This window comes from Oleomonas cavernae, from assembly GCF_003590945.1.
Classification (GTDB): domain Bacteria; phylum Pseudomonadota; class Alphaproteobacteria; order Zavarziniales; family Zavarziniaceae; genus Zavarzinia; species Zavarzinia cavernae.
In genome coordinates this window covers 3,965,178-4,076,490 of the sequence record NZ_QYUK01000011.1, presented here as the reverse complement: position 1 = coordinate 4,076,490, position 111,313 = coordinate 3,965,178, and the positions used below count along the sequence as shown (strand labels likewise).

Annotated in this window: 112 protein-coding genes and 3 pseudogenes (2 of these 115 only partly in view); 45 read left to right on the top strand and 70 right to left on the bottom strand. The window is 68.1% G+C overall.

What is annotated here, in order from left to right:
- From D3874_RS23545 to D3874_RS23525, 5 genes are all read right to left on the bottom strand, one after another.
- Positions 1-72, bottom strand: partial view of a DUF3501 family protein gene (locus tag D3874_RS23545; protein ID WP_119781609.1) — the start only. 522 nt of this gene lie to the left of the window's left edge; the window shows 72 of its 594 coding nt (coding positions 1-72); it begins with the start codon at positions 70-72; the stop codon falls past the left edge of the window.
- Between the two features lie 27 nt (positions 73-99).
- On the bottom strand, positions 100-1,449 hold the full coding sequence (locus D3874_RS23540; protein ID WP_119781607.1) for a heterodisulfide reductase-related iron-sulfur binding cluster: 1,350 nt from the start codon (positions 1,447-1,449) through the stop codon (positions 100-102).
- Between the two features lie 130 nt (positions 1,450-1,579).
- Positions 1,580-1,996 (bottom strand): rubrerythrin family protein, encoded by a 417-nt coding sequence (locus D3874_RS23535; protein WP_119781606.1) that lies wholly within the window; start codon positions 1,994-1,996, stop codon positions 1,580-1,582.
- Positions 1,997-2,221: 225 nt separating this feature from the next.
- Complete coding sequence (irrA, locus tag D3874_RS23530; protein WP_119781604.1) at positions 2,222-2,656, bottom strand: iron response transcriptional regulator IrrA; 435 nt, start codon at positions 2,654-2,656, stop codon at positions 2,222-2,224.
- 25 nt (positions 2,657-2,681) lie between these two features.
- Positions 2,682-4,079 (bottom strand): NAD(P)H-dependent flavin oxidoreductase, encoded by a 1,398-nt coding sequence (locus D3874_RS23525; RefSeq protein WP_119781602.1) that lies wholly within the window; start codon positions 4,077-4,079, stop codon positions 2,682-2,684.
- A gap of 255 nt (positions 4,080-4,334) precedes the next feature.
- On the opposite strand from D3874_RS23525, the gene D3874_RS23520 reads away from it, so the two are divergent.
- Complete coding sequence (locus D3874_RS23520; RefSeq protein ID WP_119781600.1) at positions 4,335-6,110, top strand: toll/interleukin-1 receptor domain-containing protein; 1,776 nt, start codon at positions 4,335-4,337, stop codon at positions 6,108-6,110.
- Here D3874_RS23520 and D3874_RS23515 read toward each other — a convergent pair.
- The 14 genes and pseudogenes from D3874_RS23515 to rimP form a co-directional block, all read right to left on the bottom strand.
- Positions 6,082-6,849 (bottom strand): hypothetical protein, encoded by a 768-nt coding sequence (locus D3874_RS23515; protein ID WP_119781598.1) that lies wholly within the window; start codon positions 6,847-6,849, stop codon positions 6,082-6,084. The two genes, D3874_RS23520 and D3874_RS23515, sit on opposite strands and share 29 nt — an antisense overlap.
- A gap of 54 nt (positions 6,850-6,903) precedes the next feature.
- On the bottom strand, positions 6,904-7,698 hold the full coding sequence (locus D3874_RS23510; protein WP_119781596.1) for a hypothetical protein: 795 nt from the start codon (positions 7,696-7,698) through the stop codon (positions 6,904-6,906).
- 56 nt (positions 7,699-7,754) lie between these two features.
- A complete protein-coding gene (locus D3874_RS23505) occupies positions 7,755-8,501 on the bottom strand; it encodes a hypothetical protein (protein ID WP_158596189.1) in 747 nt (248 codons plus the stop codon).
- Positions 8,502-8,591: 90 nt separating this feature from the next.
- The gene (locus tag D3874_RS23500; RefSeq protein ID WP_119781592.1) at positions 8,592-9,389 is read right to left on the bottom strand and encodes a hypothetical protein; all 798 of its coding nucleotides are present in this window, start codon (positions 9,387-9,389) and stop codon (positions 8,592-8,594) included.
- 150 nt (positions 9,390-9,539) lie between these two features.
- A complete protein-coding gene (gene pnp / locus D3874_RS23495) occupies positions 9,540-11,564 on the bottom strand; it encodes a polyribonucleotide nucleotidyltransferase (protein ID WP_233560297.1) in 2,025 nt (674 codons plus the stop codon).
- 371 nt (positions 11,565-11,935) lie between these two features.
- A complete protein-coding gene (gene rpsO, locus D3874_RS23490; protein WP_119781591.1) occupies positions 11,936-12,205 on the bottom strand; it encodes a 30S ribosomal protein S15 in 270 nt (89 codons plus the stop codon).
- Between the two features lie 11 nt (positions 12,206-12,216).
- On the bottom strand, positions 12,217-13,152 hold the full coding sequence (gene truB / locus D3874_RS23485) for a tRNA pseudouridine(55) synthase TruB (RefSeq protein ID WP_119781589.1): 936 nt from the start codon (positions 13,150-13,152) through the stop codon (positions 12,217-12,219).
- Positions 13,153-13,155: 3 nt separating this feature from the next.
- A complete protein-coding gene (locus D3874_RS23480) occupies positions 13,156-13,623 on the bottom strand; it encodes a YbaK/EbsC family protein (RefSeq protein WP_119781587.1) in 468 nt (155 codons plus the stop codon).
- 7 nt (positions 13,624-13,630) lie between these two features.
- Positions 13,631-14,083 carry a 30S ribosome-binding factor RbfA gene (rbfA, locus tag D3874_RS23475; RefSeq protein WP_119781585.1) on the bottom strand — a complete coding sequence of 151 codons (453 nt, stop codon included), beginning with the start codon at positions 14,081-14,083 and terminating at the stop codon, positions 13,631-13,633.
- A gap of 72 nt (positions 14,084-14,155) precedes the next feature.
- Positions 14,156-16,492 (bottom strand): annotated as a pseudogene (gene infB, locus D3874_RS23470) (translation initiation factor IF-2); the annotation flags it as partial.
- 296 nt (positions 16,493-16,788) lie between these two features.
- Entirely contained in the window at positions 16,789-17,184 is a 396-nt protein-coding gene (locus tag D3874_RS30830) for a translation initiation factor IF-2 associated domain-containing protein (RefSeq protein ID WP_233560291.1), read from the bottom strand.
- 58 nt (positions 17,185-17,242) lie between these two features.
- Complete coding sequence (locus D3874_RS23460; protein WP_158596188.1) at positions 17,243-17,968, bottom strand: RNA-binding protein; 726 nt, start codon at positions 17,966-17,968, stop codon at positions 17,243-17,245.
- Positions 17,937-19,490, bottom strand: a complete 1,554-nt coding sequence (gene nusA / locus D3874_RS23455) for a transcription termination factor NusA (RefSeq protein WP_119781577.1) — start codon at positions 19,488-19,490, stop codon at positions 17,937-17,939. The genes D3874_RS23460 and nusA overlap by 32 nt, the downstream gene beginning before the upstream one ends.
- A gap of 5 nt (positions 19,491-19,495) precedes the next feature.
- Positions 19,496-20,074, bottom strand: a complete 579-nt coding sequence (gene rimP / locus D3874_RS23450; RefSeq protein ID WP_119781575.1) for a ribosome maturation factor RimP — start codon at positions 20,072-20,074, stop codon at positions 19,496-19,498.
- Between the two features lie 211 nt (positions 20,075-20,285).
- On the opposite strand from rimP, the gene D3874_RS23445 reads away from it, so the two are divergent.
- Positions 20,286-21,173: a class I SAM-dependent methyltransferase gene (locus D3874_RS23445; protein WP_199699231.1), complete on the top strand. Its 888-nt coding sequence runs from the start codon at positions 20,286-20,288 to the stop codon at positions 21,171-21,173.
- Between the two features lie 43 nt (positions 21,174-21,216).
- Here the strand turns inward: D3874_RS23445 and trmB are convergent, their stop codons facing one another.
- The 17 genes and pseudogenes from trmB to D3874_RS23360 form a co-directional block, all read right to left on the bottom strand.
- On the bottom strand, positions 21,217-21,918 hold the full coding sequence (trmB, locus tag D3874_RS23440; RefSeq protein ID WP_119781573.1) for a tRNA (guanosine(46)-N7)-methyltransferase TrmB: 702 nt from the start codon (positions 21,916-21,918) through the stop codon (positions 21,217-21,219).
- 115 nt (positions 21,919-22,033) lie between these two features.
- Positions 22,034-23,203 carry a methionine adenosyltransferase gene (gene metK, locus D3874_RS23435; protein ID WP_456306454.1) on the bottom strand — a complete coding sequence of 390 codons (1,170 nt, stop codon included), beginning with the start codon at positions 23,201-23,203 and terminating at the stop codon, positions 22,034-22,036.
- Between the two features lie 74 nt (positions 23,204-23,277).
- Entirely contained in the window at positions 23,278-23,688 is a 411-nt protein-coding gene (locus D3874_RS23430; protein WP_119781571.1) for a helix-turn-helix domain-containing protein, read from the bottom strand.
- A gap of 61 nt (positions 23,689-23,749) precedes the next feature.
- Positions 23,750-25,297 (bottom strand): apolipoprotein N-acyltransferase, encoded by a 1,548-nt coding sequence (gene lnt, locus D3874_RS23425; protein ID WP_119781569.1) that lies wholly within the window; start codon positions 25,295-25,297, stop codon positions 23,750-23,752.
- A gap of 211 nt (positions 25,298-25,508) precedes the next feature.
- Positions 25,509-26,411 (bottom strand): hemolysin family protein, encoded by a 903-nt coding sequence (locus D3874_RS23420; protein ID WP_119781567.1) that lies wholly within the window; start codon positions 26,409-26,411, stop codon positions 25,509-25,511.
- Complete coding sequence (gene ybeY / locus D3874_RS23415) at positions 26,408-26,875, bottom strand: rRNA maturation RNase YbeY (RefSeq protein ID WP_199699230.1); 468 nt, start codon at positions 26,873-26,875, stop codon at positions 26,408-26,410. Before ybeY ends, D3874_RS23420 begins: the two co-directional genes overlap by 4 nt.
- A 10-nt stretch (positions 26,876-26,885) precedes the next feature.
- Positions 26,886-29,351, bottom strand: a complete 2,466-nt coding sequence (locus D3874_RS23410) for an HD family phosphohydrolase (RefSeq protein ID WP_119781563.1) — start codon at positions 29,349-29,351, stop codon at positions 26,886-26,888.
- Positions 29,348-30,355: a PhoH family protein gene (locus D3874_RS23405; RefSeq protein WP_119781561.1), complete on the bottom strand. Its 1,008-nt coding sequence runs from the start codon at positions 30,353-30,355 to the stop codon at positions 29,348-29,350. The genes D3874_RS23410 and D3874_RS23405 overlap by 4 nt, the downstream gene beginning before the upstream one ends.
- Positions 30,356-30,369: 14 nt before the next feature.
- A complete protein-coding gene (miaB, locus tag D3874_RS23400; RefSeq protein WP_119781559.1) occupies positions 30,370-31,713 on the bottom strand; it encodes a tRNA (N6-isopentenyl adenosine(37)-C2)-methylthiotransferase MiaB in 1,344 nt (447 codons plus the stop codon).
- A gap of 189 nt (positions 31,714-31,902) precedes the next feature.
- Entirely contained in the window at positions 31,903-32,853 is a 951-nt protein-coding gene (locus tag D3874_RS23395) for a lyso-ornithine lipid O-acyltransferase (RefSeq protein ID WP_119781557.1), read from the bottom strand.
- Positions 32,850-33,275, bottom strand: coding sequence for a Fur family transcriptional regulator (locus D3874_RS23390; protein WP_456306432.1), 426 nt, complete (start codon positions 33,273-33,275; stop codon positions 32,850-32,852). The genes D3874_RS23395 and D3874_RS23390 overlap by 4 nt, the downstream gene beginning before the upstream one ends.
- A 230-nt stretch (positions 33,276-33,505) precedes the next feature.
- The gene (locus D3874_RS23385) at positions 33,506-33,934 is read right to left on the bottom strand and encodes a MucR family transcriptional regulator (protein WP_119781553.1); all 429 of its coding nucleotides are present in this window, start codon (positions 33,932-33,934) and stop codon (positions 33,506-33,508) included.
- 197 nt (positions 33,935-34,131) lie between these two features.
- A complete protein-coding gene (locus D3874_RS23380; protein ID WP_119781551.1) occupies positions 34,132-34,599 on the bottom strand; it encodes a GNAT family N-acetyltransferase in 468 nt (155 codons plus the stop codon).
- Entirely contained in the window at positions 34,596-34,841 is a 246-nt protein-coding gene (locus D3874_RS23375; protein WP_119781549.1) for a hypothetical protein, read from the bottom strand. The genes D3874_RS23380 and D3874_RS23375 overlap by 4 nt, the downstream gene beginning before the upstream one ends.
- 29 nt (positions 34,842-34,870) lie before the next feature.
- Positions 34,871-35,254, bottom strand: a pseudogene (gene tsaB, locus D3874_RS23370) (tRNA (adenosine(37)-N6)-threonylcarbamoyltransferase complex dimerization subunit type 1 TsaB); the annotation flags it as partial.
- Positions 35,255-35,269: 15 nt separating this feature from the next.
- On the bottom strand, positions 35,270-35,860 hold the full coding sequence (locus tag D3874_RS23365) for a malonic semialdehyde reductase (protein WP_119781547.1): 591 nt from the start codon (positions 35,858-35,860) through the stop codon (positions 35,270-35,272).
- A 114-nt stretch (positions 35,861-35,974) separates the two neighbouring features.
- On the bottom strand, positions 35,975-36,520 hold the full coding sequence (locus D3874_RS23360; protein WP_119781545.1) for a NifU family protein: 546 nt from the start codon (positions 36,518-36,520) through the stop codon (positions 35,975-35,977).
- A gap of 99 nt (positions 36,521-36,619) precedes the next feature.
- Between D3874_RS23360 and D3874_RS23355 the strand changes: the two genes are divergently transcribed.
- Positions 36,620-37,921, top strand: a complete 1,302-nt coding sequence (locus tag D3874_RS23355) for an adenylate/guanylate cyclase domain-containing protein (RefSeq protein ID WP_119781543.1) — start codon at positions 36,620-36,622, stop codon at positions 37,919-37,921.
- Positions 37,922-38,075: 154 nt separating this feature from the next.
- On the opposite strand, the gene D3874_RS23350 is transcribed toward D3874_RS23355, so the two are convergent.
- Both D3874_RS23350 and D3874_RS23345 read right to left on the bottom strand, forming a co-directional pair.
- A complete protein-coding gene (locus tag D3874_RS23350; protein ID WP_119781541.1) occupies positions 38,076-38,579 on the bottom strand; it encodes a universal stress protein in 504 nt (167 codons plus the stop codon).
- Between the two features lie 49 nt (positions 38,580-38,628).
- Positions 38,629-39,606, bottom strand: a complete 978-nt coding sequence (locus D3874_RS23345) for a DUF2333 family protein (RefSeq protein WP_158596187.1) — start codon at positions 39,604-39,606, stop codon at positions 38,629-38,631.
- Between the two features lie 268 nt (positions 39,607-39,874).
- Between D3874_RS23345 and D3874_RS23340 the strand changes: the two genes are divergently transcribed.
- Complete coding sequence (locus D3874_RS23340; protein WP_119781537.1) at positions 39,875-40,384, top strand: HigA family addiction module antitoxin; 510 nt, start codon at positions 39,875-39,877, stop codon at positions 40,382-40,384.
- Positions 40,385-40,536: 152 nt separating this feature from the next.
- Here the strand turns inward: D3874_RS23340 and trpS are convergent, their stop codons facing one another.
- The 12 genes from trpS to D3874_RS23285 all read right to left on the bottom strand — a co-directional run bounded on the left by trpS (position 40,537) and on the right by D3874_RS23285 (position 53,379).
- Positions 40,537-41,535: a tryptophan--tRNA ligase gene (gene trpS, locus D3874_RS23335; RefSeq protein ID WP_119781535.1), complete on the bottom strand. Its 999-nt coding sequence runs from the start codon at positions 41,533-41,535 to the stop codon at positions 40,537-40,539.
- Between the two features lie 58 nt (positions 41,536-41,593).
- Positions 41,594-43,138, bottom strand: a complete 1,545-nt coding sequence (murJ, locus tag D3874_RS23330) for a murein biosynthesis integral membrane protein MurJ (protein WP_119781533.1) — start codon at positions 43,136-43,138, stop codon at positions 41,594-41,596.
- An 18-nt stretch (positions 43,139-43,156) separates the two neighbouring features.
- Positions 43,157-45,973: a [protein-PII] uridylyltransferase gene (locus D3874_RS23325; protein ID WP_119781532.1), complete on the bottom strand. Its 2,817-nt coding sequence runs from the start codon at positions 45,971-45,973 to the stop codon at positions 43,157-43,159.
- A gap of 111 nt (positions 45,974-46,084) precedes the next feature.
- Entirely contained in the window at positions 46,085-46,345 is a 261-nt protein-coding gene (locus tag D3874_RS23320) for a hypothetical protein (RefSeq protein WP_147385827.1), read from the bottom strand.
- A gap of 28 nt (positions 46,346-46,373) precedes the next feature.
- The gene (locus D3874_RS32210) at positions 46,374-46,829 is read right to left on the bottom strand and encodes an SDR family oxidoreductase (protein WP_408899977.1); all 456 of its coding nucleotides are present in this window, start codon (positions 46,827-46,829) and stop codon (positions 46,374-46,376) included.
- Positions 46,811-47,107 carry an SDR family oxidoreductase gene (locus tag D3874_RS32205; protein WP_408899976.1) on the bottom strand — a complete coding sequence of 99 codons (297 nt, stop codon included), beginning with the start codon at positions 47,105-47,107 and terminating at the stop codon, positions 46,811-46,813. The genes D3874_RS32210 and D3874_RS32205 overlap by 19 nt, the downstream gene beginning before the upstream one ends.
- A 138-nt stretch (positions 47,108-47,245) precedes the next feature.
- The gene (locus tag D3874_RS23310) at positions 47,246-47,929 is read right to left on the bottom strand and encodes an AraC family transcriptional regulator (protein WP_233560120.1); all 684 of its coding nucleotides are present in this window, start codon (positions 47,927-47,929) and stop codon (positions 47,246-47,248) included.
- Between the two features lie 303 nt (positions 47,930-48,232).
- A complete protein-coding gene (locus D3874_RS23305; protein ID WP_119782457.1) occupies positions 48,233-48,730 on the bottom strand; it encodes an AAA family ATPase in 498 nt (165 codons plus the stop codon).
- Between the two features lie 154 nt (positions 48,731-48,884).
- The gene (locus tag D3874_RS23300; RefSeq protein WP_147385825.1) at positions 48,885-49,544 is read right to left on the bottom strand and encodes a hypothetical protein; all 660 of its coding nucleotides are present in this window, start codon (positions 49,542-49,544) and stop codon (positions 48,885-48,887) included.
- A gap of 135 nt (positions 49,545-49,679) precedes the next feature.
- Positions 49,680-52,400, bottom strand: coding sequence for a DNA mismatch repair protein MutS (gene mutS / locus D3874_RS23295; protein ID WP_233560118.1), 2,721 nt, complete (start codon positions 52,398-52,400; stop codon positions 49,680-49,682).
- Positions 52,401-52,520: 120 nt separating this feature from the next.
- On the bottom strand, positions 52,521-52,820 hold the full coding sequence (locus tag D3874_RS23290) for a ribbon-helix-helix domain-containing protein (RefSeq protein WP_119781526.1): 300 nt from the start codon (positions 52,818-52,820) through the stop codon (positions 52,521-52,523).
- Positions 52,821-52,869: 49 nt separating this feature from the next.
- Positions 52,870-53,379, bottom strand: coding sequence for a GntR family transcriptional regulator (locus D3874_RS23285; RefSeq protein WP_233560116.1), 510 nt, complete (start codon positions 53,377-53,379; stop codon positions 52,870-52,872).
- Positions 53,380-53,628: 249 nt separating this feature from the next.
- On the opposite strand from D3874_RS23285, the gene D3874_RS23280 reads away from it, so the two are divergent.
- From D3874_RS23280 to arsB, 7 genes are all read left to right on the top strand, one after another.
- Positions 53,629-54,816: a benzoate/H(+) symporter BenE family transporter gene (locus D3874_RS23280; protein ID WP_119781524.1), complete on the top strand. Its 1,188-nt coding sequence runs from the start codon at positions 53,629-53,631 to the stop codon at positions 54,814-54,816.
- A 140-nt stretch (positions 54,817-54,956) separates the two neighbouring features.
- Entirely contained in the window at positions 54,957-57,218 is a 2,262-nt protein-coding gene (locus D3874_RS23275; RefSeq protein ID WP_119781523.1) for an NADP-dependent malic enzyme, read from the top strand.
- Positions 57,219-57,230: 12 nt separating this feature from the next.
- Positions 57,231-58,589 (top strand): ATP-binding protein, encoded by a 1,359-nt coding sequence (locus D3874_RS23270; RefSeq protein WP_119781521.1) that lies wholly within the window; start codon positions 57,231-57,233, stop codon positions 58,587-58,589.
- Positions 58,590-58,685: 96 nt separating this feature from the next.
- Entirely contained in the window at positions 58,686-59,717 is a 1,032-nt protein-coding gene (locus tag D3874_RS23265) for a PstS family phosphate ABC transporter substrate-binding protein (protein ID WP_119781519.1), read from the top strand.
- A gap of 75 nt (positions 59,718-59,792) precedes the next feature.
- Complete coding sequence (locus tag D3874_RS23260) at positions 59,793-60,164, top strand: ArsR/SmtB family transcription factor (RefSeq protein WP_233560115.1); 372 nt, start codon at positions 59,793-59,795, stop codon at positions 60,162-60,164.
- Positions 60,157-60,684 (top strand): arsenate reductase ArsC, encoded by a 528-nt coding sequence (locus D3874_RS23255; protein ID WP_119781517.1) that lies wholly within the window; start codon positions 60,157-60,159, stop codon positions 60,682-60,684. The genes D3874_RS23260 and D3874_RS23255 overlap by 8 nt, the downstream gene beginning before the upstream one ends.
- A gap of 2 nt (positions 60,685-60,686) precedes the next feature.
- Positions 60,687-61,745 (top strand): ACR3 family arsenite efflux transporter, encoded by a 1,059-nt coding sequence (gene arsB, locus D3874_RS23250; RefSeq protein ID WP_119781515.1) that lies wholly within the window; start codon positions 60,687-60,689, stop codon positions 61,743-61,745.
- A 163-nt stretch (positions 61,746-61,908) separates the two neighbouring features.
- Here arsB and cysK read toward each other — a convergent pair whose 3' ends face one another.
- The 3 genes from cysK to coaBC are packed head-to-tail and all read right to left on the bottom strand — an operon-like array spanning position 61,909 to position 64,582.
- Positions 61,909-62,868: a cysteine synthase A gene (gene cysK / locus D3874_RS23245; protein WP_119782454.1), complete on the bottom strand. Its 960-nt coding sequence runs from the start codon at positions 62,866-62,868 to the stop codon at positions 61,909-61,911.
- A 26-nt stretch (positions 62,869-62,894) separates the two neighbouring features.
- The gene (locus D3874_RS23240) at positions 62,895-63,362 is read right to left on the bottom strand and encodes an RrF2 family transcriptional regulator (RefSeq protein ID WP_119781514.1); all 468 of its coding nucleotides are present in this window, start codon (positions 63,360-63,362) and stop codon (positions 62,895-62,897) included.
- Entirely contained in the window at positions 63,362-64,582 is a 1,221-nt protein-coding gene (gene coaBC, locus D3874_RS23235) for a bifunctional phosphopantothenoylcysteine decarboxylase/phosphopantothenate--cysteine ligase CoaBC (protein ID WP_119781512.1), read from the bottom strand. The genes D3874_RS23240 and coaBC overlap by 1 nt, the downstream gene beginning before the upstream one ends.
- A 165-nt stretch (positions 64,583-64,747) precedes the next feature.
- Here coaBC and D3874_RS23230 point away from each other — a divergent pair, with 165 nt between their 5' ends.
- Positions 64,748-65,371, top strand: a complete 624-nt coding sequence (locus tag D3874_RS23230; RefSeq protein ID WP_119781510.1) for a hypothetical protein — start codon at positions 64,748-64,750, stop codon at positions 65,369-65,371.
- A 23-nt stretch (positions 65,372-65,394) separates the two neighbouring features.
- Here the strand turns inward: D3874_RS23230 and D3874_RS23225 are convergent, their stop codons facing one another.
- Entirely contained in the window at positions 65,395-67,092 is a 1,698-nt protein-coding gene (locus D3874_RS23225) for a fatty acid desaturase (protein ID WP_199699229.1), read from the bottom strand.
- Entirely contained in the window at positions 67,044-67,616 is a 573-nt protein-coding gene (locus D3874_RS23220; RefSeq protein ID WP_119781508.1) for a 2Fe-2S iron-sulfur cluster-binding protein, read from the bottom strand. The genes D3874_RS23225 and D3874_RS23220 overlap by 49 nt, the downstream gene beginning before the upstream one ends.
- 115 nt (positions 67,617-67,731) lie before the next feature.
- On the opposite strand from D3874_RS23220, the gene D3874_RS23215 reads away from it, so the two are divergent.
- Positions 67,732-68,748, top strand: coding sequence for an AraC family transcriptional regulator (locus D3874_RS23215; protein WP_119781507.1), 1,017 nt, complete (start codon positions 67,732-67,734; stop codon positions 68,746-68,748).
- A 5-nt stretch (positions 68,749-68,753) separates the two neighbouring features.
- Here D3874_RS23215 and ubiB read toward each other — a convergent pair whose 3' ends face one another.
- Together ubiB and ubiE are read right to left on the bottom strand one after the other, a co-directional pair.
- Positions 68,754-70,316 carry a 2-polyprenylphenol 6-hydroxylase gene (gene ubiB / locus D3874_RS23210; protein ID WP_119781505.1) on the bottom strand — a complete coding sequence of 521 codons (1,563 nt, stop codon included), beginning with the start codon at positions 70,314-70,316 and terminating at the stop codon, positions 68,754-68,756.
- 3 nt (positions 70,317-70,319) lie between these two features.
- Positions 70,320-71,087 (bottom strand): bifunctional demethylmenaquinone methyltransferase/2-methoxy-6-polyprenyl-1,4-benzoquinol methylase UbiE, encoded by a 768-nt coding sequence (gene ubiE / locus D3874_RS23205; protein ID WP_199699228.1) that lies wholly within the window; start codon positions 71,085-71,087, stop codon positions 70,320-70,322.
- Between the two features lie 160 nt (positions 71,088-71,247).
- Between ubiE and D3874_RS23200 the strand changes: the two genes are divergently transcribed.
- A complete protein-coding gene (locus tag D3874_RS23200; RefSeq protein WP_119781501.1) occupies positions 71,248-72,444 on the top strand; it encodes a methyl acetate hydrolase AcmB in 1,197 nt (398 codons plus the stop codon).
- Positions 72,445-72,448: 4 nt separating this feature from the next.
- On the opposite strand, the gene cynS is transcribed toward D3874_RS23200, so the two are convergent.
- Positions 72,449-72,934: a cyanase gene (cynS, locus tag D3874_RS23195; protein ID WP_119781499.1), complete on the bottom strand. Its 486-nt coding sequence runs from the start codon at positions 72,932-72,934 to the stop codon at positions 72,449-72,451.
- A gap of 162 nt (positions 72,935-73,096) precedes the next feature.
- On the opposite strand from cynS, the gene D3874_RS23190 reads away from it, so the two are divergent.
- From D3874_RS23190 to dnaA, 7 genes are all read left to right on the top strand, one after another.
- Entirely contained in the window at positions 73,097-74,983 is a 1,887-nt protein-coding gene (locus D3874_RS23190) for a sigma 54-interacting transcriptional regulator (protein WP_233560114.1), read from the top strand.
- A gap of 32 nt (positions 74,984-75,015) precedes the next feature.
- Complete coding sequence (gene mutM / locus D3874_RS23185) at positions 75,016-75,843, top strand: bifunctional DNA-formamidopyrimidine glycosylase/DNA-(apurinic or apyrimidinic site) lyase (RefSeq protein ID WP_119781496.1); 828 nt, start codon at positions 75,016-75,018, stop codon at positions 75,841-75,843.
- 16 nt (positions 75,844-75,859) lie between these two features.
- Complete coding sequence (locus tag D3874_RS23180) at positions 75,860-76,255, top strand: hypothetical protein (RefSeq protein WP_119781494.1); 396 nt, start codon at positions 75,860-75,862, stop codon at positions 76,253-76,255.
- Positions 76,256-76,301: 46 nt separating this feature from the next.
- The gene (locus D3874_RS23175; RefSeq protein ID WP_119781492.1) at positions 76,302-77,078 is read left to right on the top strand and encodes an enoyl-CoA hydratase; all 777 of its coding nucleotides are present in this window, start codon (positions 76,302-76,304) and stop codon (positions 77,076-77,078) included.
- A 402-nt stretch (positions 77,079-77,480) separates the two neighbouring features.
- Positions 77,481-77,750: a 30S ribosomal protein S20 gene (rpsT, locus tag D3874_RS23170; protein ID WP_119781490.1), complete on the top strand. Its 270-nt coding sequence runs from the start codon at positions 77,481-77,483 to the stop codon at positions 77,748-77,750.
- A 486-nt stretch (positions 77,751-78,236) separates the two neighbouring features.
- The gene (locus tag D3874_RS23165) at positions 78,237-78,668 is read left to right on the top strand and encodes a rhodanese-like domain-containing protein (protein ID WP_119782452.1); all 432 of its coding nucleotides are present in this window, start codon (positions 78,237-78,239) and stop codon (positions 78,666-78,668) included.
- A 98-nt stretch (positions 78,669-78,766) separates the two neighbouring features.
- Positions 78,767-80,287: a chromosomal replication initiator protein DnaA gene (gene dnaA, locus D3874_RS23160; protein ID WP_119781488.1), complete on the top strand. Its 1,521-nt coding sequence runs from the start codon at positions 78,767-78,769 to the stop codon at positions 80,285-80,287.
- Positions 80,288-80,331: 44 nt separating this feature from the next.
- Here the strand turns inward: dnaA and D3874_RS23155 are convergent, their stop codons facing one another.
- Complete coding sequence (locus D3874_RS23155) at positions 80,332-83,040, bottom strand: calcium-binding protein (RefSeq protein ID WP_158596186.1); 2,709 nt, start codon at positions 83,038-83,040, stop codon at positions 80,332-80,334.
- Positions 83,041-83,405: 365 nt separating this feature from the next.
- Between D3874_RS23155 and dnaN the strand changes: the two genes are divergently transcribed.
- From dnaN to D3874_RS23120, 8 genes are all read left to right on the top strand, one after another.
- Positions 83,406-84,527 (top strand): DNA polymerase III subunit beta, encoded by a 1,122-nt coding sequence (gene dnaN, locus D3874_RS23150; RefSeq protein WP_119781485.1) that lies wholly within the window; start codon positions 83,406-83,408, stop codon positions 84,525-84,527.
- A 173-nt stretch (positions 84,528-84,700) separates the two neighbouring features.
- Positions 84,701-85,180, top strand: a complete 480-nt coding sequence (locus D3874_RS30825) for an AAA family ATPase (RefSeq protein ID WP_233560112.1) — start codon at positions 84,701-84,703, stop codon at positions 85,178-85,180.
- Positions 85,180-85,767: a DNA replication/repair protein RecF gene (locus D3874_RS30820; protein WP_233560111.1), complete on the top strand. Its 588-nt coding sequence runs from the start codon at positions 85,180-85,182 to the stop codon at positions 85,765-85,767. Before D3874_RS30825 ends, D3874_RS30820 begins: the two co-directional genes overlap by 1 nt.
- A 102-nt stretch (positions 85,768-85,869) precedes the next feature.
- Positions 85,870-88,314 carry a DNA topoisomerase (ATP-hydrolyzing) subunit B gene (gene gyrB, locus D3874_RS23140; RefSeq protein ID WP_119781483.1) on the top strand — a complete coding sequence of 815 codons (2,445 nt, stop codon included), beginning with the start codon at positions 85,870-85,872 and terminating at the stop codon, positions 88,312-88,314.
- A gap of 158 nt (positions 88,315-88,472) precedes the next feature.
- A complete protein-coding gene (locus D3874_RS23135; protein WP_119781481.1) occupies positions 88,473-88,766 on the top strand; it encodes a type II toxin-antitoxin system ParD family antitoxin in 294 nt (97 codons plus the stop codon).
- Between the two features lie 2 nt (positions 88,767-88,768).
- On the top strand, positions 88,769-89,140 hold the full coding sequence (locus D3874_RS23130) for a type II toxin-antitoxin system RelE/ParE family toxin (protein WP_119781479.1): 372 nt from the start codon (positions 88,769-88,771) through the stop codon (positions 89,138-89,140).
- Positions 89,141-89,430: 290 nt separating this feature from the next.
- Entirely contained in the window at positions 89,431-89,640 is a 210-nt protein-coding gene (locus D3874_RS23125) for a ribbon-helix-helix domain-containing protein (protein WP_119782451.1), read from the top strand.
- A complete protein-coding gene (locus D3874_RS23120; RefSeq protein WP_119781478.1) occupies positions 89,637-89,903 on the top strand; it encodes a hypothetical protein in 267 nt (88 codons plus the stop codon). The genes D3874_RS23125 and D3874_RS23120 overlap by 4 nt, the downstream gene beginning before the upstream one ends.
- 14 nt (positions 89,904-89,917) lie before the next feature.
- Here D3874_RS23120 and D3874_RS23115 read toward each other — a convergent pair whose 3' ends face one another.
- Positions 89,918-90,628, bottom strand: a complete 711-nt coding sequence (locus D3874_RS23115) for a GntR family transcriptional regulator (protein WP_119781476.1) — start codon at positions 90,626-90,628, stop codon at positions 89,918-89,920.
- 240 nt (positions 90,629-90,868) lie between these two features.
- Here D3874_RS23115 and D3874_RS23110 point away from each other — a divergent pair.
- From D3874_RS23110 to D3874_RS23080, 8 genes and pseudogenes are all read left to right on the top strand, one after another.
- A pseudogene (locus D3874_RS23110) lies at positions 90,869-92,312 on the top strand (gamma-glutamyltransferase family protein).
- 106 nt (positions 92,313-92,418) lie between these two features.
- Entirely contained in the window at positions 92,419-93,246 is an 828-nt protein-coding gene (locus D3874_RS23105) for an aldo/keto reductase (RefSeq protein ID WP_119781475.1), read from the top strand.
- A 1-nt stretch (position 93,247) separates the two neighbouring features.
- Positions 93,248-94,228: an aldo/keto reductase gene (locus tag D3874_RS23100; protein WP_119781473.1), complete on the top strand. Its 981-nt coding sequence runs from the start codon at positions 93,248-93,250 to the stop codon at positions 94,226-94,228.
- Between the two features lie 131 nt (positions 94,229-94,359).
- The gene (gene htpX / locus D3874_RS23095; RefSeq protein ID WP_199699227.1) at positions 94,360-95,229 is read left to right on the top strand and encodes a zinc metalloprotease HtpX; all 870 of its coding nucleotides are present in this window, start codon (positions 94,360-94,362) and stop codon (positions 95,227-95,229) included.
- A 26-nt stretch (positions 95,230-95,255) separates the two neighbouring features.
- A complete protein-coding gene (locus tag D3874_RS23090; protein ID WP_119782450.1) occupies positions 95,256-96,563 on the top strand; it encodes an RsmB/NOP family class I SAM-dependent RNA methyltransferase in 1,308 nt (435 codons plus the stop codon).
- 120 nt (positions 96,564-96,683) lie between these two features.
- The gene (rpe, locus tag D3874_RS23085; protein ID WP_119781469.1) at positions 96,684-97,349 is read left to right on the top strand and encodes a ribulose-phosphate 3-epimerase; all 666 of its coding nucleotides are present in this window, start codon (positions 96,684-96,686) and stop codon (positions 97,347-97,349) included.
- A gap of 10 nt (positions 97,350-97,359) precedes the next feature.
- Positions 97,360-98,436 (top strand): hypothetical protein, encoded by a 1,077-nt coding sequence (locus D3874_RS28825; RefSeq protein ID WP_158596185.1) that lies wholly within the window; start codon positions 97,360-97,362, stop codon positions 98,434-98,436.
- On the top strand, positions 98,346-99,128 hold the full coding sequence (locus D3874_RS23080; protein ID WP_158596184.1) for a heparinase II/III family protein: 783 nt from the start codon (positions 98,346-98,348) through the stop codon (positions 99,126-99,128). The genes D3874_RS28825 and D3874_RS23080 overlap by 91 nt, the downstream gene beginning before the upstream one ends.
- 171 nt (positions 99,129-99,299) lie before the next feature.
- On the opposite strand, the gene D3874_RS23075 is transcribed toward D3874_RS23080, so the two are convergent.
- On the bottom strand, positions 99,300-99,542 hold the full coding sequence (locus D3874_RS23075; protein ID WP_119781465.1) for a hypothetical protein: 243 nt from the start codon (positions 99,540-99,542) through the stop codon (positions 99,300-99,302).
- Positions 99,543-99,701: 159 nt separating this feature from the next.
- On the opposite strand from D3874_RS23075, the gene D3874_RS23070 reads away from it, so the two are divergent.
- The 5 genes from D3874_RS23070 (at position 99,702) to D3874_RS23050 (ending at position 102,932) form a co-directional block, all read left to right on the top strand.
- Complete coding sequence (locus D3874_RS23070; RefSeq protein WP_147385823.1) at positions 99,702-100,532, top strand: hypothetical protein; 831 nt, start codon at positions 99,702-99,704, stop codon at positions 100,530-100,532.
- 102 nt (positions 100,533-100,634) lie between these two features.
- On the top strand, positions 100,635-101,669 hold the full coding sequence (locus D3874_RS23065; RefSeq protein ID WP_119782449.1) for an aspartate-semialdehyde dehydrogenase: 1,035 nt from the start codon (positions 100,635-100,637) through the stop codon (positions 101,667-101,669).
- Positions 101,670-101,799: 130 nt separating this feature from the next.
- Entirely contained in the window at positions 101,800-102,087 is a 288-nt protein-coding gene (locus D3874_RS23060) for a toxin-antitoxin system TumE family protein (protein WP_119781461.1), read from the top strand.
- On the top strand, positions 102,084-102,446 hold the full coding sequence (locus tag D3874_RS23055; protein ID WP_119781459.1) for an HVO_A0114 family putative DNA-binding protein: 363 nt from the start codon (positions 102,084-102,086) through the stop codon (positions 102,444-102,446). Before D3874_RS23060 ends, D3874_RS23055 begins: the two co-directional genes overlap by 4 nt.
- A 6-nt stretch (positions 102,447-102,452) precedes the next feature.
- A complete protein-coding gene (locus D3874_RS23050) occupies positions 102,453-102,932 on the top strand; it encodes a GNAT family N-acetyltransferase (RefSeq protein WP_158596183.1) in 480 nt (159 codons plus the stop codon).
- Here D3874_RS23050 and D3874_RS32560 read toward each other — a convergent pair.
- From D3874_RS32560 to D3874_RS23040, 3 genes are read right to left on the bottom strand one after another with little or no spacing between them, the layout of a single operon-like run.
- Positions 102,929-103,237, bottom strand: a complete 309-nt coding sequence (locus D3874_RS32560; protein WP_233560110.1) for a GNAT family N-acetyltransferase — start codon at positions 103,235-103,237, stop codon at positions 102,929-102,931. The genes D3874_RS23050 and D3874_RS32560 overlap by 4 nt on opposite strands.
- Complete coding sequence (locus D3874_RS32555; protein ID WP_233560108.1) at positions 103,234-103,440, bottom strand: hypothetical protein; 207 nt, start codon at positions 103,438-103,440, stop codon at positions 103,234-103,236. The genes D3874_RS32560 and D3874_RS32555 overlap by 4 nt, the downstream gene beginning before the upstream one ends.
- A 3-nt stretch (positions 103,441-103,443) precedes the next feature.
- Positions 103,444-103,740 carry a type II toxin-antitoxin system TacA family antitoxin gene (locus D3874_RS23040; RefSeq protein WP_119781455.1) on the bottom strand — a complete coding sequence of 99 codons (297 nt, stop codon included), beginning with the start codon at positions 103,738-103,740 and terminating at the stop codon, positions 103,444-103,446.
- A gap of 311 nt (positions 103,741-104,051) precedes the next feature.
- Between D3874_RS23040 and D3874_RS23035 the strand changes: the two genes are divergently transcribed.
- The 3 genes from D3874_RS23035 (at position 104,052) to D3874_RS23025 (ending at position 107,101) form a co-directional block, all read left to right on the top strand.
- Positions 104,052-105,152 (top strand): alpha/beta hydrolase, encoded by a 1,101-nt coding sequence (locus D3874_RS23035; protein ID WP_119781453.1) that lies wholly within the window; start codon positions 104,052-104,054, stop codon positions 105,150-105,152.
- 87 nt (positions 105,153-105,239) lie between these two features.
- Complete coding sequence (locus D3874_RS23030) at positions 105,240-106,487, top strand: serine/threonine-protein kinase (RefSeq protein ID WP_158596182.1); 1,248 nt, start codon at positions 105,240-105,242, stop codon at positions 106,485-106,487.
- On the top strand, positions 106,484-107,101 hold the full coding sequence (locus D3874_RS23025; RefSeq protein ID WP_119781449.1) for a pyridoxamine 5'-phosphate oxidase family protein: 618 nt from the start codon (positions 106,484-106,486) through the stop codon (positions 107,099-107,101). The genes D3874_RS23030 and D3874_RS23025 overlap by 4 nt, the downstream gene beginning before the upstream one ends.
- Positions 107,102-107,274: 173 nt before the next feature.
- On the opposite strand, the gene D3874_RS23020 is transcribed toward D3874_RS23025, so the two are convergent.
- The 6 genes from D3874_RS23020 to gap all read right to left on the bottom strand — a co-directional run.
- Positions 107,275-107,541, bottom strand: coding sequence for a hypothetical protein (locus tag D3874_RS23020; RefSeq protein ID WP_147385821.1), 267 nt, complete (start codon positions 107,539-107,541; stop codon positions 107,275-107,277).
- 62 nt (positions 107,542-107,603) lie between these two features.
- Positions 107,604-108,254 carry a thiamine phosphate synthase gene (gene thiE / locus D3874_RS23015; protein ID WP_119781446.1) on the bottom strand — a complete coding sequence of 217 codons (651 nt, stop codon included), beginning with the start codon at positions 108,252-108,254 and terminating at the stop codon, positions 107,604-107,606.
- A 6-nt stretch (positions 108,255-108,260) separates the two neighbouring features.
- Entirely contained in the window at positions 108,261-109,190 is a 930-nt protein-coding gene (locus D3874_RS23010) for a class I fructose-bisphosphate aldolase (protein WP_119781444.1), read from the bottom strand.
- Positions 109,191-109,282: 92 nt separating this feature from the next.
- Positions 109,283-109,732 (bottom strand): hypothetical protein, encoded by a 450-nt coding sequence (locus D3874_RS28175; protein WP_147385819.1) that lies wholly within the window; start codon positions 109,730-109,732, stop codon positions 109,283-109,285.
- Positions 109,729-110,967, bottom strand: a complete 1,239-nt coding sequence (locus D3874_RS23000; protein ID WP_119781440.1) for a phosphoglycerate kinase — start codon at positions 110,965-110,967, stop codon at positions 109,729-109,731. The genes D3874_RS28175 and D3874_RS23000 overlap by 4 nt, the downstream gene beginning before the upstream one ends.
- A gap of 10 nt (positions 110,968-110,977) precedes the next feature.
- A protein-coding gene (gap, locus tag D3874_RS22995; protein WP_119781438.1) for a type I glyceraldehyde-3-phosphate dehydrogenase crosses the window boundary here: on the bottom strand, positions 110,978-111,313 show its 3' portion. 672 nt of this gene lie beyond the right edge of the window; the window shows 336 of its 1,008 coding nt (coding positions 673-1,008); its start codon lies off the right edge, out of view; the stop codon is at positions 110,978-110,980.

Below are 111,313 nucleotides of genomic sequence, written 5' to 3'. Positions count from 1 at the left end.
CTTGCGCTCGGCGCCATAGGTCTCGCGCGGCAGGATGTCGTCTGCGGTGATGCGCCGGGCCGCCTTGGGCATGGGAGTGATCCTTACAATTACCTGCGTCTAGGCCTCGATGCCGTAGGCCCGGGCGAACAGTTCGATCGGGTGCGGGGCCTTGTCGGGGACCTTGGCCGTGCCGTCGCCGTTCAACTGGCGCATGCCCTCGACGATATGGGCCCCCGCCAGCGGGCATTCCGAGGCGACATGGGCCTTGCCGGCCTTGGCCGCGGTTCGCGCCACCGGCTTGCCCACCTTCAGCGCCACCTCGTGGAACTCCTTGAGCACGCCCCAGGAACCGCCGTGGCCCGAGCAGCGCTCGATCACCTGGAGGTCCTGGCCGGGGATCAGCTTCAGCATTTCGGCGGCCTTGGCGCCCATGTTCTGGGCCCGGGCATGGCAGGCGATGTGCACGGCGATGCCGCCTTCCAAGGGCGCCAGGCCCGGGGCCAGGCCTTCCTTCTTGGCGATGTCGACGACATATTCGGGAATGTCGTAGACGGCGTCGCCCAGGCGCTTGATGTCGGCGTCATCCGGCATCAGCAGGCCCCATTCGAATTTCATCATCAAGGCGCAGGACGGCACCAGGGCGACGATGTCGTAACCCTTGTCGACCCAGGGCAGCAATTCGGCCTTGATCGCCTGGGCATTGGCCACCACCCCTTCGAGATTGCCGTGTTCCAGCAGCGGCATGCCGCAGCACCTGGGGTAGACCACCTCGGTTTCGACGCCGTTCCTGGCCAGTACCGCGCGCGCGGCCATGCCGATCTCGGGCGCGTTGTAATTGGCAAAGCAGGTGGCATAGATCACCGCCTTGCGGCCATGGGCGGGCGCCGCGGCATTGACCTCGATCGGGGATTTCCTGGCCTGGCGCTTGAAGGTCGCCCGGTGGAATTTCGGCAGGGCCGCATGGGCATCGATGCCGGCGGCCTTCTCCATCAGGCCGCGGGTGAACTTGTTGTCGGCGTCGGTCGCCCAGTTGGACAGGCCCGCCATGGCGCCGGCCAGCTTGCCGTTGCGGTCAGTGCGCGCCAACTGCCGCTGCGCGAAGGGAGTCTCGCCCTTGCTATGCTCGACCGCGCGGTAGCGCAGCATCAGGTGCGGGAAATCCAGGTTGAATTCGTGCGGCGGCACATAGGGGCACTTGGTCATGAAGCACAGGTCGCACAGGGTGCAGGCATCGACGACCGCACCGAAGTCTTCCGATTTCACGCCATGCACCTCGCCTTCGCTGGTCGCATCGACCAGGTCGAACAGGCGGGGGAACGAGTCGCACAGGTTGAAGCAGCGGCGGCAGCCGTGGCAGATGTCGAAGACCCGGCGCAATTCCGCGTCGAGCTTGGCCTCGTCGTAGAAATCGGGGTCGTTCCACGCCAGCGGATGGCGCGTCGGCGCCTCGAGCGAACCTTCTCTCATGCCGGCCTCATCGGATTTCTCTGGTCAGAGACCCCCCTCCCCCGACCCCTCCGCCCTAAAGGGCAGAGGGGAGTCACTCGAGCCCTCTCCTCCTGGGAGGAGAGGGTTGGGTGAGGAGGGATGCGCGGTCTCAGGCGAGGGTGTCGAGCGCCTTCTGGAAGCGGCCGGCATGAGACTTCTCGGCCTTGGCCAGGGTCTCGAACCAGTCGGCGATCTCGTCGAAGCCTTCCTCGCGGGCGGTCTTGGCCATGCCCGGATACATGTCGGTGTATTCGTGGGTCTCGCCGGCGATGGCGGCCTTGAGGTTCAGGTCGGTGCCGCCGATCGGCTCGCCGGTCGCGGGATCGCCCACTTCCTCGAGGAATTCGAGGTGGCCGTGGGCATGGCCCGTCTCGCCCTCGGCGGTCGAGCGGAACACGGCGGCGACGTCGTTGTAACCTTCAACGTCGGCCTTCTGCGCGAAATAGAGGTAACGGCGGTTCGCCTGGCTCTCGCCGGCGAAAGCGTCCTTGAGATTGCCCCAGGTCTTGGTTCCAGCAAGCGACATGATGCCACTCCTTCCCTGCAATGGCGGGATGCCTGCCGGCAACGCGGCCGAGCGGCCGCCGCGGGGCATCCCCGGGTAACGGATGGGGCGATAACGCCTTGCGATCGCCCCCGCCGGACTCCGTTATAGGAGCCTGCGGGGAGCACCGTCAACAGTCTAGAATCGGTTGAAAGACGTTCGCAAGCTGCGGGAAAGCTTTACAGTTCTGCTGCGCTGCGGCGACTGTCAGGGGTTACCCGGACCGCGCAGGCGGATCACCACGTCGACCCGCGCCACGGTCGTGCCCGCGGGCGCCTGGGGCAGGTTGGTGATGGCGACATCCATGCCCGGAATGTCGACCAGCCGGCCCGACTCCTCGAAGAAGAAGTGATGGTGGTCGTCGGTATTGGTGTCGAAATAGGCCTTGCCGGTGTCGATCACCACCTCGCGCAGCAGGCCCACGGTGGTGAACTGGTGCAGCGTGTTGTAGATGGTGGCGAGCGAAACGTCGACACCGGCCAGGCGCGCTTCGCCGTGCAGGGTTTCGGCGGTCAGGTGGCGGTGGCCGTTCTCGAACAAGATCCGGGTCAGCGCCAGGCGCTGGCGCGTCGGCCGCAGGCCGGCCGCCTTCAGGCGCTGGAGCGCGTCGCGGAAGGGGCGTTCGGGGGATGGCCGGATCATGGCTTGGTTACCTCGGGTCGCCGTGTCAATCGCCCGTCTGGAGACGGTCGACGAGCTGCCGCACGGTCGGCACGAAACCGTTCGAATAGAACGGATCGGAAGCAAAACGATAGGCCGAGTGGCCGGCGAACAGCAGATTGTTTTCGACGTCGCCGCCATGGGCGATGTCCTGCAGGGTCTTCTGGATGCAGAAGCTGCGCGGATCGGCCTTCTTGCCGGTGGTGCCTTCCTCGCCCTGGGACCAGTTGGAGAACTTGCAGGCCGACAGGCAGCCCATGCAGTCGATCTGGTCCTTGTGGATTTCGCGCGCCTTCTCAAGGGTCACGAACACCAGGGTGTGGTCGGGGGTGCGCATGGCCTCGTTGAAGCCCTGGGCCATCCAGCCTTCCGCCCGCTCCTTGTCATGGGGCGTGACATAGACCAGCCGGCCGCGGGCGCCGATCGCCAGCGCTGCCTGGTGGTCGCCCACCGGCTCGGACGAATAGGCGATCTGGCGGTCGGTGCGGTCTTCCAGTTCCGCCAGGAACGGGTTGCGCACGGCCGAGGAATAGAAGCCCGTGGGCGAGAAGCGATGCAGGGCGACGGTGCCCTTGGCAATGCGGGTCAGGCGCTGCTTCCAGGATTCGGGGATCGGGCTTTCCTGGGTCAGCAGGGGCCTGGTGCCGAACTGGAAGATCACCGGGCCCACTTCCGGGTTGTCGATGAAATGCTGCCATTCGCGCAGGTACCAGACGCCGCCGGCCATGATCACCGGGGTGTCGTGCAGGCCGGCCTCGTTCATGTCGCGGCGCAGGGCGACGACGCGGGGATAGGGATCCTCGGGCAGCAGCGGATCTTCGGAATTGGACAGGCCGTTGTGGCCGCCGGCCAGCCAGGGATCCTCGTAGACGACGCCGCCCAGGAAGCTCGAAAACTTGTGGTAGGCGCGCTTCCACAGGGCGCGGAAGGCGCGGCCCGACGAGACGATGGGGTAATAGTTGATGCCGAAGCTGGCGGCGATCTCGGCCAGGCGGTAGGGCATGCCGGCGCCGCAGGTGACACCGTGGACCAGGCCGCGGGCGCCTTCCAGCACGCCTTTCAGCACCCGTTCGGCACCGCCCATTTCCCACAGCACGTTGATGTGCAGGCGGCCCTGGCCATTGGCCACGTCATGGGCGCGCTGGACCTGGGTGATGCCGCCGGAAATGCCGTATTTGACCAGCTCGTCGTGGCGCTCGCGCCTCGTCTTGCCCAGGTAGATCTGCGGGATGACCTTGCCGTCGGCGTCGTAGGAATCGGCATTCACCGCCGACACCGTGCCGATGCCGCCGGCCGCGGCCCACGCGCCCGAGGATTCGCCATTGGTCGCCGAGACGCCCTTGCCCCCTTCCAGGAGCGGCAACACCTCGACACCTTGAATGCGAACCGCGTTCAGCGCTTTCATCTCGTCTCGAACCTTAAAGCTGGCGCATCGTGCATCCCGTCCGGGTGACGATCTGATGACGCCCTATCCAGGCTTAGATATAGCCTATCGCCGCCATCAATAAAGAGTTGCTAAAGCCCCGAGGGGCGAGAACGGCGACGATTTTCGCGCTGCGTGCGATAAAATTCACATTTCAAGGGGTTGATCGTCACTGTGCAGCGGCAATTTGGGCGCTAAACTCCGCGCCTTGAGGGAATCGAGTGGGGCGACAAGGGCATGAGTGCGCCGATCTTCATCAGCCACGCGTCCGAGGATCGGGAGTTCGCGGAGCAGATTACCAGCTACCTCGAACAGCGGGGCATCAAGTGCTTCATCGCGCCGCGCGACATCCGTCCCGGCGCTGAATATGCCGAACAGATCATCGACGGGCTGGACGCCGCCGGCGCCATCGTCTTCCTGCTGTCGGAGAACTCGAACAAGTCGATTTTCGTGCGCAAGGAGATCGAACGCTCGGTCTCCAAGGGCAAGAACGTCTTCACGGTGCGCATCCGCGAGGTGACGCCGGCCCGCGCGCTGGAGCTTTTCGTTTCCTCGGAACAGTGGATCGACGCCTGGCGGCCGCCCATCACCCAATATCTCGATCGCCTGGCGGTCGGCATTTCGGCGACCATGAATGTGCCGCTGCAGCCGCCGCCGGAAGCCGATCGCACGGTGTTCGCGCCCCGCACGGTGGTGCCGACGAGCCAGCCGCCCGTGCCCCCACCCCCGGTGACCGCGCCCCCGGTGACGGCAGCCCCGCCGCCGCCGGTTACGGCGCCCCCGCCCCCGCCCCCGCCGGTCGTCAAGCCGGCCTCGCCCCCGCCGCCCGCGGCCGACGCCTATCGCATCGGCCCGGCCGCGGATACGCCGCTGCGCGCCGATTCGCCGCCGCCCCCGCCTGCCCGGGAAAAGCCGGCGGTCGAGAAGGCCACGCCGGTCAAGCCCGCGGCCCCAACCGATGGCGAGCGCAAGCGCGGCGGCAACGGTGTCCTGGTCGCCGGCGGCCTGGTCGGCCTGGCCGGCATCGCCGGCGCGCTGACCTATTTCGTCGTCCTGCCCATGCTGGAGGACAAGCCGGTTGTCGATACCCCGGGCACCGTCGTCGCGGCCGGCCCGGAACTGACGCCGGCCAGCCCGCCGCCACCCGCCTCGCCGCCGGCATCGCCCCCCGCGTCGCCCCCGCCGCCGCCGTCGAGCTGGACCTCGCCGCCACCGCCGCCGGCCTCGCCGCCGCCCCCGGTCTCGCCCCCGCCGCCGCCGGTTCTGCCGCCCCCGCCGCCGCTGTCGCCCAGCGCGCCGGCCCCGACGGTGCCGGCCGATGCGCGCGCCGCCTACGAGCGCTACTTCGCCCTGGCCGATGCCGGCAACGGCGCGGCGATCTATGACGAGATGCTCGATCCGGCGTTGAAGAAGACGATTTCACGCCAATCGGTGATCGATGTCTTCAATGCCCGTACCGGCCAGTTCGGCCGCGGCGGCGGCAGCCGCGTGGTCACGACCGTGGCCCATCTGTCCGAACCGCCGTTCCAGTCGGGCAAATACGGCCCCTATCTCTACATCCGGGCCGAGACGACGACCGCCCGCGGGGTCGTGGCCGACGGCATCTTCCTGCGCCAGCAGGACGATGGGCGTTACGCGCTGGCCGATGTCGAATATGCGGAAGCGGCCAGGGCCCTGACCGCGGCGGAACGCGACCAGGTCGTGGGGGTTGCCACGCGCCTGTTCCAGGGCCTGGAAAACGGCACGGTCGACAAGGGCGTGATGGCCAGCCCGGCCCCCGATACCACCGACTGGTTCGATCAGGTGCAGAGCATGCGCGGCGGCGACCTGTCGTCGCGCACCGTGGCCACGGTCTTCACCATGACCGAGGTCGACAGCACCAGGGGCGACTATGCCTATGTCCAGTTCGATGCGGTCTTCACGGATGCCCGGGTGACCGAGCAGGCCTGGCTGAAGCGCGAATCCGGCGGCGGCTGGAAGGTGATCAAGTTCTGGGCCCAGCCGGATCAATAAGGACTGGCGGGGCCTCGCCGCGCTTGGCGAAGTAGAAGACGGTCAGGCCGACCAGCATGGGCCCGGTCGACAGGGCCATGACGAACCCGGTCACCAGGGACAGCACCAGGGCCACCGGCTCGGCCGGGTCGCTGCCGCCCAAGGCGGTCACCAGTATGCCGGCGAAGAAAAACGGCAGCGTGATCACCAGCAGGAACGCGGCGACGCGCGGCCGGTCGCCCTTGATGATGGCGAAGCTGCGGGCGACCGTCGCCTCGTCCTCGTAGAACACGGCCTGGGGCGCCATAGTGAAGCCCAGGATCACATAGACCGTCACCACCACCAGGGCGAGCTGGACCAGCATGCTGAGGGCGCCCTCGCCCAGGCTCAAGGCAGCGATCAGCGACAGGGCCATGGTGGTGGAAACAGCGGCCAGAAACAGGCCGTACAGCCGGAAGGCGCGGCCGATGGCAACCGCCGGGTCGACGGCGGGGGCCCGGTCCAGCCGCCGGGCCAGCAGGTCGCCGCCCGCCCGCACGGTCGCGGGCAGGGTGGCCAGGCGCCCGACGAGGCCGCCCAGCAGGACCGTGAATATTGCCTGCTCCGGGCTCAGGCCGATGAACTGCACGCCGAAGACGCCGCCCAGGTAGCCGACCAAGTTGGGCACCAGCCCGGTGAGCAGCGCCAGGCGGATCGATTCACGCTCGCCCGTCACGCGGAAGGCAGCCTGGATCATCTGGGCGAGGGTGACGGGGGGCATGGCGGCGGGGCTTGGGTGCAAAGGGTTGGCGACCCTGCTACCCCGGATCACCCGTTAGGACAACCCTGTAGCATCCCAGGCCGGGATTGCCGCCGCGCCCGGCGAAGCGTCGCCGCGCTGTGACAGGTAGAGATGGGTGGCCAGGGCTAGGCTGCCGGCGGACCCGATCGAGAAAGCGAATGTGAGCAGCAGTGTCAAGCCAAGCGGCGGCGTCAGAAACAGCAGGATGGCGCCCTGCGGCCCGTTGGCGAAGACGGTCGCAAAGAGCGGGACAAAAAATGGCAGCATGAGCAGGAAGATGCTGGCAAACGCGCGCCAGCGGTAACCCCTCATCGCCTGGAACGCTCGGAAGGGCGAGAATCGCTCCTCGTAGACGGCCATCGGCCAGATCAGCAGCAGTCCCGGGCCGAAATAGAAACAGGCGGTGATGATCAGCAGGGAGCCTGTAATGCGGCCGACCGGCCCTAATTGTGCCAAGGCAAGAAAGACCAAGCCGACAACGATCCCGAGCAGGATGCCGGTCAAGATCAAGGCGAAGGTGCCGAGCCAGTAGCGGGCGATCACGCGCAGGGTGGTGATGGGCGAGGGCTGGCGGAAGACATGTTCGACCATGCCGATCAGGAACGGCTGCGACGTGAGCGTTGTCAGCACCGCGGTGGCGAGCTGGAGGATGATCACAGCCGGGTCGATCACGCCCAGCGCCGGCTGATGGACCAGGCCCGTACCGAAGGCGAGGGCCGGCAACAGGACCGATGTCAGCGTTATGGCCAGGGCCGCGATCAGCCCGTTCCGGCTGAAGCCGCCGCGGAAACCACTGGCCACCAGTTCAAAAATCGTCGGTTTACGCATCACCACGCCTCCGGGGGAAACGGTGAAGAAAGTGCAGCCGAAAGCTGAAGAAATGACTAAGAGACCGTTTCGACCATGCCGCCCGACACTGTCCTCTCGGCATCCTCCCTGGCCAAGCCGTTCAGGTAGAAGCCGACGAACAAGGCATCGAGCGGCCCGTAGAGCAGGACCAGGGCGCCGCCGGCCACGATAAGCGACAACGGCCCGAAGGGGCCGTAGCCGACGAAAGCGACGGCCGCGGTCCAGGCGAAACCGGCAAGCAGGACAATGACGATCATCGCCGCAAGCCGAAGGCGGCGACCCTCGAGCAGGGTCTGCGCCCGGAAGAAGGATCCGCGCCCCTCGTAGACGATCATCGGGAAGTACAAGAGCTTGGAGAGAATGAGCCACAAGCCCACCACGACGGCGCCGATCCCCAGCACGGCACCGATGGTCTCGGTCGATGGCCCTTGGGGCAGCCGGCTCATCAGCAGCATCCCGATGGCCACCGGCAACAGGATCCAGAACGCCATGACCAGCCCGAAGAGGATCTGGGCCTTCAGCGCCCGGAACGTGCCGTGTATCGGGCCGACCGGAAAGGGCCGGTCGAAAATGCGGCGGTTGAGCCGCGACAGCAGGGCGATGGTCAGCGGCGAGAACGACAGGCGCAGGCCGAATTCCAGCAGCTTTGCTTCGCCGCTTTCACGCCCGTCGAGCCAGGCATATTCCTCGCCGTGCGCAACCATGGCGGCATAGACCAGCGCCGTGCACAGCAGTTCCACCATCGCGATGGCGATGACTTCCCAGCGCAACGCCTGCCGCAACGCGAACCCGACTCCTGCCCAAAAATCTTCCGGCATGCCTGCTTCCCTCGGCCTGGGCACGAACCCTGTCCAGGCCTGTAATGCCCAGAGTTATGCCGTCACCGCTGGCCCCGGCGACTCGATCAGTCCGGATTCCGATGCCGGCGCGTTGAGCCGCTCGACGCCGGTGAAATAGAAAACGGAAACCGCCACGGTCATCGGCCCATAAGCCAGGGCGCCGACGGGCCCGGCAAAGAGCACCGCGAACTCCGGGGGCATGAAGGTGCCCGCCACCGCCAAGGTCAGCAGGTTGGCAGCGAAGGAGATCAGGCCGATTGCCAGCACGACGCCGAAGGCCCGCCCGCGCCGCCCGGCGATCAAGGCCTTTGCCCGGCCGAGCGAGACCCTGCCTTCGTAGATCACCATGATCGGCAACAGCATGTAGCGGATGAAAACCACATAGGCCAGGACGAAGCCGAACGCGGCGGGCAGGACGGCCAGCACGCCCTCGGGAACACTGTCCAGTACCAATTTCCACGCCACCACGACGATGACCCCGATCGGCACCGTGAGGGCCAGTATCAACAGCATGAGGGCGAAGATCGCCTTGAAGTAACGCCACGCGCTGCCGAGCACCCCGGCGGGAAACGGGCGACCGAAGAGGCGGCCATTGAGGCGCGAGAACAGCGCGATCATCGCCATGCCGGCGAGAAAGCTGAAGGGCAGGGAGGCCAACGTAACGTCGAGCTCCGGACGGCCGACCAGCGAGACCTGGTAGGTCAGCACGGCCCAGGCGACGCCGACCGTGACGGCACTGGTCAGCGCCTGCAACAAGGCAGCGGCGATGACCTCCACGCGCGATATCTGACGCATCGAAAACGTGAAGACGTCCGAGAAACCATCCTGCATGCCTGTCCCCTGCCCGATCCCTGATGAAAACATCTTATAAGTGTATACGTGCGTGTTCGTCTAGCGGGAAGGGTTCGCGGTGTGCGAGGCCTGCGGCACAAACAAAAAGGGCGGCCTGAGGGCCGCCCTTCGATTGTGGAGCCTGAAGAACTACGAGGCTTCCGCCTCGCCCTTCTGGGCGCTGATGTCGGCGCCGGTCTGCTGGTCGACGACCTTCATGGAGAGGCGGATCTTGCCGCGCTCGTCGATGCCCAGCACCTTCACCTTCACGGCGTCGCCCTCGTTGACCACGTCCGACACCTTGGCGACGCGCTTGGGCGCCAGTTCCGAGATGTGGACGAGGCCGTCCTTGGCACCGATGAAGTTCACGAAGGCGCCGAAGTCGACGACCTTCACGACCTTGCCGTCATAGACTTCGCCGACCTTGGCCTCGGCGACGATGCCGTTGATCCACTTGATCGCGGCTTCGATGGCCTTGGCCTCGGAGGCGGCGATCTTGATCGTGCCGTCGTCCTCGATGTTCACCTTGGCGCCGGTCTTCTCGACGATCTCGCGGATCACCTTGCCGCCGGTGCCGATCACTTCGCGGATCTTGTCCTTGGGGATCGTGATGGTCTCGATCCGCGGGGCGAACTCGTTGACCTCGGTGCGCGCACCGGTCAGCGCCTTGGCCATTTCGCCCAGGATGTGCAGACGCCCGGCCTTGGCCTGGGTGAGTGCGACCTTCATGATCTCCTCGGTGATGCCGGTGATCTTGATGTCCATCTGCAGCGAGGTGACGCCGTTTTCCGAACCCGCCACCTTGAAGTCCATGTCGCCCAGGTGATCCTCGTCACCCAGGATGTCCGACAGGACGGCAAAGCGCTCGCCTTCCTTGATCAGGCCCATGGCGATGCCGGCGACCGGGGTCGACAGCGGCACGGCCGCGTCCATCAGGGCGAGCGAGGAGCCGCAGACCGTCGCCATCGACGACGAACCGTTGGACTCGGTGATCTCCGAGACGATGCGCAGGGTGTAGGGGAAGGTGTCCTTCGGCGGCAGGACCGGGCGCACGGCGCGCCAGGCCAGCTTGCCGTGGCCGACTTCGCGGCGGCCGGTGGCGCCCATGCGGCCGACTTCGCCCACCGAGTAGGGAGGGAAGTTGTAGTGCAGCATGAAGTGTTCGTGATAGGTGCCCTCGAGGGCATCGATCATCTGCTCGTCGTCGCCGGTGCCGAGCGTCGCCACGACCAGGGCCTGGGTCTCGCCGCGGGTGAACAGGGCCGAGCCATGGGCGCGGGGCAGCACGCCCACCTCGGCCAGGATCGGGCGCACGGTCACCAGGTCGCGGCCGTCGATGCGGCTGCCGTGATCGAGGATGTTACCCCGGACGATTTCCGATTCCAGCGCCTTGAACTGTTCGGTGGCGCGGGCGGCGTCGAAGCCTGCCTCGGCCAGGGCGGCGACGGCCTTCTTCTTGGCCGCGCCCACCTGCTCGTAGCGCACCTGCTTCTCGCGCACGCCATAGGCGGCGCGCAGGTCGGCCTCGGCGATGTCCTTGAGCTTGGCGACCAGGGCCGCCTCGTCGGGCGCCTCCGGCAGGGCCCAGGGCTCCTTGGCGGCGGCTTCGGCCAGCTCGATGATCGCCTGGATCACCGGCTGCATCTCGCGGTGGCCGAACATCACGGCGCCCAGCATGATCTCTTCCGAGAGCTGCTTGGCCTCGGACTCGACCATCAGCACGGCGTCGCCCGTACCGGCGACCACCAGGTCGAGATCGGTCTTCTCGATTTCCTCGAGCGTCGGGTTGAGGACGTATTCGCCGTTGATGTAACCCACGCGGGCACCGCCGATCGGGCCCAGGAACGGCAGGCCCGAAATGGTCAGGGCGGCCGAGGCGCCGATCATGGCGACGATGTCGGGATCGTTCTCGAGGTCGTGGCACAGCACGGTGGCGACGACCTGGGTCTCGTTGCGGAAGCCCTCGACGAAGAGCGGGCGGATCGGGCGGTCGATCAGGCGGGAGACCAGGGTCTCCTTCTCGGTCGGCCGGCCTTCGCGCTTGAAGAAGCCGCCGGGATCTTGCCCGCGGCATAGGCCTTTTCCTGGTAGTTGACGGTCAGCGGGAAGAAATCGATCCCGGGCTTCTGGCTCTTGGCGCCGACAGCGGTGACCAGCACGGTGGTGTCGCCATATTGGACGAGCACGGCGCCGTCAGCCTGGCGCGCGATGCGGCCGGTCTCCAGGACCAGCTTGCGGCCACCCCAGGTCAGTTCCTTGCGGTGAATGGTGAACATTTGTCTTCCTTCCAAGGAGCCCTGCGCCCTTGCGCCGGCCCCCTTCGCGAACGGCCCTGCCGCCCGCGCCTTCATGTGGGTGGCGGCCTTGGCCGGCGCACCCGGTGAACCGCGCCCGGGCCACAAAGGCCCCGCGCGGCATGTTCCGGGCATCCCCCCGAATGAGCGAAGGGCCCGGACCGGGCCACCGCTGCTTAAAAGAGCGGTGTCCTGTCCGGGCCCCGTTTGGCCGTTGGGCGGAGCGCGTTACGCATCGTCCGCCCGAAATCGTTACTTACGCAGGCCCAGGCGACCGATCAGTGCCTCATAGCGCTTGGCGTCCTTGCGCTTGAGGTAGTCGAGCAGGCTGCGGCGCTGGGACACCATCATCAGAAGGCCACGACGCGAGTGGTTGTCCTTCTTGTGGGCCTTGAAATGTTCCGTGAGGTTGACGATGCGTTCCGTCAGGACCGCGACCTGTACTTCCGGCGAACCGGTGTCGCCCTCGTGGGTGGCGTACTCTTTGACAAGAGCGACTTTGCGCTCTGCAGCAATCGACATCGAGGATCTCCTCAATCAAGGTTGAAAACGCGCACCGGGCGAACAAGCGGGCCGTCGACCCGCCCCAACGCGATGAGGCCGCGTGGCGCCATCAGGCGAACCACGCTGTCTTCACCACGCTGATGCACGGTGCCCGGCATTCCGATCGACCGGCCCTCCTTCAGAGCTCGGGCGTCTTCGTCCGTCACGGCTAGCGCCGGGATGTCGGCCAGCGCAGTCACGACGGGCAGCAGAATGCCGTCAGGGGGCGATGTATGAAGTAAAACGCCCTCGTTTTCCACAAGATTCGTGACCCGCTCCAGGCTCACCGCCATGTCCTCGCCGAATGGCCCGACCCGGGTCCGCCGCAGCATCACCACATGGCCGACCGTGCCCAGCGCCGCCGAAATGTCGCGCGCCAGCGAGCGGACATAGGTCCCCTTGCCGCAATCGACCTCGAAGGTGGCATGGTCGGCATCGGGCCGGTCGAGCATGCGCAGGCCCAGGATTTCGACCGGGCGGGCGGCCAGTTCGACCGCCTCGCCGGCCCGGGCCAGGTCGTAGGCGCGCTCGCCATCCACCTTGATGGCCGAAAAGGCCGGCGGGACCTGCTCGATCAGGCCGTGGAAGGCCGGCAGTGCGGCCTCGATCGCCGCGGTCTCGGGCCGCTGGTCGCTGGTCCGGGTGACCGTGCCTTCGGCATCCAGCGTGGTGGTTTCCACGCCGAAGCGGACGGTGAAGCGATAGGTCTTGGTGGCGTCGACGACATAGGGCAGGGCCTTGGTCGCCTCGCCGAAGGCCAGCGGCAGAATGCCGGAGGCGAGCGGGTCGAGGGTGCCGCCATGGCCGCCCTTGGCCGCATTCAAGGCCCAGCGGACCTTGCCCAGGGCCTGGGTCGAGGTCGGCCCCAGGGGCTTGTCCAGGATGACCCAGCCGTTGACGATGCGTTTGCTGCGTTTGCCGGCCATGCCTCAGCCGATGTCCTGGCAGACATCGACCCATTTGGCCTCGACCAGGTCGGCCAGCCGGTCGGGATTGATGCGCAGGGCGCTGTTGGTCGAGCCGGCGGCGGGCACCACCTCGTCGAAGGCTTTGAGCGAGATGTCGCAATAGACCGGCAGCGGCGTGGCCAGGCCGAAGGGGCAGACGCCGCCCACCGGATGGCCGGTCAGGGCCGCCACTTCCTGGGCGTCGAGCATGCGCGGCTTGGCGCCGAAGGCAGCCTTGGATTTCTTGTTGTCCAGGCGGGCATCGCCGCGGGCGACGACCAGCACCACCTGCTCGCCCAGGCGCAGGGACAGGGTCTTGGCGATCTGGCCCGGTGCCACACCGTGGGCGGCGGCGGCCAGGGGCACGGTCGCCGAACTTTCCAGGGTTTCCAGGATCTCGATATCGGGGGCCTTGGCGGCCAGGAACGCACGGACGGACTCGATACTCATGCGCGGTTCAGTCCTCGTCATCGGCCCAGCCGGCTTCCTCCAGGTCGTGCTTGACCCGGGGGGCCGACAGCAGGGCGCGGATGCGGTCCGCCTCGTCGAAGGACTCGTCGCCGACGAAGGTCAGCTTAGGGGTGAACTTGAGCTCCGTGCCCTTGGAAATCTGCCCGCGGATGAAGCTGGCGGCGTGATTGAGGGCGCCCACCACCTGGGCCGTGTTCTTGCCCGACAGGGGCAGGGCGAACACGGTCGCGTTCTTCAGGTCGGGGCTGACCCGGACCTCGGACACGGTGATGGCGACGCCGGTCAGGTGCGGATCGTGGATCACGTCGCGGCGCAACAGCTCGACCAGGGTATGGCGCAGCAATTCGCCGACCCGCAACTGGCGCTGGCCGGCCGGCTTGCCGGCGCGATGGTCGGCAGCATTGTCGCCGCCGCGGGGAGAAGGCCGATCCCGGGACATCTCTTGTCCTTTCAGGTGAAAACGAAAACGGGCGGCAGTGGCTGCCGCCCGATGACGTGAAGGACGGTACTTTTAGAGGGTACGCGCGACTTCCTCGATTTCGAAGGCCTCGATGACGTCGCCGATCTGGATGCCTTCGTAGTTCTCGAAGGCCATGCCGCACTCGAACCCGGCCTTGACCTCTTTGACCTCGTCCTTGAAGCGGCGCAGGGTCGACAGGGTGCCCTCGTGGATCACCACGTTGTCGCGGATCAGGCGAACCTTGGCACCGCGCTTGACCAGACCCTCGGTGACCAGGCAGCCGGCCACCTTGCCGGTCTTCGTGATGTTGAAGACCTCGCGGATCTGGGCGTTGCCCAGGAAGGTTTCCTTGAGCGTCGGCGCCAGCAGGCCCGAGAGGGCGGCTTTGATGTCGTCGACCAGGTCGTAGATGATCGAGTAGTAGCGGATCTCGACGCCTTCATGGTCGGCCATGTCGCGCGCCTGCTTGTTGGCGCGGACGTTGAACGCGATGATCGGCGCGCTTGAGGCCTTGGCCAGGGTGACGTCGGACTCGGTAATGCCACCGACCGCGTCGTGCAGGATGCGGACCACCACCTCGTCGGTGCCCATCTTGGTCAACGAGCCGATGATCGCTTCCAGCGAGCCCTGGACGTCGGCCTTGATGACGACCGGCAGTTCCTTGGCCTGGCCTTCCTTGATCTTCGAGAACATCTGTTCCAGCGAAGCCCGGGCCACGGTGACGCCGCGCTGTTCCTTGGTGCGGCGCTGGCGGAAGGCCGTGACCTCGCGGGCGCGGACTTCGCTCTCGACCACCTGGAACTCGTCGCCGGCCGCCGGCGCGCCGGTCAGGCCCAGCACTTCGACCGGCTCGGACGGGCCGGCCGACGGGCGCTGCTTGCCGTGGTCGTCGATCAGGGCGCGAACCTTGCCCCACTCGCCGCCGGCCACGAAGATGTCGCCGATCTTCAGCGTGCCCTTCTGGACCAGCACGGTCGCGACCGGGCCGCGGCCACGGTCCAGCTTGGCCTCGATCACCACGCCGGCGGCGTCGCGATCGGGATTGGCGCGCAGTTCCAGGATTTCGGCCTGGAGCAGGATCGCCTCTTCGAGCTTGTCGAGGCCGACCCGGCTCTTGGCCGAAACCTCGATCGCCTGGACCTCGCCGCCCAGTTCCTCGACGATCACTTCATGCTGCAACAGGGCCTGGCGCACCTTGTTGGGGTTGGCGTCGGGCTTGTCGATCTTGTTGATGGCCACGACCATCGGCACGTTGGCCGCCCGGGCATGGCGGATCGCCTCGATCGTCTGGGGCATGATGCCGTCGTCGGCCGCAACCACCAGGACCACGATATCCGTCGCCTTGGCGCCGCGGGCGCGCATGGCGGTGAAGGCCTCGTGGCCGGGCGTGTCGAGGAAGGTGATCTTCTGGCCGGTCGACAGCTTCACCTGGTAGGCGCCGATGTGCTGGGTGATGCCACCCGCTTCGCCGGCGGCCACGTCGGTCGAGCGCAGGGCGTCGAGCAGCGAGGTCTTGCCGTGGTCGACGTGGCCCATGACGGTCACCACCGGGGCACGCGGCTCCAGGTGATCGTCGTGGTCGACTTCGCCTTCCAGGCCGATTTCGACGTCGCTATCGGACACGCGCTTGAAGCGGTGGCCGAATTCCTGAACCACCAATTCGGCGGTGTCGGCATCGATCGACTGGTTGATGGTCGCCATCACGCCCAGGCGCATCAACTGCTTGATCACGTCGGCGCCGCGCTCGGCCATGCGGTTGGCCAGTTCCTGCACCGTGATGATTTCAGGCACCACCACGTCGCGGACGATCTTGACCTTCTCCTCCATGCCGCGCATCTGGCGCTTTTCGCGCTCGATCCGGCGGCGCATGGAGGCGAGCGAGCGCTGGCGCTCGTCGCCGCCTTCCAGGGCGGCGGTCACGTTGACGCGGCCGGAACGGCGCTTGTCGTCGCCGCGGGGCGTCGGCTTGGGCGCGGCAGCCTTGGGAGCGACCTTCAGCGGGCCGCCGGTGCCGGGGCGCTTGGGCCGTGGGCGATCTTCGTCGTCGAGCACGCGCGGCAGGCTGCCGGGGCCGCGGCTGGTCGCCGGGCGGGCCGTCGTGGCGTCGTCGTCGGCGGCGGCCGGGCGGCTGGCCGCGCCGGGTTCGCTTTCCAGCCGACGGGCGGCTTCGGCCTCGGCCTTGCGACGGGCATCCTCGTCGGTCTTGCGGCGGGCCTCTTCTTCCTGCTGGCGGCGTTCCGCCGCGGCCCGTTCCTCGGCCTGGCGGGCATCGTCGATCAGGCGGCGCTTGGCGTCGATCTCGGCAAGCTGGCGGGCGCGTTCCTCGGCGACGCGGGCCCCCTCCAGGGCGCGCGAGCGGGTGGCCTTTTCCTCGTCCGTCAGGGTGCGCAGCACTACCCGGCCCTTGGTCTGGGCCTGGGCGCTGGGGCGCGGCGGGGTCGCGGGGGCAGCGGGCTGCGGCCCGCGTCCGGCCGGTGCCGGTTGGGCACCGCGAGCCGGCGATGCCGGCTGGGCGCCGCGGACCGGCGACGCCGTTTGGGTGCCGCGGGCCGGCGGGGCGCCGCGGCCGTTCTGGCCCGAGCGGACGACGGTGGCGGGGGCGCCCTGGTTGGGCGAGGGCCGGGGACCGGTCGCCTGCGGGGCCGGGGTGGCCGCGGCTTCGGGCCGGCGCACCGGGGCTTCGCCTAGGATCTTGGGACGCACCACGGGCGCGCTGGCCTCGATGATGCGGGGCAGGCCGGCCTCGGCACGGGGTGCCGGGCGGTTCGCCTCGGTCTCGGCCGCAGGGGCGGCGGCGACGGGCGACGGTGCCGCCTCGACCACAACCGGCTCGGGTGCCGGCCTGGGCGCGGGGGTGCTGAGGGCCGGGGCGCTGCTGGCGACAGGCGCGCTGGCGGCCGGGGCCACGGGGGCGACAGGGCGCGGTGCCGCCGGCGCCGCGGCAGCGGCCGGCGCGGGGGCGGGGTGCCATGGCCGGGTTCGACCATGCGCTTGCGCTTATGCTCGACGAGAACCGGCTTCGACCGGCCATGCGAGAAGCTTTGACGCACCTGTCCGGTTTCCACGGACGGCTTCTTCATTTGAAGCGTCGGGCGCGAGCCACCGAGGCTCAGCTTCTTCTCGTCGTTATCCTTGACGTCACTCATCGATCATTCCGTCTACGCCCCGACCCAGGGCATTCGCAGCGGTAAAAGCTGCATCCAATACACGAAACCCGGCGAGGCGCCGTGCCTCGCCAAGAAATTGGTCTGCCAACCGGCCGGGTTTGAAGGCAGCATGTATGACATTTTCCCGGCCCAAAGCCAAACTCAATTCGGCGCAGGTCAGGATCTCGATCCGCGGTGTGTCGCGGGCCAGTTGCTTCAGCTTTCGCTTGCCGTCCGCGGCACCGTCGCTGGCGGCCAGCAGCGCGCCAATGGGGGGCAGGCCAGGGGCCGACTTTCGTATATAGGTCTCGATCTTGTCGAAACCAGCGATGACCTCGCCGGCCCGCCGCGCCAGGCCCAGAAAATCCAGGCACCGGCGGGTCAAGAGCAGTTCAAGCCGGTCGCTCAGGCCTTCGGGCAGGGTCAGCTGGCCGTCCAGCCCGCCGCGCGCCGCCGCCTTGCGGAACAGGCCCTTCTTCAGCGCAAGATCCACCGCCGCGCGCGAGGCCTGGGTCCAGAAACCTCGGCCCGGCAGCACGGCCTTGAGGTCCGGCACCAGCTCCCCGCCCGGGCTCACGACATAGCGGATCATCGTCTCGCGCGGGAGCTTATCTCCTGTCGCGATGCAACGCCGGATCGGACCCGGCCCGTCGTCGGCTGACGCATCAGCCGACGGCGTCGGGGCGTCAGGCGATGGCGTCAGAGGAGGTCTGTTCATCGTCCTCCTCCTCATCGGCAAACCAGTGGGCGCGGGCGGCCATGACCATTTCGGTCGCGGTCGCGTCGTCGAGATCGAAGTCCTTCAGCAGCCCGTCCTTGGGGCTGGTCAGCTCGTCCGTCGCTAGATCGGCGAAGTCGTCCAGTGTCTTGACGCCGGCCTTGCCCAGCACCACCAGCATCGACGGGGTCATGTTCGGCAGCGCGGCGACGGCGTCCTCGACCCCCATCTCCTTGCGTTCCACCTCGAAGCGGGCATCGCGCTCGTCGATCTTCTCGCGGGCGCGGGCCTGCAGGGCGCCGGCGATTTCCTCGTCGAAGCCCTGGATGCCCGAAAGCTCGTCCTCGGCGACATAGGCGACTTCCTCGATCGAGGTGAAGCCTTCGGCCGCCAGCAACTGGGCGATGGTCTCCTCGACGTCGAGGTCGCGGGCGAACATCTCGGACTTGGCGCGGAACTCTTCCTGGCGCCTTGTCGACTCTTCGGCCTCGGTCAGGATGTCGATGTCCCAGCCGGTGAGCTGCGAGGCCAGGCGGACATTCTGGCCGCGGCGGCCGATGGCCAGCGAAAGCTGGTCGTCCGGCACCACCACCTCGATGCGCTTGGTGTCCTCGTCCAGCACCACCTTGGAGACTTCGGCGGGGGCCAGCGCGTTGACGATGAAGGTCGCCGGATCGGGCGACCATTCGATGATGTCGATCTTCTCGCCCTGCAATTCGCCGACCACGGCCTGGACGCGGCTGCCGCGCATGCCGACGCAGGCGCCGACCGGGTCGATCGACGAGTCGCGGCTGATCACGGCGATCTTGGCGCGGCTGGAGGGATCGCGGGCCACGGCCTTGATCTCGATCACGCCGTCATAGACTTCCGGCACTTCCTGGGCAAACAGCTTGGCCATGAACTGCGGATGGGTGCGGGAGAGGAAGATCTGCGGGCCGCGGGCCTCGCGGCGCACATCATAGACATAGGCGCGGGCGCGGTCGCCGTTGTGGAAGGTCTCGCGCGGCAGGCCTTCGTCGCGGCGCATGATCGCCTCGGCGCGGCCCAGGTCGACCACCACGTTGCCGTATTCGACGCGCTTGACGATGCCGTTGACGATCTCGCCGATGCGGTCCTTGTATTCCTCGTACTGGCGGTCGCGCTCGGCATCGCGCACCTTCTGCACGATCACCTGCTTGGCGGTCTGGGCGGCGATGCGGCCGAAATCCAGCGGCGGCAGGGCTTCCGACAGGAAGTCACCGACCTGGGCGGCCGGGTTGCGGGCCAGGGCCTCTTCCAGGGGGATCTGGGTGGCGTCGTTCTCCACCATCTCGACCACTTCGAGCAGGCGATAGAGGCGGATGTCGCCGGTCTTGGGGTCGATTTCGGCGCGGATCTCGTTCTCGCTGCCGTAGCGCGAGCGGGCCGCCTTCTGGATCGCCTCTTCCATCGCCTCGAGGACGACGAACTTGTCGATCGATTTCTCGCGGGCGACCGCGTCGGCGATCTGCAGAAGTTCCAGCCGGTTCGCGCTGACTGCCATTGTCGTCACCTTAGATCTTGGCTCGTTGCGGCCGCGTCGCCGCCGGGCGCCGCGGTATTCTCATCTTCGTCTTCGTCTTCGTCGTCGACACCCGGCGGCGGCAGCGCACCCTTGAGGCTGGCCTCGATCAGGTCGTCGGTCAGGACCAAGCGGGCCTCGCCGATCAGGGAGAAGGGCAGCCGGTAGAGCGTGCCGTCGACCTCGACCAGGATATCCTCGCCCTCGACCCCGCGAATGCGGCCACGGTAGCGCTTGCGCCCCTCGACCGGCAGGACCGTCTCGATCTTGGCCTCGTAGCCGCCGAACCGGCGATAGTCTTCGAGCTTCATCAAGGGCCGGTCGATGCCGGGCGACGACACTTCCAGGACATACTCGCTGGTGATCGGGTCTTCAACGTCCAGGATCGCCGATACCGCCCGGCTGACCTCGGCGCAATCCTCGACACTCATGGTGCCGTCGGGCCGCTCGGCCATGATCTGCAGGGTCGGGCGCCTGGCGCCGCCGAACCGGACTCGCACCAGAAGGAAGCCCATCGACAACAGCGAGGGTTCGATCAAGGCGGCAATTCGGGCGGTCAGTTCCATGCGTCAGCGATATCCTTGAGTGGCAGGGTCTTTGAAACGACGAAGCGGGCCGTGTGGCCCGCTTCCGTCTCATCCCGAGGGTCACACTCGGGCTATGTGAGCGCTGATCTACAGGGGAACGCGGCAATTTTCAAGTACCTTCCCCGGATTGCCGGTCGGTGCCGCCGCGCGGCTGTTGATTTGGCGCCCGAATGCCCCAGAATCAGGCCCCATGAACGCGCTGCCCCCCGCAAACGACCTGCCGCTGGAATTCGATGCGGCCTGCTATCGCTCGACCTATCCCGACCTGTCGGTCATGTCGGACGAGTTGCTGCTGTCCCACTACCGGCAGTGGGGCCGGGCCGAGGGGCGCCGGACCAACAGCCTGCGCTGCCGGGGGGATTTCACCGCGCTGATCCGCCCGCACCTCAGCGCGCTGGAAATCGGCCCGTTCAACGCCCCCATCCTGTCGGGGCCGCAGGTGCGCTATTTCGATGTCCTGACCAAGCCCGAGTTGGTGGCGCGGGCGGGCGAGCACGGCCTCGACCCGTCGACCATCCCCGACATTCACCATGTCTCGCCGACCGGCGATCTCGACAGCATCGGCGAGACCTTCGACGTGGTGGTCAGCAGCCACAACATCGAGCACAGCCCCGACTTCATTCATCATCTGGCCTGTGTCGAGCGGCGCCTGAAGCCGGGCGGGCGCTATTTCGTGATCGTGCCCGACAAGCGCTATTGCTTCGACTACTACATCGCCGAGAGCACCATCGCCGACGTGCTCGACGCCCATGCCTCGGCGCGGCGCGTGCACACGCTGCGGGCGGTGATCGAACATGTGGCCCTGACCACCCACAACGGCTGCGTGCGCCATTGGGCGGGCGATCACGGCCCGGCACCCGCCCTGGCGACCGAGCGCGTGGCCCATGCCCTCGAACTCTACCGGAATTCGGCCGGCCGCTATCTCGACGTCCATGCCTGGTATTTCACCCCGGCCAGCATGCGCGCGATCATGGCCATGCTGGTGGCCCTGGGCCATTGCCGCCTGCGGCCGCTGCGGCTCTACGACACCCTGCGCGACCACAACGAATTCTGGATGGTCCTGGAGAAGCCGGCCTGATCCTTAAAAGTCCTCTCCGCCGCAAGCGGCGGAGAGGGCGTTTTTAGCGCGGGCGGCGGCGGAAGCGCAGGTAGGCTGGCTTGCGGCCGGCGGCGATCGCCTTGGCCTCGTAGCGGGTGGGCGGCCAGTCGGGGGTTCGCGCGCGCCAGTCGGCCGGGCCTTGCGCCAGCCACTCGAAATCGGGGTGCTTCATGGCCACGCCCAGCGTCCACTCGATGTAACCCATGATATCGCTGGCGACGCGGAATTCGCCGCCGTCCGCCAGGGCCCGGGCCAGCAGGTCGAGGGTTTCGGTCTGCACGAAGCGACGCTTGAAGTGGCGCGACTTGGGCCAGGGATCGGGGAACAGCAGGAAGGCCTTCTCCAGGCTGCCGGGGGCAAGGCCCGCCAGCAGCAGGCGGGCATCGTCGGCCAGCACCCGGACATTGCGCAAGGACCGCTCGTCGACATGGCGCAAAAGGCTGGCCATGCCGTTGACGAAAGGTTCGGCGCCGATCAGGCCGACGTCGGGGTTGGCTTCCGCCTGGGCGGCCAGATGCTCGCCGCCGCCAAAGCCGATCTCGAACCAGACGGCGCGCACCGGTTGGGGAAACAGGCTCCTGGGGTCGATCGTCTCGCCCGGTTCCGGCAGCGGTACGGCCAAGCGCGGCAGGACACTGCCCATCAGGTCCGACTGCTTGGCCCGCAGCTTGTGGCCGGTGCGCCGGCCGTAGATCTTGCGCCGGAGCGGGGCGGTGTCCGTCATGGCTTGCAGAACCGTTGTGCGTCCTTCGACAGGCTCAGGATGAGGGGAATCTTTGTGGCAAAAAGTTTCTCCTCATGGTGAGCCTGTCGAACCATGTAATGCCGTGGTCCAGGCCTCAGCGGACCGCCGACTTGAGCGCGTCGACCAGGTCGAGCTTCTCCCACGAGAAGCCGCCGTCGGCCTCGGGCTCGCGGCCGAAGTGGCCGTAGGCCGCGGTGCGGGCATAGATCGGGCGGTTCAGCTTCAGGTGCTCGCGGATGCCTCGGGGCGACAGGTCCATGACCTCCATGATCGCCTTCTCGATGCGGGCCTCGTCCACCTCGCCGGTGCCGTGCAGGTTGACGTAGAGGGCCAGCGGCTTGGACACGCCGATGGCATAGGCGACCTGGATGGTGCAACGCTCGGACAGGCCGGCGGCGACCACGTTCTTGGCGACATAGCGGGCGGCATAGGCGGCCGAACGGTCGACCTTGGTCGGGTCCTTGCCAGAGAAGGCGCCGCCGCCGTGGGGGGCGGCACCGCCGTAGGTGTCGACGATGATCTTGCGGCCCGTCAGGCCGGCGTCGCCGTCCGGGCCGCCGATGACGAACTTGCCCGTGGGGTTCACATAGAATTCCGCCTCGGGGCACATCCAGCCGTCGGGCAGGACCTTCAGCACATGCGGGCGGACGATCTCGCGGACTTCTTCCTGGCTCAGGCCGTCGGCATGCTGGGTCGAAACCACGACCGAGGTGGCCCGCACCGGCTTGCCGTTCTCGTAGGCGAGGGTCACCTGGCTCTTGGCATCGGGGCCCAGGTTCTTGTTGCCGCCATGGCGATCGGTGGCCAGGCTTTTCAGGATCCGGTGCGAGAGAATGATCGGCGCCGGCATCAGCGCGTCGGACTCGCGGCAGGCATAGCCGAACATGATGCCCTGGTCGCCGGCGCCCTCGTCCTTGTTGCCGGCGGCATCGACGCCCTGGGCAATGTCGGCCGACTGTTCATGGACGCGGCAGATGACCTCGGCGTGTCTCCAGTGGAAACCGTCCTGCTCGTAGCCGATGTCCTTCACCGCGCTGCGCGCGGCCTCGACCATCTGCTCGTGGTGGATCGGGGTGGCGCTGCGCACTTCGCCGGCCAGGACGATCAGGTTGGTGGTGGTCAGGGTTTCGAGGGCGACGCGGGCTTGCGGGTCGGCACCCAGGAACAGATCGACGATCGAATCGGAGATACGGTCACAGACCTTGTCGGGGTGGCCTTCGGAAACGGACTCCGAGGTGAACAGGTAGTTCGAGCGCGCCACGATCATTCCCTTGTAAAAACCGGCGCCATGCTGCGCCCCAACGGTAAATTGTTTATTGGCAGGGTGCGCCTTGCCGGTCAAGCACCCGCGCTGCGGGCGGTTTCGGCCAGGGCGCGGATCAGGTCGATGACCCGGCGGCGCAATTTGGGATCCTTGATCTCATAATAGGCCTTCAGCAAGTCGATCGACTCCTTCTGGCTCAATTGCTGCTCGTGCTCGAAGGGCACCTCGGGCGGTTCCGACAGGGCGCCGCGGGCGCTCGGCGGCAGGTCGTTGTAGCCGTCGAAGAAATAGGTCAGCGGCACGTCCAGCGCGCCGGCGATCAGGCGCAGGCGCCCGGCGCCGATGCGGTTGGCGCCCCGTTCGTATTTCTGGATCTGCTGGAAGGTGATGCCCAGGGCATCACCCAGGGCCTGCTGGCTCATGCCGATCAAGGTCCGGCGCAATTTGACGCGGGTGCCGATGTAAAGGTCGACCGGATCCGGCATGTATTCTCCTCGCCGGGCGGGCCGGGCGCATAACCTTGTATGCCGAGGGGAACAGAGCGGGTCAAGCCGACCGCCGCCGCAGGGCGAGGCCAAGGCCCAGCAGGACGAGTGCCGGGAGCAGCGGCGCAAGGCTGCCGGCCCGCGAAAACAACGTGGGCGGCAAGGCCGCGGGCAGGTCGGCATCGATGATTCCGGCGACGCCCAGGCCCAGGGCTTGCTCGACCCGGCCGTAAGGGTCGATCGCCGCCGAGATGCCGGTGTTGGCCGCGCGCATCAGCGGCAGGCCCTGCTCGATCGCCCGCAGCCGCGCCGCGGCCAGGTGCTGCGGCGGGCCGCTGGAGGTGCCGAACCAGGCATCGTTGGTCACGTTGACCAGCCAGGCGGGCCGGCCCCCGCCATCGATCGCCGCCTCGGGAAAGATCGCCTCGTAGCAGATCAGGGGCAGGACGCGGGGCAGGCCCGGCAGGTCCAGGCCCTGCGGCCCCGGGCCGCTGGAGAAATCGACCGCGCCGACCGCCAGCTTGTCGAGGCCGATGGTGCCCAGGATCCCGCGCAGGGGCAGATATTCGCCGAAGGGCACCAGATGATGCTTGTCATAGGTGCCGGCGACCGTGCCGTCAGGGCGGATGGCATGGAGGCTGTTCCAGGCCCTGAAGCCCTGCGCGTCCTCTTCGATGCGGACGGCGCCGATCAGGGCGATGCCGTCCTCGCCGACGAGCGAGCCCAATATTTGGCCCAGGCCCGGGCTGGCCGCCAGGGTGTAGGGCAGGGCGGTCTCGGGCCATACCACCACGCGCGGGGGCCGGCCGTCCGCGGCGGCGCGCTGCGACAGCAGCATGTGGCGCTCGAAATGCTCGGCCCGGGCCGCGTCGGAATGTTTCAGGCGCTGGTCGATATTGCCCTGGACCAGGCGGATGCGCAGGGCGGGTTCGGCCCGCGCCGCGGCGCCGTCGGGCAGCCGCGCGCTGCCGAAGCCGACCACGGCGACGGCGACCGCGGCGGCCGCAACCGTTGCGACAGCCCGCCCCGGCGCCGGCCGCAGGAACAGGGCCGGCAGGCCGGCCACGAGGAAGGTTGCGCCGCTGAGGCCGTAGGCGCCCACGACGGCGGCCGCCTGGGCAACCGATGGCGTTTCGATCCAGATCGCCGCCAGCGGGTTCCAGGGAAAGCCGGTCAGGACGTGGCCGCGGGCGAATTCGCCCAGCACCCAGGCGCCCGCCAGGGCAAACAGCAGCCCCGCGCCGCGCCGGCCCAGGGCGTAACCCAGGGCGACCGCCGCCGCCGGAAAGACGGCGAAGACCGCCGGCAGGCCCAGGTCGGCAAAGGGCAGCAGCCAGGCGAAGCGCTCGGGATCGACCATCAGGGCGATGCCGATCCAATAGAGGCCGGCGACGAAATGGCCCAGCGACCACCACCAGCCGGCGACCGCCGCCCGCCGCCACGATCCGGCCCCGTCGACCAGCAGCACCAGCACCGGCAGGGTGACGAACAGCGCCGGCCAGACGTTGAACGGCGGCAAGGCCGGCACCGACAGGGCCCCGGCGAGCACTGCCACCAGCGCGCGTCGCCAGCCGGCCAGGCCGGCGATCGTCTCGATGAGATGGGTCATGATCGACGGTCGCTCCAAACCGACGGGACAGATCGCACTTTTCGCCAGCCACCCACCTCACCCCACCCTCTCCCCCCTGAAGGGCGGAGAGGGCTACCTGGGATCGGTCGGGTTGCGTGGTTCGACAGGCTCACCATGAGGACAATCTTATTGCCACAAAAACTTTCCTCATCCTGAGCTTGTCGAAGGACGCAGGATCGGCGGGCCTGCATCATCCCGCTTCGGCCGCCGCGGCCTCGACTTCGGGGCGGTGGATGCGCAGGCGCTTGAGCTGGCGCGGGTCGGCGTCGACCACCTCGAATTCGATGCCGCTGGGATGGCTCACCCGGTCGCCCGCCTCGGGCACCCGGCCGGCCAACGACACCACCAGCCCGCCCAGGGTGTCGATGTCCTCTTCCAGGTCTTCCAGGGCCAGGCGGGTTTCCAGGGCGGCCTCGACGTCCTCGACCGGGGTCCGCGCATCGGCATCGACGACGCCGTCCGCGCCGATGTGGAACATCGGGGCCTCGACCTCGTCGTGTTCGTCCTCGATGTCGCCGACGATTTCCTCGACCAGGTCCTCGATCGTCAGCAGGCCGTCGGTGCCGCCGTATTCGTCGATCACGATGGCCAGGTGCGAATGCTCCTCCTGGATGCGGGCCAGGACTTCGCGCAGGGACAGGGACGGGGGCACGAACAGCACCGGCTTGAGGATCGCCTGGATCTGGAACTTGTCGCGCCTGGCCCAGTAACGCAGCACGTCCTTGACATGGACCATGCCGATTACATCGTCGAGCGACTCGCTGTAGACGACCAGGCGCGAATGCTCGCATTCGACGAAGGTCGCGACCAGCTCGTCCAGCGAAATGGTGTTGGCCACGGCATAGATGTCGGCGCGGGGCACCATGATGTCGTCGACCGACATCTCGCCGAATTCCAGCAGGTTGCGGATCATCTCGCGCTCGCCCTGGTCGGGGGCGTGGGCGGCCGCTTCCTCGTGCTCGTCGATGATGTCTTCCAGGCTCTCGCGCAGGGACTGCTCGGGCTTGCCCCGGGCGATGCCTTTCAGCCAGTTGAGCCAGCCGCTCATGTTGGCGTCGCGCGGGGGCCTGCTCGAACTGCCGCTGTCGCTCATCGGACCGCCTCCGCAGGGTGGTCCGCGAGGGCGTAAGGGTCGGCGACGCCCAGGCCGGCCAGGACCTGCCGTTCCAGGCCTTCCATCTCCTGGGCTTGCCCCTCGTCCTCGTGGTCGTAACCCAGCAGGTGCAGAACCCCGTGGACGACCAGGTGCTGGGCATGGGCGGCCAGGGTCTTGCGCTGCTCGGCGGCTTCCTGCGTGCAGGTGCCCAGGGCCAGGATGACGTCGCCCAGCGGGCAGGGCGCGGCCTTGGGCAGGCGCGCCAGGCCGGCGGCGTCGATGCCGGGGAAGGACAGCACGTTGGTCGGCTTGTCCTTGCCGCGCCATTGGTGGTTCAGGCGGCGCACGACCTCGTCGCTGCTCAAGGTCAGGTCGATTTCCAGCGGGCCGGCCGCCTGGTCGAGCACCGGCAGATGCCCGCGCCCGGCGGCGAAGGCGGCTTTGGCGGCGCGGGTCAGCATGGGGCGCACCTCAGGAAGCGCGCGTGCCCAGGCCCGATCCTCGAGACGGAGACTGACCTTGGGGGGGCTGCCCTTGGGAGGATTGGCCGGGACCGATCGTCGTCGGCCCTGGGGGGCGGTTCGCGGCGGTGTCGCCCGTGGCGGCGTTGGCGTCGTCATGGCGGCGATCCGGGGTCGGCTCCTTCTTGGGGACAGGGGGCATCAGCGGCGGGTACTCGATGCGGGTGTGATAGACGCCCAGGGTCAGGACGCGCACAAAGGCGGCCTCGACCTTGGCCAAGTCCTTCATGGTCAGGGCGCAGTCGTCGAGCTGGTGGTCGGCGATCTTTTCGCTGATCACCTTGGCGACGCGCTCGCGCACGTCGGCGGGCTTGGGCTCCTTCAGGGCCCGGGTCGCCGCCTCGACCGTGTCGGCCAGCATCAGGATGCCGGATTCCCGGGTCGCGGGACGGGGCCCTGGATAGCGGAATTCCGCCTCGTTCACGGTCTCGCCCGTGGCCTGCGCCCGCTCGACCGCGCGCTGGTAGAAGACGCGCAGCAAGGTGGTGCCCTGGTGCTGGGTGATCGCGTCCAGCACCGGGCGGCCCAGGTGGTGCTTGCGGGCGATGTCGATGCCGTCCTTGATATGGGCGAAGATGATGCGGGCGGAGAGTTCCGGCGGCAGGCGGTCGTGAATGTTGCCGCCGCGCTGGTTCTCGGCGAAGTAACTGGGCCGTTCCATCTTGCCCAGGTCGTGATAGAGCGCCATCACCCGGCATTGCAGGCCGTTGCCGCCGATCGCCTCGGCCGCCGTCTCGGCCAGGTTGGCCATCATCACCGAGTGGTAATAGGTGCCGGGCGAGCGCAGCGCCAGTTGCTTGAGCAGCGGGTTGTCGGCCGAGGCGAGTTCCAGCAGCCGCATGTCGGTGGTCTCGTCGAAGATCCATTCCAGCAAGGGCAGGCCCGCGGTGGTGAAGGCCGCGGTGAGCAGGGCACCGACCACGCCGGCGACGGCGCTGGCCGCGAAATAGCTGAGCTCGGCCGGCGGCACGGTGGTGTCCAGCACCACCATGATCGGCACCAGCACGAGTTGCGCCGCCGCGACCGTCAGACCGATCTTGAGAATGTCGGAGCGGCGGCGCCCGCGCCTGGCGGTCATGCCGGCGGCCAGCACGGCGACCAGGTAATGGGCCAGCACCCAGATGTCGCCCCCGACCCGGTAGGCCATCAGCAGGGCCAGGCCGATCCCCACCAGCAGGCTGGTGCGGGTGTCGACCACCAGGGCGACCACCACGGTGGCGATGGCGACCGGTGGCAGGAAGGTCGCCGCATCGGCCGGGAACCCCAGGCCGACGGCGACGCCACGCCCGGCGTACCAGCAGGCGATGCCGATCAGGGCGGTGCCGGCCAGCACGGACAGCGTCATGTAGATCTGCTTGCGCCCCAGGTGCGAAGGGGTGCGCGAGGCGCGGAAGAAGCTGCCGCCCAGCAGCGTCAGGCCCAGGATCAGGGCGCCCACCGCCAGGGTCTCGCTCAGCGCCGAGCGCTGGGCGCCGCCCTCGTTCAGCAGGCGCAGGCGGTCCTGCGCGGTCTTGGTGACGCGGTCGCCCTCGCGGATCACGACCTCGCCCACCGCGATGCGAACCATCACCGGTTCCACGGCGACCGCGGCCTTGGCGCGCAGGGTCTGGGTCTTCTGCGGGTTCGACAGCAGATTGGGCGCAGCCAGCGCGATGGCCGTGTCGACGATGAAGCCGCGCACGCCGCGCGCGCTGCCGTAGGGCGCATCGCCCGCCCGGGCCTGGATCAGGCGGCGGATCTGGGCCACGTCCATGACCCCGGCGACCAGGGCCTTCTCCAGCCGGTCGCGCTGCAGGTCCTGGACATTGATCGGGCCTTCGGCCGGCAGGTCGCCCCGGTCGCCGGCGACCATGCGGTCGAGGCCGAGGTTCAGCAGATAGCCGATCGCCGCCGCCGCATCGGCCGGGCTGTCCAGCCGCTCCAGGGCATCGAAGGTGACCTGGGGCACCGGCCGGCCCAGTGCCTCCTGGAAGGCGGCGCGGCGCTGGGCCGGGGCCAGGGTCATTTCCCGGGCGCGGGCGGCCATCTGCTCGAAGGCCTCGGTGACGCGCTTGGCCAGGGTGAGGTAAAGCTCGGGGTCGTAGTCGAAGACGGGCAGGCTGGCCTCGGCCGCGGCGGCCCGGCGGGCATCGGTGGCGGCCTTGTCCTCGACCGAGACGGCCCGTTCGGCGCGCACGGTCTCCGAGGCGATGGTATCGAGCGGCGGGATCGGCCGGACGGATTGGCCGGCCGGCGTGAAGATCAGGGTCAGGCCGACCACCAGGAGCGCGAACACCGGCGCATCGAGCCAGGGCCGCCAGCGGGTCCAGCGGTCTTCCGCCAGGGCGCGGATCGCCGTGGCCGACAGCAGGGCCCGTGCCCGCACCAGGTCCGAAGCTTCGGCCGGGTCGGTGGGGTTGGCGGTGCCGGCGCTCATGGGCGCGGCGCCTCTTCGCGCAGGCGGTAGGCCCGGACGATCTTGGCGACCAGCGGGTGACGGACCACATCACCTTCGCCGAAGCGCACGAAGCCGATGCCGTCGACACCCTCCAGGGTTTCGACCGCTTCGGTCAGGCCGGAACGTACGCCCGGCGGCAGGTCGATCTGGCTGGGATCGCCGGTCACCGCCATGCGGCCGTTCTCGCCCAGGCGGGTCAGGAACATCTTCATCTGGCCGGCGGTGGTGTTCTGCGCCTCGTCCAGGATGACGAAGGAATTGGCGAGCGTCCGGCCGCGCATGAAGGCGAGCGGCGCCACCTCGATCTCGCCCGATTCCAGGCGCCGCGTGACCTCGCCCGGCGGCAGCATGTCGTGCAGCGCGTCGTAGAGCGGGCGCAGATAGGGGTCGACCTTTTCCTTCATGTCGCCGGGCAGAAACCCCAGGCGTTCGCCGGCTTCGACGGCCGGGCGCGACAGCACCAGGCGGTCGACCCGGCGGTCCAGCAGCATGGCCACGGCGACGGCGACCGCCAGATAGGTCTTGCCGGTGCCGGCCGGGCCCAGCCCGAACACCAGTTCGTTGCGGCCCAGCGCCTCGAGATAGGCGGCCTGCATGGGCGAGCGGGCCAGGATGGTGCGCCGGCCGGTGCGAATGCCGGGGACGGCGGCGGTCTGGGGCGGATCGTGGGATTCCGCCGCCTGGGCCAGGCGGACGGCGCCGTCGACGTCGCCCGGCGTGATCTCGTGCCCGCCCTCGAGCCGCTTGTAGAGGTCTTTCAGGGCGCGCCGGGCGGTCGCGGCCGCCGGCAGTTCGCCGGTGATGGCGATGCGGTTGCCGCGCGACGAGACCGAGACGCCCAGGGCGCTCTCGATGCGCGCCAGGTGCACGTCGTGCTCGCCGAACAGGTGGCGCAGCAGCCGGTTGTCGGGAAAGTCGATGATCATCGGACGCCGGCCGTCACCGTCTTCGCGGCGCTCGGACGAGGGTTTGAGTGTGGGCATGGGGTCGTGCGCTCTCAGGCCGCCGCCTCGGTGGCGCCGACCAGGCGTCCGCCCAGGCTGTTGGGATGCGCCGAGGTAATGGCGACGTCGACGATCCGGCCCATCAGCTCCGCCGGCAGGTCGGCATGGACCCCCTGCATATAGGGGCTGCGGCCCACGGCCTGGCCGGGGTGGCGGCCGGGCCGGTCGAACAGCACGGGCAGGACCCGGCCAACGCAGGCCTCGTTGAACTGGCGCTGGCCTTTGGCGATCGCCGCCTGCAGGCGGGCGAGCCGTTCCGACTTGACGTCGTCGGGCAGGCAATCCGCCATCATGGAGGCGGGGGTGCCGGGGCGCGGGCTGTACTTGAAGCTGTAGGCCTGGGCAAAGCCGATCTCGGCCACGAGGTCGACGGTGGCCTGGAATTCCGCCTCGCTCTCGCCCGGGAAGCCGACGATGAAGTCGGACGACAGGGCGATATCGGGCCGCGCCTTGCGCAGGCGCTCGATCACCCGGCGGTAATCGTCGGCGGTATGGCGGCGGTTCATGGCGTCCAGGATGCGGTCGGCGCCCGACTGCACCGGCAGGTGCAGGAACGGCATCAGCGCCGGCACCTGGGCGTGGGCCTCGATCAACTCGTCGTCCATGTCGCGCGGGTGCGAGGTGGTGTAGCGGATGCGCTCCAGCCCCGGGATTTCGGCCAGGGCGCGAACCAGCCGGCCCAGGGACCAGCCCTCGCCGGCGCCATAGGCATTCACGTTCTGCCCCAGCAGGGTGATTTCCCGCGCGCCCAGCGAGGCCAGGTGCCGCGCCTCGGCCAGGACCGCGGCGGCCGGGCGCGAGGCCTCGGCCCCGCGGGTATAGGGCACGACGCAGAAGGTGCAGAATTTGTCGCAGCCTTCCTGGATGGTCAGGAAGGCGGCCGAGCCTTCGACCCGGGTCTGTGCCGGCAGGCCGTCGAACTTGGAATCGACCGGGAAATCGGTATCCAGCGCCTCGCCCTTGGTGCGGTGGGCGCGGGCGATCAGCTCGGGCAGGCGGTGATAGGCCTGGGGGCCGACCACCAGGTCGACCGCCGGGGCCCGGCGCATGATCTCGGCGCCTTCGGCCTGGGCGGTGCAGCCGGCGACGGCGATGGTGATCGAGCCTTCGCCGCGCGCTTCGCGCTCCAGGCGCAGGTCGCGCAGGCGGCCGACGTCGGAATAGACCTTTTCGGCGGCCTTTTCCCGGATGTGGCAGGTATTGAGGATGACGAGATCGGCCTCGGCCGCATCGTCGACCGCAGCGTAGCCCAACGGCGCCAGCAAATCGGCCATACGACCGGAGTCGTAGACGTTCATCTGGCAACCATACGTCTTAATACAGAGTCTTTTGGCCACCGAGAGCCTGCTTCCCTGCCCATAACCGCACCGGGCGGCAATCGCGTCTGAAGCCCCTGGATATGGGTCCTCCAAGCCGCGCGATCAATGCCAGCCCACCCGACAGCGGGGCGTAATCAACAGCTACAACCTTTAGGGTTGGGGGGCCGCGGAGTCAAGGTTGGCGGGGTCGCGGCCGCACTGGCGGCTTCAGTCGAACATGCCCTGGATCTGGCGGCCGTGGCCGGCGCGGATCACGGTTTCGCAGTGGCGCGCCAGGGCCTTGCGGCTGCCGGCCTCGGCCACGGTCAGGGGGGCGTGGAATTCGACCTCGGCGGTGATCGGGCCAAAGCTGAGCGCCTGGAGCAGGTGGGGCACCAGTTCCATGTCGCCGAACCAGGTGAAGAAGGGGCGGTAGTCGCGCCCCATGGGCATGCCCTGGAGCTTGGTATAGCTGACCGTGACCGGCTGCACCACGACCGGGCCGCGGCTGCCGTCGCGCCGCGGCACCTCGATCTCGGCGGCGCCGAACAGCGCGCTCTTGAAGGGTAGTATCCGGTTACCATCGGACGAGGTGCCCTCGGGGAACAGGATCAGGTTGTCACCGCCCTCCAGGCGTTGCACCAGCACGTCGCGGCTCTCGGCCGTGCGGCTGCGCCGTTCGCGCTCGACGAAGACGGTGCGTTGCAGCTTGGCCAGGAAGCCGAAGATCGGCCAGCCCTGGATCTCGCTCTTGGCGACGAAGCTGGCCGGGATGACCGCTGACATCACAGGGATGTCCAGCCACGAGGAATGATTGGCGATGAACAGCACCGCGCTGCGCCGGTGGCGCCGGCCGTGCACGACGACGCGTACCCCTAAGATCCGGCACAGCATCTTGTGAAAGAAGAAGGGCACCGCGACCGAAACCTTGCGGTCGAGCAGCAGGGCCAGGAGTTGCACCGGGATCATCACCACCAGGGTGACCAGGAACAGGGCCAGGCGCAGGACGGCACGCAGGCGGGCGGTGCGGCCGCGGCCCGGGGCCACGGCCTTGGGCAGGTCGGGCAGGGGGCCTTGCGAGAAATCATAGGGGTTGTTGGGCCGGCTGCGGCCGATGCCGGAACGCTTGCCGCCCTTGGCGGGCTTGTCCGCCGGCGCGCCGGCGGCCGCCTGTGTCATTCCCGGCGTCCTGCCCGGGCGAGCAGCTCGTGTGCCTTTTCGAGTTCCGCCTTGTTGGCCCGGTCGATCGGCACGCCGTAGAGCTCCAGCCGGTGGTCGACCAGGCGGAAACCCAGTTCCTTGGCGACGAATTCCTGCAGCTTCTCGATATCTTCGTTGCGGAACTCGATCACCTTGCCGGTCGACAGGTCGATCAGATGATCGTGGTGGGAGTCGGGCACTTCCTCGTAGCGCGAGCGGCCGTCACGGAAATCGTGCCGTTCGAGGATGCCGGCCTCCTCGAACAGGCGCACCGTGCGATAGACCGTGGCGATCGAAATCTTGGGGTCGAGCGCGATCGCCCGCCGATAGAGTTCCTCGACATCCGGGTGGTCGGTCGACTCCGACAGCACGCGCGCGATCACGCGGCGCTGGTCCGTCATCCGCATGCCCTTGGCCAGACAGATATTTTCGATACGGTCGCGCATGGGCCGATGGGGTTGTCTCAAGGTGAATCGCGGGCAGTATGCCGCGCCACGGCGGCCGCGTCACCCCGCCACGCAAAAAATACGGCGCTGCGGCGATCAAATATTCAATGATAACTGCGAATGATACGCAAAATCCCGATCAGCCCGCTCAATCGGGCAGATCGGGATGCCAATCGCCGCCGAAATCAGCCGCGGCGGGTGCGCTTGCGACGCGAGGTGCCCAGGCCGATTTTCTTGGCCAGATCACGCCGCTGCTCGGCGTAATTGGGGGCCACCATCGGATATTCGGGCGGCAGGTCCCAGCGCGCGCGATATTCTTCCGGCGTCATGTCGTAAGCGGTCTTGAGATGACGCTTCAGCATCTTCAGCTTCTTGCCGTCTTCCAGGCAGATGATGTAGTCGGGCGTGATCGACTTCTTCACCGGCACGGCAGGCTGCGGGCGGACCGGCGCCGGCTCGACCTTCGGCGCGCCAATATTGGCGAGGGTGGCATAGACCTGCTGGATGAGCTGCGGCAACTCCGAAACAGGCACCGAATTGTTCGAGACGTGGGACGCCACGATTTCCGCTGTCAGAGACAGAATTTCGCTATGCGCCGCCGTTTCGTCGCTCATCGCCTGGATCCTTTCATGAAAGCACACGATTCATACCGAATCATATGAACCATATTTCCTATAGAGGCAGGGACTGTCGAAATCAATTTATTCTTCTTTGAATTTAGTCGGGCTCAAGTCCCGAATTTCAGACGATGCCCCAAAAGGCCCGACCGGAAATCTGCATGCACCCAAGTCGTCGGCGGAATTGGGGGCGATTATTTGCCGTTGCGGCCCGCGGCCAAGTCGCCGACCTGCCGCGCCATGACAAGGGCGTCGACGGCGGTGCCGTCGGGCCGCCGGTAATAGCCGCGGCGCCGTCCCGTTTCAGTAAAGCCGATCGCCTCGTAAAGCGCGATGGCCCCGGGATTGTCGACGGCGACCTCCAGGAACGCGGTGCGGGCGCCCCTCAGCACCCCTTCGCACAGCCCGGCCTCCAGCAGGCGGCGGGCGACGCCCTGCCGGCGCGCCCCTGCTGCCACCGCGACGGTCATGACCTCGAGTTCGTCGGCAGCGGTGCGCAGCAGGGCGAAACCGTCGCTCCCGGCAATCTGGGCAAAGGCGCCCGGCATGGCCAGGAGCCTGGCCATCATGGCCTCGTCCCAGGCGGCGTCGCGAAAGGCGGCGGCGTGCAGCATCGCCATCGCCGGGATATCGCCGGCCAGGGCCAGGCGCGCCGCGGTCATGGTGCGACCGGCAGCTTGGCGTCGGGCGCGCGCAGATAGATCGGCTCGGGGGCAGGCGCCGATCGGGCGGGGGGCGGGCGTGACGCCACCCATTGCGCCAGCACCGCGGCATCGGGCGACGCCGACGGTTCCAGGTGCAGGTCGCCGTCGCGGTCCAGCGCCGCCGCCACCAGGGCCGCCCCGCTGCCGGCCAGGCGCAAATGCCCGGCGGGAACCTGGGACGCCACGACGGACAGGGCCACGGCAGCCGGTTCGCCCAGGGGCGTGCCGTCGGGGCGAAAAGCTGGGCATAGACCTCGCCGCGCCCGGCATCGAGGGTGGCCAGGGTGGGACCGGCCACCGCCGGCAAGGCCGCCGCCAGGATTTCCAGGGTCGAGGCGCCGAAGATCGGCGCCCCGGTGGCCAGCGCCAGGCCCCGGGCCGCGGCCAGCGAGATCCGCACGCCGGTGAAACTGCCGGGGCCCAGGGTGACGCCGATCCGGTCGACGTCCGCGGGGCGGAGGCCGGCGCGGTCCAGCACCGCGCCGATCATCGGCACCAGGGATTCGGCCTGGCCCTGGGGCCGCGGATCATCGCTGCGCGCCAGGATCCGGCCGTCCTGCCACAGCACGACCGAGGTCGGCCCGGTGGCGCAATCGAAGGCGAGAACGATCACGGCCGGGCCCCAGGCTCAGGCGATGGTGCAGGCGTCCTCGAAGGCGAGGCGGGGGCTGCGCTCGAACAGGGCGGACGGATCGCCGATCCCGAGGTTGATCAGGAAGTTCGACTTGATGCGCGTGCCGGCGAAGAAGGCGGCATCGACCGTCGCATTGTCGAAGCCCGACATGGCGCCGGTGTCCAACCCTAAGCTGCGCGCGGCCATGATCAGGTAGGCGCCCTGCAGGGTGCCGTTGCGGAAGGCGGTGGTCTGTTCGACGACGGGGTCGGCGAACCAGTCCTTGGCCCCCGGCGCATGGGGGAACAGCACGCCCAGGCGCTGGCCGAAATCGAGGTCGTGGGCCACGATCACCGTGGCCGGCGCGCTCATGGTCTTGGCCAGGTTGCCGGCCGACAGGGCGGGCTTGAGCTTTTCCTTGGCCTCGGGCGAGATCACGAAGATGAAGCGGGCGGGCGAGCAGTTGGCGCTGGTCGGGCCCCACTTAAGCAGATCGTAGAGCGCGCGCAGGGTCGCCTCGGGGATCGGTTCGGGCTTGAAGCCGTTGTGGGTGCGCGCCGTCCGGAAAAGCTGGTCCAGCGCCGTATCGTTCAATGCCCCGCTCATTGAGACCTCACAGAATGTTGGTGGGTTGACACGACTGAAACGACAGTCCCGGACGCCGCGATCGCGACGCCCGGGACAATTATCGGGCCTTTGCCGGCAGACTGAACGGCTGGGTCAGACGGCGCGGACTTCCAGCACTTCGGGAATGTAGTGGCGCAGCATGTTTTCGATGCCCGACTTCAGGGTCGCGGTCGAGCTGGGGCAGCCGGCGCACGAGCCCTGCAGGTGGAGATAGACCACGCCTTCCTCGAAACTGTCGAAAATGATGTCGCCGCCGTCCTGGGCCACGGCCGGGCGCACCCGGGTTTCCAGGATTTCCTTGATCTGCTCGACGATCTCGGAATCGGGCTCGCTCGCGGCCGCCGCCGTCGGCGCGGTCTCCTCGAGGATGGCGTCGCCGCTGGCGAAATGCTCGACGATGGCGCCGAGAATGGCCGGCTTCAGCTCGTCCCAGCCGCTGTCGCCCTTGGTCACGGTGACGAAGTCGCTGCCGAAGAACACGCCGGTGACGCCGTCGACGCCGAACAGGCGGCGGGCCAGGGGCGAGCGCTGGGCGGCGGTCGCGTTGGGGAAGTTCACCGTGCCCGCGGTCATCACGTCGCGGCCGGGCAGGAACTTGAGGGTGGCCGGGTTGGGGGTGGATTCGGTCTGGATGAACATGGGCGCTGGTCCTTTTGGACACGAGGCGGTCAAGATTTAACTCTACATGGCGGATGCCTCGCTTAAGATCAAGGAATCAGGAAGACCTGCAACGCAGCCATGTCACAGCCCGCCCGCGCCACCACCATTCCCCAGGACGAAATCTGGGACGAGACCCTGACAGCCGCGGCCCAGATCGCGGCGCGCGGGCCCCTGCCCTCCCTGCCGGCCGGCACCGCCGAGGGGCCGGTGGCGGCCTTTCTCATGGCGGCGGCCACCGCCCGGCTGGACCCGCCGAACCTGATCGGCGAATTCGCCAATACCCTGTTCAGGGCCGGCCTGCCGATCTTCAAGGTGACGTCCGGCATCTTGATGCTCCACCCGCAGATCTATGCCCGGACCTTCGTCTGGGACCGGGAGACGGGGGTCGAGGTCATCTCGCGCGGCTTTGAGGTGCAGACCTCGGACTTCTACCTCAGGAGCCCGGTGCGCCTGATCCACCTGGGCGCCCACGGTTTCCGCCGCCGGCTGGAACACCATTCGGGGCCTTATGATTTTCCCGTCCTGGAAGACCTGGCGGCCGAAGGGGCGACGGACTACCTGATCCGCCCGCTCGACTTCGCCACCACCAGGCGCTCGTTCATCTCCTTTGCGACCGACCGGCCCGGCGGCTTCACCGACGACGACCTCGCCCGGCTGGACAGTGCCGTGCCGCTGGTGGCCATGCGCTTCGAGATCACGGCCCAGCGCGCCCTGCTCGACAGCCTGCTGTCGCTGTACCTGGGACGTGATGCGGCCCGGCGCGTGGTGACCGGCTCGGTCCGGCGGGGCGAGGGCAGCACCATCCGCGCCGCGATCATGACCTGCGACATGCGCGGCTTCACCCGGCTGTCGGACCGGGCCAAGCCGGGCGAGGTGATCGCCCTGCTCGATACCTATTTCGACGTGGTGACCCTGGCGGTTCACGCCCATGGCGGCGAGGTGCTGAAGTTCATGGGCGACGGCTGCCTGGCCATCTTCCCGGCCGACGAGGGCACGGGGACCGGCGGCGAGGCCGGCGACGCCTGCCGCCGCGCGCTGGCCGCCGCGCAGGCGGCCCTGGCCGGCGTCGCCGCGATCGAGGAACTTCCGACGGCCCTGGGGCCGGCCGGGCTGAAGGTCGGCTTCGCGCTGAATTTCGGCGACGTCGTCTATGGCAATATCGGCTCGAGCGAGCGGCTGGATTTCACCGTGATCGGCGCGGCCGTGAACGAGGTCGCCCGGGTCGAGGCCCTGACCAAGGTGCTGGAGCGGCCGCTGCTGGCAACCCAGGCCTTCGCCCGCACGCTGGGCGACGAGGGAAACCTGCGGTCACTCGGCCAGCACGTCCTGCGCGGCCGCCGCGAGCCCACGGAAATCTTCACGGTCGATGACGGCAGCTAGAGCCGGCCGGCGTGTGGGACAGGCATTGTGCGTCCTTCGAGACGCCACTCTGCGAGTGGCTCCTCAGAATGAGGAGGTTTTTTTGCCATTAAGATTCTCCTCATCCTGAGGAGGCCCGGAGGGCCGTCTCGAAGGACGCACCATGGCCGTGCGATCAGGCCAGGTCGTCGACCTCGGCCGGCGACAGCTTGCCCGGCACGATGGTGATCGGCACGCGGAAGGTGCCGGACATCTGGCCGGCCAGGGCCGAGACCAGGGGGCCCGGCCCCTCCGATCCGGTGCCGGCGCCCAGCACCAGGATGCGGATCGTGGGATCTTCCTCGATCAGCTTCAGCAACTGCTCCCGGCGCACGCCCTCGCGGATGATCAGTTCCGGGATCATGCCGGCCACCCGCTGGACATCCTCGGCCAGGTCGTGAAGCACCGCCTCGGCCTCGTCGCGGGCCTCGTCGCGCATGATCTGGGCGACCCCCAGCCATTGCGGCATGTCGGACGGCGGCTCGATCACGAACAGCAGGGCGACCATGCCCTTGGTCTTGAGCGCGCGGCGCGCGGCATAGCGCAGGGCCAGGCGACACTCGGGCGTGTCGTCCACCACCACCAGGAACTTGCGGACGCTATCGGCGCCTGGCGGCACCGCGGGCGTGGTCTCGCTCATGTCAGGCTCGCTCTGGCTGGATCGATCCAGATGGTGCCATCGCCGCGCCTCACTTGTCGAGGATCGCGGCGATCTCGCGCAGTTGGGTGCGCGCCCGCAGCAGGAAGAAGCCCTGGGCGACCAGATGGTTGGGCAGGAACTGGCCGTCGAGCTGGCCGTTCCAGACCATGATGGGATGGAACATCGCCGTCTCCTCGAGGCTGGCGATGGCTTCGTCCCAAAGCGGCGCCAGGCCGCGCTCGGTGATGATCTGGTCGAAGTCCTGGCGCAGGCCCTTCATGATCAGGAAGTAGCCATAGGCCTCGCCCTTCACTCGGTAGAACAGGTCGTCGCAGGTGAAATCGAAGATGTTGCCGCTCTCGTCGCGGATCTGCTTGTCGAGGGCGGCCGAGATCGAGCCGACGTCGAGCGCGATGCGGGAGATCGCGGCCTGCAGGTTGTCGGCCCGCCGGTCGAACACCGCCTTGCCGGCGGCGACATTCGCGTTGTAGGCGTTCAGCGCGCGAATGCCGGCGCGGTACTGTGCCTCGGAGGTTGCGGTCGGCAGGATCGAGGTGGAGAGGTCGAAGACCCACTTGGTACCGGAGTACTGCAAGGTGCTCAACGCCTCGGCCAGGTCCTTGTCGACTTCGCCCGAGCCGCGCACGCGGCCGATCTGGTCGCGCAGCTCGATGGCGAAGGTCGCCACCGCATCGACGATGCCCTGCTGGAAGTTCGGCATGTTGTCGAGCGCGCCCGACGGGAAGAAGAACGGGTCGTTGGCGACCCAGCCGTTCACATTCACCTCGCGGTCGACCAGGGCGGCGGCGACCGCCACGGCCCGGCTGGCACCGGGGGGGACCATCGATGTTGCAGGCGCGAAGGACAAGTCGTCGTCGACCTTGTGGGCGATCAGCATGCCGATGGGATAGTACAGCAGGAGGATCGCGGCGATAATGATTCCAAGGGTTTGCCAAACCCAGCGGCGGCGCCACAGGCCGCTGAAACGGCCGCCGCCACCCTCCGTGAAGACCTTGCTGCCGGCCATGATCGCCCCCTGGTTTGCAGTATCGGTGCCAATAGTCACGAGGTCGCGGGCCGGGTCAAGTCGTGCCGCAACGCGGTATCCATTGCTTATGTAACTCAAATGGTCTAGGCATTTAGGTGCGATCGGGGTTACCTTATGTAATGCCGTGGTGTAAACGGCGCGGGTTTGCCGGTAGCGAGAGCACGCCGGAACCTCAATCCCGGTTGAACCGCACGGGGTGGTTGCCCGGGCAAATTCTATTCGGAACGCGACAGGGGGCACGAAGCACATGGCCGCTAAAGGCAAGAATACGGTTGTCGGGCCGTCTCATCCCGGCGTCAACATCGCCGATGCGGTGCTGGCAAAGCTGGGCCTGACCCAGGATCAACTGGCGAAGCTGACCGGCGTTTCCCGCCGCACCATCAACCAGCTGGTGAATTTCCGCCGCAATCTGACCGCCGACATGGCGCTCCGCATTGCCAAGGTTACCGGCACCTCGGCCCGCGAATGGCTGGAACAGCAGATCGCCTACGACCTGCACCAGACCGAGCAGGCGCTGTCCAAGATCCTCGCCAAGATCCCGCATGCCAGCTCCAAGCCGGCCAACCCGACGCCCAAGCCCGCCCCCAAGGCGGCGAAGCCTTCGGCCAAGCCGGTGGCGAAGGTGACCAAGGCCAAGCCGGCGGCCAAGCCCGCCGCCGCCGTCGCCAAGGCTGCTGCCAAGCCCGCGACCAAGGCGGCGAAGGCCAAGCCCGCCGCGGCCAAGCCGGCGAAGAAGGTCGCGAAGAAGAAGAAGTAGAAAGAGCCCTCTCCGCCCTTCAAGGGGGGAGAGGGTTGGGTGAGGTGGGTGGTCGGCTTAGGGCGCGACTGTGCCCGCGACCACCTCACCCTCCCGTCGCTCACGCGACAGGCCCCTCCCTCTCCCCCGCAAGCGGCGGAGAGGGGATGAACTCAGAGGAAGCCGACGATCCGCTTGGTCTCGGCCAGGATCGGTGCGGCGATCGCCGCCGCCCGCTCGCCGCCCTGGCGCAGCACCCCGTCGACATAGCCGGGATCGGCCACCAGGCGGCGCATCTCGCCCGTGATGGGCGAGAGCACGCTGACCGCGCGTTCGGTCAGGGCGCGCTTGAAGTCCGAAAACTGCTTGCCGGCAAAGGCGGCCACGACATCCGCCAGGCTCTCGTCGGCCAGCGCGGCGTAGATCGTCATCAGGTTGGCCGCCTCGGGCCGCGCAGCCACCTCCTCGACCGTCTCGGGCAGGGGCAGGGGATCTGTCTTGGCGCGGCGGATCTTCTGTTCGATGTCGTCGGGACTGTCGGTCAGGTTGATGCGCGACTGGTCGGACGGGTCCGACTTGGACATTTTCTTGGTGCCGTCGCGCAGCGACATGACGCGGGTCGCTTCCCCCAAGATCAGCGGGTCGGGCGCCGGGAAATGTTCGACGCCGAAGTCGTGGTTGAACTTCTGGGCGATGTCGCGGGCCAACTCCAGGTGCTGCTTCTGGTCCTCGCCCACGGGCACGTGGGTCGCCTTGTAGGCCAGGATGTCGGCCGCCATCAGATTGGGATAGGCGAACAGGCCGACCGAGGCATTCTCACGGTCCTTGCCGGCCTTTTCCTTGAACTGGGTCATGCGGTTGAGCCAGCCCATGCGGGCCACGCAATTGAAGATCCAGGCGGTTTCGGCATGGGCCGAGACCTTGGACTGGTTGAACAGGATCGAGGTCGTGGGATCGATGCCGGCGGCGATCAGGCTGGCCGCGACCTCGCGGATGGCGCGGGTCAGGTCGGCCGGATCCTGCCAGACTGTGATGGCGTGGAGATCGACGACGCAATAGATGCACTCGTGGTCGTGCTGCAGCTTCACCCAGTTGCGGATGGCGCCCAGGTAATTTCCCAGATGCAGGTTGCCGGTGGGCTGGACACCGGAAAAGACGCGGGGCTTCGACATGGGTGAGGTGCTCGTTGCTGTTGTCGCGAGGTGTTATGGCGCGCCCGGCACCGGCCGGTCAACCAAAGCGAAGCAGCCGCTTGAGGTCGGCGAGCCCGATCGCCCCGGTCGCCAGCGCCGCCAGCAGGAAGGCCAGGCCGCCGCTGCCGACCAGGAACAGCAGGGTACCGATCCGCCACAACAGGTCGCGGGCGAAGAAGGGCCGGGCCAGATATTCCAGGCCCAGCAGGACGACCACCATCACCGCCGTCGCCAGGACCAGGCGCAGGCTGCGCGTGATCAGCCGGGTATCGGGCACGAAATAGCCGCGGCGGTGCGAGGTCAGGCCCAGTTGCCCGACATTGACCCAGGCCGCGACCGTGGTGGCGATGGCCAGGCCCACATGTTCCAGCGACCACAGCAGCGACAAGGCGACCACCAGGTTGGCGATCATGGCGATGATCGCCAGGCGTACCGGGGTGCGGGTGTCCTCGCGGGCATGGAAGCCGGGCGTGAACACCTTGGTCGCGACGAAGGCGGGCAGGCCCAGGGCGAACATGGCCAGGGCATCGGCCGTCGCCCTGGTATCGCCGGCGGTGAAGGCACCGTGCTGGAACAGGACACCGATGATCGTCTCGGGCAGGGTGACCAGGGCCGCCGCCGCCGGCAGGGTCAGCAGCAAGGCCCCTTCCAGCGCCCGGTTCTGGCTGTGCAGCGCCTGCTCCATGTCGCCCTTGGCAAGCTGGCGCGAGAGGATCGGCAGCAGCGCCGTCGAGACGGCGATGCCGATCACGCCCAAGGGCAACTGGTTGAGCCGGTCGGCATAGAACAGGAACGAGACCGCGCCCGAAGGCAGCAGCGACGACAGGATCATGTCGACGAAGACGTTTACCTGATAGACACCCGCCCCCAGCACGGCGGGCATCAGCAGGGTGAAGAAGCGCCTGATTTCGGGGCTGACGCGCGGCCGGTAGAGGCGCAGCGACAGGCCCGCGCGCTGCAGCGAGACGGCCAGCCACAGGAATTGCGCCATGCCGGCGATGGTCACCGCCACCGCCTGGGCGTGGGCCGGCTCGAAATGCCGGGCCGGGCCGATCAGCGCGCCGATCAGGATCAGGTTCATCACGATCGGCGTGCCCGCCGGGGCGGCGAAGCGGTGATGGGCGTTGAGGATCGCCCCCATGAGCGAGACCAGGCTGATATAGGCAAGATAGGGGAAGGTCAGCCGGGTGAGTTCCACCGCCAGGGCGAACTTGGCCGGATCGGCGGTGAAACCCGGCGCCAGGACGTGCATCGCCTCGTTGGTGAAGACCATCACCAGGGCGACGAAGCAGGTCACCACCAGGGTCAGCAGGGTGCCGATCTGGCCGGCGAAATAGGCCGCCCTGGTTTCGCCGTCGGGCCCGCTCAGCAGCCGGGAATAGAGCGGCACGAAGGCCGCATTGAAGGCCCCCTCGGCAAACATCGCGCGCAGGAAATTGGGCAATCGGAAGGCGATGATGAAGCAGTCCGCCGCGACACCGGCGCCCAGCACGGCGGCAAACAGCGTATCGCGGACAAAGCCCAGAATCCGGCTGCCCATGGTGAAGCTGCCGATGGTGGCGACGGACCGGAGCAGAGCCATGGCGCGGGACGGGATCCTTCAGCGGGTCGCGGCGCGGCGCGGCCGGGCCGCGGTGTCCGCCCCGGCGGGGCCGGCGCCGACGACCGTCACGCTGCCGGCGGGCGGCGGCGTCAGCACGTCGATCAGGCGCCGCTCGATGGCTTTGAGCTTGCCGCCGTGGCGCACCTTGTGGCCGAACAGGTCGGAGACATAGAAGACGTCGACCGCGCGTTCGCCATAGGTTGCGATATGGGCCGAGCGGATGGTCAGGTTCAGGCCGAACAGGGCGCGGGTCAGCTCGAACAGCAGGCCCGGCCGGTCGCGGCCGTTGACCTCGATCACCGTCATGCGGGTCGAGGCGTTGTTGTCGATCAGCACCCGGGGCACCACGGTGAAGTTCATGGTCCGCTTCGACGGTGCCGCCCGGCCTTCCAGAATCTCGCGCGGGCGCACGCTGCCCATCAGCACCTGCTCGATGGTGGTAGAGAGCTTGGCCAGGCGTTCGGGCCGGTCGAACGGGTCGCCCTCGGCGTCCTGGATGGTAAACACGTCGAGCGCCATGCCGTCATGGGTCGTGAAGATCTTGGCGTCGACGATCGATGCCCCGCAAACCGAGATCGCCCCGGTCACGCGGGCGAACAGGCCGGCGTGGTCGGCAGTATAGAGCGTCACCTCGGTCACGGCGCGGAAGCGGTCGATGCGGGTCGCCAGGGTGAGCGGGGCATTGTCGCGGTCGGCTTCGCGGATCAGGCGGGCATGGCGCTCGATCGAGGGGGCGTCGGTCGACAGGAAGTAGCTGTCGGGGCAGCGGCGGAAGAAGGCCTCGATCTCGTCCTGGCGCCAGTCCTTGAGCCGCGCGCTCACCTCGGCGTGGCCGCGGGCCAGCCGGTCGCGCCCGGCGGTGACATGGCCACCCGACAGCAAAGGCTCGGTCTCGTGATAGAGGGTGCGCAGCAACTGGCCCTTCCAGCCGTTCCAGATGCCCGGCCCCACGGCGCGGATATCGGCGACGGTCAGCACGATCAGCAGGCGAAGCCGCTCGGGGCTCTGCACCAGTTCGGCGAAATCCTGCACCGTCTTGGGATCGGTGATGTCGCGCTTGAAAGCGGTGTTCGACATCGCCAGGTGGTAGCGCACCAGCCAGGCGACGGTCTCGGTCTCGGCCTCGGTCAGGCCGAAGCGCGGGCACAGCCGCTCGGCGATCTCGGCCCCCACCACCGAATGGTCGCGGCCGCGGCCCTTGGCGATGTCGTGGATCAGCACGGCGCAGTACAGCACCCGGCGCGACAGGATCTTGGCGACGATCTCGTCGGCCACCGGGTGTTCCTCGGCCAGTTGCCCGGACTCGATTTGATGCAGCACGCCGATCGCCCGGATGGTGTGCTCGTCGACCGTGTAGACATGATACATGTCATATTGCATCTGGGCGACGACACGGCCGAAATCGGGCACGAAGCGGCCGAAGACCCCGGCCTCGTTGAGGCGGCGCAGGGCAGTCTCGGGGTCCTTGCGGCTGGTCAGGATGTCCAGGAACAGTCGGTTGGCCTCGGGGTCGGCGCGCAGGGTGGCGTCGATCCGCTTCAGGTTGCGCGTAATCAGGTGCAGCGCATGGGGGTGGATGTCCAGTTCCTGGCGCTGGGCCACCTCGAACAGGCGGATCATGTCGATGGGGGCAAGCTCGAACTGGGTGTCCTCGATGACGCTCAGCCGGTTGCCTTCCTGGAGGAAGCCTTCCAGTTTCTTGGCGCGCTTGGGGATCCGCAGCAGCTTCAGCCGCGACGAGCGCCCGCGCGCCTGCTCTTCCAGGTTGGCGCAGAAGATGCGGGTCAGGCTGCCGACGTCCTTGGCCACCAGGAAGTAGTGCTTCATGAAGCGCTCGACACCCTTGGTGCCGGCGTGGTCGGTATAGCCCAGGCGCCTGGCCAGTTCGGGCTGGACATCGAAGGTCAGGCGTTCCTCGGGCCGGCCGGTGACGAAGTGCAGGTGACAGCGCACATCCCACAGGAAATTCTCGGCCTTGACGAAGCGGCGGTATTCATCGGCCGAGAGCACGCCCTTGCCGACCAGGTCGGCGGCGTCGTCCACCTTGTGGATGTATTTGGCGATCCACCACAGGGTGTGCAGGTCGCGCAGGCCGCCCTTGCCCTCCTTCAGGTTGGGCTCGACCGTGTAGCGGGAATCGCCCATGCGGCGGTGGCGGTCGTCGCGCTCGGTCAGCTTGGCTTGCAGGAAGTCGGTCCCGCTGCCCGCCATGACGTCGCGGGTGAAGCGGTCTTTCAGTTCGGCATAGAGCAACTGGTCGCCCCACAGCCAGCGCATCTCCAGCATGGCGGTGCGGATAGTCTGGTCCTGCTTGGCCAGGCGGATGCACTCGTCGACCGAACGGGTGGCATGGCCGACCTTCAGCCCCAGGTCCCACAGCAGGTAGAGCATGAATTCGATCACCTGCTCGTGCCAGGGCGTCTCCTTGTAGGGCAGCAGGAACAGGAGGTCGACGTCCGAACCCGGCGCCAGCTCGCCCCGGCCATAGCCGCCCAGGGCGATCAGGTCCAGGCGCTCGCCCGCCGTCGGGTTCACGATCGGATAGAAATGGCCGACGGTGAAGTCGTGCAGGGTGCGGATGATCTGGTCGACCAGGAAGCACAGGCCGGCGGCGGTCTCGCGGCCGGTCGCCTCGGTCGCTTCCAGGCGGCGGCGGCATTCGGCCCGGCCGGCGGCCAGGGCGGCCTTGAAGATCTGCACCAGGCGGATGCGCGTGGCGGCGTTGCCCAGTTTCTCGGCGGCCATGGCATCAAGCGTCTCGACCAGCTCCTTGCGGTCGATGATCGTGCGGCGATGCTTGACGGCGATATCCATGCGTTCCTCGGGCTCTTTCCGCCCCTATAGGTAAGGCATGGCCAGTCCGCCGTCGACGGGGCGATGGCAGAATTGACGCCAGGGCGGGGCTGGCGCCGCCCCGCGGTCTTTTCAGGTGCTCATCGAGACCTCGAAAGGAACCGAGACGTCGATCAGGGCCGGCGCCTCGCTGATGAAGCTGTGCAGGTCGGACGGTGTCGAATGACGGGCGACCAGCCACAGCTGCGGATCCTTGGCCGAGCGGCGGATATCGAAGTCCGGGCTGCTGGCCGCCCGGTGCGGGGGCTGGGCCAGGGCGTGCAGGCGGCGGCCCAGTTCCTCAGCCTGGCCGGCCTTGGCCCGGACAAAGGCGAGATTGATCGGTTGGGGCATGGTCGAAATCCTCATGGGTCTTGGGGGGTCAATTGAGGCCGGCGGTGGGGCGGACGATGATCTCGTTGACGTCGACATCGGCCGGCTGTTCGACGGCAAAGGCAATGGCGCGGGCGATGGCGTCGGGGCCGATCGCGATCTTGCGGTATTCCTGCATGGCGGCGCGCGCGCCGGGATCGGTGATCGAATCGGCCAGTTCCGAGGTGGTGACGCCGGGCGAGATGGTGGTGACGCGGATGTCGTCGTTTTCCTGGCGCAGGCCGTCGGAAATCGCCCAGACGGCGTATTTGGTGGCGCAATAGATCGCCGCGGTGGGCACCACCCGATGGGCGCCGATCGAGGCGACATTGATGAACTGGCCCCAGCCCTGGGCCTTCATCACCGGCAGGCCTGCGGCGATGCCGTTCAGCACGCCGCGGATGTTCACGTCGATCATCCGCTCCCATTCCTCGACCTTGAGTTCGCTCAAGCGCGACAGGGGCATGACCCGGCATTGTTGACGATGACGTCGACCTGGCCGAAGGACTCAACGGCAAAGCCGATGAAGGCCTCGGTGTCGGCGCGGCTGGTGACGTCCAGCGCCCGGAAGCGGGCCGAGCCGCCGGCCGCGCTGATCTCGGCCGCCAGGCTCTCCAACCGGTCGGTGCGCCGGGCACCCAGCACGACATGGGCGCCGCGGCGCGCCAGTTCACGGGCGGCGGCTTCGCCGATGCCGCTGCTGGCCCCGGTGATGGCGATGACTTTTCCCTCGATGCTCGACATGGTCGGGTCCCTTGCTGCGATCCGGCGGCGGACGGTCCGTCGCGGTGACAGGGACGATTATTGCCCGATCCTCCAGGCAAGCGTTAGACCAGGGCTACACCGTTCTTGCCCGATCCTCCAAAGTGCGGGCGGCAGGGTTCAGACCGGTACCCCAGCATCGGGCACGGCGCGCAGGCGGGCCATGTCGCGCAGGGGCGGGGCGCCGAACAGGCGGCTGTATTCGCGGCTGAACTGGGACGGGCTTTCATAGCCCACGTTGAAGCCGGCGGTGGCCGCATCCATGGCCTGGCCCAGCATCAGGCGGCGCGCCTCCTGCAGGCGCAACTGCTTCTGGTATTGCAGCGGGCTCATCGAGGTGACCGCCTTGAAATGCAGGTGTAATGCCGAGGGGCTCATGCGGGCCTGGGCGGCGACGTCTTCGATGCGGATGGCCTCGCTGAAATGGCGCTTGATCCAGCCGATCGCCCGGTTCACCTGCTGCAGCTTGCTTTCGGTCTTGGCGATCTGGCACAGGCGCGGGCCCTGGTCGCCGAGGAACAGGCGATAGAGGATTTCCCGCTCGGCCAGGGGCGCCAGGACCGGGATGTCGCGCGGGTTGGCCAGCAGGCGCACCAGGCGGATCGCCGCGTCCAGCAGTTCAGGGGTGACGTCGCTCAGCGCCAGGCTGGTGCCCGGCGTGTCGCCGGCGGCGGCCCGGTCCAGGCCCAGTTCCATCATCATCGCCCCCAGCATGCCGGCGTCGAGATCGAGGCGGAAACACAGGTAGGGCTGCGCCGGCGTCGCTTCGATCACCTGGCCGACCACGGGCACGTCGACCGACACGACCAGGAACTTCGCCCGCCATAGAAATGGACCTGGTCGCCCAGGATGACCTGCTTGCGGCCTGAGCGACAATGCACAGGGCCGGTTCCTGCAGGGCATGGATCGGCGCGCTAGGCCGCGAGGCCCGGATCAGCGAGACGCGGGGGATCGCGGTCGCGGCAACGCCGTCCTGATCGGTGTATTGCCCGATCAGGGCGGCCAGTTCGTTCGCACCGGTCACGGCAATGCTCCTGAGGGCGAGGATTTGCCGATATTACCGGAAGGCGCCCGGCCACGGATATCCCGGTTGGCCGCCATTCTTGCCTAATTCTCCAAGATTGCCAAGTTGAAGCCTTCCGCGGCGGTGGGGGCGACGAAGTAGCTGGTGATCAGGTCGAATTCCGCCTCGCTGGCGGCGAAGTCATGCGCGCCGGCCAGGTTGCGGGCCTTGAGCCGAGCCTTGCACACGGCATCGGGGACATCGAGATAGTGCAGCTGGTGGTCGGCTCCGGCCGCCTCGAAGATGCTGCGCATCCATTGCCGGTTGGCCAGGGTGTTGGCGGGGAAGTCGAGCACCACCGACAGGCCGGCCCGCAGCAGGGTCTCGACATGGCCGCCCATGACCGAGCGCAGGCGCGCGGCGTTGCGGACATAGTCGGCGACCGAGGCTTGCTCGCCGGGATAGAGCCGGGCCAGCCAGTGATCCTCGCTGATCAGGACGGTGCCGGGCATGGCCGACAGGCGGGCGCAAAGGGTGGATTTGCCCGCGGCGATCTTGCCGCAGACCAGATGCAGGGTGGCCAGATTCAGGGTGGCGGGCATGGTTTCCACAATCCTTGTGGCGGGGCATCGATTGGCGATGCCGGATCTGAACGAAACGGCGACGAACCCGGCCTGGCGTTCAGGCCGGGTTGTTAATTCGGCCGCCTTGCCGGGCGACCGCCGTTTGCCGATGCAGATCCATGGGCCAAGCCTATCAGCGCGCGGCCGCGGCGAGCAAGCGCCGTTCCGCGCGGCTCAGGTCCAGCCGCCGCAGGGCTTCGTCCAGATAGACCCGGGGCTCGCCGCCCCGATGCTCGACCGGTTCGATGAGGAAGATCCATTGCCTGCTCTGGTCGCGCACGGTCAGGGGATATTCCCCGAGCAGGCGGCTGGTGCCGCGACGCTCGTTGAGCAGGACGGTCGGGCGCAGGCGCAGGGGCCGCCCGCCCAGCATCCGCACCTGCCGGGCGCGCTGCAGGCTGCGGCTGATCACCAGCGGGATCTGGATCAGCAGAACCACCGCCAGCGTGGCGAACAGACCGAACGCGAGCAGTTCCAGGCCTTGCCGGTCCAGGGCGTAGCGGGTGGTAACCAGAGACGGGTCATCGGCGCTGCGCACGAATTCCATCGGCACCTCGCCCATGATGCGGCCGAACCAGACATGGGTGAGGTCGCGCACATAGGGCACGCCGTCGACCTCGTAGGCGACCGACATCCAGCAGCCCGAGACCACGAAGATGGTGCGGCACTCGCCCACTGGCGGTCGGGTTGGGACGACCGTCACCGGCGCCTGCGCGATCTCCAGGTCCGCCATGATCCTGCCCAGCCCGCCACCGGTCACCAGGTAGATAGCGAACAGGCACAGCGGCAGCATGACCACCAAGGCAACAGCAATGCGCCGCCGCTCGTAATAGGGGAAAGGGTGAAGGGACGGCGGGGAAAGGCGCCGACCACCTGGGCGATACCCATGAAAGCCTCCTGCAATCCTGGGCAGGGTGGCAGGACAGGGTTAACGATCCGTGTGGCCCAGGGCCTTCAGGCGGTAAAGCGCGTCCAGCGCCTCGCGCGGGGTCATGGCGTCGGGATCAAGGGTCTTGACCGCGTCGAGCGTGGCCGCGGCGGCGGGATCGGCGGGTGCTGCTTGCACGGGCCGGGGCCGTGCCGCCAGGGCGGCGAACAGGGGCAGGTCGTCGGCCAGGGCGGCCATGTCGGGCCTTCCGCCGCCGGGCGCCGCCGCCCCCGATTCCAGGCGGTGCAGGACATCCTCGGCCCTGGCGATGACGGCCGGCGGCAGGCCGGCCAGCCTGGCGACCTGGATGCCGTAGGAACGGTCGGCGGTGCCGCGCACCACCTCGTGCAGGAAGACCACGTCGCCCTTCCATTCCCGCACCTTGACCGTGTGCGCGGCGACCTCGGCGAGTCTTTCGGCCAGGATGGTCAGCTCGTGATAATGGGTGGCGAAGAGGGCGCGGCTCCGGTTGACATCGTGCAACTGCTCGATTGCGGCCCAGGCGATGGAGAGGCCGTCATAGGTCGCGGTGCCGCGGCCCAGCTCGTCCAGGATGACCAGGCTGCGCGGGGTCGCCTGGTTGAGGATCGCCGCCGCCTCGACCATTTCGACCATGAAGGTGGAGCGGCCGCGGGCCAGGTCGTCGGCCGCGCCCACCCGGCTGAACAGGCGGTCGACCACGCCGATCCGGGCGCTGGCGGCGGGCACGAAGCTGCCCATCTGCGCCATCACCGCGATCAGCGCGTTCTGGCGCAGGAAGGTGGACTTGCCGGCCATGTTGGGGCCGGTCAGCAGCCACAGCCGGTTGCCGGGGCCAAGGTCGCAGTCGTTGGCGACGAAATCGCCCTCGCGCCCGGCCCCGAAACCGGCCTCGACCACCGGGTGGCGGCCGGCCTCGATCGAAAAGGCGGTGCTGTCTTCGACCCGGGGCCTGGTGTAGCGGCGCTTCTCGGCCAGTTCGGCGAGGGCGGCGGCGACATCGATTTCGGCCAGCCCCAAGGCGGCGTCGGCAATCGTGCCGGCGGCGGCCAGGACCCGGGCCACCAGGCCGTCGAACAGCTCGACCTCCATGGCGATCGCCTTGTCGCCGGCCCGCGCGATGCGGTCCGCCAACTCGCTCAGTTCCACCGTGGTGAAGCGCACCGCGCTGCCCAGCGTCTGGCGATGGATGAAGCGGCTGTCGGCGCCGAGCTTGTCGGCATGGAGCGGGGTCACCTCGATGTGGTAACCCAGCACGTTATTGTGGCGGACCTTCAGGGCGCCGATGCCGGTATCGCCCTTCAGGCGCGCCTCGAGGGCGGCGACCAGGCGGCGGCCCTCGTCGCGCAGGCGGCGTTCCTCGTCCAGGGCGGGGTAGTGGCCGGCGGCGATGAAGCCGCCGTCACGGGCCAGGGCCGGCGGCTCGGCCACGATGGCGGCAGCCAGCATGGCGGCCAGTTCGCCATGGTCGCCGAACCGGTTCAGGGCGGCGATCAGGCCGGCGGGCGGCGGGTTGAGGTCGGCCGCGCTAAACAGGCGGGCGACCTCGGGCAGCAGGCCCAGCCCCGCGCCGATGGCGGCCAGATCGCGCGGGCCGCCGCGGCCCAGTGCCAGGCGGGCCAGCGCGCGCTCCAGGTCGGGCAGGCGACGCAAGGCGGCGCGCAGCGACCGGCGCAGATCGGCCTGGCGCAGCAGATGGTCGACCATGTCCAGGCGCTGCTCGATCGCCGCCACCTGGGTCAACGGCGCCGAGAGATGGAAGCGCAGCAGGCGGGCGCCGGCACCGGTCACGGTCTCGTCGATCACGGCGAGCAGGCTGCCGCTGCGCCCGCCGTCCGGGCCTTGGGTGATTTCCAGGCTGCGCCTGGTCGCGGCGTCGATCGCCATGGTGGAACCGGCCGCGACCCGCCGGGGCGGGCGCAGGCGGGCGAGGCGGCCTTTCTGGGTCAGCTCGACATAGGCGATGACGGCGCCCAGGGCCGAGAGTTCGGCGCGCGAGAAGGCGCCGTAACCATCCAGGGTACCGACGGCGAAGATCTCCTTCAGCCTGCGCTCGCCCGCGGTCGAATCGAAGCGCGATGCCGGCAGCGGGGTGATGCGGTCGTCGATGGCGCCGTCCAGCGCCTTGATCGCGGGATCGTCGAAGCGCCGGTCCGACAGCAGGATCTCGCCCGGCGCCAGGCGTGCCAGCTCGGCGCCCAGTTGTTCGGCCTCGATTGCGGTGACCTCGAACAGGCCGGTCGAGACGTCGGCCCAGGCCAGGCCCAGGCGCCCCTCGGCCCCGCCGATCGCGGCCAGCAGATTGTTGGCGCGGGCGTCGAGCAGGGTTTCCTCGGTCAGGGTACCCGGCGTGACGATGCGCACCACCTCGCGCTTGACGACGCTCTTGCCGCCGCGCTTCTTGGCCTCCGCCGGGTCTTCCACCTGCTCGCCGATGGCGACCTTGAAGCCCTTGCGGATCAGGCGCGAGAGATAGGCGTCGGCGGCATGGACGGGCACGCCGCACATGGCGATGTCCTGGCCCAGATGCTTGCCGCGCTTGGTCAAGGTGATGTCCAGCGCGGCCGAGGCGGCTTCCGCATCCTCGAAGAACAATTCGTAGAAATCGCCCATGCGGTAGAACAGCAGGCTGCCCGGGTGCGCCGCCTTGATCGCCAGGTACTGCACCATCATGGGCGAGGCGCCCGACAGGTCCGGGCTCTCGAGGTTTTCCGATTCGATATTCAGGGGCTCAACCGACATGGCGCCGCACTCTAAGGGCTGAGGGCGGCGGCGTCACGGGTCGGATTTGCGTGGCACGAATGCCGTGCGTCCTTCGACAGGCTCAGGATGAGGGGAGTCTTTATGGCAGTAAGATTTTCCTCATGGTGAGCCTGTCGAACCACGCAATGCCTTTGTCCGAGACGCATTGCGCTTCCTGGCCTCGGCGCGCAGTTCAGCGAAATCGAGAGGTCCGGCCGGCCCGCTTGCCTTGCCTTCGTCCCACAGGGCGCGCAGCCGCTTGATGTCCTCCTGGCGCAGGTCGCGTTTGAACTGCCAGTCGCGCAGGGCCTCGCGGATGATTTCGCTGGTGGTGGCGTATTCGCCGGTCTCGACCGCGGCCTTCAGGGCGGCGACCTGTTCGCCGGTCAGGGCGACGCTGATCTTCTGGATGTCGGGCATAGCCTGTCTCCTTTGGTAGCAAATATTGCTACCTGGTCGCATGGCTTGTCTACCGCCGGGCGAAGAAGGCCTGCATGTTGGCGGCGGCGGTTTCGATGTGGGTGGTGAGGATGCGGGCGGCGGCATCGCCGTCGCCGGCGCGGCAGGCGGCGAGCAGGGCGGTGTGTTCGTCCTGGGCCATGTGCTCGCGGCCCAGGGCGGCGAAGTGGAAGCGCAGATAGCGGTCGGCCGCTGCCAGGTGCTGTTCGACCAGGGCGATCAGGCGCGGCCGGCCGGCCCTGGCGTATAGCGTCAGGTGGAAACGGCGGTTGAGGTCGCCCAGGCGGGGCAGGTCCAGTTCGGTGTCCATCTCGGCCAGCAGGCCCTCGGCCCGGGCGAAATCGTCCGCGCTCAGGGCCGGCAGGGACAGGCGCAGGGCGGCGGGTTCCAGGGCGGCGCGGATGGCGTAGTTGTCCGCCGCATCCTGGGCCGAGATGTCGGTCACCACCGCGCCCTTGTGCGGGGCGAAGTCGACCAGGGCCTGGGCCTCCAACTGCCGCAGGGCCTCGCGCACCGGCATGCGGCTGACCGCGAAGGCGGCCGCCAGCTCCTCCTGGCGCAGGGGGTGCCGCCGGGCAGGGCGCCGGTCAGGATGGCGTCGCGCAGGGTGGCTTCGACGAAGGCGCAGGCGGTGCGGAAGCGCGGCCGGGCGGCGTCGATCAGTTGGGCAAGGGGCGTGGCACGGGTCATGGTTGCGCGTTTTGCATTGGCGATTGGATCCAATCTACTTATTTTGGCGCGATTGGATAGGTTTGCGTAAGGGGCCACGATGGCGCAGGCAGGGGAAATCGGCGGCGCGGCGAAGGAATGGGTCCGCCCGGTCACCGCCGGCCTGATGGCGGCCGTGGTGGGCTTCGCCTCCTCCTTCACCGTGGTGCTGGAAGGGCTGCGCGCCATGGGGGCGACGCCGCTGGAGGCCGCCTCGGGCCTGCTGGCCCTGTGTCTGGGGATGGGCCTGCTGGGGGTGATCCTCAGCCTGTGGCAGCGCATGCCGATCAGCATCGCCTGGGCCACCCCGGGGGCGGCCTTGCTGGCCTCGACGGCTGCGCCCGAGGGCGGGTTCGCCGTCGCGGTAGGCGCCTTCCTGGTGGCCGGGGGGCTGGTGGTGATCGCCGGGCTGGCCAAGCCCTTCGGCCGCCTGGTTGCCGCGATTCCGCCCTCGCTGGCCGGCGGCATGCTGGCCGGCGTCCTGCTCAGCCTGTGCCTGGCGCCGTTCAAGGCGGTGGGGGCCTTGCCCCTGCTGGCCCTGCCGATCGTGCTGGCCTGGGCCTTGATGATTCGCCTCAACCGGCTGTGGGCCATGCCGGTCGCCTTGGCCGTGACCATCGCCATGGTCATGATCGACGGCAGCGCCGCCGCCAACCTGCCGGCCGGCGCCGACCTGATGCCGCATCTGGTGCTGACCGCGCCGGTGTTCGACCTGAAGGCGATCATCGGCATCGGCCTGCCCCTGTTCCTGGTCACCATGGCCTCGCAGAACGTGCCGGGCCTCGCCGTGCTGCAATCCAACGGCTACCGGCCCGAGCCGGGGCCGCTGTTCGTCTCGACCGGGGCCATGTCTCTGGTCACCGCCCCCTTCGGCGGCTTCGCGGTCAACCTTGCCGCCATCACCGCGGCCATGTGCGCGGGGCCGGATGCGGCCGCCGATCCCGGCCGGCGCTGGCTGGCGGCGGTGGCGGCGGGGCTGGCCTATATCGTCATCGGCATGGTCGCGACCCTGGCGGCGGCGGTCGCCGCCGCGGCGCCGCCGATCCTGATCCAGGCGGTGGCGGGCCTCGCCCTGATCGGCGCCTTCGCCGGCGCCCTGGGCAATGCCCTGGCCAACCCGGCCGAACGGGAGGCGGTGCTGATCACCTTCCTGGTCACGGCCTCGGGCCTGTCGTTCGGGGGCATCGGCGCGGCCTTCTGGGGCCTGCTGGCGGGCGGGGCGTTCTGGCTGCTCCAGCGCCGGAACTGAGGGGTATCGAGAATTAAATGAAAAGATTTTAACTGTCACTGGACAATAAACGGAAAGGCGAGGATAGTCCGCCCTCCGGCGCGGCGCGCCAGTATTGAAGAGGATAGGGCGGGCCACCCCCGCGTCGATCGGACAGGAATATGAGCACCAAGCGTACCGCTGTTTCGGATGAAGAAGCCCTGCTGTTTCATGCCCAGGGCCGCCCCGGCAAACTCGAAATCATCGCCACCAAGCCCATGGCAACTCAGCGCGACCTGAGCCTGGCCTATTCCCCCGGCGTCGCCGTCCCGGTTCACGCGATCGCCGCCGACCCTTCGACCGCCTATGATTACACCACCAAGGGCAACCTGGTCGCCGTGATCTCGAACGGCACGGCGATCCTGGGGCTGGGCAACCTGGGCGCGCTCGCCTCCAAGCCGGTGATGGAGGGCAAGGCGGTCCTGTTCAAGCGCTTCGCCGACGTCGATTCGATCGATCTCGAGGTCGATACCGAGGACGTGGAAGAATTCATCAGCGCGGTGCGCTACCTAGGCCCCAGCTTCGGCGGCATCAACCTCGAGGATATCAAGGCGCCCGAGTGCTTCATCATCGAAAGCCGCCTGCGCGAGCTGATGGACATTCCGGTGTTCCATGACGACCAGCACGGCACCGCGATCATCGCCGCCGCCGGGCTGATCAACGCCCTGGACCTGACCGGCAAGTCGCTGAAGGACATCCGCGTCGTGGTCAACGGCGCGGGTGCCGCCTCGATCGCCTGCATCGAGCTGGTCAAGCGCCTGGGCCTGCCGGGCGAGAACGCGATCCTGTGCGACAGCAAGGGCGTGATCTACAAGGGCCGCACCGAGGGCATGAACCAGTGGAAATCGGCCCATGCGGTCGACACGCCCCTGCGCAGCCTGGAAGAGGCGGTCAAGGGCGCCGACGTGTTCCTAGGCCTGTCGGTGAAGGGCGCGATGACGCGCGAGATGGTCGCCAGCATGGCGCCCCATCCGATCATCTTCGCCATGGCCAACCCGGATCCGGAAATCACGCCCGAGGAAGTGGAAGCGGTGCGCGGCGACGCCATCGTGGCGACGGGCCGTTCCGACTATCCCAACCAGGTGAACAACGTCCTGGGTTTCCCCTATATCTTCCGCGGCGCACTCGACGTGCGTGCCCGCACCATCAACGACGAGATGAAGCTGGCCGCGGCCAAGGCGATCGCGGCGCTGGCCCGCGAGGATGTGCCCGACGAGGTCGCCGCGGCTTACGCCGGCAGCCGGCCGCAGTATGGACCCAAGTACATCATCCCGGTGCCCTTCGACCCGCGCCTGATCAGCCATATCCCGCCGGCCGTGGCCAAGGCGGCGATGGACTCGGGCGTGGCGCGGCGGCCGATCGTCGACATGAAGACCTACCGCAACGAGCTGTCCGCCCGGCTCGACCCGGCGGTGGCCCTGTTCCAGCGGGTCTTCGACGAGGTGCGTACGGTGCCCAAGCGCGTCGTCTTCGCCGAAGGCGAGGAGGAGAAGACCATCCGCGCGGCCCTGGCCTTCCGCAATTCCGGCTATGGCACGCCGGTCCTGGTGGGGCGCGAGGAGCGCATCCGCGAAACCATCGATGCCATGGGCCTCGATGCCGAGGCGGGGCTGGAAATCCACAACGCCCGCAACTCGACCCATAACAACCGCTATACTGACCTGCTCTACGGCCGCCAGCGGCGCCACGGCCTGCTGCACCGCGATTGCAGCCGGCTGGTGAACAACGACCGCAACATCTTCGCCGCCTGCATGGTGGCGACCGGCGACGCCGATGCCATGGTGACCGGCCTGACCCGGTCCTATGCCTCGGTGCTGGAAGATGTGCGCCGGGTGATCGATCCGGTCCAGGGCCGGCGGGTGTTCGGCCTGTCGGTGGTGCTGTCCAAGGGGCGGACGGTCTATATCGCCGACACCGCGGTCGAGGAACAGCCGACGGCTCAGGACCTGGCCGACATCGCCCGCCAGTCGGCGGACGTGGTGCGGCGCTTGGGGCAGGAGCCGCGCGTCGCCTTCCTGTCCTATTCTAACTTCGGTAACCGGCCCCGTGCCTCGGCGCAGGTGGTGCGCAATGCCGTCGCGATCCTGGACGGCCTGGAGACCGACTTCGAATACGACGGCGAGATGATGATCGACACGGCGCTGAACCGGCAGTTGATGGCGCTCTACCCGTTCAGCCGCCTGTCGGAACCGGCCAATGTCCTGATCATGCCGTCGCTCGACGCCTCGCTGACGGCCGCCAAGATCATGAAGGAACTGGGCGGCGCCACGGTGATCGGCCCGCTGCTGGTCGGCCTCTCCCGGCCGGTGCAGATCGTGCCCTTGGGCACGGCCGTGTCCGATCTCGTCAACCTGGCGGCGCTCACTGCCTATATGGCGCGGTAAGGGCCGGCCGGGGTGGCGTTCAAGCTTCGGGCCGACAGCTTGGCCGTCGCCGTCGGCGCCTGCGCCATCCCCGGCATCGCCGTGCTGGCGCTATTGGCCGTGGCCGGCGACCTGCGGCCGGTCTCGGCGATCGCCGGCGGTGTCGGCGTGGTGCTGGCCGCCTTCGCGGCCGTTGCCCGCCTTCGCCAGTGGGCCCGGTCGCCGGTCGTGGCGCCGGAGGTTACGGCGGTCTCGGCCGAGGGCGATCTCGAGACGGTCATCGCCCGGCTGGAGGACAGCCTGGGCCGGGAGATCCGCGAACGGGCCGAGGCCCAGCGCGGCCACCGTGCCGTACTCGACCTGCTGCCCGATCCGCTGATCCTGCTCGATCGCGGCCTGACCGTGCATCATGCCAACCGCGCCGCCCGCGCCCTGTTCGGCGACGAGCCGGCGGGCCGGCCGCTGGCCGCCATGCTGCGCCACCCGGAAGTGCTGGAGGCCGCCGAAGGGGTCGCCAGCGGTGCCGAGCCGCCGGTCGAAATCGAATTGTCGCTGCCGGTGCCGGTGGCGCGCGAACTGACCTGCCGCATCGCCGCCTTCGCCAAGCCGTCGCCCGACGGCGTGGCGGTCGCCCTGGTGTTCCGCGACCTGACCCAGTCCAAGCGGGTGGAGCGGATGCGCGCCGATTTCGTCGCCAATGCCAGCCACGAGATCCGCACGCCGCTGGCGGCCCTGGGCGGTTACATCGAAACCCTGCTGGGCCCGGCCAGGGACGACAGTGTGGCGCGCGAGCGCTTCCTGAAGACCATGGCGGAACAGGTCGCCCGCATGACCCGGCTGGTCGGCGACCTGCTGTCGCTGTCGCGGGTGGAACTGACCGAGCACACGCCGCCGGCCGAGCCCGTCTCGGTCGATGTCCTGATCCGCCGGGTGGTCAAGGCGCTGGATTTCCGGGCCCAGGCCCGCCAGGCCAGCGTCGATCTGATCCTGCCCGCCGATTTGCCGCCGGTGATCGGCGACGAGGGCGAGCTGGAACAGGTCTTCACCAACCTGATCGACAACGCCATCAAATACGGCCGCCAGGGCGGCACCGTGCACATCGACGCCCGCGTCATCGACCACGTCCCCTCGCGCGCCGGCTGGCCCGGCCGGGCCCGGCCGGTGGCGATCGCGATCAGCGACCAGGGGCCGGGCATCGCGCGCGAGCACCTGCCGCGCCTGACCGAGCGCTTCTACCGGGTCGACACGGCGCGCAGCCGCGACCTGGGCGGTACCGGCCTGGGCCTCGCCATCGTCAAGCACATCCTGAACCGCCACCGCGGCGCCCTGACCATCGATTCGACCCTGGGCCAGGGCACGACCTTCACGGTCTATCTGCCCGCGCGGGACTGAGTGCGCGGCGCCATCGATCTGTCACCAAGGTGCAACGGATCGGTCACGCGGCGGGCGTAGCGTCGCCCCGTCGTCCTGACTCCTGGGAGACCGTCCATGACCGTCAAATCCGCTCTCGCGGCCGTCGCCACGGCTGCCATCCTCGCCACGGGCTTTGCCGCGACCGCGCAGGCCCGCGACCAGATCCGCGTCGTCGGTTCGTCGACCGTGTTCCCCTTTGCCACCGCCGTGGCCGAGACCTTCGGCAAGGGCGGCGCGTTCAAGACCCCGATCGTCGAGTCGACCGGCACCGGCGGCGGCCTGAAGCTGTTCTGCGCGGGCGTCGGCGAGAACTACCCCGACATCGCCAATGCCTCGCGCCGCATCAAGCGCAGCGAGATCGACCAGTGCCAGGCCAACGGCGTCCAGGACATCGTCGAGCTGAAGATCGGCTATGACGGCATCGTGCTGGCCAATGCCAAGAGCGCGCCGGCGTTCAAGCTGACCCGCGCCCAGATCTGGAAGGCGCTGGCCGCCGAGGTCGTGGTCGATGGCGACGTCGTCGACAATCCCTACAAGACCTGGAACGAGATCGACCCCAGCCTGCCGGCTGAAAAGATCGAAGTGCTGGGCCCGCCGCCGACGTCAGGCACCCGCGACGCCTTCAACGAGCTGGTGATGGACGAGGGCTGCAAGGAAGTGGCCGAGAACAAGGACCTGATCACCGGCAAGGCCTGCCAGAAGATCCGCGAAGACGGCGGTTACGTCGAAGCCGGCGAGAACGACAACCTGATCGTCCAGAAGCTGGTCGCCAACCCGATCGCCGTCGGTGTCTTCGGCTACAGCTTCCTCGAGGAAAACCAGGACAAGATCAAGGGCGCCACCGTTGACGGCAAGCAGCCGACCTACGAGAACATCCAGGGCGGCGCCTACCCGGTGTCCCGCTCGCTGTACTTCTATGTGAAGAAGTATCAGGTCGGCGACGTGCCCGGCATCGCCGAATATATCGCCGAGTTCTTCTCGGACCGTGCCATTGCCGCCAACGGCTACCTCGAGGGCAAGGGCCTGATCCTGCTTTCGGCCGACGAACTCGCCAAGCAGCGGGCGGTGGCCAAGGGCCTGGACTCGCTCGACACCTCGGCGTTCTGATCGACTTTGGCAACGGCGGCCGCAGGGCCGCCGTTGCCGGTTGCATTCATGGCCCGGCGGATCTATAAGGTCGATATGTCCACAAGTATCGACGAATTGGGCGCGATCGACGCCCTCGGCGCGCTGGCCCAGCGGACCCGGCTGAAGGTCTTCCGGGCCCTCCTGGCGGCGCACCCCCAAGGCATTCCGGCCGGCGAGATCGCGACCACCTGCGGCGTGCCCCACAACACCATGTCGAGCCATCTCGCCATCCTCAGCCGGGCCGGGCTCGCCCAAGCCGACCGCCAGGGCCGGACCATCTTCTATCGCGCCGACCTGGAGGGCTTCCACCGCCTCGTGGGCTTCCTGACCAACGACTGCTGCCAGGGCCGGCCGGAGCTCTGCGCGCCCGTGCCCGAACCTCTCGCCACCACCACCTGCTGCATCATGGAGACCGCCGATGTCTGACCACATCTTCAACGTGCTCTTCCTCTGCACCGGCAATTCCGCCCGCTCGATCATGGCCGAGAGCATCCTGCGCCGGGACGGCGCCGGCCGCTTCAATGCCCACTCGGCCGGCAGCTTCCCCAAGGGCGGGGTCAATCCCCTGGCCGTCAAGGTGCTGGCCAGCATGGACTACCCGACCGACGACCTGCGCAGCAAGTCCTGGGACGAGTTCGCGGTACCCGGGGCGCCGCACATGGATTTCGTCTTTACCGTCTGCGACGATGCCGCCGGCGAAGTCTGCCCGATCTGGCCGGGCCAGCCGATGACCGCCCATTGGGGGATCGAGGACCCCGCCGCCGCGCAAGGGACCGAGATCCAGAAGGAAGCAGCCTTCGTTGCCGCCTTCCGCTATCTCAAGAACCGGATCAGCACCTTCGCCGCCCTGCCGGTCGCCAGCCTCGACCGCCTGTCCCTGCAGACCCACCTGCACGAGATTGGCCGCGGCGACGGGGCTTCAAGCGCGCGTCATCCGGCCGCCTGAGGATGTCGCTGTTCGAACGCTGGCTTACCCTGTGGGTCGCCCTGTGCATCGTCGCCGGGGTGGCCCTGGGGCACTTCCTGCCCGGCGTCTTCCAGGTGATCGGCGGGGCCGAAGTCGCCAAGGTGAACCTGCCCGTCGCCGTGCTGATCTGGCTGATGATTATCCCGATGCTGCTACGCATCGATTTCGCCGCCCTGGGCCAGGTCAAGGCACACTGGCGCGGCATCGGCGTCACCTTGTTCATCAACTGGGCGGTCAAGCCGTTCTCGATGGCGGCGCTGGGCTGGCTCTTCATCGGTTACCTGTTCGCGCCCTGGCTGCCGGGTGACCAGATCGGTTCCTATATCGCCGGCCTGATCATCCTGGCGGCGGCGCCTTGCACCGCCATGGTCTTCGTCTGGTCGAACCTGACCCGGGGCGAGCCGCATTTCACCTTGAGCCAGGTGGCGCTCAACGACACCATCATGGTCTTCGCCTTCGCGCCGATTGTCGGCTTCCTGCTGGGCCTCTCGGCGATCACGGTGCCGTGGGACACGCTGGTGCTGTCGGTCGCGCTCTATATCGTGGTGCCGGTGATCGTCGCGCAACTGGTGCGCCGGGTGGTCCTGGCGTCGGGCGGCGAGGCGGGGCTCAGGCGTCTGCTGGCAAGGCTGCAGCCCGTGTCGCTGGTCTCGCTGCTGGCAACCCTGGTGCTGCTGTTCGGCTTCCAGGGCGAACAGATCCTGGCCCAGCCCCTGGTCATCGCCCTGCTGGCGGTGCCGATCCTGATCCAGGTCTATTTCAACGCCGGCCTTGCCTATCTGCTGAACCGCCTGGCCGGCGAGCAGCACTGCGTCGCCGGCCCCTCGGCCCTGATCGGCGCCAGCAATTTCTTCGAACTGGCGGTGGCCGCCGCCATCAGCCTGTTCGGCTTCGATTCAGGCGCTGCGCTGGCGACCGTGGTCGGCGTGCTGATCGAGGTGCCGGTGATGCTGTCGGTGGTGCGCATCGTCAATGCGAGCCAGGGCTGGTACGAACGCGGCGCGCTGGCTGCCGCCCGCCCCGCCGAATCCCCGCGATAGATGACCGGGCTGTTCCGCGTCACACGAGCGTTGCCTTCAAGTCGTCATGACCGGGCTCGTCCCGGTCATCCACGTCGGGACGAGCCACATCCGTTGACAGCATAGGCTGCTTGGCGACGTGGATGGCCGGGACTTCGCCCGGCCATGACGTTTTTTTGGGTAATTACAGCCCGTCGAACAGGGCGGTGGAGAGGTAGCGTTCGGCGAAGGAGGGGATGATCGCGACCACGGTCTTGCCTTCCATGCCCGGGCGGGTGGCGACCTCGATCGCGGCGGCGAAGGCGGCCCCCGAGGAGATGCCGCAGGCGATGCCTTCCAGGCGGGCGGCCTGGCGGGCGGTTTCGAAGGCGGTCTCGTTGCCGATGGTGATGATCTCGTCGATCAGGCTGCGGTCCAGGATCGGCGGCACGAAGCCGGCGCCGATGCCCTGGATCTTGTGCGGGCCGGGCTGGCCGCCCGACAGCACTGGGCTGTCCTCGGGCTCGACCGCGACCATGCGCACCGAGGGCTTGCGCGCCTTCAGCACCCGGCCGACGCCGGTGATGGTGCCGCCGGTGCCGATGCCGGAAATCACCACGTCGACTTTGCCGGCGGTGTCGTTCCAGATCTCCTCGGCCGTGGTCGCGGCGTGGATCGCCGGGTTGGCCGGGTTGGCGAACTGCTGCGGGATGACCGAGCCGGGGATTTCCTTGTTCAGTTCCTCGGCCCGGTTGATGGCCCCGCGCATGCCCTTCTCGGGCGGGGTCAGTTCCAGTTCGGCACCCAGGAGGACCAGCATCTTGCGCCGCTCGATCGACATCGATTCGGGCATGCACAGGATCAGGCGGTAACCCTTGGCGGCGGCGACGAAGGCCAGTGCGATGCCGGTATTGCCCGAGGTCGGCTCGATCAGGGTGGCGCCCGGCGCAATCCGGCCTTCGGCCTCCAGGGCCTCGATCATGGCGACGCCGATGCGGTCCTTGACGCTGGACAGCGGGTTGAAGAATTCGAGCTTGGCCAGGATTTCCGCCTTGGCCCCGGCCTGCGAGGCCAGCCGGTGCACCCGCACCAGGGGCGTATTGCCGATCGTCTCGGTAATGCTGTCGTAGACGCGGCCGCGACCGGGCTTCGCCGTCTTGCTCATCATCATTCCTCCCAGGAAATCCAAACTCAGATCGAGAAGTCCATGCGCTCGCGGCCTTCCGAGTGCACGCCGGCACCTTCGGCCCGCCGGCACAGATCCTCGACCGTGATCGAATCAAGCTTGAGCATGATGGTCTCGTGCAGTTCGCTCCACAATGGCTGGACCACCTTGCGCCCCAGGTCCGAGGTCATGGGCTGGCCCTCGCCGCCGTCCTCCTCGTCCTCCGCGTTCTCGATGGCGCCGACCACGCGAATGATCTCGCCCACCGTGATGCGGCGGCGCTCGCGCGCCAGGCGATAGCCGCCCTTGGGCCCGCGCACGCCTTTCAGCACGCCGGCATGGACCAGTTGCTGCATCACCTGCTCGAGATAGCGCTGGGGGATGCCCTGGCGGCGCGTGATCTCTTTCGATTGCACGGGCTCGGGCCGGGCGTTGTAGGCGATGTCGACCACGGCTTCGAGGGCGAACAGCATCTTGCGCGACAGGCGTAACATCAGATGTTTCGTTCCTTCACGGTTAGCGCGATGCGCGCCGCCAGGCGCGCCGCCACTTCAATCTTGGACAGCTTGGGCCAGGACTCGATACCCTCGCCGGTGACGATGTGAACGGTGTTGTCGGTGGAGCCCATGACGCCGCCGTCGGGACCAGAGCCCACGTCGTTGGCGACGATCCAGTCGCAGCCCTTGCGCGCCAGCTTGGCGCGGGCATGGTCGACCACCTTCTCGGTCTCGGCGGCAAAGCCGATCACCAGGGCCGGCCGGCCCTGGTTGCGCCGCGACAGCGAGGCCAGGATGTCGGGGTTCTCCACCAGCGACAGGGTGGGGACGGCACCGCTGCCGTCCTTCTTGATCTTCTGGCCGGCCTCGCCGTCGACCCGCCAGTCGGCGACCGCGGCGGCACAGACCGCGACGCTGGCCGGCAGGGCGTCCTCGACGGCCTGGGCCATGTCCCGCGCGGTCTCGACATGGATGGTCTGAACCCCCGTGGGATCGGGTTCGGTCACCGGGCCCGAGACCAGCGTCACCCGCGCGCCCAGGCGGGCCAGGGCGGCGGCCAGGGCATGGCCCTGCTTGCCCGACGAGCGATTGGCGATGTAGCGCACCGGGTCGATCGGCTCGTGGGTCGGGCCCGAGGTGACGATGACATGGCGGCCGTCCAGCGGCCTGTTCGCCTCGCCCTCGTAGAAGGCCAGGATGCGGCCCAGGATTTCATGGGGCTCGGCCATGCGGCCGGGGCCGTATTCGCCGCAGGCCATGTCGCCGTCATTGGGGCCGACGACCATGACGCCGTCGGCGGTCAACTGCTTCAGGTTCCGCCGGGTCGCCGCATGTTCCCACATGCGCACGTTCATGGCCGGGGCGATCAGCACACGCTTGTCGGTGGCGAGCAGGGCGGTCGAGGCCAGGTCGTCGGCATGCCCGTTGGCCATCTTGGCCATCAGGTCGGCGGTGGCCGGGGCGACCACCAGCAGGTCGGCGGCCCGGCTCAGTTCGATGTGGCCCATCTCGGCCTCATCGGTCAGCGAGAACAGGTCGCCGTAGACCTTGTCGCCGGTCAGGGCCGAGACCGACAGGGGCGTGACGAATTCGCTGCCGGCCCGGGTCAGGATGGCGCGCACGCCGATGCCGCGCTCGCGCAGGCGCCTGATCAATTCCAGCGACTTGTAAGCCGCGATGCCGCCACCGATGACCAGGAGGATGTGTTTATCGGCCATGAGCCTGCCTTGCGCCGGTTGGCGTCGAGGATTCGCCTTTTATACGTCATTATGGTGGACATCAACAAAAACGCCCAAACGAAAACGGAGGATCTTTCGGCGAAGATTGCCGTTGACCCAGCGTGGCCGGTTTCATAGAGCGAGACGGGGATTTTCGGGGAAAACATGCGCACAGCCATCCGCTTCGCCCTGGTCGCCGGTCTGGCCGCCGGCCTGGCTGCCTGCGTCGACGAATCGACACCTGTCGCGGCCAGCGCGACGGCGCCCCATGCCACCACGACCTTGCCCGAAAACTGGCAGGTGGGCGCCGGCGCCATGCGCGACAGCCAGGGCCAGAGCTATAATGTGTGCACCCTGATGCAGACCGGCAAGGGCGACCGCCGGCTGTGGATCGCGGCCACCCCGGCCAATGTCTCCCGCGAACTGTACCTGGGCGTCCGTGGGCCGGAACTGCCGGACACCGGCGGTTTGCGGCTGGAGCGGCGGGCGGTGCTGTTGATCGACGGCATCGCCTATCGCGCCGGGCGGGCCCAGCAGGTCGGCACCACCTTGTCGATGTCGCTGGCGGCCACCCAAAGCGACGAGTTCCTCAAGGCCTTCACCCATGGCCAGACCCTCAGCGTCGGCGCCGACGATCTGGCCGGCCTGATCATCAAATGGCCGCTGGCGGGCAGCAATGAAGCGGTGACGGTGTGGCGCGACTGCATCAAGCGCGAACTGTCCGCGCCTGCCGCGGCGACACCCTCGCCCGAGCCGTCGCCCGGCGAAGCCGAACAGGGCCGCCGATAGGGCGGCCCCGCCCGGCCTCGCCGTCAGGCCGCCCGCTGGAAGGCGGCGATGCCGCTGCGGGCATTGGCGCGCCGGGCCAGTTCCCGCTCGCCGTCGTTGGCATAGGCGTGGTCCCAGGCCAGCACCTTGGGCGTCATCAGCGCATGCCACAGGGGCGGGATCATGGCGACGGCGATCGTGGTCAGGTAGCCGCCGATCATGGTCGGTGCCTCGGGGAAAGGCCGCAGGTCCTGGTAGGGCACCTCGCCCTGGGCATGGTGGTGCGAGTGGCGCGTCAGGTTGAACATCGACCAGGAACTGATGCGCTTGGTCGTGTTCCACGAATGGCGCGGCTGCACCGGGGTCGCCGGGTCGCGCACCATGCCATAGTGCTCCATATAGTTGACGATCTCGAGCAGCGCCTTGCCCCACAGGGCGCAGACCACGAAGAAGCCCGCCCCCACCGGGCCGCCGATCGCCCAGGCCAGGGCGACCAGGCCCAGGCTCATCAGGTGGCCGCGCAGGAAGGCATTGTGCCAGGACCACAGGCCGAGCCCGCGGCGCAGCAGGCGGCGGCGCTCGATCTTCCAGGCGCTCAGGTTGCTTTTCAGGGTCGAGGCGACGACGTGGTAGTAGACGTTGCGGCCGCGCGGCGCGGTGGCCGGGTCATGCTCGGTCGAGACATAGCGGTGATGGCCGTAGACATGCTCGATCGAGAACACGGTGTCGAAGCTGAAGGCCAGCAGCCAGCGCCCGAAGAACATCGAGACGCGGTCCCAGGTCCGGTGCGTCAGCTCATGGGCCGTGATCGTGCCGATCATGCCGATGGTCAGCCCGGTGATGACGGCGGTCGACACGTGGTGGCCCCAGAAGGTGGCGCCGCGCGCCGCGATCGCGTCGAACCCGGTCAGCAGGGTGACCAGGGCGCCGAAGCCCAGCGGATCGCCCGGGCTGACACTCCAGATCGCCGCGAAGACGATGAGGCTCAGCAAGGGCAACGCCAGCCATAGCTGCACGGTCAGGATTCCCGGCCGGGTGTAACGCGGCGTCGAGGTATCGTCGCCCGAAATGGCATCGCCGATCAGGTAGAAGGCCAGCGTGCCCAGCAGCCCATAGGTGGGCCAGGCGCCGCCCGCCACGATCGTGGTGGCCGCGAACAGGCCGACGGCATGGAACAGGAAGAATTTCAGGTAGTCGAAGATCCCGGCCTCGACCCCGCTGTGCGCCTCGGCGGGCCTGGCGCGATTGGCCAGGTCCTCCCGGGTCAGGAAGCGGTCGGCATGGATCTGCCGTTGTGTCACGCCGCGTTCCCGCAGCGTCGCCTCCGCCGCGTCGATCATGGCCGGCGGACCGCACAGGTAGACCTGGGCGCTGGTGTCGAGACCGTCCAGCAGATGGTCGGTGACCAGCCCGCGCGCACCGGCCCAGGCGCCGTCGGCCGCCGCCTCCGAGAGCACGGGGGTGAAGCGGAACGGCCCCTTCCAGGCACGCTCGATGGCGCGGATCTCCTCCAGGGCATAGAGGTCGCGCTGCGTGCGGGCACCGAACAGCAGGGTCACCGGCCGCGCGCAGCCCTCGTCGGCCGCTGCCCGCAGCAGGGCCAGGATCGGCGCCAGCCCGCTGCCGCCGGCGACCAGCAGCAGGGGGGCGCTGCCCGGCCGCAGCCAGAAATCGCCCGACGGCCCTTCCACCGTCATGGTCTCGCCGATGACATCACCGTCGTTGGCCCGGGACGAGAACACCCGCCCGGCACCTTGCGGACGAAGAATTCGACCACGCCGTCTGCACCGGGCGGTGTCGCGAAGGAATAGCTGCGGCTGATGCCGGGCAGGGCAGCGAAGGCCAGGTCGGCGAATTGCCCCGGCTTGTAATCGAGCGGTTCGTCCAGGGCCAGGCGCAGGCGGGTGATGTCGTGGGTCAGGCGCTCCTGCGCGACCACCTTGCCCGCCACCCGGCGCCGCGCGGCCTGTTCGGGCAGGTCGACGGCGATCTTCACATTCGTCCTGGGCACGCTCTGGCAGGCCAGGATGAAGCCCTCGTCCAGGTCCTCGTCGCTCAGGATATAGGTGGTCTCGGTCAGTTCCTTCACCTGGCCGTCCACCAGCTTGCACTTGCAACTGGCGCAGCCGCCGACCCGGCAGCTATAGGGGAAGGCCATCCCCTCGCGCAGGGCCGCCTGCAGGATGGTCTCGGTCGGCTCGATCCCGATGGCCTGGCCGTTGACCTCGACGGTCAGCCTGGCTGTTTCCTCCCGCTGCTGAAGCATCGCTTTTCCCTCTCTGTTGGGTGGGTTCCTGACCCTTAGGGGAATAGGCCAGGGCCCGTCTGTCCGGGAGGTGAGGCATTGACAGGAAGGGGGTATTTTTTGACAATCCGGCGCCATGACCCCACGGCAGTTTCCGCTGGCCATCCACTATGTCCGCCAGATCGCGGAGCAGATCGCGGACTGCGGCGGCGACGTCGCCCAATGGCTGGCCCTGAGCGGCCTGACCCGCGCCCAGATCGCCGACCCGGCTTTCGAGCTTTCTTTCGAGCGGTTCCGGCAACTGGTGCGCGATGGTCTGGACACCACGCGCGAACCGGCGCTGGGCCTCCTGGTCGGCGACCGCCTGACCGCCAGCGCCCACGGCATGCTGGGTTATGCCGCCATGAACAGCGGCACGCTTCGCCAGGCGATCGATCTCGTCCAGCGCTACCTGCCGGTGCGCACCTCGCTGGTCACGGTCCGCCTGGCGGCGAGCGGACGGTCGATGCGGGTCCTGTTCGAAGAGGTGGAGCCCCTGGGGGAGTTGCGCGTGGTCGTGCTGGAGGCGGTCATTCTCACGATCAAGAACATGATCGAGACGGTCTGCCTAGGCACGAGCCCGGTCGAGGGCATCGCCTTCCCCTTCCCGGCGCCGGCCCATGCGGACCTGGCGCGGGCGCTGTTCAAGGCCGACCTCGCCTATGGCACCTCATGGGCCGGGTTCGCCATCCCCCTCGACCTGATCGACACGCCCCTGCGCATGGCCGATCCCGCCGCCTTCGAGGATGCCCGCCAGATCTGCCAGCGCGAACTCGACAAGCTCACGCGCCAGATGTCGCTGGCCGCCCGCCTGCGCCGGCTGCTGCTCGACCGGCAGGGCGGCTATCCCACGCTTACCGTGGTGGCGCGCCTGTTCAACATGACCCCGCGCACCCTGCACCGCCGGCTGGTGGCGGAGGGCACCTCGTTCCGGGAGGTCCTGGACGATGTGCGGCACACCCTGGCCATGGAACACCTGAAGTCGTCCCATCTGAGCATCGACGAGATCGCCTATACGCTGGGCTACGGCGAGCTGGCCAATTTCCGGCGGGCCTTCAAGCGCTGGGAAGGGCTGGCACCGTCCGATTTCCGCCGCCAGGCGCGAAGGGACTGAGCCCGTCAGGTCAGCGCGATCACGACCACGGCGGCGGCGAGCGCGATCACCGCCCACCACAGGCGGCGCTGGGCCTTGGCCTGGCCGTCGGCGATCGCCTTGGCGGTTTCCGGGTGCAGGCGCAGGCCGCTCTCGGTGATCTGGCCGCCCAGTTTTTCCAGCTTGTCGAGCATGGCGGGCAGGCGGCGCATCAGGCCGGCGGCGCCTTCGGCCGCGTCCATCAGGCGGTGCTCGGGCGAGAAGGTCGAGACCATCCAGCGTTCGACCACCGGCCGCGCCACTTCCCAGATGTTCATGGTGGGGTCGAGCATGCCGCCCACACCCTCGACCACCACCATGGTCTTTTGCAGCAGCAGGAGGTCGGGCTGGGTTTCCATGGCGAAGGTGTCGGTCACCAGGAACAACTGCTGCAACAGCCGGGCGATCGAGATGTCGCGGGTGGCGCGGCCCAGGATCGGCTCGCCGATCGAGCGCAGGGCCTGGGAAAACAGCTCGACCGACTTGGTCGGCGGCAGGATGCCCGCCTCGGCATGGACCCGGGCGACGCGCATGTAGTCGGCGGTGATGAAGCCGAACAGGGTCTCGGCCATGAAGCGGCGCATAGGCTTGCCCAGGCGGCCCATGATGCCGAAATCGACCGCGACGATGGTGCCGTTCTCGACCACGAACAGGTTGCCCTGGTGCAGGTCGGCGTGAAAGAAGCCGTTGCCCAGCGCCTGGTCGAGGAAACTCTGCATCAGCCGGGTCGCCAGCACCTTGGGATCGTGGCCGGCGGCGACCAGGGCCTCGCGGTCGCCGATGGGAATGCCGCGCACCCGGTCGACGGTCAGGACCCGCCTTGCGGTGCGCGTCCAGTCGACCGCCGGCACGGTGACGCCGCCTTCGGCGTTCAGGGTCAGGCCGAGTTCGGAGGCGGCGGCCGCCTCCAGGCGCAGGTCCATCTCCAGGAACGAGACATCGGACAGGATGCGGACGATTTCGCGCGGGCGCAGGCGCTTCAGCGGTGCCACATAGCGCTCGGCCAGGTCGGCGGCCCAGGCCAGGGCATCGAGGTCGCGGCGGAAGGCGATCTCGATGCCCGGCCGCAGCACCTTGACGGCCACTTCGCGGCCTTCGTGGGTTACGCCGAAATGGACCTGGGCGATCGAGGCGGCGGCGACGGGGACCTCGTCGATCGAGGCGAAGGCCTCGCCGATCGGGCGCATCAGCTCGTATTCGATGATCTGGCGGGCTTCGCTGGCCGGGAAGGGTGGCACCCGGTCCTGCAATTGCATCAGGGCGCGGGCGACCTGGTCGCCGACCAGGTCGGGCCGGGCGGCCAGGCTCTGGCCCAGCTTGATATAGGTGGGGCCCAAGCTGCCCAGGGCCACGGCCAGGCGTTCGCCCTGGCTCTTGCCCTCCAGTTCGGGATGGCCGCGGCTGAACAGGCGGATGGAGAGCAGCTTGCGCCCGACCCGGGCCGAGAGCGGCAGTTCTTCCGTCAGTTCGGCCGGAAACAGCGCGTCATGGACGGCCAGCCGGCGGGCGACGCGGAACAGGCGCAGGGCATGACGCAGGGCTTTGAACATCGGCTACAGGCGCCAGCCGGAATGCAGGGCGGCGACGCCGCCGGTCAGGTTGCGGACCTGGACGCGCTCGAACCCCGCCTCGGCGATCATTTTGGCAAACGTGTCCTGATCGGGGAAGCGGCGGATGCTTTCGACCAGGTACTGGTAGGCATCGGCGTTGCCGGTGACCAGCTTGCCGATGCGCGGGATCGCCTTGAAGGAATATTCCTCATAGATCTGGTCGAGGCCGGGGATCACCACCTTGGAGAATTCCAGGCAGATGAAGCGGCCGCCCGGCTTCAGCACTCGGCGCATCTCTTTCAGCGCCAGGGGGATGCGGGTCACGTTGCGGATGCCGAAGGCGATGGTGACGTAGTCGACCGAGCGGTCCTTGACCGGCAGCTTCTCGGCATCGCCGACGGCCCAGCCGATGTTGAGGCGGCCCTGGTCGATGGCGCGGTCGCGGCCCACCAACTCCATTTCGGCATTGATGTCGACCACAGTCACCCGGGCATCCGGCCCGGTCCGGTCCAGGAAGCGGCAGGCGATGTCGCCGGTGCCGCCCGCCACGTCCAGCAGGTGGGTGCCCTTGGCCGGGTTCATCCAGTCGATCAGCGCCGCCTTCCACAGCCGGTGTACGCCGCCCGACATCAGGTCGTTCATGATGTCATAGCGCTTGGCCACGGCATCGAAGACGCCGCGCACCCGGCGCGCCTTGTCGGCCTCGGCCACGGTCTCGAAGCCGAAATGGGTGACCTTCTCGGCCGAATTGATCGCGTCGTCCTGTGTCATGGCGCGAACCATAGCGTCCCGGCGCGGGCCTCGCCAGCGTTGCGCGGCGGCTCTTCAGCGGCCTTTCGGCGCAAGGCCCGCGCCCCACCCATTCGAGGGTGCGCGCGCGGCCCGGCGCGGCTAAGCTGCCGCCATAACAAGAAGTAGCGGAGGAAGCTTGATGAACAGCGGTTTCAAGACGACGGCCGACGCCATCCTGGCGCAATCGGTCCAGGGCACCCCGGCGATCCCCGGGATCGTCGCCATGCTCACCGACGCCCAGGGCACCACCTACGAGGGGGCGGCGGGCGTGCGGGTGCTGGGCAGCAATCAGCCGATGACCACCGACACGGTGTTTGCCATCTTCTCGTGCTCGAAGGCGATCACGGGGACGGCGGTGCTGCAACTGGTCGAGGAGGGGCGCCTGGACCTCGACGCCCCGGCCAGCCGCTATGCCCCCGAAATCGCCAAGGTCAAGGTGCTGGAAGGCCTGGACGCCGATGGCCGGCCGCGCCTGCGGGCACCCCGGCGCGAGATCACCACCCGCATGCTGATGCTGCACACCGCGGGCTTCGGCTACGAATTCTCGAACCAGCGCCTGTTCGACGAGGCGGCGGCCACCGGCCGGGCCAGCATCATCGGCTGCACCCGCCTGTCGCTGCAATCGCACCTGATCGCCGATCCGGGCGAGCAGTGGGAATACGGCATGAACATCGACTGGTGCGGCCAGGTGGTCGAAGGGATCACCGGCCAGCGTCTGGGCCAGGTCATGAAGGAGCGGATCTTCGAGCCGCTGGGCATGGCCGACACCGGCTTCACCCTGACGCCGTCGATGCGCCAGCGCCTGGCCCTGGTGCACCAGCGCGGGGCCGACGGCTCGCTGGCGCCGATCCCCGAGCCGCTGCTGCCGGCCGATCCGGAAGTCGACATGGGTGGCCACGGCCTCTATGCGACCGTCGGCGACTATTGCCGCTTCATCCGCATGTGGCTGAACGACGGGGCCGGTCCCAACGGCCGGGTGCTGAAGCCCGAGACGGTCAGGATGGCCGAGGGCAACGGCCTGGGCGAACTCAAGCTGCGGGAATTGCCCAGCGTGATGCCGGAGATGGCGCTGGAGATCCAGTTCCTGCCCGGCCAGACCATGTCCTGGGCCTACAGCTTCATGCTGAACGACCAGCCGATGCCGACCGGGCGTCCCGCCAACACCCTCGCCTGGTCGGGCATCGCCAATCTCTACTACTGGATCGACCGGCAGAACGGCATCGGCGGCTTCTATGCCTCCCAGGTCCTGCCTTACGGCGACATGCCGTCGCTGATGGCCTATGCCCAGTTCGAGATGGCGGCCTATGCGGCCCTGGCGAACCGGGCCGCGGCTTGAGCGCTCAGTCCTCCTTGTAGCCGTAGGCCGGGGAATTGCCCGTGGCACCGTAGTATTTGTAGGGCAGGAACTTGCCCGACATGGTCATCTTGACCCGGTCGCCACGGGGATCCGGCAGACGCTCCATCTCGAAATCGAAGTCGATCGCCGACATGATGCCGTCGCCGAATTCTTCCTGGATCAGTTCCTTCCAGGTGGTGCCGTAGACCATCACCAGCTCGTAGAAACGGTAGATCAGCGGATCCGTGGGCGGGGCCTGGAATGAGCCGCGATAGGGCACCTCGTTCAGCATCCGCTCCTCGCCCAGGGAAAGCTCGAACAGCTTGGCCGCCTCGGTCGCCTGGGCCTTGGTCAGCTTCATCTGGCCCAGCAGGGCCGCGGTGATCAGCACGGGGGAATGGCCGCCGATCGCCTCGGCGATGGATTTCCAGGTCCAGCCCTTCTCGCGCTTGATGTCCAGGATCTTCTCGGTCAGGTCTTCACGCTTCATGGGATCACCCTCTGTTCTACCCTGCCACTTCAAGCGCAAGGGCCGTGCCAGAAGGGGAAAGCGCGGCATCGTCGCGGCTTTCCGGGCGATTTGCCCCTGGCCGGCCATCACGAAATATCGTAAGTTACGAAATATCGTTTCCTGATGACGAAATTTCGTGAAATGGGCCAGAGTCAACTTGCCGCGCTCGCCCTGCAGGCCAGCCCCGAGCCCCTGCTGATGGTCGATCCCTTCGCCGATCTTGTGGTGGAGGCCAACCCGGCGGCCTGCCGCCTGCTGGGGCTGGCGCCGGGCGGCGACACCCGCTTTTCCGCCCTTCACCCCGGCCAGATGCCGGCCCTGATCGTCTTCACCCAGGCCGCCCTGGCCAAGGGGTTCTGGTGGACCCGCAACCTGACCCCGCGCAGCGCCGAGGGCCGTGCGGTGCGCCTGGAATATGCCGGCACCAGGATCGATACCGCCGAGGGCCCGTTGATGCTGGTCGGCCTGACCGACCTCGACGAGCGGCGGCGGCGCGACACCGATGCCGATGCCCAGTTCTATATGCAGGGCGGCATCGCCGAATGGCAGCGGGTGGCCCGTTTCTTCCGGGATCTGGAGCGCGAGAACCAGCTCATCCTGCGGGCGGTAGGCGAGGGCATCTACGGCGTGAACGCCGAAGGCACCACGACCTTCGTCAACCCGGCGGCCGAGCGCATGCTGGGCTGGTCGGCGGAGGAACTGGTGGGCACCGACATGCACGCGACGGTGCACCACCATCACGCCGACGGCTCGCTCTACCCGCAGGGTGACTGCCCGATCTATGCGGCCTTCCGCGACGGCGCCGTGCACCAGGTGGCCAACGAGGTGTTCTGGCGCCGCGACGGCCGCCCCCTGTGGGTCGAGTACACCAGCACGCCGATCCGCGACCGCGGCGAGGTGGTGGGGGCCGTGGTCGTCTTCCGCGACATCGGCCAGCGGCGCGAGGCGGAGGAGCGCCTGCGCGCCGCCCACGACGAGGTCGATGCCCTGCACAAGCGGCTGGAACTGGAGAATGCCTATCTTCAGGAAGAGATCCGGCGGGAGGGCAACCACCGCGGCATCATCGGCACCAGCGCCCAGATCCAGACCATCCTGCGCCAGGTCGAGCTGGTGGCGCCCACCGACGCCTCGGTCCTGATCACCGGCGAATCGGGGACCGGCAAGGAGTTGATCGCGCGCGCCATCCACCAGGCCAGCGACCGCTCGGCCCGGCCGCTGATCCGGGTCAACTGCGCGGCGATCCCGCGCGAGCTGTTCGAGAGCGAATTCTTCGGCCACAGCCGCGGCGCCTTCACCGGCGCCCTGCGCGACCGCATCGGCCGCTTCGAGCTGGCCGGCGGCGGCACCATCTTCCTGGACGAGGTGGGCGAGATCCCCCTCGACCTCCAGGGCAAGCTGCTGCGGGTGCTCCAGGAGGGCCAGTTCGAGCGGGTCGGCGAGGCGCGCACGCGCGCCGTCGACGTGCGGGTGATCGCCGCCACCAACCGCGACCTCGAAGCCGAGGTGAAGCGCGGCCGCTTCCGCCGCGACCTCTTCTTCCGGCTGAACGTCTTCCCGATCCATTCCGTGCCGCTGCGCGAACGGCCCGAGGATATTCCGCTGCTGGCGCTGCACTTCCTGGACCGGCCGGGCCGCAAGGCGGGGGCGGGCAAGCTGACCCTGAGCCAGGGCGACGTGCGCCGGCTGTGCCGCTACGACTGGCCGGGCAACGTCCGCGAGCTGGAGAATGTCATCGAGCGCGGCGTGATCCTGGCGCGCGACGGCCGCCTGCGCCTGGACCTGCCCGGCGACGGCACCCCGAAGGTCGAGGTTGCGACGGCACCGCTGGGGGAGGCGGCGCCGATTCTGACGGAGGAGGACCGCCGGGCACGCGACGAGGCCAGCCTGGTCGGCGCCTTGCGGGCCGCCGGCGGCAAGGTTTCCGGGCCCGGCGGGGCGGCCGAGCGGCTGGGCATCAAGCCCACCACCCTGGCCTCGCGCCTCAAGACCCTGGGCATCCGGCCCACGGCCTATCGCGTGAGGGGCTGACGGGGCGTTCGGGTTGTGGCTATGCTCGCGCCATGCCCGAACTGCCCGAAGTCGAAACCGTTTGCCGCGGCCTCGCCCGCGCGCTGGAAGGCCGGCGCCTGACACAGGTCGAGGTGCGCCGGCCCGACCTGCGCCTGCCCTTTCCCGAGCGCTTCGCCGAACGCCTGACCGGGCGGCGGATCGTGACCATCAGGCGGCGGGCCAAGTATCTGCTGATCGAACTGGACGACGGCGCGGTGGTGATCGGCCACCTGGGCATGTCGGGGCGGATGCATGTGGGCGCCGGCGATTGGCCGGAAGCCGGCACCCACGACCATCTGCGCCTGAAGGCCGAGGGCGGGGTCTGGGTGGTGTTCAACGACCATCGCCGCTTCGGCCTGATGGTGATGGACCACCGCGACACGCTGGACGCCCATCCCCTGCTGAAGGACATCGGGCCCGAGCCCTTGGGCAACAGCTTCGACGGGGCGACCCTGTCGGCGGCCCTGGCCGGGCGCCGGACGCCGATCAAGGCCGCGCTGCTGGACCAGAAGGTGGTCGCGGGCCTGGGCAACATCTATGTCTCGGAGGCCCTGTTCCGGGCGAAAATATCCCCTGTCCGCGAGGCGGCGAGCGTGGCGGGGGCGCGGGCCGAGCGGCTGGTGCCGCAGATCCGCGCCGTGCTGACCGAGGCGATCGAGGCCGGTGGCTCCACCCTGCGGGACTATGTCCAGTCGGACGGCGAGCTGGGCTATTTCCAGCATGCCTTCCGGGTCTATGACCGGGACGGCGAGCCTTGCCTGAGTTGCCGGTCGGGCATCATCAAGCGCATCGTCCAGTCCAACCGCTCCACCTATTATTGTTCACGGTGCCAAAGATAGGGCTATCATGCCGCCCATGAGACGCTTGCTGCCGACCGCTGCCGCGCTGCTGGGATTGTGGGGCCTGGTTCTGCCCGCCCTGGCGACGACCCGGTTCCTGACCGGGTCCGAGGATGTGCCCCTGATGGAGGGGCTCGCCGAAGTGCCCGACACCCGCATCGTCTTCGACACGCCCGGCGGGCGTATCGTGGACGTCGATACCGCCGGCCCGGTCTCGGCCGACGACGTGGCGCGGTTCTATCGCGAGAGCCTGCCGGCCCTGGGCTGGAAGCTCGACCAGCCGGCCGACGACGGCGCCGACAAATATGTCTTCCGCCGGGCGACCGAGATCCTGGTCATCACCCTGCATGGCCAGGGCGATGGCGACGGGGCCCTGGGCGTACGCTTCAACTTGCGTCCGCACGCGCTTTAGGCGACACCCCTCCCGGACCACCCAATCGATCGTACCGGAGCGCGTCATGGCCTATGCCACCATCCTGACCGAAAGCCGCGGGCCTGTCGGCCTGATCACCTTGAACCGGCCCCAGGCGCTGAACGCCCTGAACGCCGAACTGCTGGGCGAATTGTGCACGGCGCTCGAGGCCTATGACGCCGACGAGGCCATCGGCTGCATCGTCGTCACCGGCAGCGCCAAGGCCTTTGCCGCCGGCGCCGACATCAAGGAGATGGCGCCCCAGTCCTACATGGACATGTTCAAGGCCGATTTCTTTGCCCAGCCGCACGACCGCATCGTCGCGATCAAAAAGCCGATCATCGCGGCGGTGGCCGGCTATGCCCTGGGCGGCGGCTGCGAGATCGCCATGCTGTGCGACTTCATCCTGGCGGCCGATACCGCCAAGTTCGGCCAGCCCGAGATCAATCTGGGCGTCATCCCCGGCATCGGCGGCTCGCAGCGCCTGACCCGCTTCGTCGGCAAGTCCAAGGCCATGGAGATGTGCCTGACCGGCCGCATGATGGATGCGGCGGAAGCCGAGCGTGCCGGCCTGGTCAGCCGCATCGTGCCCGCTGCCGACCTGGTGGACGAGGCGATCAAGGTGGCCACGGCGATCGCCGAGAAATCGCAGCCGATCGTCGCCATGGCCAAGCAGGCGGTGAACCGCGCCTACGAGGGCACGCTCGCCGAAGGCGTGCTGTTCGAGCGCCGGCTGTTCCACTCGACCTTCGCGACCGAGGACCAGAAGGAAGGCATGGCCGCCTTCGTGGAGAAGCGCAAACCGGTGTTCAAGCAGAAGTAGTAAGCCCTCAAGCGCCGGGCGCGCGCCTCAGCGCGCTTGGCTCGCTCCGCTAAAGCTCCGCGGGGCCTCAATGGCCCAGGGGGGGAAAGCCCTCTCCGCCCTTTGGGGGAGAGGGTTGGGTGAGGTGGGTCAAGGGCGTAGAGCGCGCCCTTCCCCGACCCACCACCTCACCCTCCCGTCGCTTGCGCGCCGGGCCCCTCCCTCTCCCCCGCAAGCGGCGGAGAGGGAATGGAAGGCGCCATTGGGCCATTGAGGCCCCGCGGCGCTTTAGCGAAGCGAGCCAAGGCCGCGGCCGCCGCCGCCCGGCGTTTGAGGGACTCTAATCATTGACCTCTCTTCCCCTTGGTGATATCCCTCCGCCCTCGTTTTCTAAAGTTATCCACACTCGTAGGTCTCAAGAACATGGCGAATACGGAATCAGCGAAGAAGCGCGTGCGCGTGACCGAGCGGCGTACCGCGGTCAATCGCAACCGCGTCTCGCGCATCCGCACCTTCATCAAGAAGGTCGAGACGGCGCTGGAGAGCGGTGATGCGGCGGCGGCCAAGGCGGCTTTCGCGGCGGCCGAGCCCGAGATCGCGCGCGGCGTTTCCAAGGGCGTGCTGCCCAAGAACACCGCTTCGCGCAAGGTCTCCCGGCTGTCGGCCCGGGTCAAGGCGCTCGCCGCCCGCTAAGGTTAGGCCAAGGGGCCGCTGGCCGGCCCCTTCTTCCAGCGAACATCGTGGGGCCCCAAGTCCCGAGCAAACGGCCCGCCTGTCGGCGGGCCGTCGATTTTTTTGCTGTCCGAGTGCAAAAATCAGGCAGGCCGGGATTCGCGGTAACCGAGTAGCGCGAGTCGGAATCTTGGTCGTTCGTGCTTCGGTCTCGTTGCCTCCGCCCGGCCCCGTTGTTATTGTGTGGGTCCCCGCATGGCAGGCGGGGACGAATACTCGAAGGGGAAGTAATCGCGGGACGTGCTCGTCTAATAGTCAAGACAAGTGCGCGCTGATTACTTGCGTGTTTAGGTATTCGGGGCGAAGCAACCGAAGTTGCAGTTGAGGGCTGCTTGTGTGCCCGAAATGGGCGGGCGGCCCTTGCCGATCGAATTCCAGGCGATGTCGGCGCATGACGCGCGGCAGGCCGGGGTGGGGTCGCGCCGTGTGAAGGAGAGGAGTGGAGTCGTGGCGGATTACGCGGGTGACATCACCCCCGACGATGCGTGGCGCATCCTTGGCCAGGACTCCGGGGCCGTGCTTGTCGATGTCCGTTCCGCGGCGGAATGGAGCTTCGTCGGCGTGCCGGATCTGGGCGGCCTCGGCAAGAAGCCGGCGCTGGTCGCCTGGGCTCATTTCCCCGGCATGACGGCCAACGGCAATTTCCTGGCAGAGCTCGAGGCGGTCTTGAGCGGGGCGGGTCACCACCCCGGGTCGCCGATCCTGTTTCTGTGCCGCTCGGGTGCCCGGTCCAGGTCGGCGGCGCTGGCCGTGACCAAGGCGGGTCTGGCACCGGCATACAATATCACCGGCGGTTTCGAGGGCGATCTCGACGGCAGCCGGCACCGGGGCGCGGTCGGCGGCTGGAAGGCCGCGGGACTGCCCTGGCAGCAGAGCTGAAGCGGCAACGCGCTTCGTTGAGGTCAGTACAAGTCGACGGGGGCGGTTGTTCGCCTTCAGCCGGCGGCGGTATCGGCAGGGGTCGGGGTCTGTCACGGATGTTTACCAATCAACAATTCGAGGCGGCGTGGACGGCGGTCAAGAAACGCCTCCGGCTGGAACTCGGTGACAACACGTTCCAAAGCTGGATCCGGCCGCTGGGCCTGATCGAGATGCGGGCGTCTGGCACCGTGGTCCTGGGCGTGCCGACCACCTTCATGCGCGACTATGTGCGCAGCCATTTTGCCGACCGCCTGGTCGCCCTGTGGCGGGTCGAGGCGCCGGTGGTGGCCCAGGTCGATTTCATCGTCCAGCCGCGCATGGCCGCCGCGGCGGCAGTGGCCGGCAACGGGGTCGATGCGGTCGTGCCGGACCCGGCCCCGGCCGCCGTGATCGGCGGCGCTACCGCGGCCAAGGCGACCGCCTATAATGCACCGGTCGGCGGCTATGGCTCCCGCACCGCGCCGGCGATCGGTTTTGCCCAAGGCGACGGGGCGGCGGCCCGCGCGCCCGCGACGGCGGGCGCGGCGAGCGCGGCAGCGAGCGACCGCGAGGTCGGCGCGCCGCTCGACCCGCGCTTCACCTTCGATAATTTCGTCGTCGGCAAGTCCAACGAGCTGGCGCATGCCGCCGCCCGCCGCGTGGCCGAGGGCGACGCGGTCAAGTTCAACCCGCTGTTCCTCTATGGCGGCGTCGGCTTGGGCAAGACCCACCTGATGCATGGCATCGCCTGGGCGATCCGCGAGCGCCAGCCGCATCGCCGGGTGATCTATCTCTCGGCCGAGAAGTTCATGTACCAGTTCATCCGGGCCCTGCGCTTCAAGGACACCATGGTGTTCAAGGAGCAGTTCCGTTCGGTCGACGTCCTGATGATCGACGACGTGCAGTTCATCTCAGGGAAAGATTCGACCCAGGAAGAGTTCTTCCATACCTTCAACGCCCTGGTCGACCACAACCGCCAGGTGATCATTTCGGCCGATCGCTCACCGACCGACCTCGAAGGCATCGAGGAACGCATCCGGTCCCGCCTGGGCTGGGGTCTGGTCGCCGACATCCACCCGACCGACTACGAGCTGCGCCTAGGCATCCTGGACCAGAAGATCGAAAGCCTGGGCCAGAGCGAAGTGCCCAAGCGCGTGGTCGAGTTCCTGGCGCACCGCATCACCTCCAATGTCCGCGAGCTGGAAGGCGCGCTCAACCGCGTCGTCGCCTATGCCGAACTGGTGGGCCGGCCGATCACCATCGACATGGCCCAGGAGGTTCTGCAGGACCTGCTGCGGGCCAACGACCGCCGGGTGACGATCGAGGACATCCAGCGCAAGGTCGCCGACTATTACAGCGTGCGCATGAACGACATGCTGTCGGCCCGGCGGGCGCGCGTGGTGGCCCGGCCGCGCCAGGTGGCGATGTACCTGGCCAAGCAGCTGACCTCGCGCTCCCTGCCCGAAATCGGCCGCAAGTTCGGCGGCCGCGACCACACCACGGTGATCCATGCCGTGCGCAAGATCGAAGAACTCTGCGCCGCCGACACCACCTTCCACGAGGAAATCGACAGCCTGCGCCGCGCGCTGGAGGTGTAACGTGTAGCATCCGGCCGCGAGAAGCGGCCGGACGCCGTGCGTGATCAGGCGAAGAGGAAGTCGCTGGCCTCGATCGTGTCGAGGGGCATGGTGTTCAGCAGCAGCGTGGTGCTCTGGCCCAGATTGACCCGCACGCCACCCGTATAGTTCTCGGTCACGCTGAAGCCGGCGGCGACCATTTCGTCGAAAGTGTGATAGCCCAGGGCGCTGACGTCGAACGTGTCGATGCCATCTTCAAAGTCGGTAATGACGCAGACCTTCTTGGCCTTGAACACGAAACGGTCGGCGCCGTCGCCACCGGTGACGCGCCACGTGTTGTCATTGTAGATTACATCGTCGCCGCCACCGCCATCGATGGTCGACTGGTTGGCGCCGGCATAGATGATGTCGTCGCCGGCGCCGCCATAGACGCTGGTGGCGGTTTTGCGCGGAAAGGCACCTGCAGGTGTGCGCAGGTCGAGCGTGGTCGCCTCGTCGGCGAAGTGTACCGACAACATGTAGGCAAAATCCGACGTGCCGAAGTCCAAGACACCGCCGTCCTTGAGATAGACGTTGTGCGCGCTGAAATTGGCGAGTCTCTCTGCGTCCTCGATCGAAATCCTGATATCGGTGCCGCGGAGCGTCTCGATGTTGAGCAGCGTGACGCCGTCCAAGTTCACGTCGAGGATCTCGCCCTCGCGTTGGGGCTCGAATGTGAGCTGATCGTCTCCGGCGCCGCCATCATAGATTTCGCCCGAGACAACGTCCCGAGCCTTGACGATCAGAACGTCGTTGCCGTCGCTGCCATAGACCATGTCCTTGCCGCGACCGCCGGTCAGATAGTTTATGTAACTGTCCCCGGCATGGAGGATGTCGTTGCCTTTGCCGCCGTCGAGATATTCGTAGGCGGCGGTGAGTCCGTCTCCGCCCGTCAGTACGTCGTCGCCAGCGCCGCCGTTGATCCACAGGTTGTAGTATCGGGGGGTGCCGACTTCGATCTGGCGCAGGTCAAGCACCGTGTCCTGGTCCGACAGATAGAGGTACATGAGCCCGGGAAGGGAAGCGATCCCCGTCAGGTCCAGCGTGCCGCCGTCGGTGAGATGGATCTCATGGGCGTCGACCACGGCGAAGGACTTCAACATGGCGAACGACATGGCCAGCGCGCCGCCGTTACTGACCGCCTTCTCGATGCCGGTGAGCGCCAGTTGGCTCAGATCGAGGCGGCCCGGGCCGGAGAAGACAATGGCGTCGGAACCGTTGCCGCCGTCGTAGATTTCGCCGCCGGCGACATCCGCCGTGGAAGTGATGACAAGCTGGTCGTTGCCGTCGCCGCCAAAGACCAGATCCTGGCCCAGGCCACCGGTCAGCTTGTCGTTTCCGACCCCGCCTTCCAGGCGGTCGTTGCCGGCCGCCCCGTCGAGCCCGTCGTTGCCCGCCTCGCCCAGCAGCCTGTTGTCGCCCGCGCTGCCAAGGATCGTGTTGTTCCCGGCGTTACCCTGGCCCCGGACACCGCCGGTCAGGGTGAGATTTTCGAAGCCGTCCAGCAGCGTATAGTCGAATCCCGAAATCACGATATCGGTGCCGCCGCCGTTCTCCTCGCTGACCGAGTCCCGTCGCACATTGGCGGGGTCGAGGTAGTAGGTATCGTTGCCGAGACCGCCCTTCAGCACATCGATGCCGGCACCGCCGATCAGGATATCGTTGCCGGCACCGCCTTCGAGCGTGTCGTTGCCGTCGCCGCCGTCCAGCGTGTCGTTGCCCGCCTCGCCCAGCAGCGTGTTGGCCGACCTGTTGCCGGTTATGCTGTTGCCGAGGTTGTTGCCCTGGCCCCGGATGCCGGCGCGCAGGGTCAGATTCTCGAACCCGCCGATCAGCGTGTAGTCGAAGGCCGCGACCACCGTGTCGATGCCGTCGGCGCCCGCTTCGCTCACCGTGTCGGCGTTGTCGCCGGCGTCCAGGTAGTAGGTGTCGTTGCCCAGGCCGCCCTGCAGCATATCCACACCCCGGCCGCCGGTGAGACTGTCGGCGCCGTTGCCGCCCAGCAGGGTGTCGTCACCGTCGCCGCCCTGGAGCGTATCGTTGCCGCTGGCGCCGTCGATCTTGTTGCCGCCGGCATTGCCGATGATCGTGTTGCCGAGGCTGTTGCCGCTGCCGGAGAAGCCGGCGCTGCCCTTCAAAGTCAGATTCTCGAAGCCGCTGCCCAGTCTCCAGTTGAGATAGGCGAGAACGGTATCGGTGCCGGTCGTGTCGATGACGACGTCCCGCGCGCTGTCGACGACATAGGTATCGTCGCCGGCACCGCCCTCGAGCCGATCGTCACCCGTGCCGCCGTCGAGGCGGTCGTTGCCGGCGCCACCGATCAGATAATCCTCGCTGCCGAGGCCATAAAGCTCGGCGCCGTCGTCGTGGGCCACGAGGACGTTGATCTGATCGTTGCCGAAACCCTTCTGCCCGGCATAGAGGAGGAGGCCCTCGACATTGGTCGGCAGCGTGTAGTCGTGGAAGGCGGCGACGGTGTCGATACCGCCGTCCGCCGTCTCGACGATCGTGTCCGCGCTGTCGTCGTCGATCACATAGCCATCGTCGCCGTTGCCGCCGACCAGACGATCGACCCCGGCGCCGCCGCCCAGAATGTCGTCGCCTTCGCCGCCCTCGAGCGTGTCGTCGCCGGCATCGCCGTAGATTTCGTCGTCACCGGCGAAGCCGTTGATGACGTCGGCCTCTGTCGTGCCATCCAGCACGTCCGCGTTACTGGTGCCGTTGATATTGGCCAAGACCGCTACTCCATCGATGGTAAGCGCGAGCGCGCTGCCATGGCGCTGCGCCGCCACAGTGCTTGGCGACTGGCGGAAATTCAATCAAAAAGGGTATTCTGCGGCCTTGCGCCAGCCGGTGGCCGAATCACCTGCGCGGAAGCCTGTCCGCCGGGGTCCTGGAAAGCTTCGGCCGGGCGGCGAATAGTGACGCCAAATCAATATGTTGCCGAGGGTTAAAAAGCGCTGGCGCCCCCCATACCTTTTGCTACTCTCTAGCACCGTGTCACCGCCCTGCGCGGTGCGCGGTCGGCGTGACAGCCACGCCGGTTCCGCCCTCCTGATCCTCCTTCACCGGATCACGACCGACGCATCGAGAACGACGTATGCAGCTCATCATCGAACGCGGCGCCCTTCTGCGCACCCTCGGCCACATCCACAGCGTCGTCGAACGGCGGAATACCATACCCATCCTCTCGAACGTCCTGATCGAGGCGCGAGACGGCCACCTGCACCTGACCGCGACCGACCTGGACCTCGCCATCGTCGAAAGCGTGCCCGCCAACATCATCCAGGGCGGGGCCACCACCGCCTCGGCCCACACCCTGTTCGACATCGTGCGCAAGTTGCCCGAGGGCACCGATGTCGAGCTGATCTACAAGTCGGAGGACAGCGGCCGCATGAGCCTGTCGGCCGGGCGCTCGCGCTTCCAGTTGCAGTGCCTGCCGCGCGAGGACTTCCCCGTGATCGCCGACGGCGGCATGCCCCATTCCTTCGCCCTCTCGGCCGATGCCCTGCGCAACCTGATCGACAAGACCCGATTCGCCATCTCGACGGAAGAGACGCGGTACTACCTCAACGGCATCTATCTCCACGCGGCGGACTCCTCGGGCGTCGCCGTGCTGCGCGGGGTGGCCACCGACGGCCACCGCCTGGCCCGCTTCGAGGTGCCGCTGCCCGACGGCGCCGCCGGCATCCCCGGCGCGATCGTGCCGCGCAAGACCGTGAACGAGGTGCGCAAGCTGATCGAGGAGACCGAGGGCGACGTCTCGATCGCTTTGTCCGACACCAAGATCCGTTTCGCCTTCGACGACGTGGTGCTGACGTCCAAACTGATCGACGGCAGCTTCCCGGAATATTCCCGCGTCATCCCGACCCAGAACGACAAGCTGCTGGAAGTCGATCCCAAGCTGTTCGCCGCCGCGGTCGACCGCGTCTCGACCATCTCGACCGACAAGACCCGCGCGGTGAAGCTGATCCTCGACCAGGACCGCATCACCCTGTCGGTGACCAGCCCCGACAACGGCAGCGCGGTCGAGGAGGTGGCGGCCAGCTATCGCTCCGGCCCGATGGAGATCGGCTTCAACGCCAAGTACCTGCTGGATATCACCCAGCAGATCGAATCCGATGTGATCCGCCTGGTGCTGGCGGATTCGCTGGCGCCCACCCTGGTGCGCGACCAGGGCGACGATGCCACGCTCTACGTCCTGATGCCGATGCGCGTTTGATGTCATTTGCCCTCTCCGCCGTTTACGGGGGAGAGGGAGGGGACCCGCGACAGCGGGGAGGGTGAGGTGGTTGCGCAGGAATTGCGCCGGCGGTGATTCCCTCCTCACCCCACCCTCTCCTCCGAGGAGGAGAGGGCTTTGACCGTGAAAGGTGGCGACGATTGGCCTTGGCCATGACCATTGCGAGCGAAGACGAACCGGATCGCGCAGCCCTGCCGGCGGCGCGCCATGTCCAGCGCCTGGTCGTGACCGATTTTCGCTGCTACGGCCGGGCCGAGCTGCTGTTCGATGGCCGGCCGGTGGTGCTGTCGGGGCCCAATGGCGCGGGCAAGACCAACCTGCTGGAAGGCCTGTCCATGCTCTCGCCCGGGCGCGGCCTGCGCCATGCCAGGAGCGCCGAGATCGCCCGACGGGACGGGGCAGGCGGCTGGGCCGTGGCGGCGGCGGTTGTGGGCGAGGGGCTGGCGGCACCGCTCGAGATCGGCACGGCGACCGTTCCCGGCAGCGAGCGGCGCCAGGTCAAGCGTGACGGCGCCCAGGTCACCCAGGCCAGCTTGGCGCGCGAGCTGTCGATCCTGTGGCTGACGCCGACCATGGACCGGCTGTGGACCGAGGGCGCGGCCCCCGCCGGCGCTTCCTGGACCGCCTGGTGATGGCACGCCATGCCGCCCATGCCGAGGCCCACGTCGCCTATGACAAGGCCCGGGAGGAGCGGTTGAGGCTGTTGACCCAGGGCCCGCGCGACAGCCAGTGGCTGGACGCGCTGGAAGAGCGGCTGGGCCGGGAAGGCGCGGCGATCGCGGCAGCGAGGCGGGCGACGGTGGCGGATCTCAACGCGGCGATGGCCGCGGTCGAGACGCCGTTTCCCCGCGCCCACCTGGCCCTGACCGGCGAGGTCGAGGGCTGGGCGGGCGAGGAAGCCGCCGTGGCCGGCCGCCTGCGCGCCGCCTTGTCGGCCGCGCGGCCGCGCGACGGCGAGGCCGGTGCCCAGACCATCGGCCCCCACCGCGGCGACCTGGGCACCACCCATGTCGCCAAGGACCAGCCGGCGGGGCAGTGTTCGACGGGGGAGCAGAAGGCCCTGCTGCTCTCGATCGTGCTGGCCCAGGCGGCGCTGGTGGCGCGGGCGGACGGCCGCGCGCCCCTGCTGCTGCTGGACGAGGCGGCGGCGCATCTCGATCCCGGCCGCCGGGCGGCCCTCTACGACCTGATCTCGCGCGCCGGGGCCAGGTGTTCCTGACCGGCACCGAGCGGTCGCTGTTCGATGGCCTGACGGCCCAGTTCTTCGATGTCCGCGACGGCCAAGTCGCGGCGGCATCGTAACAGATAAGGTAACGACACCATGACCACTAACGAGTCCCATCGCCGCGATACGGTCGAAGGTGCCCAGAACTACGGCGCCGACGCGATCCAGGTGCTGAAAGGCTTGGACGCGGTGCGCAAGCGCCCGGGCATGTATATCGGCGACACCGACGACGGCTCGGGCCTGCACCACATGGTCTACGAGGTGGTGGACAATGCCATCGACGAGGCCCTGGCCGGCTATTGCGACCGGGTGCTGGTGGTGCTCAATGCCGACGGCTCGGTCACGGTCGAGGACAACGGCCGCGGCGTGCCGACCCAGATCCATGAATCCGAGGGCGTTTCGGCGGCCGAGGTGATCATGACCCAGCTCCACGCTGGCGGCAAATTCAACCAGGATACCTATAAGGTTTCAGGCGGCCTGCACGGCGTGGGCGTGTCGGTGGTGAATGCCCTGTCGGCCTGGCTGGACCTGCGCATCTGGCGCGGCGGCAAGGAACACTACATGCGCTTCCAGCACGGCGTGCCGGTGGCGCCGCTGGCCGTGGTCGGCCCGTCGGAGGGCAAGACCGGCACCCAGGTGACCTTCCTGCCGTCGACCCTGACCTTCACCCAGGTCGAGTTCGACTACGACACGCTGGAACACCGCCTGCGCGAGCTGGCGTTCCTGAATTCCGGCGCCCGCGTGGTGCTGGAAGACCGCCGCCATGTCGAGGTGAAGACGGCCGACCTCTATTACGAGGGCGGGGTCGAGGCCTTCGTGCGTTACCTCGACCGTAACAAGAAGTCGCTGATCGATCCGCCCATCGTCATCCGCGGCGAGAAGGACGGCATCATTCTCGAAGTCGCCATGCAGTGGAACGATAGCTATCACGAGAACGTGCTCTGCTTCACCAACAACATCCCGCAGCGCGACGGCGGCACCCACCTGGCCGGCTTTCGCGGCGCGCTGACCCGCACGGTCAACGCCTATGCCAATGAATCGGGCATCGCCAAGAAGGAGAAGGTCGCCCTGACCGGCGACGATGCGCGCGAGGGCCTCACCTGCGTGCTCTCGGTCAAGGTGCCGGATCCCAAGTTCTCCAGCCAGACCAAGGACAAGCTGGTCTCGTCCGAGGTTCGCCCGGTGGTCGAGAGCCTGGTGAACGAGAAGCTGCAGCAATGGTTCGAGGAGCACCCCGGCCCGGCCAAGATCCTGGTCGGCAAGGTGGTCGAGGCGGCGATGGCACGCGAGGCGGCACGCAAGGCCCGCGAGATGACCCGGCGCAAGGGCGCCTACGACGTCTCCAACCTGCCGGGCAAGCTGGCGGATTGCCAGGAGCGCGACCCGGCCAAGTCGGAACTGTTCATCGTCGAGGGTGACTCGGCCGGCGGCTCGGCCAAGCAGGGACGCAACCGCGCCAACCAGGCGGTGCTGCCGCTGCGCGGCAAGATCCTGAACGTGGAGCGCGCGCGCTTCGACAAGATGCTGTCCAGCCAGGAAATCGGCACCCTGATCACGGCGCTGGGCACCGGCATCGGGCGCGACGACTTCAACATCGAGAAGGCGCGCTACCACCGCATCATCATCATGACCGACGCCGACGTGGACGGCGCCCATATCCGCACCCTGCTGCTGACCTTCTTCTACCGCCAGATGCCCGAGCTGATCGAGAAGGGTTACCTCTATATCGCCCAGCCGCCGCTCTACAAGATCAAGCGCGGCCAGTCCGAAGTGTACCTGAAGGACGAGCGGGCCCTGGAGGACAACCTGATCGACGTCGGCCTCGACGGCGCCGTGCTGCGCCTGGGCGACGGCACCCAGCTTGCGGGTAACGACCTGCGTGCCCTGCTGCAACAGGCCCGCCAGGTGCGCACCCTGCTCGGCGCGTCCAGCCGGCGCTATTGGCTGCCGCTGGTCGAACAGGCGGCGATCGCCGGCCTGCTGAACCCCACGGTCCTGGCCGATCCCGACCGCACGGCCCAGGCCGCCGCCACCCTGGCGGCGCGCCTGGACAGCCACGCCGTCGATATCGAGCGCGGCTGGAAGGGCGAACTGGGCCTCGACGGTGCCCTGGTGGTGGCGCGGGAAGTGCGCGGGGTGCGCGAGGTCCATGCCCTGGACATGAGCCTGATGCGCTCGGCCGAGGCGATCCGCCTCGACGAGATGGCGCCGGACCTGGTCGCGACCTACGGCCGGACCGCTGTGCTGCTGCGCAAGGACGCGGAAACCCCGGTCACCAGCCCCACCGTGCTGCTCGACACCGTGCTGGCCAGCGGCCGCAAGGGCCTGACCATCCAGCGCTACAAAGGCCTGGGCGAAATGAATCCCGAACAGTTGTGGGAAACCACCCTGGACACCAATGCCCGCACCCTGCTGCAGGTGAAGGTAACCCACGGCGACACGGCCGACGAAATGTTCGCCCGCCTGATGGGCGACATCGTCGAGCCCCGCCGCGAATTCATCCAGGACAACGCCCTGGCCGTGGCCAACCTGGACGTGTGAGTACTGACGTCCTGGACCGTCAAGCAAATAGCTGGAAACTGCTGGCAAATCTGGGGTCCGTCTCACAAGACAGGTGTAGCGGCGCGGCAACTACCATTGGCATATTATGCCATGACTGCTATCCTGCGGCCGCGAAACCATCGTCCGAAGGCTCTGCCATGCCAACGCGCAACGTCGTCCTGACCGAACATCATGAAGAGGTCATCGACCGGCTGGTGAAGTCCGGCCGCTATCAAAATGCCAGCGAGGTCTTGCGCGAGGGCCTTCGCATGATCGAACAGCGTGAGGCTCGCGAGGCTGCGAAGCTGGAAGCTTTGCGGGAGGCGGCCCGGATCGGCTTTGCCGATCTGAAGGAAGGCCGCTTCGTCACTGTTTCGGGCGACACCTTGGAGGAGTATGTCGGCGGCCTCGGGCGTGAGGCCAAGGCGCGGGCGCGCAAGGCCGGCGCATAAAGGTGACGGCCAAATACCGCCTCTCGGCCGCGGCGCGGGAGGATATCGTCGAGCTTCTGGCCTGGACCGATGAACACTTCGGCGAACTGGCTCGTCTGCGTTACGAACGCCTGCTCGCGACGGCGCTGCGCGATGTCGCTGCCGACCCCGAACGGCCTGGAAGCATCAAGCGTCCGGATCTTGGCGAGCAGGTGCGCAGTTATCATCTGCGCCACAGTCGGGAGCGGGCGCGCCATGAAAGCGGCATCGTCCGCAATCCTAGGCACTTTCTGTTGTATCGGGCTGTGCGTTCGGGCGTGATCGGCGTCGGGCGCGTGCTTTACGATGCGATGGACCTCGAACGTCACCTGCCATCGGCCTATGGCGACGAATAGCCCTTTCACAACCCAAGACCGGTGGCGCCGAGCTCCGGGGTGGCGATGTCGCCGACCAGCCAATGGAGCGTGCCACGATCCGGATGGCGAACGAACCGCTCGGGCGAGCGTAGCTGCACCACTCAGTTGATGGGATGAGAAATGGTTTCTCATATTTGCTTTGCAGTCCAATATGCGGGCGCCTACAGGCATCACCCGGCGCCTGCCCCGGTTGCCTTAGGGCCGTTGCCGATTGAATGATGCGCCAAAAGAGTGTATAAAACACACCTAATTTGCGCAAGGAGTCGGTCATGAGCGTACGTTTCAATGTGGTCCTGTCAGATGACCTCAATCGCGAAATCGACAAAGCCGCGGCGGCAACCGAAACCAACAAGAGCGAGATTCTCCGCAAGGCGCTTCAGTTGTACTTGGCGGCCCGCGACGGCAAGCTGCGCGGTCTCAAGCTTGGCCTGGTCGAACCCGAGTCAGAGAAAATGCAGACCGAGATCGTCGGCCTGTGAGTACGATCGACCTGAACAGCCCGCCGCCGAACCACAAGTACAGCGTCTCGGTTGAACGGGAAGAGACCGCCGGCGGGCGTAATGTCCGCCTGTTCAAAGACGTGGCGTTGTTCCTGGTGGCGATTGCTTTCGTCACTTTGGTCGCGTGGTTGTGCTACAGCACCCTGTCGTCGAGCGCGGCGTCGGCCGAGGAAAAGAAGTGGGCGATATCTGTGCTTTCGGCCGCAACCGGCGGCATCATCGGCTACCTGGTGCGGAAGTAGCCCCGCGAGCGTTTTTAAATTCCGGCGCCGCGGCCGGGCGACCGGGTAATCATCCGGGTGACGTTCAGGGCGGTGGTGGCGACATGGGCGTGCATGGCGGCGCGGGCGTCCTGGGGGCGCTCTTCGAGGATGGCGGCCAGGATCTTCTCGTGTTCGGCCTGTGACGAGCGCAGGCGGTCGGTCTGGCGGAACTGCGCCTCGCGGTAGGGGGCGGTGCGCACGCGCAGGATCCGGGCGATCTCGCGCAGGCTGACATTGTGGGCCCCGTCGAATAGTGCCGAATGGAACTGCGTGTTCAGGCCGGCATAGGCGGCGGCATCGCCCCGGCGCACGAAATCGGCACCGTCGGCGACCAGTTGCGCCAGCGTGCGGCGCTCGACCGCGGTCATCCGCCGGGCGCTGTACTGGGCGCACAGCGCCTCGATCTCGCCCATGGTCTCGAACAGGTCGTCCAGGGCGGGCTGGTCCAGGCGGCGCACCATGAACGAGCGCCGGGTGCCGCGCTGGGCCAGGCCCGCGATGCTCAGGTGCTGCAAGGCCTCGCGCACCGGCGTGCGCGACACGCCGAAATGCTCCGCCAGCAATTGCTCGTTCAGGGCATCGCCCGGCCGCAAGTCGCCGTTCAGGATGCGGTCGACGATCGCTGCGTAGATGCGCTGCGCCGCACTGGGCCCCGCCTCGCCATCGGGTGCGGTCGGCCGGGAAGCGATGAAGGCGTCGGTCATTCGTATATTTCTGTTGCGACTTGTATACATATATCATCAGGATGCCGACACGGCGACCCTGAAACGGCGCCTGCCGTGTCGGTCGTCGAGGAGCCAGGATGAGGGATTTTTTTCCGTGAAGGCCGCGCGCCGACCCTGGCGCAGGAGGCCGTCATCGCGACGTCCCACCCGCTGTCGACAGCGGCCGGCCTGGAGATCCTGAGCGCGGGCGGTAATGCCGTCGACGCCGCCATCGCCGCGGTGGCCGTGCAATGCGTGGTCGACCCGCTGATGACCGGCATCGGCGGCGACTGCTTCGCCCTCTATGCCCCGGCGGGCGGCGAGGTCGTGGCACTCAACGGCAGTGGCCGGGCCCCGGCCGCCGCCTCGGTCGAAAAGCTGCTCTCCCTGGGGGTCGGCGAGATCACCCAGACCAGCGCCCATTCGGTGACCGTGCCCGCGCCGTCGCGGCCTGGGTCAAGCTGCACGGCGACTACGGCACGCTGCCGCTCGACCGCCTGTTCGCCCGGGCCATCGCCTATGCCGAGGACGGCTATCCGGTAACCCGCGGGTGGCCGACGACTGGGCACGCAATGCCGCACTCGTGGCCGGCGATGCCGGCGCCGCGCAGGTCTTCCTGCCGGGGGGACGGGCGCCCGCGGCCGGTGCCCGCCATGCCCAGCCCAGGCTGGGTGCGCGCCTGCGCGAAATCGCCCTGGATGGCGCCAAGGCCTTCTACCTGGGCGCCACGGCGCAATCCCTGGTCGGCCGCCTCAACAGCCTGGGCGGGCTGCACACGCTCGACGACTTTGCCGCGGCCCTCGACGGCGCCGATTATGTGACGCCGATCGCCACCAGCTACCGCGGCAACGAGGTGCTGGAATGCCCGCCCAACGGCCAGGGCCTGGCCGCCCTGATGATCCTGAACATGCTCGAAGGCTTCGACCTTTCGCCCGAGGTGGCCATGGCCGACCGGGTGCACCTGCATGCCGAGGCGACCAAGCTCGCCTATCTGCATCGGGATGCGCTGATCGGCGACCCGGCCAGCCTGCCCTATCCGGTCGAGACCCTGCTGTCGCCGTCGACCACCGCCGCCTTGCAGGCGCGCATCGATCCCACCCGTGCCCGGCCCCCCACCCTGTGGACCGAGCCCGAGCACAAGGACACAGTCTATCTGTGCGTGGTCGACCGCGACGGCAACGCGATCTCCTTCATCAATTCGATCTTCCACAGCTTCGGCTCCACCCGCCTGGACCCTGAGACCGGCATCCTGCTGCACAGCCGCGGCGCCTCGTTCCGGGTGATCGAAGGCCATCCCAACGCCATCGGCCCGCGCAAGCGCCCGATGCACACCATCATCCCCGGCATGGTGCGCCAGGCCGGCCGGGTGGTGATGCCCTTCGGCGTCATGGGCGGGCAATACCAGGCGGCCGGCCACGCGGCGTTCCTGTCCGGCGTCCTCGACCGCGGCCTGGACGTGCAGGCGGCGATCGATGCCCCGCGCAGCTTCGCCTTCAACGGCGTGCTGGAGATGGAGCCGAGCTTCGGCGCCGAGGTGCCCGCGGCGCTCAGCGCCCGGGGCCACCGGGTCTCGACCGCGGCGACCCCGCTGGGCGGCGCCCAGGCGATCTGGATCGACCACCGGGCCGGCGTGCTGTGGGCCGGCTCGGACCAGCGCAAGGACGGCTGCGCCTTGGGCTTTTGATGTCGGGGCCGTGCCCCGTCGTCATCGCTGGGTTGCAGCAACGACGGGCTGCGACCTGTCGCTGCCGCGGCCATACTTTCCCACCGCAAGCGCCAAGGGGACGAGCATGGCATTGACCCAACCCACGATTAAGCTCAACGACGGCCGGGCGATTCCACAGCTTGGCTTCGGTGTCTGGCAGGTCCCCAAGGACGGTGCCGCCGCCGCGGTGGGATCGGCAATCGCCGCCGGCTACCGCTCGATCGATACCGCCGCGATCTATGGTAACGAGGTTGGTGTCGGCGAGGCGATCAAGGCCTCGAGCGTGCCGCGCGACCAGCTCTTCGTCACCACCAAGCTGTGGAACGACCGCCACGACCACGACGTGGCGCTGAAGGCCTTCGACAGCAGCCTGGGGCGGTTGGGCCTCGGCTATGTCGACCTCTACCTGATCCATTGGCCGGTGCCCAGCGTCGGCGCCTATGTCCAGGCCTGGAAGGCCCTGATCAAGCTGCGCCAGGATGGCCGCGCCAAGTCGATCGGGGTCTCGAACTTCAATCCCGATCATCTCCAGCGCATCATCGATGAGACCGGGGTGGTGCCGGCGGTGAACCAGGTGGAACTGCACCCGCGCTTCCAGCAGCGCGGCCTTCGCCAGTTCCATGCCGAAAAGGGCATCGCCACGGAATCCTGGAGCCCGCTGGGCCAGGGCCAGTTCCTGGAGGATGCGGCCATCGGCGCGATCGCCCGGAAATACGGCAAGACGCCGGCCCAGGTCATCATCCGCTGGCACTTGGACAACGGCCTGATCGCGATCCCCAAATCGGTGACGCCGTCACGTATTGCCGAGAATTTGGCGGTGTTCGATTTCCACCTGGATGCCGACGATCTGGCGAAGATCGCCACCCTGGACGATGCCAAGGGCCGCATCGGCCCCAAGCCCGAGGCGTTCTGACATGGACTACGTGAAACTCGGCTCGACCGGCCTCGAGGTCTCGCGCCTGTGCCTGGGCTGCATGTCCTATGGCGTGCCCGAGCGCGGCAACCATGCCTGGACCCTGGACGAGGAAACCAGCCGCCCCTTCATCCGCAAGGCGCTGGACCTGGGCATCAATTTCTTCGATACGGCCAATGTCTATTCCGACGGCACCAGCGAGGAAATCGTCGGCCGGGCGCTGAAGGATTTCGCCCGGCGCGAGGAGGTGGTGATCGCCACCAAGGTCCACGGCCGCATGCGCAAGGGGCCCAACGGCGCCGGCCTGTCGCGCAAGGCGATCATGCACGAGATCGACGCCAGCCTGACGCGCCTGGGCACCGACTATGTCGACCTCTACCAGATCCACCGCTGGGACTACGAGGTTCCCATCGAGGAGACGCTGGAAGCCCTGCACGACGTGGTGAAGGCGGGCAAGGCGCTGCACATCGGCGCCTCGTCCATGCACGCCTGGCAGTTCGCCAGGGCGCTCTACACCGCCGACCTCTACGGCTGGACCCGCTTCGCCACCATGCAGAACTACGTCAACCTGCTCTACCGCGAGGAGGAGCGCGAAATGCTGCCCCTGTGCGCGGCGGAAGGCATCGGCGTGATGCCGTGGAGCCCGCTGGCCCGCGGCCGCCTGACCCGCGACTGGGACGAGACTTCCGCCCGCGCCGAGTCGGATTTCTTCGGCGCCAGCCTCTATGCCGCAACCGCGCAAGCCGACCGCAAGGTGGTGGAAAAGGTCGCCGAGATCGCCCTGGCGCGGGGCATTCCCCGGGCCCAGGTGGCCCTGGCCTGGGTCCTGCAGAAGGCGCCGATCACCAGCCCGATCGTCGGCGCCACCAAGCCCCGGCACCTCGACGATGCGGTCGCCGCCCTGTCGGTCAAGCTGACCGCCGACGAGGTCACGGCCCTGGAGGCGCCCTACGTGCCCCACGGGGTGGTAGGCTACGCCTGAATCCGAAGGCCGTCTTGCCCGGCACAGGGCCGGGCACCCAGGCCCTCCCGCTTGATCGTGGGGCGGGGCGGGCCCACATGTGTGCGGTCCGGCCGGTGCCGGCGCTGTTGCTTCAACCACGGGAGAGCACGTTGGCCTTCGCACGTACTGCTTTGCTGCTTGCCGCCCTGACCGGTCTGTTCCTGGCTGTCGGCTGGCTGATCGGTGGGCAGAGCGGCTTGGTGATCGCCTTCATGGTGGCGCTCGCCATGAATGTCTTCGCATATTGGAATTCGGACAAGATGGTCCTGCGCATGTACGGCGCCCGGGAAGTGGACGCCCGCGCGGCCCCGCGCCTGCATGCGATCGTGGCCCAACTGGCCGACAATGCCGGCCTGCCCATGCCGCGGGTCTATATCATCGACAATCCCCAGCCCAATGCCTTTGCGACCGGCCGCAACCCGGAAAACGCCGCGGTGGCGGCGACCACCGGCCTGCTGAACCTGCTGAGCGAGCAGGAAGTGGCGGGCGTGATGGCCCACGAACTGGCCCATGTGCGCAACCGCGACACCCTGACCATGACGGTGACGGCGACCATCGCCGGCGCCATCGGCATGCTGGCCAATTTTGCCCTGTTCTTCGGCGGCTCGTCCAACGACCGGGAAAATTCGCCCGGCCCCATCGTCGGCCTGGCTGTCGCCCTGCTGGCGCCTTTCGCCGCGGTGCTGGTGCAGATGGCGATTTCGCGCTCGCGCGAATATGAGGCCGACCGGATCGGGGCGGAGATCTGCGGCCGCCCGCTGTGGCTGGCCGCGGCCCTGGACAAGCTGCACCGGGGTGTCGAGCGGGTCGACAACGCCCAGGCGGAGGCCAATCCGGCGACCGCGCATCTGTTCATCGTCAATCCCCTGCACGGAAATGCTATGGATGGGCTCTTCACCACCCATCCGCGGATGGAAAACCGGATCGAGCGCCTGCGTCATATGGCGGTCGAGATGGGACAGGCAGGGCCTTGGACTTGACGTCGACCACCAATAAAACCAGCACCATGTCTGATGGCGGCGCCCATGCGGGCGTCGCCGCTCGTTTTGCCGCCCTGGGCCTGATCGAGGCCGTGGTCGCCCGCGGCCGCCCGCTGGACGAGGCGGTCGACCAGGCCGGTGCCCTGGACAAGCTGGAACCGCGCGACCGCGCCTTCGCCCATGCCCTGGCGGCGGCCACGATCCGCGCCTGGGGTTTCCTGCACTGCGTGGTCGATGCCTGCCTGGCCCGGCCCGACGGCCACCTGCCCGACCGGCTGCGCATGATCCTGGCCCTGGGTGCCGCGCAACTGCTGATCATGAATGTCCCGCCCCACGCCGCGGTGGGCGCCACGGTCGATCTCGCCGACGGCGCCCTGGTGCGTCTACGCGGCCTCACCAACGCCCTGCTGCGGCGCATGGACCGGGAGCGCGAGGCCCTGCTGAAGCAGTTCAACCGGCCGCGCAATTCGACGCCGGACTGGCTGTGGGCCGGCTGGGCCCAGGCCTATGGCGAGGTGGTGACGGCGCAGATCGCCGCCGCCCACCAGCTCGAGCCGCCGCTGGACCTGACCTTGAAGCCCGGCCTCGATGCGGGCCTGTGGGCGGAACGCCTGGGGGCACAGGTTATGCCCACGGGCAGCCTGCGCCTGGCCCAAGGCGGGCGCGTCGCGGACCTGCCCGGTTACGCCGAGGGCGCCTGGTGGGTGCAGGATGCCGCCGCGGCCCTGCCGGCGCGCCTGCTGGGCGCGGGTGCCGGCGACGGCGTGATCGACCTGTGCGCGGCGCCGGGCGGCAAGACGGCGCAGCTTTCAGCATCGGGCGCGCGGGTGACCGCGGTCGACCAGGCGCGCGGCCGCATGGACCGGCTGGAAGGCAATCTGGCCCGCCTGGGCCTGAGCGCCACCAGCGTGGTGGCCGATGTCGCCAAATGGCGGCCGGAAGCCCGGGTGCCCTATGTCCTGCTGGATGCGCCCTGCAGCGCCACCGGCACCCTGCGGCGCAACCCCGACATCGCCCTGCACCGTGACGCGGAAGAAGTCCGGGCGCTCGCCAAGGTGCAGGCCAGGCTGTTCCGCGCCGCGGTCGAGATGCTGGCGCCCGGCGGCACCCTGGTGGTCTGCACCTGCTCGATCGAGCCGCGCGAGGGGCCGGAGATGGTCGACGCCATGCTGGCCGCCGGCGCGCCCCTGAAGCGCCGGCCCATCGCGCCGGGCGAGGTGCCGGGGCTGGCCGACGCGATCACCCCCAAGGGGGACCTGCGCACCCTGCCCAGCCATTGGGCGCAGGCCGGCGGCATCGATGGCTTCTTCATCAGCCGCCTGACCCGTTCGTGAGGGGCCCGGGAGAGGCGGCGGCGCCCGTGCAGTGTGTGATCTCCCCGCCGGCGAAGGTTACCCGCGAGAGCGGTTTCATGATCGGTTGGATTTCCAGCCCATAGCTGTTACGAGCATTTCATGCAGCAATCGATTCGCATCGCCCCGTCCATCCTTTCCGCCGATTTCGCCAGGCTTGGCGAAGAGGTGCGGGCGATGGATGCCGCCGGTGCCGACTATATTCACGTCGACGTCATGGACGGCCATTTCGTGCCCAATATCACGATCGGCCCCAGCATCGTCGCGGCCCTGCGCCCCCACACCAAAAAGACCTTCGACGTCCACCTGATGATCGCCCCGGTCGATCCCTTCATCGAAGGCTTTGCCAAGGCCGGCGCCGACATCATCTCGCTGCACCCGGAAGCCGGCCCGCACCTGCATCGCAGCTTGCAGACGATCAAGGGCCACGGCGTGAAGGCCGGCGTCGTGCTGAACCCCGCCACCCCGATCTCGGCGGTGGAAACCGTGATCGACATGGTCGACCTGATCCTGGTGATGTCGGTCAACCCCGGCTTCGGCGGGCAGAGCTTCATCACCAGCCAACTCGAGAAGATCGCCAGCTTGCGCAAGCTGATCGATTCGAGCGGGCGCGCCATCGACCTGGAGGTCGACGGCGGCATCAACCTGGAAACCGCCCCCAGGGCCATTGCCGCCGGCGCCGACGTGCTGGTGGCCGGCACCGCCAGTTTCACCGGCGGCGCCAATGCCTATGCCCGCAACATCGAGCAGTTGCGCGGCGGCGGCTGAGGCGATGGCGATGACCGGGGCAACGGGCATACAGGCGCCGGACCCCAGGGCAGAGGCGCTCGGCCCGACCACCCATGCAACCCTGCCGGGACTGCCGCCGGCCTGGAACAAGCGCAGCCTGGCCCGGGCCAAGCTCGATGCCGTGCTGCGCCAGGGCAAGGCCTGGGCGGCCTCCTCGCGCCTGTCGATCGCCACCCTGGGGCGGGCGCCTTCGGTGGCCGCGCTCAATATCCAGCCGGATATTTTCGAAGGCTCGGCCGACGAGGCCAATGCCCTGTTCCAGGGCCGCTATCGCTTTGCCGGCGAGACCCTGCTGTCGCCCAACCAGACGCCCTGGACCCTGATCGGCGCCAACCCGGACTGGCACGAGGCGCTGCATGATTTCCACTGGCTGCGCCATTTCACCGCCGCCGGGGGCGAGGCCTCGCAACGCCAGGCCCGCGCCCTGCTCGATGGCTGGCTGAAGCGGTTTTCGCGTTTCGACGCGACCTGGTGGCGGCCCGACCTGGCCGGCCGGCGGATCACGGCCTGGGTCGGCCACCTGCCGCTGTTGCTGGAGGGCGCCGACCTGCCCTTGCGCGAAGGCTTCCTCGAGGCGCTGGCGCGCCAGGTCCGCTATATCGGCCGGGCCTACGGCGCGATGGAGCCGGGCAAGGGCCGGATCGAGGCCTTGATGGGCGTGATCCTGGGCCATCTGGCGCTGGGCCAATGGGGCCGGCCGCTGGCGCGCGACCTGCGCCGCCTGGACCAGGCCCTGGCCCAGCAGATCCTGCCCGACGGCGGCCACGCCTCGCGCAACCCGGCCGACCATCTGACCGTGCTCGAGGCCCTGGTGCGCATTCGCACCGCCCTTGCCAATGCGGGCCAGGTTCCGGGGGTCGAACTGGTCCGTGCCATCGACCGGCTGACCCCGGCGGTGCGCTTCTTCAGGCTGGGCGACGGCCGCCTGGCGACCTTCCACAGCGCCACCCCGGGCAGGCCGCGCGGATCGAGCATGTGCTGGCGCTGGCGGCGCCCAAGGGCAAGGCGCCCGCGCGCCTGCCCCACATCGGTTTCGAGCGTTTCGAGACCCGGCGCGTGGCCCTGATCGTCGATGTCGGCGCGCCGCCGTCGCCCGGCTTTTCCGACGGCGCCCATGCGGCACCGCTGGCCTTCGAGATGAGTTCGGGGCGCGACCGACTGATCGTCTCCTGCGGGGCGGGCCCGGGCCTGGACCATGAATGGCGCGAAGTGGCGCGTTCCACCGCCGCCCATTCGACCGTAACCCTGGACGACCAGAACGCCTGGACCATGGCGGTGGACCAGGACCTGGGCCACCGCCCCATGCTGCCGGCGATGAGTACCACCGCCAGCCGCAACGAGGCCGACGGCCAGGTCTGGATCGAGGCCAGCCATTCCGGCTATGCCCTGCGGATGGGGCTCATCCACCGCCGCACCCTGTGGCTCGACGCCGACGGCACCGACCTGCGTGGCGAGGACCGGGTGGAGCCGCGCGGCCGCACCTCGGGCCGCAGCCTGCCCTTCGCCCTGCGCTTTCACTTGAGCCCCGAGGTGCGCGCCAACCTGGTCGGCGACGGCACCGGCGTGCTGCTGCGCACGCCGGGTGGCGAAGGCTGGCAGTTCCGCGCCCTGGGCGGCCAGGTGGCGCTCGACGAATCGATCTCGATCAGCGACTGGGGCCCGCCCCGCCGCGCCGAACAGATCGTGGTGACCGGCACCCTGGACGCCGGCCGCGCCGTGCTGCGCTGGGGCCTGAAGCGGGTGGACGGGAAGCACTGAGGCGTTCCCTCATTCTGCGCCCGTCATCCTGGAAACCGCGCAGCGGTTGTCCGGGATCTCATGACCAGAGTTCCCGGTGCCTGAACGTCCCAAGATCCCGGATCTACGCTTCGCTTCGTCCGGGATGACGCACATTCACGGAACAGGGCAGGGGTTGGAGAGGAGTGCCAGTCATCCCGATCCATCACGCGTGTCGAAAATCGAGACGGTCTCGATCCAGGCCAATGCCTCGTCCTCACTGGCGGGATCGAGACGATCGACCTGGGAGGCCAGGCGTGCGACGGCCGCATCGAGTGGCGTCTTGGCGACGCCGATCTTGTTGGCCGTGAACGCGCGGGCGAGGGTAGCCTCGCCCTTGGCGATGGCGATCGCCTCGTTGACGCTGGCGATCAGGTCTTGTCCCAGTTTGCTCATCTGGACCTCGACGCTTGGCCGTAAGGGAGGAAACGACAATGGGAGTGTAATGCTTCCCTCTCGCTGGAACCAACCCCCATGCTAAGGTCCCCCGGTTTTGCGGAGGGGCAGGCGATGGGGCGGCGGTTTTCACTTCCAAATCCGGTTTTGTGGCTGTGGGTGCTGGTGGTCGCGGCCTATTTCGCCTGGGGTGTCTATAGTTACAGCGGCCTCTACAAGATGCTGGCGCAATGGCAGATCCGGGAATGGGGCAGCTATCAGGTGGGTTGGACCGCCTTGGTGCCGGGCTTCCTGCTGGCCGGGCCGGCGCTCTCGGTCCTGGGGCGGCGGGCGCGGGTGCGCGAGGCGGCGGAAGCACCTCATGACCCGGCGGCCAGGACCCGGCGGGCCTTGCGGGTGATCCTGCCCCTGGCGCTGGTCTCGCTGCTCGCCGCCGCCGGCGCCTATTACTATTCGACCACGTTCGCCAGCCGGGAGGCCCCGCCCGCCACGGTGACCATCGCCGCCCTGGGCGCGGCCACCCCGCCCGACGGCGCGGTGATCCTGGTGGGCGAGGCCCAGGCCGTGCGTACCGTGGCGCTGGAGGAGACGATCAGCGGCACCAAGCGGCTCTACCGCTATGTGCCCATCGTCAAGCCGGGGGCGGCAGCCACCGATCCGATCCGCTTCTTCCTGAAGACCAATGCCACCCATTACCTGGTGCCGGGCGGCCGGCCGCAGCCCTATGACGGCGGCGGCGACCCGGCCTTCGCCATCACCACCCAGACCGGCGTGCTCATCGCCAACGGCCTGCCCGGCGCGGTCGAGGCGCTGTACGGCCAGGAGGGGATCGCCCTGGCCAGGCCCTACTATTACGTGCTGGACCTGACGCCCGAGGGCGCCCGGGCGCCGTTCTATATCGCGGCGGCGCTGGGCGGTTTCCTGGGGCTGATCCTGCTTGTCGTCGCTTTGGCGCAATGGCGGCTGATCCGACGGCTGAGCCGCACATAGCGGCTTTTCGCCACCCGGGCTTGCCCGTGGGCGTGATTGGCGTATTGTGCGCGGTCGCACCAGGGGACTTTGCCGCCGGTGTTTGAGAAGGACGAATTAACGATGGGTTGGAAGGTCGCCGTCGTCGGCGCGACCGGTCAGGTCGGCCGTGAAATGTTGAACATCCTTGCCGAACGTCAGTTTCCCGCTGACGAAGTGGTGGCGCTCGCGTCGCCCAAATCGATCGGCACCGAGGTCACTTTCGGCGAGACTACCCTCACCGTCAAATCGCTCGAGGATTACGACTTCCGCGGCACCGACATTGCCCTGTTCTCGGCCGGCGGCGCCATTTCGGCCAAGTGGGGCCCCAAGGTGGCCGCGGCCGGCGCCGTGGTGATCGACAATTCCTCGCATTTCCGCATGGACCCGGACGTGCCGCTGATCGTGCCGGAAGTGAACGCGCACGCCCTGCGCGCCTACGCCAAGCGCAACATCATCGCCAACCCCAACTGCTCGACCGCGCAGCTCGTGGTGGCGCTGAAGCCCTTGCACGACTTCGCCAAGATCAAGCGGGTGGTGGTTTCCACCTACCAGTCGGTCTCGGGCGCCGGCAACAAGGGCATGGACGAGCTCTTCAACCAGACCAAGGCGCTCTACAATCCCGCCTTCCAGGGGGTGGAGCCCAAGAAGTTCACCAAACAGATCGCCTTCAACGTGATCCCCCACATCGACAGCTTCATGGACGACGGGTTCACCAAGGAGGAATGGAAGATGACCGCGGAGACGCGGAAGATCCTCGATCCCGACATCGCCCTGACCGCCACCTGCGTGCGCGTGCCGGTCTTCGTCGGCCATTCGGAATCGGTGAACATCGAGTTCGAAAACCCGATCACCGTCGAACAGGCCCGCGAGATCCTGCGCGAGGCGCCGGGGTGCATGGTCGTCGACCGGCGCGAAGACGGCGGCTACATCACCCCGCTCGAAGCGGTCGGCGAATACGCGACCTACATCAGCCGCATCCGCCGCGACCCCACGGTCGAGGGCGGCAAGGGCCTGGCCTTATGGGTCGTCTCGGACAATCTGCGCAAGGGCGCCGCCCTCAACGCCGTGCAGATCGCCGAGATCCTGGTCGCCAGGCACCTGAAAAAGGCCGCCTGAGCGGCACTTTCCGCATGAAATGCGCAAAGCGGCCCGCCGGCAACGGCGGGCCGCTTTGTTTTTTCAGCTTGCTCATACCGGTCCCGATGGCGCTTTACGCCATCGGGTTCTGATGGCATAATCCGCCATCATGAAAGCTGAACTGCTGATCCGCGAGCGAGTGGTCTACCCGGATGGCGGTTTGGTTGAAATGGTGGTGTGGCGATTGCCGGCTCCGGTGCCGCCGACCAAGCACGGGTTCAAGTATCGACTGGCTTATGTCGTCGGTGGCGAGCGGGTGCTCGGCTACGACAATGAACGCGGCAAAGGCGATCATCGCCATGTTCGCGGCTCTGAGGAGTTGATTGTTTTCACGACGATCGATGCCCTTCTGGATCGGTTCGTATCGGAAGTGGAAGCCATGCGGAGGGCACCATGAAGAAGCAAGTGTTCGTCGGCGGCAGCCTCAGGGATTCGGCGCGGCGCATTGCCGAGGCATGGCATCGGGCCGAGCGCGGCGAAGCATCGGTGGCGCAGGACAATGTGACCTTCCTGACCTGGTCTGCCCTTGCCTCCGTCATGACCGAGAAACGCTATGAATTGCTGCGCCACCTGCACCGGCATCCGGCTGTAAGCATCCGTGCGCTTGGCAGGGATTTGAAGCGTGACTTCAAGCGGGTCTATGAGGATGTAATCGCTCTGGAAGCGATTGGGCTGATCGAGCGGGACGGCGATTTGCTGCGTGCCGAATATGATGAGATTCAGGCGTCGATCCTGCTCGATGCCCCTGCGGCATAACCCATCGTGTCCCAGCCGATCATCCGCCCGGCACAGCCGGACGACGTCGCCGCCCTCGCTGACCTCATCCGGGCGCTGAACATATACGAGGGCGACAGGGCCGAGACGGTCGATGCCGGTGCCCTGGCCGAACAACTGTTCGGTCAGGCGCCGGCGGCATCGGCCTTCGTCGCGGCTGATGCGCAAGGCAACCTGGTCGGTTATGCGATCTATTCCGACGCCTACGACGGCAAATGCACGATGCGGGTGACCCATCTCAACGATCTGTTCGTGACGCAAGCGGCGCGCGGCTTCGGGCTGGGGCGGTCGCTGGTCGCGGCGGTCGCCCGCGCGGGCCGGGCGCGGGGGGCGCAAGCGGTGTGGTGGACCTCGCTGGCCAGCAATGCCCGCGCACACGCCTTCTACGACAAACTGGGCGCCTCGCGCACGCCTATCGTGGCGCACTGGCTGGAGGGCGAGGCCTTCGAGCGCCTGATCGCGGGTTAGCCGCCCGCTGCCGCCAGAGAAGCGGCGATGTCGGCCATCGAGCGAAACAGGATCATCGGATCGTCCTTCGACGGCAGGAAGCCGCGCCGGCGCCAGAAATCGGCGGCCTCGCCGTCGACCGCGTTGACCACAAGCGCACGGCCGCCGATCAAACCGGCCGCGGCGACACAACGGGTCAGCGCGTGCTTGAGCAGGCCGGTGCCGATGCCCTGCCCCAGCCAGGCATGGTCCGTCGCCAGTTGCCCCAGCAGCAGGCAGGGCACGGGATCCGGCGGTTGGCCCGTGCGGATGGCCCGGGGCATCATGCCGGGCACGATCGCCGTGGGGCCAGGCCGTAGTAACCCACGACGCGCCCTTGCTCGTGCACCACCAGCACGGCGGTGAAGCCCTTCTGCTGATTGGAAAGCGCCCGGGTCTTGAGCCAGTTGTCCAAGGCAGGCTTGCCGCAGGAAAAGGCCGCAACGTCGTGCGCCGCGGTCAGCGGCTCGGGGCCGCCAAGCGTCGCCATCGACTATTCCTGTAATGTCTGGCGTTCCCAGGGGGCGGGACGGCGCAACACCTCGACCAATGCCGGCACGGGCGTCGCCGGGCCTGACAATGCTGCGATGAAAGCCGTGAAGCCGTCGGCGCTCATGCGGATGGGCAGCGTCTCCATCAGGACGGCTTCGGCCGCGCGCACGGCGGCGTCGCGCACGAAATCCGTGCGCGACCGGCCGTGGAGCCCCGCCGCCCGGTCGATCAGGGCAATGTCGGCCTCGGGCAGGCGCATGGAAAGCGGATGGTCCTTCTTGTCTTGTGCCCGAGGCATCGCTTCAGTCCTTGCTGGCAGTCGATGATGTAGTGCGTTTTACAATACATTCAATCAAGGCTTTCGGCAATCGATGCGAATCAATGTTTGTCGCCCCTGCGCGACTGCAGGGTTGCCGCCGAGGTCGGTTTTGCACCTTCCGTCGCGTCATCAATGATTTACCGGTTTCAAGACGGAAAATCTTGTCATCCGACAGAAACTTCTCTTGACCGCTCTCATTAATCATTTCGAAGGTGTGACAAGGTGACGCTGGAGTCATCGGCGTCAGAAGCCCCGCCGTCGCGGGACGCGCCTTGCACGAGTGTTCGATCATGAGTCTCGCGGTCACGCTTCAGCGCCTTGCCATGGGCGGCCTCAGCCTGGTTTCAGCCCCCGTTCTTACCCGCCTGGCCCAACTCTCGCCGGCAGTGATCGAAGGCAAGCGCCTCGATCCCCAGCTCCAGACCTTCGCGGCCCTCCAGCGCAACCTGTTTCCCATCCACCGCCTGACACCGTCCCAGGGCCGGGCCCTGTACCGGACGGCCATGAAGGCGTTCAGCGTGGCGCCCCGGCGCATGGCCATGGTCGAGGACCTGACCATTCCCGGCGAGGCGGGGCCGCTCGCGGCCCGGCTCTATGTCCCGCCGGGCCTGTCGACGCCCTTGCCGCTCACGGTCTATTTCCACGGCGGCGGCTTCGTCCTGGGCGATGTCGAGGGTTACGATTCGACCTGTCGCTACCTTGCCGACAAGGCGCGCTGCGCCGTGCTCTCGGTCGACTACCGCCTGGCGCCGGAACATCCCATGCCGGCCGCGACCATCGACGCGGGCGCGGTCTGGCGCTTCCTGGTCACCCATGGCCAGGCCATGGGTTTCGATATCGACCGGATGGCGGTGGGCGGCGATTCCGCGGGCGGCCTGCTGTCGGCCATGGTGGCGATCATGGCACGCGACGCCGGCATCACCCCGCCCTGCCACCAGTTGCTGATCTACCCGGCGACCGACGGGCGCATGAACACACGCTCGGCCAGGCTCTACGCCAAGGGCTTCATCCTGGAAAAGGAACTGACCGACTGGTTCCGGGCCCAGTGCCTGGGCACCCTGACCGACGACGATCTGGCCCTGCTGGCGCCGCTGAACGCCGAGCGGCTGGACGGCGTGGCGCCTGCCACCGTCGTGCTGGCGGGTTTCGATCCGCTTTATGACGAGGGGCGCGCCTATGCCGACCGGCTGCGGGCGGCCGGTGTCCCGGTCGAGGTGCAGGATCACGCGGACATGCTGCACGGCTTCGTCACCTTCACCGGCATGATCCCCAGCACCCGCGCCGCGCTGGACCGGGCGATCGGTGCCCTGCGCCGGGCCCTGTGGTCGGGCCATGCGATCAGCTTCGGCAAGGCCCGGCCGCGCTCGATGCTGCTGCCCGGCTCGGTTTGATCGTCTCTCCAGTGGTCCAGGTCACTTGCCCTGATGGGCGGCGGCGGCCATGCTCGGGTCCGCCCGCCGCCTGACAGATCAAGGCCCATGGACACTGAGACGACGCTGCCGCCCGACAGCCTGCTGGGAAACACCTATCGCATCGAAGCGCTGATCGCCCGCGGCGGCATGGGCGAGGTCTACCGGGCCCGCAATGAAACACTGGGCACGCTGCATGCCCTGAAGATCATCCGCCAGGATCTGGCCGGCTCCTCCACCATGGTCGAGCTGTTCCGGCGCGAGACCATGGCCCTGCGCCAGCTCCGCTCGGAAGCGATCGTCGCCTATGACGGCCTGTTCCGCGACGAGCGCGGCCGCACCTATCTGGTCATGGAATATGTCGACGGGCCCTCGCTGTCGCGCCTGATCGCGGCCAAGCCGCTCAGCGTCGAGGATGTTCGGCGCATGGCGATCAATGTCGCCGCGGGCCTCGAGATCGCCCACGACAAGGGCGTGCTGCACCGGGACCTGAGCCCGGACAACATCATCTTCGAAGGGGGCGACATGATGCGCCCCAAGATCATCGATTTCGGCATCGCCCGCGTCGGCGGCGCCGACGAAGGCACGCTGCTGGGCGGCCAGGTCGCCGGCAAGCTGTCCTTCATCGCGCCCGAGCAACTGGGCCGCTTCGACGGCGTGGTCGACGCGCGCACCGATGTCTACAGCTTGGGGATGGTGATGGCGGCCGCCCTGCTGGGCCGCAAGCTGGACATGGGCCGCAGCATCGAAACCGCCCTGGCCGCGCGCCAAGCGGTGCCGGACCTGAGCGGCGTGCCTGAGGCGATGCGCCCGATCATCGCCGCCATGCTGGAGCCCGATCCGGACCGGCGGCCGCAATCCATGTCCGAGGTGATCCTGCGCCTCTACACGCCCGGATCCCTGCGCAGTTCCCTGCCGCCGGCCGCGGCCGAGGCGACGATACCGGCGGGACGCGTACCGGCCAGGCCGCGGCGCTCGATGGCGCGGGCCCTGCTGCCCTGGGCGCTCACGGGCCTCGTGGCTGCCGGGCTGGTATTCGCCGGCCTGGTCTACCGCGACCGGATCGCCGGTCTGTTTGCCGGGCCGGGCGAAGTCGCACCGCCCGCCCCCCGGCGGCGGCACCCCCACCGGCGCCGCCCGCGCCGCCCGCCGCAGCGACCCCGGCGCCGGCGCCCGCGACCCCGCCGGCGGCCGAACCGGCCAGGCCCGGCGGCGGCTTCCTGGGCGAGCAGCGCAAGAGCAATTGACGATCACCGGCTTGCCTTCGTTGCCGTTCGTTCGCAGACTTCGGCAAAGACCAGCGGGAGGCCGGCATGAACGACGAGATCACGGGCGAGGATGCCCTGCGCGCGGCCTACCCCCGGGCCTCGGATGCGGTCTATCAAAAGGAACTGCGCTTCCTCGACCCGCACTGCCGCAGCTTCATCGCCCTGTCGCCCTTCCTGTGCATCGGCACCAGCCGGCCCGACGGCCTGGCCGACGTCTCGCCCCGCGGGGGCGAGCCGGGCTTCGTCCACGTGCTCGACGACCGGCACTTAGGCATGCCCGACCGGCCGGGCAACAACCGCCTCGACACGCTGGGCAACGTCGTCGTTGCGCCGGCCGTGGGCCTGCTGTTCTTCATCCCCGGCATCGACGAGATGCTGCGGGTGAACGGTGTCGCCCAGGTGGTGACCACGCCTGCGCTGATGGCCCGCTTCGTGGTCGACGGCAAGCAACCGCGCAGCGTCCTGGTGGTCGAGGTGCGCGAGGCCTATCTCCACTGCACCAAGGCCCTGAAACGTTCGGAGTTGTGGAACCCCGAGAAACTCGTGCCGCGCAGCGCCCTGCCCAGCTTCGGCCAGATGTTGAAGGACCAGATGAACCTACCGGTCCCGGCCGAGGCGATCGACACCATGCTGGAAGAAGACGCCAGGACCGAGCTTTATTGAAGTAATCGCCGGCATCGCGGCGAGATAGCCCTCTCCGCCCTGTGGGGGAGAGGGTTGGGTGAGGTGGGCCGGCGGCATAGGGTGCGCGCTGGCCCGATCCACCACCTCACCCTCCCCATCGCTGACGCGACGGGTCCCCTCCCTCTCCCCCGCCACGCGGCGGAGAGGGCTGCTTAATCAGCGCCCCGCGGCTGACGGACATAGATCAGGCGGCCGTCGACCAGCCACTGGTCGCGACCGATGTGCTCGACATCGATGCGGCCGTCGGGCAGGACCGGCGCCAGCCCCATGAAACTGTAGAGGTCGCCGCGGCGGTCGCGTACCTGCTCGTGGATGGCCAGGCCGCGGAAATGGCCCAGGATCTCGCCCACACGGCCGCTGACCGGCAGGACATAGAAGGCTTCGGTGTCGACCACTTGGTGCGGCATCGTACCGGGCATGACAGTCACCATTCGAGAACCAGACGGTCCCCGGAAGATAGGCAGGCCCGGCTAAAGCCGCCCTATGAGTTGGTGAAGATCCGCTCGAACGCCTTGACCGCGGCGGCAGGGCCGTCGGGGTGGTTCCACACCCCGGCGCAGACGGCCAGGAAGTCGGGGCCGGCTGCGACCAGGGGGCGGCAATTGTCGACCGTGATGCCGCCGATCGCGACCTGGGGCACGGTCATGACCTCGGCCCACCAGGCGACGAGGTCGAGCGAGGCCTGGGTCTTGGCCTCCTTGGTGGCGGTCGGGAAGAAGGCGCCGAAGGCGACGTAGTCGGCCCCGGCCTCACCCGCTTCCATGGCCATATGCCGGCTGTCGTGACAGGTGACACCAATGATGCGGTCAGGCCCCAGCAGCTTGCGTGCGTCCTTGTAGGGCATGTCTTCCTGGCCGACATGGGCACCGTCGGCCCCAAGCTTCAGCGCGAGATCCGGCCGGTCATTGACCAGGAAGGCGGCGCCGGCGTCCTGGGCCAGCGGCAGCAGGGCCTCGCCCGCGCGCAGCACCGTGTCATCGTCGGCGTCCTTGAGACGCAACTGGATACAGGCGACGTCGCCCGCGCCGAGTGCCGCCTTCAGCGTCTGCGTGAAGGCGATCAGCTCGAAAGCGGGCGGCGTGATCAGATAGAGCCGGCAGGCCGGGGCGACGTCTTCACTACGGCCTGCCACGCGCGCTTACTCCTGGCCCTTGTAGATGCGGACCAGCTTGTCCAGCATGGCGAGCGCATCTTCGCGCGAGCGCTGGAAGGTGTTGCGGCCGATGATGGAGCCGTTGCCGCCGCCGTCGCGAATGGCACGGGCATCGTCATAGACCGAATCTTCCGACTTGGCGGCGCCGCCCGAGAACACGACGATGCGGCGGCCGGCAAAGCAGGCCTGGGTGACGTGCTTCACGCGTGCGGCCTGGGTGGAGAGGTCGATCGGATACTTGTCGTAGACCTTCTTGGCCTCGCCCTGCTCGATGAAGTCGGTCGCCAGCTTCACCTTGATGATGTGGGCGCCGGTCAGGGCCGCCATGTGCGCGGCATAGGCGCCGACGTCGATCGACAGCTCGCCGTTCTTGCTCAGGTCGCCGCCGCGCGGGTAGGACCAGACCACCACGGCCAAGCCCACCGACTTGGCTTCGGCGGTCAGCTCGCGCAGCTCTTCCATCTGCTCGAACATCTGGTCCGAGCCGGGATACATGGTGAAGCCGATGGCCGAGCAGCCCAGGCGCAGGGCGTCATGCACCGTGGCGGTCACCGCCTGGTCGGGGGCTTCCTTGGCGCGCGACAGCGAGTTCGAGGAATTGACCTTGAGGATCAGCGGGATCTGGCCGGCGAAGCTGTCGGCGCCCGCCTCGATCATGCCCAGCACCGAGGCATAGGCGGAAAGGCCGGCATCGACGGCGATCTGGAAATGGTAATGCGGGTCGTAGGCGGCGGGGTTGGGCGCGAAGCTGCGCGCCGGGCCGTGCTCGAAGCCCTGGTCGACGGGCAGGATGATGAGCTTGCCGGTGCCGCCCAGGCGCCCCGCGCTGAGGATGCGGGCGAGGTTGGCCTTGGTGCCGGGATTATCACTTTCGTACCACGAAAGGATTTCCTTCACCTTCTTGGTGCTCTTCATCTTGTCCTCGATCGGTCAGTGTTTTGCGAGACGAATGGCGGGGTTTTTAGCAAGGTGGCGCGGCCTCGTCCATGCCGCACCGCGTCACGGCATCAAGGCTTTGGGGCGATTTCGGTTCCCAGGGCCTGTTCAGGCAGCGCCAAGATGCCGCGGGCCGCGGCCAGGCCCTGGAGCGCCGGGTGGGGCGCGATGACGATCGCCGGGGCGCCGGCCTCAATCGCGTCCAGTGCCGCGGCGACATCCGCGCCGCAATCGATGGCGATTATCGCGTCAGGCGTCATCCCGGCCGCAGAGCCGGGATCTCGTGACGGGGAAGCACCGGGAACACGGGTCGAAAGATCCCGGCTCTGCGGCCGGGATGACGAGGTTTCTTCAAGCACCCGCCGCGCCACTTCCAGCAGGTAGCGGGCGCCCAGGCGGCCGGCGGCGTCCTTTGCGCTCACCAGAAAAAACGGGCGGCCCGGCGGGATTGCCGCCAGCGCCGCCCGCGCATCGTCTAGGTCGGAGAAGCGGACGATCGGCCGGCTCTCCGCCCCACTCACTTCGCCAGGGCCTCGACGCCCGGCAGGACCTTGCCTTCCATCCATTCGAGGAAGGCGCCGCCCGCGGTCGAGACGAAGGAGAAATCGCCCGCCACGCCGGCATGATTGAGGGCGGAGACCGTGTCGCCACCGCCGGCGACCGACAACAGCTTGCCGGCCTTGGTGAGCCGTGCCACTTCGCGCGCCGCGGCGACCGTGCCGCGGTCGAAGGGCTCGATCTCGAAGGCGCCGAAGGGGCCGTTCCAGACCACGGTCTTGGCCGCGGCCAGGGTCTTGGCCACCGCCTCGACCGACCTGGGCCCGACGTCCAGCATCATGGCATCCTCGGGGATCGCGTCGATGGCCACGGTCTCGTTGGCCGCATTGGCCTTGAACTCGCGCGCCACCACGCCGTCGACGGGCAGCAGGATCGTGGTGCCGGCGGCCTTGGCCTTGGCGACGATCTCGCGCGCGGTTTCGGCCAGATCCCGCTCGGCCAGGCTCTTGCCGACGCCCACACCCTGCGCGAACAGGAAGGTGTTGGCCATGCCGCCGCCAATCACCAGGGTGTCGACCTTGCCCACCAGGTTGCCGATGACGTCGAGCTTGCTCGAGACCTTGGCACCGCCGACCACGGCGACCACCGGGTGCTGCGGCTTGCCCAGCGCTGCTTCCAGCGCGTCCAGTTCCGCCTTCATCGAGATGCCGGCGGCATGGGGCAGCAGCCTGGCGAGGCCGGCGGTCGAGGCATGGGCGCGGTGGGCGCAGGAGAAGGCGTCGTTGATGTAGAACTCGCCCAGGGCCGCCAGTTTGGCGGTGAAGGCGGGATCGTTCTTTTCCTCTTCCGGGTAGAAGCGGGTGTTTTCCAGCACCACCACCTCACCCGGCTTCAGCGCGTCGACCGCCTTTTCAGCGACCGGGCCGATGCAGTCGGCGGCGAACCACACGGGATGCTTCAGCACGCCCGACAGGGCGCCCGCCACATGGCGCAGGGTCTGGCTTTCGTCGCGGCCCTTGGGCCGGCCGAAGTGCGACAGCACGATGACCTTGGCGCCCTTGGCGATCAGGGCGTTCAGGGTCAGGGCGTTGGCTTCCAGGCGGGTGAAGTCGGTGACGACGCCGTTGACGGTCGGCGCGTTCAGGTCGACCCGGACCAGGACCCGGCGGCCGTGCAGGTCGCCGAGGTCGTCGATGCCTAAGAACCGGCTCCCCGCGGAGCCGGCAGGTTTGTCAGCGCGAGCGGGAAGCGCGGTCATCAGGGCAACCTCAACCGAGCTTGGCCATGGCGACGGCGGTGTCGCTCATGCGGTTGGAGAAGCCCCATTCATTATCGTACCAGGTCAGGATGCGCACCAGCGTGCCGTCCATCACCTTGGTCTGGTCCAGGGCGAAGGTGCTCGACGCCGGATCATGGTTGAAGTCGATCGAGACATTGGGCTGGTCGGTGTAGGCCAGCACGCCCTTCAGCTCCTGGTCGGCCGCCCGCTTGATGGCGTTGTTCACTTCCTCGACCGTGGTCGCGCGCTTGGCGACGAACTTCAGGTCCACGACCGAGACATTGGGGGTCGGCACGCGGACCGAAACACCGTCCAGCTTGCCCTT

Bases quoted from the DNA above. Each gene is read 5' to 3' on its own strand.
- D3874_RS23540 (WP_119781607.1), bottom strand. From the start codon at position 1,449: ATGAGAGAAGGTTCGCTCGAGGCGCCGACGCGCCATCCGCTGGCGTGG.
- D3874_RS23535 (WP_119781606.1), bottom strand. From the start codon at position 1,996: ATGTCGCTTGCTGGAACCAAGACCTGGGGCAATCTCAAGGACGCTTTC.
- irrA (WP_119781604.1), bottom strand. From the start codon at position 2,656: ATGATCCGGCCATCCCCCGAACGCCCCTTCCGCGACGCGCTCCAGCGC.
- D3874_RS23525 (WP_119781602.1), bottom strand. From the start codon at position 4,079: ATGAAAGCGCTGAACGCGGTTCGCATTCAAGGTGTCGAGGTGTTGCCG.
- D3874_RS23520 (WP_119781600.1), top strand. From the start codon at position 4,335: ATGAGTGCGCCGATCTTCATCAGCCACGCGTCCGAGGATCGGGAGTTC.
- D3874_RS23515 (WP_119781598.1), bottom strand. From the start codon at position 6,849: ATGCCCCCCGTCACCCTCGCCCAGATGATCCAGGCTGCCTTCCGCGTG.
- D3874_RS23510 (WP_119781596.1), bottom strand. From the start codon at position 7,698: ATGCGTAAACCGACGATTTTTGAACTGGTGGCCAGTGGTTTCCGCGGC.
- D3874_RS23500 (WP_119781592.1), bottom strand. From the start codon at position 9,389: ATGCAGGATGGTTTCTCGGACGTCTTCACGTTTTCGATGCGTCAGATA.
- rpsO (WP_119781591.1), bottom strand. From the start codon at position 12,205: ATGTCGATTGCTGCAGAGCGCAAAGTCGCTCTTGTCAAAGAGTACGCC.
- truB (WP_119781589.1), bottom strand. From the start codon at position 13,152: ATGGCCGGCAAACGCAGCAAACGCATCGTCAACGGCTGGGTCATCCTG.
- D3874_RS23480 (WP_119781587.1), bottom strand. From the start codon at position 13,623: ATGAGTATCGAGTCCGTCCGTGCGTTCCTGGCCGCCAAGGCCCCCGAT.
- rbfA (WP_119781585.1), bottom strand. From the start codon at position 14,083: ATGTCCCGGGATCGGCCTTCTCCCCGCGGCGGCGACAATGCTGCCGAC.
- D3874_RS30830 (WP_233560291.1), bottom strand. From the start codon at position 17,184: ATGAAGAAGCCGTCCGTGGAAACCGGACAGGTGCGTCAAAGCTTCTCG.
- D3874_RS23460 (WP_158596188.1), bottom strand. From the start codon at position 17,968: ATGAACAGACCTCCTCTGACGCCATCGCCTGACGCCCCGACGCCGTCG.
- nusA (WP_119781577.1), bottom strand. From the start codon at position 19,490: ATGGCAGTCAGCGCGAACCGGCTGGAACTTCTGCAGATCGCCGACGCG.
- rimP (WP_119781575.1), bottom strand. From the start codon at position 20,074: ATGGAACTGACCGCCCGAATTGCCGCCTTGATCGAACCCTCGCTGTTG.
- D3874_RS23445 (WP_199699231.1), top strand. From the start codon at position 20,286: ATGAACGCGCTGCCCCCCGCAAACGACCTGCCGCTGGAATTCGATGCG.
- trmB (WP_119781573.1), bottom strand. From the start codon at position 21,918: ATGACGGACACCGCCCCGCTCCGGCGCAAGATCTACGGCCGGCGCACC.
- D3874_RS23430 (WP_119781571.1), bottom strand. From the start codon at position 23,688: ATGCCGGATCCGGTCGACCTTTACATCGGCACCCGCGTCAAATTGCGC.
- lnt (WP_119781569.1), bottom strand. From the start codon at position 25,297: ATGACCCATCTCATCGAGACGATCGCCGGCCTGGCCGGCTGGCGACGC.
- D3874_RS23420 (WP_119781567.1), bottom strand. From the start codon at position 26,411: ATGAGCGACAGCGGCAGTTCGAGCAGGCCCCCGCGCGACGCCAACATG.
- ybeY (WP_199699230.1), bottom strand. From the start codon at position 26,875: ATGCTGACCCGCGCCGCCAAAGCCGCCTTCGCCGCCGGGCGCGGGCAT.
- D3874_RS23410 (WP_119781563.1), bottom strand. From the start codon at position 29,351: ATGAGCGCCGGCACCGCCAACCCCACCGACCCGGCCGAAGCTTCGGAC.
- D3874_RS23405 (WP_119781561.1), bottom strand. From the start codon at position 30,355: ATGCCCACACTCAAACCCTCGTCCGAGCGCCGCGAAGACGGTGACGGC.
- D3874_RS23395 (WP_119781557.1), bottom strand. From the start codon at position 32,853: ATGACACAGGCGGCCGCCGGCGCGCCGGCGGACAAGCCCGCCAAGGGC.
- D3874_RS23390 (WP_456306432.1), bottom strand. From the start codon at position 33,275: ATGACGGACCAGCGCCGCGTGATCGCGCGCGTGCTGTCGGAGTCGACC.
- D3874_RS23385 (WP_119781553.1), bottom strand. From the start codon at position 33,934: ATGAGCGACGAAACGGCGGCGCATAGCGAAATTCTGTCTCTGACAGCG.
- D3874_RS23380 (WP_119781551.1), bottom strand. From the start codon at position 34,599: ATGACCGCGGCGCGCCTGGCCCTGGCCGGCGATATCCCGGCGATGGCG.
- D3874_RS23365 (WP_119781547.1), bottom strand. From the start codon at position 35,860: ATGAGCGGGGCATTGAACGATACGGCGCTGGACCAGCTTTTCCGGACG.
- D3874_RS23360 (WP_119781545.1), bottom strand. From the start codon at position 36,520: ATGTTCATCCAGACCGAATCCACCCCCAACCCGGCCACCCTCAAGTTC.
- D3874_RS23355 (WP_119781543.1), top strand. From the start codon at position 36,620: ATGTCACAGCCCGCCCGCGCCACCACCATTCCCCAGGACGAAATCTGG.
- D3874_RS23350 (WP_119781541.1), bottom strand. From the start codon at position 38,579: ATGAGCGAGACCACGCCCGCGGTGCCGCCAGGCGCCGATAGCGTCCGC.
- D3874_RS23345 (WP_158596187.1), bottom strand. From the start codon at position 39,606: ATGGCCGGCAGCAAGGTCTTCACGGAGGGTGGCGGCGGCCGTTTCAGC.
- D3874_RS23340 (WP_119781537.1), top strand. From the start codon at position 39,875: ATGGCCGCTAAAGGCAAGAATACGGTTGTCGGGCCGTCTCATCCCGGC.
- trpS (WP_119781535.1), bottom strand. From the start codon at position 41,535: ATGTCGAAGCCCCGCGTCTTTTCCGGTGTCCAGCCCACCGGCAACCTG.
- murJ (WP_119781533.1), bottom strand. From the start codon at position 43,138: ATGGCTCTGCTCCGGTCCGTCGCCACCATCGGCAGCTTCACCATGGGC.
- D3874_RS23325 (WP_119781532.1), bottom strand. From the start codon at position 45,973: ATGGATATCGCCGTCAAGCATCGCCGCACGATCATCGACCGCAAGGAG.
- D3874_RS23320 (WP_147385827.1), bottom strand. From the start codon at position 46,345: ATGCCCCAACCGATCAATCTCGCCTTTGTCCGGGCCAAGGCCGGCCAG.
- D3874_RS32210 (WP_408899977.1), bottom strand. From the start codon at position 46,829: ATGCCCCTGTCGCGCTTGAGCGAACTCAAGGTCGAGGAATGGGAGCGG.
- D3874_RS32205 (WP_408899976.1), bottom strand. From the start codon at position 47,107: ATGTCGAGCATCGAGGGAAAAGTCATCGCCATCACCGGGGCCAGCAGC.
- D3874_RS23305 (WP_119782457.1), bottom strand. From the start codon at position 48,730: ATGCCCGCCACCCTGAATCTGGCCACCCTGCATCTGGTCTGCGGCAAG.
- D3874_RS23300 (WP_147385825.1), bottom strand. From the start codon at position 49,544: ATGCTGCCGCTGTGCCTGTTCGCTATCTACCTGGTGACCGGTGGCGGG.
- mutS (WP_233560118.1), bottom strand. From the start codon at position 52,400: ATGTCGGTTGAGCCCCTGAATATCGAATCGGAAAACCTCGAGAGCCCG.
- D3874_RS23290 (WP_119781526.1), bottom strand. From the start codon at position 52,820: ATGCCCGACATCCAGAAGATCAGCGTCGCCCTGACCGGCGAACAGGTC.
- D3874_RS23285 (WP_233560116.1), bottom strand. From the start codon at position 53,379: ATGCCGGTGCGCGAGGCCCTGCGGCAGTTGGAGGCCCAGGCCCTGGTC.
- D3874_RS23280 (WP_119781524.1), top strand. From the start codon at position 53,629: ATGGCGCAGGCAGGGGAAATCGGCGGCGCGGCGAAGGAATGGGTCCGC.
- D3874_RS23275 (WP_119781523.1), top strand. From the start codon at position 54,957: ATGAGCACCAAGCGTACCGCTGTTTCGGATGAAGAAGCCCTGCTGTTT.
- D3874_RS23265 (WP_119781519.1), top strand. From the start codon at position 58,686: ATGACCGTCAAATCCGCTCTCGCGGCCGTCGCCACGGCTGCCATCCTC.
- D3874_RS23260 (WP_233560115.1), top strand. From the start codon at position 59,793: ATGTCCACAAGTATCGACGAATTGGGCGCGATCGACGCCCTCGGCGCG.
- D3874_RS23255 (WP_119781517.1), top strand. From the start codon at position 60,157: ATGTCTGACCACATCTTCAACGTGCTCTTCCTCTGCACCGGCAATTCC.
- arsB (WP_119781515.1), top strand. From the start codon at position 60,687: ATGTCGCTGTTCGAACGCTGGCTTACCCTGTGGGTCGCCCTGTGCATC.
- cysK (WP_119782454.1), bottom strand. From the start codon at position 62,868: ATGAGCAAGACGGCGAAGCCCGGTCGCGGCCGCGTCTACGACAGCATT.
- D3874_RS23240 (WP_119781514.1), bottom strand. From the start codon at position 63,362: ATGTTACGCCTGTCGCGCAAGATGCTGTTCGCCCTCGAAGCCGTGGTC.
- coaBC (WP_119781512.1), bottom strand. From the start codon at position 64,582: ATGGCCGATAAACACATCCTCCTGGTCATCGGTGGCGGCATCGCGGCT.
- D3874_RS23230 (WP_119781510.1), top strand. From the start codon at position 64,748: ATGCGCACAGCCATCCGCTTCGCCCTGGTCGCCGGTCTGGCCGCCGGC.
- D3874_RS23220 (WP_119781508.1), bottom strand. From the start codon at position 67,616: ATGCTTCAGCAGCGGGAGGAAACAGCCAGGCTGACCGTCGAGGTCAAC.
- D3874_RS23215 (WP_119781507.1), top strand. From the start codon at position 67,732: ATGACCCCACGGCAGTTTCCGCTGGCCATCCACTATGTCCGCCAGATC.
- ubiB (WP_119781505.1), bottom strand. From the start codon at position 70,316: ATGTTCAAAGCCCTGCGTCATGCCCTGCGCCTGTTCCGCGTCGCCCGC.
- ubiE (WP_199699228.1), bottom strand. From the start codon at position 71,087: ATGACACAGGACGACGCGATCAATTCGGCCGAGAAGGTCACCCATTTC.
- D3874_RS23200 (WP_119781501.1), top strand. From the start codon at position 71,248: ATGAACAGCGGTTTCAAGACGACGGCCGACGCCATCCTGGCGCAATCG.
- cynS (WP_119781499.1), bottom strand. From the start codon at position 72,934: ATGAAGCGTGAAGACCTGACCGAGAAGATCCTGGACATCAAGCGCGAG.
- D3874_RS23190 (WP_233560114.1), top strand. From the start codon at position 73,097: ATGGGCCAGAGTCAACTTGCCGCGCTCGCCCTGCAGGCCAGCCCCGAG.
- mutM (WP_119781496.1), top strand. From the start codon at position 75,016: ATGCCCGAACTGCCCGAAGTCGAAACCGTTTGCCGCGGCCTCGCCCGC.
- D3874_RS23180 (WP_119781494.1), top strand. From the start codon at position 75,860: ATGAGACGCTTGCTGCCGACCGCTGCCGCGCTGCTGGGATTGTGGGGC.
- D3874_RS23175 (WP_119781492.1), top strand. From the start codon at position 76,302: ATGGCCTATGCCACCATCCTGACCGAAAGCCGCGGGCCTGTCGGCCTG.
- rpsT (WP_119781490.1), top strand. From the start codon at position 77,481: ATGGCGAATACGGAATCAGCGAAGAAGCGCGTGCGCGTGACCGAGCGG.
- dnaA (WP_119781488.1), top strand. From the start codon at position 78,767: ATGTTTACCAATCAACAATTCGAGGCGGCGTGGACGGCGGTCAAGAAA.
- dnaN (WP_119781485.1), top strand. From the start codon at position 83,406: ATGCAGCTCATCATCGAACGCGGCGCCCTTCTGCGCACCCTCGGCCAC.
- D3874_RS30825 (WP_233560112.1), top strand. From the start codon at position 84,701: ATGACCATTGCGAGCGAAGACGAACCGGATCGCGCAGCCCTGCCGGCG.
- D3874_RS30820 (WP_233560111.1), top strand. From the start codon at position 85,180: ATGGCACGCCATGCCGCCCATGCCGAGGCCCACGTCGCCTATGACAAG.
- gyrB (WP_119781483.1), top strand. From the start codon at position 85,870: ATGACCACTAACGAGTCCCATCGCCGCGATACGGTCGAAGGTGCCCAG.
- D3874_RS23135 (WP_119781481.1), top strand. From the start codon at position 88,473: ATGCCAACGCGCAACGTCGTCCTGACCGAACATCATGAAGAGGTCATC.
- D3874_RS23125 (WP_119782451.1), top strand. From the start codon at position 89,431: ATGAGCGTACGTTTCAATGTGGTCCTGTCAGATGACCTCAATCGCGAA.
- D3874_RS23115 (WP_119781476.1), bottom strand. From the start codon at position 90,628: ATGACCGACGCCTTCATCGCTTCCCGGCCGACCGCACCCGATGGCGAG.
- D3874_RS23105 (WP_119781475.1), top strand. From the start codon at position 92,419: ATGGCATTGACCCAACCCACGATTAAGCTCAACGACGGCCGGGCGATT.
- D3874_RS23100 (WP_119781473.1), top strand. From the start codon at position 93,248: ATGGACTACGTGAAACTCGGCTCGACCGGCCTCGAGGTCTCGCGCCTG.
- D3874_RS23090 (WP_119782450.1), top strand. From the start codon at position 95,256: ATGTCTGATGGCGGCGCCCATGCGGGCGTCGCCGCTCGTTTTGCCGCC.
- rpe (WP_119781469.1), top strand. From the start codon at position 96,684: ATGCAGCAATCGATTCGCATCGCCCCGTCCATCCTTTCCGCCGATTTC.
- D3874_RS28825 (WP_158596185.1), top strand. From the start codon at position 97,360: ATGACCGGGGCAACGGGCATACAGGCGCCGGACCCCAGGGCAGAGGCG.
- D3874_RS23075 (WP_119781465.1), bottom strand. From the start codon at position 99,542: ATGAGCAAACTGGGACAAGACCTGATCGCCAGCGTCAACGAGGCGATC.
- D3874_RS23065 (WP_119782449.1), top strand. From the start codon at position 100,635: ATGGGTTGGAAGGTCGCCGTCGTCGGCGCGACCGGTCAGGTCGGCCGT.
- D3874_RS23060 (WP_119781461.1), top strand. From the start codon at position 101,800: ATGAAAGCTGAACTGCTGATCCGCGAGCGAGTGGTCTACCCGGATGGC.
- D3874_RS23055 (WP_119781459.1), top strand. From the start codon at position 102,084: ATGAAGAAGCAAGTGTTCGTCGGCGGCAGCCTCAGGGATTCGGCGCGG.
- D3874_RS32560 (WP_233560110.1), bottom strand. From the start codon at position 103,237: ATGATGCCCCGGGCCATCCGCACGGGCCAACCGCCGGATCCCGTGCCC.
- D3874_RS32555 (WP_233560108.1), bottom strand. From the start codon at position 103,440: ATGGCGACGCTTGGCGGCCCCGAGCCGCTGACCGCGGCGCACGACGTT.
- D3874_RS23040 (WP_119781455.1), bottom strand. From the start codon at position 103,740: ATGCCTCGGGCACAAGACAAGAAGGACCATCCGCTTTCCATGCGCCTG.
- D3874_RS23035 (WP_119781453.1), top strand. From the start codon at position 104,052: ATGAGTCTCGCGGTCACGCTTCAGCGCCTTGCCATGGGCGGCCTCAGC.
- D3874_RS23030 (WP_158596182.1), top strand. From the start codon at position 105,240: ATGGACACTGAGACGACGCTGCCGCCCGACAGCCTGCTGGGAAACACC.
- D3874_RS23025 (WP_119781449.1), top strand. From the start codon at position 106,484: ATGAACGACGAGATCACGGGCGAGGATGCCCTGCGCGCGGCCTACCCC.
- D3874_RS23020 (WP_147385821.1), bottom strand. From the start codon at position 107,541: ATGCCCGGTACGATGCCGCACCAAGTGGTCGACACCGAAGCCTTCTAT.
- D3874_RS23010 (WP_119781444.1), bottom strand. From the start codon at position 109,190: ATGAAGAGCACCAAGAAGGTGAAGGAAATCCTTTCGTGGTACGAAAGT.
- D3874_RS23000 (WP_119781440.1), bottom strand. From the start codon at position 110,967: ATGACCGCGCTTCCCGCTCGCGCTGACAAACCTGCCGGCTCCGCGGGG.